Below are 115,343 nucleotides of genomic sequence, written 5' to 3'. Positions count from 1 at the left end.
TTGCACTTTGACTGCTTCTGTCCATTAATTCTGGGGATAGCTTAGCATATTTTTGCTTTTCTGACAAGTTAGACTTCTTTTCGTTTTTGCTTATTCAGTTTTGCACAAGTGGATAAAAAAGAGTAAAATAAGACAAAAGACTTTTACCTATTTTTAGGAGGAATTTATTATGAGTATTTCACTACGTCATCGCCATGACTATTCAGAAGATGAAAATCGCCGCATTGATGAGATTGTTTTATCCACAGGTAATGTGAATAAACCCTACGTTGTACGTGACATTGTATTTGCTTCAGAAAAATTAGAGGTCGATTTATTTGATCCTATTGTGGATCCTAATGATTTATTGAAAAATATCTCTTACCGCTTGCGTGAAAAGGCGTATTCTTATGGTGCTAGTGCTGTAATCAACTGTCATTTTGAACACGATCACGTTGTTCATCCTGATGGCACTATTTTTTTAGAGATTTTTGCTTATGGTACCGTTGTTCAATATACACAATCCACAATCGGTGGATAACTTTGTGGATAAAAAAAGGACCCTTCTAAAAGAAGGATCCTTTTTTATTATCACTTTTTCGAATGGAAGTGATAAGAATGATTTCGTTTCCAATCATACGATGGATTAGGCAGTTTGTCAATTCGATCTAAAATGACGTTTTATTTCAATGATGAATCTTTTATTTTTTAAGCTCGATCACAAGATATCGATAAGGTTCATCACCTTCAGAATGAGTTTGAACTGCATCATGTTTACTTAATACAGCATGAATTTGCTTTCGTTCAAATGCAGGCATTGGTTCTAAAAAAATCGGACGCTTGGTTTGAATGACTTTTTGCGCTGTTCGTTCGGCCAATCGTTCTAAGATTTCTTGACGTTTTTCACGATAATCTCCTACATTGACAACAATCGAGCGCTTTTCTTTGCTTTGACGATGTAAAAAGACTTGTGCTAAATATTGGATAGCATTTAGCGTCTTCCCGTGTTTTCCAATGACTAATCCTTGTTTAGTTGTATTGATTTGATACATGATCACATCTTTTTTTCGTTCTACTGTTACCGTCGTCTCATCCGATAAAACCAACTGCTTTACGATCATCTCTAAGTATACTCGTAATTCTTCTAAACTATCTTGCTCTGGTTCGATTTCTTCTGTGGATAAGTTTGTGGATAACATGGTTGCTTCATTTGAATCAATTATTGGGTCAATGACCTGATCATTTGAGACTATTTCGGAATTTTTCGAAATACTTTTAGGCTCGATACTGACTTGTGCATCTTTTTTCCCAAAACCAAAAAGGCCTTTTTTCGCATCTTGGAGCACTTCGATCACTGCATCTTCTCTCGTAACCCCTAACGTATTCAATCCTAAATCAATTGCCTTTTGGACTGTACTTGCAGTAAACATCGGCATATTCAAAACTCCTTTCTATAAGTTTAAATCATTATTTTTTCTTTTTCTTTCCTAATGCATTGTTTTTCGCTCGTTGCATCGCACGTTCCTTTTCTCGGATTGCTCGTGCAGCTTCTTCACGTTCTCGTTTTAGCACAAAAGGATTATTGATCATCAGTGTTTGGATAACTTGGAAACCATTTGATACTACCCAGTATAAAGATAGTCCACTAGCTAAGTTGATCCCCATGAATAAAATCATAGCAGGCATGACTACATTCATAATTTTTAGACTAGCATTTGATTCGACTTGGCTCATACTTGATAAATAAGTACTTCCGAAAGTGAAAATAGCTGCTAGTACAGGTAAAATGTAGTACGGGTCTTTTGAACCTAGTTGTAACCATAAAAAATGGCCTTCAGTCAAAGCTGGTACTCGTGAGATCGATTGCCATAGTGCCATTAAAATCGGCATTTGAATGACTAGAGGCAAACAACCAATATAAGGATTTACATTGTTTTCAGCATATAATCGTTGTGTTTCTTCACGTAATTTTTGCTGTGTTTGCATATCTTTAGCAGAGTACTCTTGTTGTAGTTTCTTTAGTCGCGGTTGTAATTCTTGGGTCTTACGCATGCTTTTCGTTTGGAAATGCATCAATGGCAATAAGATGATTCGAATAATAATCGTAAATAAAATGATCCCTATTCCAGCATTACCAAAAGATAAGGCTTTGATAGCTTGCGCAAAGTAATACACAATGTAACGATCCCAAACATTAGTACTTTGTGCTGAGACCTCACTGGTTCCACAAGCTGATAGCAACACAACCATAGCAACTAAACTGAGCATTAATAGTAGACGCTTTCTTTTTTTCACGAAACGATTTCTCTCCCTTACTTGATTATTCCTGCAAGTGCGAATACATGTTTTAGATTCGAATATACTTCTTGAGAGGGCAAATCGACAGTAGATGGTCGTGCAATGATGATAAAATCCAAGTCTGAGCGAATTTCATCTTGTAAAGCTGCGACACTTGCTCTGATTTTTCGTTTTACAGCATTACGATGCACAGCATTCCCTACCTTTTTTCCAACGGATAATCCCACACGAAAATGTTTTTGATTGGGTTTATCTAATATATAGACAATAAATTTACGATTCGCAAACGATTTTCCTGTATGGAATACTTTTTGAAATTCTTGTTCTTTTTTAACTCGATACGCCTTTCTCATCCTCAATTCATCCATTCTTTTTGATTATACTCACGCAGTTATCATACCATATTTCAAAGTCTTTCTTCATTAGGTTTCCTTAAAAATGGGTATAAAAAAAACCACTGAGGTTCAGTGGCTTATGCAGAAAGAACCTTTCTGCCTTTACGACGACGGCTAGTTAAGACGCGACGTCCATTTTTTGTGCTCATACGTTTACGGAATCCGTGAACTTTTTGACGTTTACGTTTATTTGGTTGATACGTTCTTTTCAATGATTTCACCTCCAAATAGAAATTCTATTCGTTCTATTATGTAGAAACATACTTTGATAGTATACCGAAAGAACTACTGATTTGTCAATAAAAAAATAATTCACTTCACCTTGATTCTTCGTTATTCTTCGTAGAAAGTTACCCACAGTTTTATCCACATTTTAACAAAAGCCTATGGATAACTCAAAAATCAAAAAAACTTTTAAAAAAGTTATCCACTGGGTTATCCACAAGTTATCCACAAATACACACCCTGTGGAAAAGTTTTACACAGCTAGTTAAAAAACTGTGGAAAAGTCTTTTAAAAGTTGCTATTATACTCTATATTATCCACAGACCATTGTGGATAGTCTATTTTTTTTAAAAGTTATCCACGATATTTTAAAACTGTGGATAACTTTTATTCACAGGTGTGTAAAAGTCTTTCCACAGTTTTTTTATTTTGTGGATAAATCGACTAAATACTGAATCTTTTTATTCCATTCTGTGGAAAAGTTTTATTTTTCATGCTACATTTAGACTATCTATTTTTATTTTTATATAAGGAGGTACACAAGTATGACATCTCTTGATGAGATCTGGGCAGAACTTCAAGAACGATACAAAAACGAAATGAATTTTGTCAGTTATAATACTTGGGTCGATACCGCACAACCTCTTTCCTTTCAAAAAAATCAATTAATGATTGAAGTTCCAAGTGAGCTTCACAAGAATTATTGGGAAAAAAACCTAGCAGGTCAGATTTTAGAAACAGGATATCGCTTAAATGGAGAAGAACTATTTCCGATTTTTGTCACACCAGATGATTCAAATAAATACGCGGAAAAAACTCCTGAAGAACCATTACCTAAAGACGATTACTTAGAAGCTCAATCTGTTTTAAATCCTAAATATACTTTTGATACATTTGTAATTGGAAAAGGAAATCAAATGGCTCATGCAGCTGCCTTGGTAGTTGCAGAAGATCCAGGATCCATTTATAATCCATTATTTTTCTATGGTGGAGTTGGCCTTGGAAAAACCCATTTGATGCATGCCATCGGACATCAAATGTTACAGCGTAGACCAGATGCAAAGATCAAATACGTCAGTAGTGAGAATTTTACGAATGACTTTATCAATTCAATCAAGCGTAAAGAAATGGAATCATTTCGAGAAGAGTACCGTACGGTCGATCTACTATTAGTAGACGATATCCAATTTTTGGTCAATAAAGAAGGTACACAAGAAGAGTTTTTTAATACGTTTGAAGAACTTTATTTAAATAATAAACAGATCGTATTGACCAGTGATCGGTTACCAAACGAAATTCCAACTTTACCAGAACGTCTCGTTTCACGTTTTGCTTGGGGATTATCTGTTGATATCACTCCACCTGATCTGGAAACGAGAACCGCTATTTTAAGAAAAAAAGCCGAAGCTGAACGTCTAGAGATTCCCGATGATACACTAAGCTATATTGCAGGACAAATCGATTCGAATATTCGTGAATTAGAAGGTGCCTTAGTACGTGTTCAAGCTTTTGCTACCATGAAAAATGCTGATATTTCTACTAGCTTAGCTGCCGAAGCTTTAAAAGCCCTAAAAGGATTAGAACCGATCGGCCAAGCCTCTGTTCTAAAAATTCAAGAAAAAGTATCAAACTACTATAATATCCCTGTTTCCGACTTAAAAGGAAAAAAACGGGTTAAAAGTATTGTATTGCCGAGACAAATCGCAATGTACCTTGCTAGAGAACTAACAGATAGTTCGTTACCAAAAATCGGCGCTGAATTTGGTGGAAAAGATCATACCACAGTTATCCATGCACACGAAAAAATCCAGCAACTTATCAAAAATGATCCTATATTAGAACGCGAAGTGGCTGAACTCAAACAACTCGTTATAGGATAGTGTGGACAAATCCTTTTTTATCCACATAGTTATACACAGCTTATCCACAAGTAAAAATAGAGCTTTCCCTTGTTATACGTGGACTTATCCACAGTTATCCACAGTATACACAGCCCTATTACTATTACTATTCTTTTAATAATAAATATATATAAAGGAGCTTACCTAAATGAAACTAACTCTACATCGTCCAACATTTATGCAAGAATTACAAAAAGTCCAAAGAGCCATTTCAAGCAAAACTACTATTCCAATTTTAACTGGAGTAAAATTGAGTTTGACTCATAATGGTTTGACCCTAACAGGAAGCAATGCAGATATTTCAATCGAAACTTTTTTAAGTGTAGAAAATGAAAAAGCCCAAATGACTATCGAAGAAACAGGAGCTATTGTATTACAAGCACGTTTCTTTAGTGAGATCATCAAAAGATTACCTGAAGATTTCGTGACAATGAATGTCATTGAAAACAATCAAGTAGAAATTACGTCTGGTAAAGCAAGTTTTACTGTAAATGGCTTAGATGCTGATAATTATCCACATCTTCCAGTTGTGGATACAACAAATCAATTAGCTGTCCCGATTCAAATCTTAAATCAATTAATCAATGAAACAGTTTTTGCTGTTTCACAACATGAAAGTCGTCCGATTCTAACTGGAGTTCATATGGTGTTAAAAGAACAACAACTATTAGCTGTTGCGACAGATTCACATCGTCTAAGTCAACGAATCATTCCATTAGGAACAGAACATGATCAATTTGATATCGTGATTCCTGGAAAAAGCTTAACTGAATTATCTCGTTCTTTAGGAGAAACAGAAGAGTCAGTAGAGATCAGTATTATGGAAAATCAAGTTTTATTTGAAACAGCTACAACTAAATTTTATTCTCGTTTGTTGGAAGGAACCTATCCGGATACAAATCGTTTGATTCCAAATAGCTTTAACACCGAAATCGATTTTTCAGTTCGCTCACTGCAAGCAGCAATTGACCGTGCATCATTACTGTCGCATGAAGGACGGAATAATATCGTTAAATTATCGATCACTGCTAATGAAGTCGTATTATATGGAAATTCACCTGAAGTAGGTCGAGTGGAAGAAGTATTATCTTATGAGCGAGTAAGTGGGGATCCTTTAGAGATCTCATTTAATCCAGACTATATGAAAAAAGCTTTACAAGCTTTTGGAGACACTTCAATCTCAGTTCGTTTTATCTCAGCGATTCGTCCGTTTACCTTAGAACCAACTGAAGGTAATGGCGCATTCATCCAGTTAATTACACCAGTTCGTACTAATTAGATTTTATTTTTAGAAAATAATCTGAAAATGAATAGAAAACAATAATTATACTAAATCAAGGTTTAAATTCCATTTTAAGCCTTGATTTTTATTTTGGTTTAAAACTATCAAAAAAGGTACAAGTCGCCTTAAAAGCAAAAATAAATAGGGAAATTTGTTTTATATGTGAAAAAATAGTATAATAGAGGTATATGTCTTGTGGAAGAATCGAGGGAAAAAATGAAAGAAAAAATCTTTTTAACATCAGAATATATGACACTTGGACAAATGTTAAAAGAAGTGACGATTATCAGCAGTGGTGGACAAGCAAAATGGTTCCTAGCTGAACATACAGTATTTGTAGATGGAGAAGTTGAGAATCGCCGTGGCCGTAAGTTGTATGCCGGTATGATGATTGAAATTCCAGAATATGGTACATATTTCATGGCCTCACAGGATCAACAACATGAGACTGAGTAATCTTGAATTACAAAATTTTAGAAACTATGATCAACTTGCATTGACATTTACGAAAGATTTGGTGATTTTTCTAGGTGAAAATGCGCAAGGAAAAACAAATGTACTTGAAGCAATCTATGCTTTAGCGATGACTAGAAGCCATCGTACTGCCCATGAACAAGAATTAATATCATGGCAAAAAAAAGAGGCAAATATAAGTGGCCACATAGAAAAAAATAGCCATAATATCTTGCTAGAAGTACGTTTTACGAAAAAAGGTCGTAGAACTAAAATCAATCATTTAGAACAAAAAAAATTAAGTTCTTATGTGGGTCAAATGAATGTGATTTTGTTTGCTCCAGAAGATTTAGCTTTAGTAAAAGGAACACCACAACTACGCCGTAAGTTTTTAGATATGGAGATTGGTCAGATCAATTCTGTTTATTTATATAATCTAGTCCAGTATCAAAAAATTTTAAAGCAACGTAATCTTTACTTAAAAAAATTAGCCGAAACGAAAAAACCGGATGAACTGTATCTTACGGTTTTGACAGAACAGTTAGTCGAATTTGGCAGTAAGGTATTGTATGAACGATTGAAATTTGTCAAAAAATTAGAGTACTGGGCGAACACATTGCATCAATCAATTAGTCAACAAAAAGAAACGCTGACTATCACTTATGATTCGTCAATCGAGTTATCAACAGAATCCACAATAAAATCCATTGCCAAAATTTATCAACAGGCTTTGGGGAAAACTCAACAGAATGAACGATTTAGGCAAATCACACTCGTAGGACCTCACCGAGATGAGTTGCTTTTTTTTATTAATGGCCGGAATGTCCAAACATATGGATCGCAAGGTCAACAACGAACAACGGCTTTGAGCGTCAAACTTGCAGAAATTGATTTAATGAAAGAAGAAACTGGTGAGTATCCAATTCTACTGCTAGATGATGTGATGAGTGAGTTAGACGATTCAAGACAACTGCATTTACTAGAAGCAATCGAGGGTAAAGTCCAAACGTTTTTAACAACAACGACACTGGAACATGTCAAAGAAAAGATGACGGTAGAACCCATGATTTACTATGTTGAACAAGGAAAGATAAAAGGAGAGAGTGCGTAATGACGGAAGAAGAGAAAAATTTAGTCGAACGTGCCAAGGAATATGATGCAAGTCAAATTCAGGTACTTGAAGGATTAGAAGCAGTTCGTAAACGACCTGGTATGTACATTGGCTCAACGAGTTCAGAAGGGCTACACCACTTAGTTTGGGAAATTGTGGATAACTCAATCGACGAGGCACTCGCAGGTTTTGCAACGAAGATTGAAGTTGTTGTGGAAAAAGATAATAGTATCACTGTGTTAGATGATGGTCGGGGGATTCCTGTGGATATCCAAGCAAAAACAGGACGTCCTGCTGTGGAAACAGTATTTACAGTATTGCATGCTGGTGGGAAATTTGGCGGTGGCGGATACAAAGTATCTGGAGGACTACATGGAGTTGGTTCTTCGGTGGTCAACGCATTGTCAACGACTTTAGATGTTAAAGTCTACAAAGACGGTAAAATTTATCACCAACAATACCAACGTGGTGCTGTTGTAGAAGATCTTAAAGTAATTGGCGAAACACAATTACACGGAACAGAAGTCCATTTTGTTCCAGATCCAGAAATCTTCCAAGAAACTACAGAGTTTAATTTTGAAAAATTAGCCACTCGTGTTCGTGAACTAGCCTTTTTAAATCGCGGTCTGCATATTTCCATTGAGGATCGTCGTGTTGAAGAAGAAGTAGTTTTACGCGAATTTCATTATGAGGGTGGAATTAAAAGTTACGTCGAGCATTTAAATGATACAAAAACGGTACTTTTTCCAGAACCGATTTATCTTGAAGGTAACCAACAAGATATCAGTGTCGAAGTTTCAATGCAGTATACGGATGGATATCACGCAAACCTATTAAGTTTTGCCAACAATATCCACACATATGAAGGTGGAACACATGAATCGGGATTTAAAACAGCACTGACTCGTGTCATCAATGATTATGCACGTAAACAAAAGTTGATGAAAGAAAATGATGATAATTTGACTGGAGAAGATGTTCGTGAAGGATTGACTGCTGTCATTTCGATCAAACATCCTGATCCTCAATTTGAAGGTCAAACAAAAACGAAATTAGGAAATTCTGAAGTCCGAACTGTAACGGATCGATTGTTCTCAGAGCATTTTTCGAAGTTTTTATTTGAAAATCCTACTGTTGGCCGTCAAATCGTAGAAAAAGGAATGCTTGCTTCTAAAGCACGTCTAGCTGCGAAAAGAGCGCGGGAAGTGACACGTCGTAAAGGCGCCTTAGAAATCAGTAGTCTCCCAGGTAAACTGGCAGATTGTTCGAGTCGTGAACCAGAAAAATGTGAATTATTTATCGTGGAGGGAGATTCTGCCGGAGGATCAGCTAAACAAGGCCGTGATCGAGAATTCCAAGCGATCTTACCAATTCGCGGGAAAATCTTAAATGTAGAAAAAGCAACAATGGATAAAATTTTAGCCAATGAAGAGATCCGTTCATTATTTACAGCTATGGGGACAGGTTTTGGTGGCGATTTTGATGTATCAAAAGCACGTTATCACAAATTGGTGATCATGACGGATGCCGATGTCGACGGTGCTCACATTCGGACTTTGTTATTAACATTATTTTATCGCTACATGCGCCCAATCGTCGAGGCAGGATATGTTTATATTGCGCAACCTCCTTTATATGGAGTAAAACAAGGTAAAAATATCACGTACGTTCAACCTGGTAAACGTGCAGAAGAAGAATTACAACGTGTAGTTTCTGAACTACCAGCTTCTCCAAAACCAAGTGTGCAACGATACAAAGGATTAGGTGAAATGGATGACCATCAATTATGGGAAACGACGATGGATCCAGAAAACCGTCTGATGTTACAAGTAACAGTCGATGATGCAATCGAAGCGGATCAGATATTTGAAATGTTAATGGGAGACCGAGTAGAACCACGCCGTGCATTTATTGAAGAGAATGCGCATTACGTGAAAAACTTAGACATCTAACCTTAGAGGAGGAACTACCTATTGAGTGAAGAAATTAAACAAAATATCCAACATGTGAACTTAACGAGCGAAATGAAGGACTCATTTATTGACTATGCAATGAGTGTCATCGTTGCTCGGGCACTTCCTGATGTACGTGATGGATTAAAACCAGTTCACCGTCGTATTTTATACGGAATGAACGAACTAGGTGTTACACCAGATCGTGCGCATAAAAAATCAGCACGTATCGTAGGGGATGTCATGGGTAAATATCATCCTCATGGTGATAGTGCAATCTACGAATCTATGGTACGTATGGCGCAGCCTTTTAGTTACCGTTATATGCTTGTAGATGGTCACGGAAACTTTGGTTCTGTCGATGGTGATGGTGCTGCAGCAATGCGTTATACAGAAGCACGGATGAGTCGTTTGGCTGTTGAAATGTTAAGAGATATCAATAAAGATACTGTCGATTTCCAAAGTAACTATGATGATACAGAACGCGAACCAGCTGTTTTACCAGCACGTTTTCCCAATCTTTTAGTCAATGGAACAACAGGGATTGCTGTGGGAATGGCTACAAATATTCCGCCTCATAACCTAAATGAAGTGATCGCAGCGATCGATTTAGTGATGGAAAATCCAGCAGTAACAACAAGTGAATTGATGGAAGTCTTGCCTGGGCCAGATTTTCCGACAGGTGGAATCGTGATGGGAAAATCTGGTATCCGTCGTGCGTACGAGACAGGTAAAGGGTCTATCATTGTTCGAGGCCGAGTGGAAATCGACGAAATGAAAAATGGGAAAGAACGTATCCTGATCACAGAATTACCTTATATGGTTAATAAAGCGAAATTGATTGAGCGTATCTCAGAGCTACATCGTGATAAACGAATAGAAGGAATTACTGCACTACGTGATGAATCAAGTCGTGCAGGGATGCGGATCGTGATCGAGGTTCGTCGTGACGTCAGTGCTTCTGTTATTTTAAATAACATTTACAAAATGACAGCTTTACAATCATCATTTGGATTTAACATGTTAGCCATCGAAAACGGTGTACCAAAAGTATTGAGTGTAAAACGTATCTTAGAAGATTACTTAGAGCATCAAAAAGAAGTAATCACTAGACGGACACGTTTTGATAAAGCAAAAGCTGAAGCGAGAGCACATATCCTTGAAGGATTGCGGATTGCATTAGATCATATCGATGAAATCATTGCGATGATCCGTGCTGCCAAAGCCGATGACGAAGCAAAACAAGCGTTGATCGCACGTTTTGAATTTTCAGATCGCCAAGCACAAGCAATCTTGGATATGCGTTTGCGCCGTTTGACTGGTTTAGAACGTGATAAAATCGAGAATGAGTACCAAGAACTATTGAAATTGATTGCTGATCTTGAAGACATCCTAGCACGCCCAGAACGCGTGTTAGAAATCATAAAAGAAGAGTTGCATGAATTAGGGACACGCTTTGGTGACAAACGTCGTACAGAGTTATTAGTGGGAGAAGTATTGTCTTTAGAAGATGAGGACTTGATCGAAGAAGAAGAGATCGTGATCACGCTGACTAATAATGGATACATCAAACGTTTAGCAAAAAGCGAGTTCCGCTCTCAACGTCGCGGTGGACGCGGTGTGCAAGGGATGGGCGTACATGATGAAGACTTTGTTAAAAATCTAGTTTCATGTTCTACGCATGATACTTTGCTTTATTTCACCAATGCAGGGAAAGTTTATCAAGCTAAAGGATACGAAATTCCAGAGTACGGACGTACAGCCAAAGGAATTCCAGTTATCAATCTCCTTGGAATCGATTCTAGCGAGCGTATCCAAGCGATCGTACCTGTTTCGAAACAAGAAAATACGGAAGACGAATACTTATTCTTCACAACTCGTTTAGGTGTAGTCAAACGTACCTCAGTAGCAGCATTCTCAAACATTAGAAGTAATGGATTAATTGCGATTGGCTTAAAAGAAAATGACGAATTAGTCAATGTACTACAAACAAAAGGTCAAAACGAAATTATCATTGGGACACATCTAGGTTATTCTGTAACGTTTGCTGAATCAGCTGTGCGTGATATGGGAAGAATGGCCGCTGGAGTTCGAGGTATTCGTTTACGAGATGAAGACTATGTAGTTGGTTCGGCTATTTTACATGAAGATAGCGAAGTTCTTGTGATTACGGAAAATGGATACGGAAAACGCACAGCAAGTCAAGAATATCCAATCAAAGGTCGTGGTGGTAAAGGAATCAAAACGGCTAATATTACAGAAAAAAATGGACCTTTAACAGGTTTGGCGACAGTTAGTGGCGATGAAGATATTCTAATGATCACTAATAAAGGTGTCATTATTCGGTTTAATGTTGCGAGTGTTTCGCAAACTGGACGTTCAACGTTAGGTGTTCGTCTCATGAAAATGGAAAATGGTGCAAAGGTAGTGACAATGGCTACCGTAGAACCAGAAGAATTGGAATTATCAAGTGAGGAAGAATCTTCTGAAGCTTAAGTTTAAAAATATTTTGCATATAATAGTAATCCCAAAAAATTAGAGTGAGGCTCTAATTTTTTGGGATATTTTTTTATTTTGCGTATTTAATTACGATGGGGAAGAAAAAAGATATAACTTGCTTTTTCATGAAAATAGATGTATAATTTTTATTTGTGAGTAGTCCAAACAGACAACTCTCTCTGCCCTTAGAGCAATAAGGGCCAAAGTCCATAGGGAGGTGAAAAATCAATGGAAAATTCGAAATATGAAATCTTATATATTATTCGTCCAAACATTGATGAAGAAGCAAAATCAGCTTTAATCGAACGTTTCGATACAATCTTGAAAGATAACGGAGCAGAAGTTATCGAATCAAAAGATTGGGAAAAACGCCGTCTAGCGTACGAAATGAACGGATTCCGTGAAGGTATCTATCACATCGTAAAAATTTCTTCTCCATCAACAGCAGCAGCAGTGAACGAATTCGATCGTCTTGCTAAAATCAATGACGATATTATCCGTCACATGATTGTTAAAGAAGAAATCTAATTGTTTCACGTGAAACAAAAAAAACGATGAGGAGATGACGAACCTTGATTAATAATGTTGTATTAGTCGGACGATTGACTAAAGATCCAGATTTACGTTATACAGCAAATGGTGCGGCAGTAGCAACGTTTTCTTTAGCTGTGAATCGTAATTTTACGAATCAAAGTGGTGAACGAGAAGCTGATTTCATCAATTGCGTTATTTGGCGCAAACCTGCTGAAACATTAGCTAATTATGCACGTAAAGGAACCTTACTGGGTGTTACCGGTAGAATCCAAACGCGAAACTACGAAAATCAACAGGGTCAACGAGTATATGTTACTGAAGTAGTGGCAGAAAACTTCCAATTGTTAGAATCTCGCACGGCGTCTGAAAAACGACAAGGTGGAGAAACAAGCTTTGGTGGAAATCAATCATCGAACTTTGGCAACAATTTCAATCAAAACCAGACATCTCAACCATCAAACGGAATGCCGAATTTTGATCGTGATACTTCTGATCCATTCGGAAGCTCATCAATTGACATTTCAGATGATGACTTACCATTCTAGAACAAATGATAGGAGGGAAAAAGGATGGCACAACAAAGAAGAGGCGGACGCAAACGTCGTAAAGTAGACTATCTTGCAGCTAACCATATTGAACATGTGGACTACAAAGATATCGAATTATTAAAAAGATTTATCTCAGAACGCGGTAAAATTTTACCACGTCGTGTAACTGGTACTGGTGCTAAAAATCAACGTAAATTAACAGTTGCAATCAAACGTGCACGTATTATGGGATTATTACCATTCGTTGGTGAAGAATAAACCATATTTAAATAAAGGAATCTCATAATTATGAGGTTCCTTTTTTGTATCATTATGTTTCACGTGAAACATGAAAAAACCAAGCTATCTGAACAGTAGGAGTCCGGAATCATTTTGTGGTAAAATATCATATAAGAATGAATAAAGGTAAATGAATTATATTTTATCAAAGGTTTTCTAGAAAATGTTGGTATATTAAGGAGTAAGAACATGACAGTGATTGGAATTATTTCTTTAGATAACTATGATGATTTGATCGACCAAATGGATGATAAGTATGTATCAACGTTGAATTCGTTAGTTACAACGATTATTTCAGACTGGGCGAATAGCTATCATATCTTTTATAAACGCTTGAATTCAGAACGCTATCTTTTTGTGGCAAATGAGGAAAATTTAGAGGAAATGCAACAAAAGAAGTTTCCCATTTTAAATCAAGTGAAAGAAGCAGAAATGCACAGTGAATTTATTTTAACGATCAGCATTGGCATTTCATATGGACAAGATAACATTGAAACGATTGGCGAACGAGCGCAAATGAATCTAGATTTAGCTCAGGCTAGAGGTGGCGATCAAGTAGTCGTACGTGGTGAAGATCCTGCAAGTAAGCCATTATTTTATGGTGGGAATACGGATGGAACGATTCGAAGAACAAGAACACGTTCTAGAGCAATGAGTGTGGCTTTAAAACGTTTGTTTAGTGAAAATAAAAAAGTATTCATTATGGGTCATCGTTTTCCCGATATGGATGCGATCGGTGCTTCATTTGGAATGGCTACAATCGCGCAAATCGTTGAGATCGAACCATATATTTTGATTAACTATCAGCAACTAAATCCAGATGTGAGTCGCTGCATCGACGAATTGGAAAAATATCCAGAGCTGAATTCACTATTAATCGAAGAGCAAGCTGCACTAGAGCTAATCGATGAGGATAGCTTACTGGTGATGATCGACCATAATAAACCTTCTTTAGGGATCTCTGACGCTGTATATCAAGCAATCGATAAAGTGATCATCGTGGATCATCATCGGCGTAGTGAAGAGTTTCCACAGCGACCTTTACTTACTTATATCGAAACATCAGCTTCTTCGACTTCTGAACTAGTCTCAGAATTTATTCAATTTTTAACAACACGTAAGCAACGTTTGCCTAGATTAGTTCCGACCTTATTATTGGCAGGTATCTATGTAGATACGAAAAATTTTATCGTTAGAACGACAGGAAAAACTTTTGATGTAGCTAGTTTTTTAAAGTCTAAAGGAGCAGATAATCTTTTGATTCAATATCTTTTGAGTTCGGACTTGGATTCGTATCTATTAATTAGTGGACTAGTCGCCAGAAGTAAGTATTATCGTAAAGATATTTTGATTTCTGTTGCCGAAGATCATGAAATTTACGATAGTATTACAGTAGCAAAAACTGCCGATACACTATTGTCCTTAAATGGAATTAGCGCTTCTTTTGTGGTCACGAGACAAGCTGGAGAGAAGATCGGTATTAGTGCTAGAAGCACTGGGAAAATCAATGTTCAAGCGATTATGGAAGCATTGGATGGCGGTGGTCATTTTACCAATGCAGCAACACAGATTTCGAATAAAACACTAAGTGAAGTACAAGATATGCTTTATAATGAATTAGATCAACGAAATTTTAACGAGGAGTGAATAAAATGAAAGTTATTTTTTTAGCAGATGTCAAAGGTAAAGGTAAAAAAGGTGAAGTTAAAGAAGTACCGGCCGGTTATGCACAAAACTTTTTATTCAAAAATAAATTAGCGAAAGAAGCTACCAATGAAACGATCGCTGAGCTGAAAGGTAAACAAAAAGCACAAGAAAAGCATGAAGCAGAGCTTGTTGCCGAAGCAGAGCAATTAAAAGCCACTTTAGAGGCAGAAAGTACTGTTGTAAAACTACAAGCTAAAGCGGGGCAGGATGGTCGTTTATTTGGTTCAATTCCTTCTAAACAAATAACAGATGCTTTAGAAAAACAATATAAGATCAAAGTCGATAAACGAAAAGTGGAATTGAAACAACCTATTCGTACACTAGGATATACAGATATCCCAGTAAAACTACACCAAGGTGTCAATGCTACGATTCGAGTGCATGTTGAAGAAATAAAATAAAAGTAGACTAATGTAACAAATGAGGGGAACAATAGAATGAATGAAGTTTGGCAAGACCGCATTCCGCCTCAAGACATTGAAGCAGAACAAGCTGTACTAGGAGCAATCTTTTTGGATGCAGATACAATTGTAGATGCAATGGAAGTATTAGAACCGCGAGCTTTTTATCGTCGTGCACATCAACTGATATTTCAAGCTATGATCCAGTTAAATGATCGCAATGAAGCGATTGATGTGATTACGTTGAAATCAGAGTTGGAGCAAGCAAATGGATTAGAAGATGTTGGTGGAATTGCTTATCTAGTTGAACTAAGTCAGGCTTCACCATCTGCTTCTAGTATCGTATACTATGCGAAAATTGTTAGCGATAAAGCGATGTTACGCAATTTGATTCATACTGCTAACCAAATCGTCACAATGGGCTTTGAGCAAAGTGAAGATATCCAAACGATCATTGATGATGCAGAACGTAGTATTTTAGAAGTGACCGAAAAGCGAAATAGTAGTGGTTTTCGCTCAATAGCCAATGTTTTAAATACTACTATCGAAACAATTGATCAGTTAGCTCAACAAGGAGAAGCGATCACAGGTTTGCCGACGGGGTATCAAGCATTAGATAAAATGACTGCTGGCTTACAAAAAGAAGAGCTGATTATTATTGCAGCTCGTCCAGCTGTTGGGAAAACGGCCTTTGCACTGAATATTGCGCAAAATATTGGCACAAAAACTGATGAATCAGTTGCGATTTTTAGTTTGGAGATGGGTGCTGAATCATTGGTCAATCGAATGCTTTGTGCCGAAGGATCGATTCAAGCAGCCAACTTGCGAACAGGGCAATTAACTGAAGAAGAATGGCGTGCACTGATTGTCGCTATGGGAAGTTTATCGCAAGCTAATATTTACATTGATGATACACCAGGGATCAAGATTTCAGAGATTCGTGCACGTTGTCGTAAATTAGCTCAAGAAAAAGGCGGTCTAGGTCTGATTTTAATTGATTATTTGCAATTGATTGAAGGTACTGGTCGTGAGAGTCGCCAACAAGAAGTTTCAGAGATTTCACGTCAGTTAAAAAAATTGGCTAAAGAATTAAAAGTGCCTGTTATTGCACTGTCTCAGCTTTCTCGTGGAGTCGAACAACGACAAGATAAACGACCAGTTTTAAGTGATATCCGTGAATCCGGTTCGATTGAACAAGATGCAGATATCGTAGCCTTTTTGTATCGAGAGGATTACTATGAACGTGAAGGTGAAGATAACGAAGAAAAAGAAGAACAGATCGACAATAAAGTGGAAGTAATCATCGAGAAAAACCGTAGTGGTGCTCGTGGAACTGTGGAATTACTTTTCATTAAAGAGTACAATAAATTTTCTTCACTTTCCTTACGCGAGGAATTTTAAAAAAGCAATCTAGAGATTTTTTTCTAGATTGTTTCTTTTTTTCTGTAAATTTGTTTATAAATTACAATAATGTTCGTTTTTTACTTGTTTTTTAAGCGAAAAAATAAAAAATATTCGATAATTATTTGAATTATTGTGCAAAACTTGCTACAATGTTTTGGGAATACAACAAAATAAGAAAGAGGTATTCATATGTCATCAGTAGTAGTAGTAGGAACGCAATGGGGCGACGAAGGTAAGGGGAAAATCACTGATTTTTTAAGTGAAAATGCAGAAGTTATTGCTCGCTATCAAGGTGGAGACAATGCAGGTCATACCATTAAATTTGATGGAACAACGTATAAATTACATTTAATTCCTTCAGGGATTTTTTATCCAGAAAAAATTAGTGTTATCGGAAACGGCGTTGTAGTCAATCCAAAATCACTAGTAAAAGAATTGGCTTATTTAAAAGACAACCAAGTCACTACCGATAATTTACGTATTTCTGATCGCGCTCACGTTATTTTACCGTACCATATTAAATTGGATCAATTACAGGAAGATTCAAAAGGCGAGAACAAAATCGGAACGACAATCAAAGGGATTGGGCCAGCCTATATGGATAAAGCTGCTCGTGTGGGAATTCGAATTGCTGATTTATTAGATAAAGAAATCTTTGCTGAACGTTTAGCAATCAATTTAGAAGAAAAAAATCGTCAATTTGTTAAAATGTTTGATTCTGAACCAATCGAATTTGATGATATTTTTGAAGAATACTATGCTTATGGACAACAAATTAAACAATATGTTACAGATACTTCAGTCATTTTAAACGATGCTTTAGATGAAGGTCGACGTGTCTTATTTGAAGGTGCTCAAGGAGTAATGCTAGATATCGACCAAGGAACATATCCATTTGTTACTTCTTCTAATCCAGTTGCTGGTGGGGTAACGATCGGTAGCGGTGTGGGACCTTCTAAAATCGATAAAGTAGTTGGTGTTTGTAAAGCATATACATCACGTGTAGGAGATGGACCATTTCCAACTGAGCTATTCGATGAAGTCGGCGATCAGATTCGTGAAGTTGGCCGTGAATATGGAACAACAACAGGACGTCCACGTCGTGTCGGTTGGTTCGATTCAGTTGTAATGCGTCATTCTCGTCGCGTATCTGGAATTACAAATCTTTCGTTAAACTCAATCGATGTGTTAAGTGGGCTAGAGAAAGTTAAAATTTGTACGGCATACGATTTAGATGGAGAATTGATCTATAACTACCCAGCGAGCTTAAAAGAGTTACAACGCTGCAAACCTGTTTATGAAGAATTACCAGGATGGTCAGAAGATATTACCGGTTGTAAAACATTAGCTGAGTTACCTGAAAATGCACGTAATTATGTTCGTCGTATTTCAGAATTAGTCGGTGTTCGCATCTCTACTTTCTCAGTAGGACCTGATCGTAACCAAACGAATATTTTAGAAAGTGTTTGGTCACAGATTTAAAGATTAAGAAGAGCAAATTGCTCTTCTTTTTTTTGTGAATTTCATTAATTAAATAACTTAAGTTTTATAATTTTGAATCTCATTTAAGCATATTAAGTGACGAATATGTAAGGTTATAGTATGATTGTTTTATCGCATAAGGTAACAAAAATATATGTGAAGCAATTATTCGAATTATATTGAAGGGAGTGTTTTATATGGGATTAATCTGGTCATTAATCGTCGGTGCGATCATCGGTGCGATTGCAGGTGCTATCACAAATAAAGGATCTTCTATGGGTTGGATTGCAAATATCGTTGCAGGTCTAGTCGGATCTTTTGTAGGACAAGCATTATTTGGAACTTGGGGACCATCTTTAGCAGGTATGGCATTGATACCATCAATTATTGGGGCAATTATCGTAGTTGCTGTTGTAGCGTTCTTCGTAGGTCGCAAATAATCAAAATAGTAAAAACGCTTGGGAAATCCCCAAGCGTTTTTTTTATGCAGATAATTCAGCAATTCGTGCTTGAACATCTGGATTTTCTAAAAATTCATCATAAGTTGTTTCAGCACGATCCACAACTCCATTTGGGGTTAGCGCAATAATACGGTTTGCTAATGTTTGAATGAACTGGTGATCATGAGAAGCAAATAATAATGAACCAGTGAAGGACATTAAACCATCATTTAGCGCCGTGATTGATTCTAAATCCAAGTGATTTGTTGGATCATCTAAAACTAAAACATTGGCTTTTGAAAGCATCATTTTAGATAGCATACAGCGGACTTTTTCGCCCCCTGATAAGACATTTACTGATTTTAAGACTTCGTCACCAGAAAAGAGCATACGACCTAAAAAGCTACGTAAAAACGTATTGTCATCTTCTTCTTTACTGGCATACTGACGTAACCAATCTAAAATAGTGATTTCACTTGAGAATTCCTTTGTCGTATCTTTTGCGAGATACGCCTGAGTAGTGGTAACACCCCAACGAACGCTTCCAGTATCTGGTGTTAGATCACCCATAATCACGCGGAAAAGTGTCGTGGTCGCAATATCATTATCGGCAACAAAAGCGACTTTATCATCTTTATTTAATGTAAAGCTGATATTATCTAAGATTTTTTTACCGTCGATTGTGACACTCACATTTTCAACTTGTAATAGATCGTTTCCGATTTCGCGTTCGGGTTTAAAGCCTACGAAAGGATAACGTCTAGATGAAGGTTGAATATCATCTAAAGTAATTTTATCTAGCATTTTTTTACGAGAAGTTGCTTGTTTAGATTTTGAAGCATTTGCGCTAAAACGAGCAATAAAATCTTGTAATTCTTTAATCTGTTCTTCTTTTTTAGCATTTGACTGTGACTGTAATTTTGCAGCTAATTGACTAGATTCTAACCAAAAATCATAGTTTCCGACATATAATTTGATTTTACCAAAATCAAGATCGGCCATGTGTGTACATACTTTATTTAAGAAATGACGGTCATGAGATACAACAATGACTGTATTTTCAAAGTTGATTAAAAATTCTTCTAACCAATTGATTGATTGGATATCTAAACCATTTGTTGGCTCATCTAAAAGCAAGACATCTGGTTTACCAAAAAGAGCTTGAGCTAATAACACTTTGACTTTTTGACCACCAGTTAACTCACTCATCAATGAATCATGTAAGTTTTCTGGGATATTTAATCCTTGTAACAATACTGAAGCTTCTGATTCTGCTTCCCATCCATTTAATTCAGCAAATTCGCCTTCGAGTTCAGCCGCACGAATACCGTCTTCATCGCTAAAATCTTCTTTCATATAAATGGCATCTTTTTCTTTCATGACCTTATACAATTGCTCATGACCCATAATCACAGTTTCTAATACGGTGTATTCTTCAAAATCATAATGATTTTGTCGTAATACAGCTAAACGTTCATTAGGACCCATAATCACATTTCCTGTAGAAGGTTGGATATCACCAGCCAAAATTTTTAAAAAAGTCGATTTTCCTGCACCATTTGCACCAATCAAGCCATAACAATTTCCGGGCGTAAATTTAATATTAACATCATCAAAAAGTTTGCGATCCGAAAAGTGCAAACTAACATCACTTACTGTAATCAACGCGTTTCCTCACTTTATTTGAATTTGACCGAAGTCTTCTTAAAATTATAGCCGTCCAAGCCCAAACTTTCAAGAAAATCAACAGATTCAAAGGAAACTTTAAGGTCATCCTTGTGATAAACTATTTTTCCAGTAAGTATGGTTGATATGTTCGATATAGATTGTAATCTGGATTGTTTTTCCTTCGCTTTCATTAATTGCGCGAGAGACACCACGAACAGCATAAAACTTATCCGTTTCTTTTAATTCCACAGTATCCCCTGTACGTGGTACTTCATCGAGTTTACTTTCGATCGTTTTTCTACTATAAAGATCGACAAAAGATACATGATACATAAAAACACCCCTTATTTTATTCGGTCTACTTATTGTAACCTCTTACATTTTAAGAGTAAAGAAAATCCGAACTTCAATGATGAAAGTTCGGATTTATGATCATTCACGAATTTGACCGTTGCCGTAAACGATATATTTGATAGAAGTCAGTTCAGGTAATCCCATTGGACCACGAGCATGGATTTTTTGAGTCGAGATTCCAATTTCAGCACCATAACCAAACATGAAACCATCAGTAAAACGAGTGGAGGCATTGACATAAACTGCAGCAGCATCGACTTCATTTAAGAATTTTTGAGAAGCTTGATAGTTATCTGTAATGATCGCCTCAGAATGTTTCGTATTGTAATAATTGATATGAGCGATAGCATTCTCAATAGAGCCGACTAATTTTACAGCTAAAATATAGTCAGAATACTCTGTTTCCCAATCAGATTCATTAGCCAAAGTGGCAGATGTCAAATAAGCAAGAGCTTCCTCATCAGCGTGCAGTTCGACGTTAGCATCTAGTAAGGCACGCTCTAAGTGGGGAAGATAGTCTTTGGCAACATCACGATGAATAAGCAGTGTTTCTGCTGCATTACAGACTGAAGGACGTTGAGCTTTAGCATTGACGACGATATCAATCGCCATTTGCAATTGGGCATCTTTATCAATATAAACATGATTATTTCCAGTTCCAGTTTCAATGACAGGTACTGTGGCTGTCTCTTTTACTCGTTTGATCAAGCCAGCGCCACCACGAGGAATCAAAACATCCAGATAATCAGTCAATTTCATCAAAGCTGCTGCTGTTTCATGAGAAGTATCTGAAACAAATTGAATCGCGTATTGAATTTCAGGATAGGCTGCTAAAATTTCTTGCATAATTTGGACCAGTTTTTGATTGGAGTGAAATGCTTCTTTTCCACCACGTAAGATGACAGCATTTCCTGATTTGAAACAAAGACTAGCTGCATCGGTCGTGACATTTGGCCGAGATTCATAGATAATTCCAATAACACCTAAAGGAACTCGTTTCTTTCCAATTAAAAGACCATCTTCAGTTGTCCACATGTTATCCACATTACCCGCAGGATCAGGTAATTGAATGACTTGGCGAATGCCTTCAGCCATTTCTAAGATACGTTCTGTGGATAGCTTCAAACGATCTTGCATTACAGGTGCGATGTTATTTGCAGTAGCTTGTGCTAAATCTTTTTCATTTGCTGCTAAGATGGCTGGTGTTTGGTCGATTAATGCTTGTGCGATTTGTTCTAAAATTTGATTTTTTGCAGTCGTTGTGAGTAGACTTAAAGCATGAGCACTTGTTTTGGCTTGTGTGCCGAGTTGTGTTAGTAAATCCATTTAGCTTTCCTCCTTAAATAGGGTCCCAATTTTTTTACCAGCTAAAATATCAAAAATAATTTTAGGTCGTTGACCATTAGCCAAAACCATCGTGCTATGATTTTTCAATACGCGCTTAGCTGCTTTTAACTTACTAGTCATACCACCCGTACCATAGTCGCTTCCCTTACTGGTAGCTTGAATCAATAAGTCGTCTGTGATATTTGCAATATGCGAATAAAGAGTTGCTTTGGGATCAGTTACTGGATTATTTGTATAAAACCCGTCGATATCTGATAACATAATTAAAAGATCGGCGTCGATCAGTTCACTGACAATTGCAGATAATTGATCATTGTCTCCAAATTTTGTTTGGTGGTCAAGTTCATCTACGGCTACAGTGTCGTTTTCATTAATGATTGGGATCAATCCCATATCGAGTAGCTGTTCTAAAGTATTGATTACATTGTCACGACTGGTAGGATATTCGACAATATCACGTGTAAGTAACAATTGTGCAGTTTGCTTGCCATAATTAGCAAAGCGTTGATTGTAAATATTCATCAAAGCAGCTTGACCTACAGCTGCAACTGCTTGTTGTTTAGGGATCGTAGTTGGTCTAGTAGCAAGATTAAGATGATTCATTCCAACACCTACAGCTCCAGAAGAGACTAAAATGACTTCTTTTTCTTGATTGCGTAGATCACTTAATACAAATGCCAGTTCATCGATACCACTAAGGTTGATTTCACCATTAGGATACATTAATGAGCTCGTTCCGATTTTGATCACGATTCGTTTTGCTTCATTTAGTTTAGATCGCATATAGACACTCCAAGTTTCTTGTTTTTTTATAATTGTTCTTATTTTACCTATAAATGCGTCAGAAGTCATGTTTCTTTTATTAAAAAATTCTGTAAATTATCATGATCTGTTTCGCTTTTGTTTTTTTTCTCCTAAATTATCGCTAAAATAGAAATAGTATGATCGATTATCAGATGAGTTTATAGATTCTATGATAGAATAGATTTTGTAATTTAATAGGAGGAAAAAAAGTGAAAAAAAGAGGATTTGAAATTGTAACAACTTACCAAAATCAAGGGATTCGGTTACCTATTCGTGCAACTAAACAAGCAGCTGGCTATGATTTTGAAGCAGCAGAAGATATTGTCATTCCTAGTGTAATCAAGCAGTGGATGCAACATAAGGGAGATTTGACAAAAAGCTTAAAACCAACACTTATTCCGACAGGGATTAAAGCATACATGCAAGAAGATGAATTTTTACAGTTGGCCAACCGATCAAGTAATCCATTAAAACGTTTCTTGATGATGGGAAATGGTGTAGGGATTATCGATGCAGATTATTATGGGAATGATGCAAATGAAGGACACATCATGTTTCAATATATAAACTTTGGAATGACTGACCAAGTCATAAAAAAAGGTGAACGGATCGGACAAGGAATCTTTTTACCATTTTTAAAAGCAGATGAAGATCAAGAGCAAACAAAAGCTACTAGAACAGGTGGATTTGGTTCTTCTGGAGGAAATTAAAAAGGAGGCGTTACATGGCAAAAAAAGCAAAGATTCAATTTGAATGCCAACATTGTGGTTATGTTTCGCCACGTTTTTTAGGAAAGTGTCCACAATGTCAAAGTTGGAATTCTTTAGTTGAAGTGAAGATACAAGATCAAACGGATCGACGGACACGTGCGACAATCACGGGAGAAAAAATGCGCCCTACACGATTGAATGATGTGATCCCCAAAAAACAAGCTAGAGTACAAACAGAATTAGAAGAATTAAATCGAGTTCTAGGTGGTGGTGTCGTACCAGGTTCAATGGTTTTACTTGGTGGTGATCCTGGGATCGGAAAGTCGACTTTATTATTACAAGTATCCCAACAGTTGGCTGCAACAGGTGGTAAAGTATTATATGTTTCCGGAGAAGAAAGTGCAGAACAGATCAAAATGCGTGCCCAACGCTTAGGTGTTATCGATCAAGAATTTTACTTATATGCAGAAACAGATATGTCTGATATTAGAAAAGCTATCGAGGATCTACAACCAGATTACGTTATCATCGATTCGATTCAAACAATGACTCAGCCAGATGTAAGCAGTGTTGCTGGAAGTGTGAGTCAAGTACGTGAAACAACGGCTGAATTACTCAAAATTGCAAAAAGCAATGGGATCGCGATTTTTATTGTTGGACACGTGACCAAAGAAGGCTCAATTGCAGGACCTAGAATGTTAGAACACATGGTGGATACGGTATTGTATTTTGAAGGGGAACAACATCAAAGTTTTCGAATTCTACGTGCTGTAAAAAATCGCTTTGGTTCAACCAATGAGATCGGTATTTTTGAAATGGTCGAAGGTGGACTAAAAGAAGTACAAAATCCTTCGCAAGTTTTTTTAGAGGAGCGACTGGCCGGAGCGACTGGCTCAGCAATCGTTGTGGCTCTAGAAGGTAGTCGGCCGATTTTGGTTGAAATCCAAGCTTTAGTAACACCTACGATGTTTGGAAATGCTAAAAGAACCACTACGGGCCTAGATTTTAATCGGGTATCCTTGATCATGGCCGTACTGGAAAAACGAACAGGTCTACTTTTGCAAAATCAAGACGCTTATTTGAAAGCTGCTGGAGGTGTTAAATTAAACGAGCCAGCAATCGATTTAGCAATTGCGATCAGTTTAGCCTCTAGTTATAAAGAAAAAGGGACGAGTCCTGAAGAATGTTTTATTGGAGAAATCGGATTGACTGGAGAAATCCGTCGCGTTACTGCAATCGAACAACGGGTGAAAGAAGTTCAAAAACTAGGGTTCACTCGAGTCTATGTTCCTAAAAATAATTTGAGTAATTGGCAAGCACCTAAGGAAATTGAAGTAATCGGTGTAGCAACATTATCAGAAGCTTTGCGCAAAGTGTTTCGGTAAATAAGGAGGGGTGTTGATGAAACAGCGAGTAGTGACAATTTTAATGATACTAGCAGGAATTAGTCTAGGGATTTCGATTTTACCAACTGGTTGGGAGATGATCGGCCAAGCAAATAATGATTGGTTGAACAATACTATCACAAATAGTATTTTGGGAGCACTTATTTTTTACCTTTTATCTCTAATATTTGTGAAGTATATCTTAGCTGGTATCAAGCATTTGGAAGAAAAATTAAGTGAATTTAGTGTACCCTATATTTTATTTGGTTCGATTGGAGCAATTATCGGCTTACTATTAGGTGTCATTATTTCAATCCCATTTTTTAATTGGCAGTTACCATTCGTCAATAGTATTGTACCTGTTATTATGATGTTTATTCTTGGATATTTAGGTTTTCGTTTGGGAACGACCCGAATGGATGAATGGCGTAAGATGTTTGCGCCAAAAGCTAAAAAAAATGAAGAAGCAACTGATAGTCAATTGCTCGATCGAAAAAGTAGTGAGGCCTTCCGAAAACATAAGATATTAGATACGAGTGTGATTATCGACGGACGGATTTATGATATTGCGCAAACGGGGTTCTTAGAAGGAGTATTACTGATTCCAAACTTTGTATTGTTTGAGTTACAATATATCGCAGACTCTAGTGATAGTCTAAAGCGCGTGCGGGGACGTCGGGGATTAGATATTTTAAATGCTTTGCAAGAAGATGAAAAAATCGCAGTTGAGATGTACGAAGGTGACTTTGAAGACATTCCAGAAGTCGATACTAAACTATTAAAATTAGCAAAATTAGTTGATGGGGTTGTTGTGACCAATGACTTTAATTTAAATAAGGTGGCTTCATTCCAAAACGTTCCGGTATTAAATATCAATGCGCTAGCAAATGCAGTCAAACCGGTCGTGATTCCAGGTGAAACGATGAATGTCCTTGTCGTAAAAGCAGGTACAGAAAGACAACAAGGTGTAGCTTATCTTGATGATGGTACGATGGTAGTTGTTGAAGATGGCCAGCACTTTATGAATGAACGAATCGAAGTGGTCGTAACAAGTGCACTACAAACGGCAGCTGGTCGTATGATTTTTGCAAAACCAGCACATGGAACCAGAGGAATTCGCCATGAGGATCAAAATAAATAAAAAAATCGAAAAAATGCTTCAAGGTTGTTCAGTTGACTTTACTATTCGCGCTATTGAATGTACAATTCAACTGAACAGCTTTTTTTGTAAGCGAGAAGAATCATTTTATTTTAGAATAAAATCGATAGTTAAGAAAAGAGGATTATTATGACAAAAGTACGTGTACGTTACGCACCAAGTCCAACTGGACATTTGCATATTGGGAACGCGAGAACCGCACTATTTAACTACCTATATGCACGCCATCATGATGGAGAATTTATTATCCGAATTGAAGATACTGACCAAAAACGTAATATTGCAGATGGTGAAAAAAGTCAATTAGAAAATTTAGCTTGGCTAGGTATGGAGTGGGATGAATCTCCTCAAAAACCAGGTGAATATGGTCCTTATCGTCAGTCAGAACGTAAAGAGATCTATCAACCAATGATCGATCAACTCCTAGCAAGTAATTTAGCGTATAAGTGTTATTGTACAGAAGAAGAACTAGAAGCAGAACGCGATGCACAACGTTCACATGGTGAAATGCCTCATTATGGTGGTAGATGTGCCAATCTATCTCCAGAAGAGCAAGCAGAAAAAGAATCAATGGGAATTACTCCTGTTATTCGTTTCCGTGTACCAAAAGGTAGTGAGTATCGTTTCAACGATATGGTCAAAGGTGAAATTGCTTTTGAAGCTGAAAATGTAGGTGGAGATTTTGTAATTCAAAAACGCGATGGAATGCCAACATATAATTTTGCAGTAGCTGTCGACGATCATTTGATGAAAATCACACATGTTCTACGTGGAGATGATCATATCGCCAACACACCAAAACAATTGATGATCTATGAAGCTTTTGGCTGGACACCGCCTGAATTTGGACATATGACTTTGATCATTAATTCAGAAACAGGTAAAAAATTAAGTAAACGTGATGAAACGATTTTACAATTTATCGAACAATATCGTGAATTAGGTTATTTACCAGAAGCAATGTTCAATTTTATTGCTCTTTTGGGTTGGTCACCAGTTGGTGAAGACGAATTATTTAGCCAAGAAGAATTGATTAAATTATTCGACCATGAACGTTTAAGTAAATCACCAGCAGCATTTGATGCTAAAAAATTGGAATGGGTAAACAATGCGTACATGAAAGTTATGGATCTAGATACTTTAACTGCAATGTGTGTACCTTATCTAGTAAAAGCGCATGATTTAGGTGAATTGGATGAAACAAAACAAGCTTGGATCAAAAAAATCGTGGCTTTATATCAACCACAAATGAGCTATGCACAAGAAATCGTAGAACTTTCTAGTTTATTCTTTGAAGAACATCCAACATTAGATGAAGCAGCTAAAGAAGTTTTAGCGGGTGAAACTGTACCAACTGTTTTAGCAGCTTTTAAAGAAAAATTATCTGCAATGGAAATTGTAGAGGCAGCAGAGGTAAAAGCTGCTATCAAAGAAGTTCAAAAAGAAACTGGAATAAAAGGGAAAAATCTCTTTATGCCAATCCGCGTAGCTGTTTCAGGTCAAACACATGGTCCTGAATTACCAGATACCGTAGAATTATTAGGCAAAGAAAAAGCTTTGACGCATTTAAATCAAGTTTTATAGACAAACACAGTGAACAGACGAAGTACGACTTCCTTTTTTTAAGAGAGATTGTGGTTGGTGAAAACAATCAAAAGGATGAGGAAATGCACCTGGGAGTGGTTTTGGCTAACGTCAAAAACGGATAAAGACCGTTATTCTTTTAAGGCAGAGAAATCTGTAAAGAAAAGTGGAACCACGCCATCGCGTCTTTTTGCATACAATGTGTATGTAAAAAGACGCGATTTTTTATACTTGAATAAAGGAAGGAAACAATAAAACGAATGAGTTGGATGAAACGCGCAGTTGCTGCAGCTAAAAAAAATGATCCGGCAGCTAGAACGACGCTAGAAGTTATCTTAACATATCCAGGTGTGCATGCTTTATTTTGGCATCGCGTCTCCCATTTTTTATATAAACGACACTTTTTTTTATTAGCACGAATTCATTCTCAAATTTGGCGTAACATTACTGGAATCGAAATCCACCCAGGTGCAACAATTGCTCAAGGGGTATTTATTGATCACGGTATGGGCATTGTGATCGGTGAGACGGCTGAAATTGAAGAGGATGTCGTTTTATTTCATGGTGTAACATTAGGTGGAACAGGTAAAGATCGCGGGAAACGCCATCCGACTGTCAAAAAAGGAGCAGTCATTTCATGCAACACTCAAGTGTTAGGTCCAGTAACAATAGGTGAATATGCCAAAATAGGTGCTGGAGCTGTTGTGATCCACGATATTCCCCCTGAGGCTACTGCTGTCGGAGTACCGGCTAAAATTGTACGTTTGAAAGGAGTAAAAATCTAGTGATCAAAATTTATAATACAATGACTAGACAAAAAGAGTTATTTAAACCAATTGAAGAAAATAAAGTAAAGATGTATGTGTGTGGTCCGACTGTTTATAACTACATTCATGTAGGAAATGGTCGAAGTACGGTAGCATTTGATACAATCAGACGCTATTTGACTTATCGTGGCTATACCGTAGAATATGTTTCTAATTTTACTGACGTTGACGATAAAATTATTCGAGTAGCAAATGAATTAGGTGAAACAGCACCAGAAGTTGCCCAACGTTTTATCGATGCATTCAAAGAAGATACTGCTGCTTTAAATGTACAAGAAGCGGATAAAAATCCTCGAGTAATGGATTATATTGACGATATTATTGTTTTTATAGAAGAACTAATAAAAAAAGGGTATGCTTACGAAGTCGATGGTGATGTGTATTATCGTACTCGAAAATTTAGTGAGTATGGTAAATTAAGTGGCCAATCAATCGATGAGCTAGAAATCGGAGCGAGTCAACGTACTGGTAATGAACAGCAAATTAAAGAAGATCCACTAGACTTCGCTTTGTGGAAACATGCTAAAGAAAATGAGATTTCATGGGAAACTCCATGGGGAGCGGGTCGACCAGGGTGGCACATCGAATGTTCCGTGATGGCGACAAAAGAATTAGGTGAAACGATCGATATCCACGGTGGTGGTCAAGATTTAGCCTTTCCACATCATGAAAATGAAATTGCGCAAAGTGAAGCAAAAACAGGACATGTATTTGCGAATTATTGGATGCACAATGGTTTTGTTACTATGGGTGCTGAAGATGAAAAGATGAGTAAATCATTAGGCAATTTTGTCACTGTTCACGAATTGATCAAAGAAATCGATCCTCAAGTTCTACGCTTCTTTTTAGCGAGTACCCAGTACCGTCGTCCACTGCGTTATTCGATGGCAGGAATTAAGGAGGCAGGTACGAATCTACAGCGATTGAAAACAACGATCGAGAGCGTAAATTTCCGTTTGGAAACAGCCAAAGAATCACTTGAAACAGATACGGAACAGTTAAAAGAATTGACGGAGTTATTTGAACAGTTTACTGCTGAGATGGATGATGACTTTAATACTGCCAATGGATTGACGGTTATCTATGAATTGAGTAAATGGACGAATCGTTATATCGAACAAACAGACGTATCAAAAATTGTATTAGACAAGGCCTTGGAATATTTAACGACTTGGTTAGCGATTTTTGGTGTTGAATTTACTACAGAACTATTAGATGATGCCGTTGAACAATTAATTAAAGAACGTAATAAAGCACGAGCTGATCGTAATTTTGCGCGTAGTGATGAGATTCGTGATTTTTTAAAAGCTGAAGGGATTATTTTAGAAGATACTGCACAAGGAACACGTTGGAGACGAGATTAAATGAGAGATTACAAACAATTAAATGGATTAGCATTGGCTTATGTAGGAGATGCGATTTATGAAGTCTATATTCGGGATTACTTAATTTCTACTGGATTGACTCGACCAAATCAATTGCATAAAGCAGCAACACAATACGTTTCTGCGAAAGCACAAGCAGCTTTGATACATCAAATGCTTGAAGAAGACTTACTAACTATAGAAGAACACGACTTTTACCGCAGAGGACGTAATAGTAAAAGTTATACAAGCGCCAAAAATGCCGATATTACAACATATCGGATTTCAACCGGATTTGAAGCATTGATGGGATATCTACACTTAACAAAACAACAAGCACGATTAGAAGAATTGATCGAATGGTGCATTGAGAAAGTAGGCGATTTACATGGTAAGAAATAATCCACGTAAAAACCAAAGAGATTCATTTGATAAAAAACGAAATACAAAACCAAGAAAAACTCAACATGTATCACATGAGCCAGAGCGAACTCCTGAAGAGTTAGCCGAAAATTTTGTTTTCGGACACCATGCAGTTGTCGAAGCATTGAAACAAGGTCGAGGAAATAAACTCTTTTTATTAGAAGATGCACATGGTGAGAATATCGATGCTTTAAAAGAATTGAGTCGTGAACAAGCTGTTCCAGTAAAATGGGTTCCTAAACAAAAACTAGATACAATGAGTCAAAATGGCGTTCACCAAGGAATGATTCTAGCGATTACACCTTATGAATATTTAAGCTTAGATGAATTGATCGAACGTACGCCAGAGCAACCGTTCTATTTAATATTAGATAGATTAGAAGATCCACATAATTTTGGTTCAATTTTACGAACAGCAGATGCTAGTGGAGTAGATGGGATCATCATCCCTAAACATCGTGCTGTAGGTATTACACCTGTCGTCGTAAAAACATCAACTGGTGCTGTTGAGCATGTACCGATTGCGCGTGTAACCAATTTATCCCAAGCAGTCAAACATCTGAAAGAAAAAGGTTTTTGGATTTTTGGAACAGATATGAAAGGGACAAATTATCGTTCTTGGAATGCTAAAGGTGCAATTGCTCTAATTGTAGGAAATGAAGGTCATGGTATGAGCGAAGGCTTGAAAAAAGAAACAGACGAGCTATTGACGATTCCAATGACTGGACATGTTCAAAGTTTAAATGCGGGAGTTGCAGCTGGGTTATTGATGTATGAAGCATATTATCAACGACGAGTGGATACAGTATGAAAAATGAATTGTTGATTGTAGATGGCTACAATATGATCGGAGCATGGCCGGAACTGACAACATTGAAAAATCAAGATCGCTTAGAAGAAGCCAGAGAAAATCTCTTGCAAAAATTGTCGAATATGGCAAAATATGAAGGTCTAGCTGTGATCGTCGTATTTGATGCACAATTAGTTCCTGGAGTAACGCAGAGTTATCAAAATTATCAGCTTGAGGTGATTTTCACTGAAGAAGGTGAGACCGCGGATTCTTATATTGAACGAATCGCGGGCGAGAAAAACAATGTATTGACTCAAGTACGGGTAGCAACTAGTGATTTAGCAGAACAATGGGTAGTTTTTTCGCAAGGCGCCTTACGAATATCTGCACGTGAGTTATATCAACAAATTCAAAAAACTGAAAAAAATATTAAGCAACATCAAAAAGAAATTCATTATAGTGCTTATCGTAGAAACTCTCCTTGGGATATGGATCAATTGGCATTATTAAATCAAAAGCTCAATGAATTGAGTAAAAAAAAATAGCTGAATCAAACTTGTAGTCTGTTACAAGTTTGATTCAGTTTTTTATTCGATATTAACATGTTCACTAAGCGCCTCTTCATTTGAGGTTTGATCTTTATTTGCGATCATTAAAGCAAGTATATCTAGCGTAATATGGACTGTTTGATCAAATAAAGTCGAAAGTAATTGTATCGATTGGATTCCAGAACCGGTCTTAGTAGCACCAGGAACGATCAAAAAATGATCAGCTAGTTTGGCAAGAGGGGAGTTTGGCTCGCTTGTGATCGCTAAAATTGTCAATCCTAATTTTTTAGCTGATTCAGTTTCTTTTACAATACCAGAAGTTGTACCTGATCCAGAAATCGCAACCCAAAGATCACCCTTTCGGATCGATGGAGTAATTGTTTCACCGATCACAAAATCTGTATATCCAATGTGCATTAAACGCATCGCAAAACTTTTGGCTTGAAATCCGCTACGGCCCGCACCTGTAATAAAAATGCGTGTATTTTTATCAAATAATCCCATTGCTTTTTCTAGTTGGTCTTCAGAAACCTCTTGCATGACTTGATTGATTTCGTTCATTACCTGTACGTTTATCATTTGGAAATGACCTCCTTAAATTCTTGAATGGCTTTTATTGGGTCGGTTGCTTTAGTAATAGCTGAACCTACGATAACTTGTTCGACACTGCCTTGTTCTTGTAGCTTTTGTGCAGTATTTAAGTCGATTCCACCAGCGATCGCTAAACGTTTGATAGTAGGAAAACGTTCTTTAAATTGTTTGACTATAGCAACAGCATCAAAGCAATCTTTTCGATCGATCGAATGATGAAGTGCATAGATAGCTTTATCGAATTGTGTGATTCGTGTGATTTTTTCTTCAGTAACTTCCAATAAGTCGATGACCATTGTTTTTTGATATGCTTGACTGACTGCGTAACAGGTTTCTAGAGTATCGACTGAAGCAGCTCCCATCACCGTGATGTAGTCAGCTCCATATTTAAATCCTTGTGTGAATTCGTACTCTCCTTCATCAATCGTTTTGCTATCTACTAATAATGTTGCATGCTCACAGACTTCTTTTATAGTTGAAATGGCTAAATTTCCATAATCTTTAACTAAAGAGGTTCCTAGTTCGATTACATCTGCATAAGCATCTAGTTCTTTAGCTAATTGCTTTGCTTGATTTAAAGAAATTCGATCGATCGCTACTTGTAGTTTCATATTTGAACCTCTTGTGCAGTTAGAAATCGTGCTAACTCTTCTTGCGTCGGATAGCCATCACTATCGCCAGCTGATTGTACTGCTAGAGCACCGACTGCATTTGCACGGATCACTGCTTCTTTTAATGAAAGGTTTTCCATCAAACCAGTTAACAAACCTACAGCAAATCCATCTCCAGCCCCGACCGTATCGATCACTTCTTTGACATAAAAGCCTGGAACAGTAAATCTTTCACCATCTTTGGTTTTAACAAATGCGCCATCTTCACCTAATTTGACAATAACTGTTTTTGTAGCAGTACCATTGTTTAAGTAAAAATCAGTGATCGTATCAGGATCACGACTACCTACCAAGATAGCGGCTTCATTAATACCTGGTAAAACAATCGTCGCAAATGATGCCAAATAATTTAACGTATCACGCATTTTATCAGTACTCTCCCAAAGTTGTGGTCGCAAATTTGGATCAAAGGTCGTTGGGATATTATGGTGCGCGAGTAATTCGATTAAATGTGTAAATGCTTGACATGCTTGTTGTGAAATCGCAGGAAAAATCCCAGATAAGTGAGCGAATTTTAATGTTGAAAAATCGATTTTTTCTAAAATTGCTTGATTAAAATGTGCAGCAGCTGAACCTTTTCTAAAATAGAAGATACTAGGATCACCCGAACTTACTCGATCTTTTAGCTGAAAAGCAGTCCAGTAATCAGAAGTTTCTTCTACAAGGGAGGTATCAATTTGATTTTTTTTAAGTTCTTTGATAATAAACTCACCAAAAGGATCCTTACCCACTTGAGAGATATACGTACTAGTGTGACCAAGTCGTGAAACGCCAACAGCTACATTGACTTCAGCACCTGCTAAAAACTTTTGAAATTGTGTAGCATCCGTTAGCGATCGGTCGATTTCTTTAGAGCCGAATAATGCGATAGGTTCCCCAATAGTTAAAAATTCTGTCATGATAATTACCCCTTTTCTAATTATAATAAAATATAGGCTACAAATAAGTTAATCACTGTTGCTCCCCAAGCCCAAGGTAGTCCAGTTAGTAAGAAAGTCTTCGTGTCTAATTTAGCGTATTGAACTGACCATAGATTCCAAGATTGAGTAATACAAGCAGAAACACCCATCATAGAAGGAACCACTAACAATCCGTATAAGAAATATTGATTAAATAAACCAGTGCTTACTAAAATAGCTGCTGTAGCTGCTCCAGTACCGTATAGCATCAATGGGCCTCTAAAATAAGATAGAGGTGCAATAATTGCGGCGATGATAATCAAGAGTAATTTACTATTTGGAATGATTTGTTGGAACAATTCAGTAAAGCTAGAAGTTGCATGAATCGCAGCTGATTGGAACATAGTTAACACAAACAGCATGATCAATAGTCCAGCAATGTCGCTGATTGCTAACTTTGCAGTATCATTCATCATCGTAACGAAACGTTTATAATTTCTCATATTTCCAGTCGTCAAAAATGCAAGTAATGTAGAAAAGAGTAGAGCTGGGATAGCATCCCATTTAGCAAAAATACTAAGTGCGACTGGTAAAATCGGGAGAATATATGTCCAGATTGGAACGTCTAAAGTAGTGTCTTTAAAGTCACTTTCAACAATTACGGGGATTCCGTTACGAATTTTTTTAGCATTGAATAAAATAAAGACGATCAATACAGCCAATTGAACAAACATCGCAGCGAAACCAAATCGTTGGTAATGTGGTCCCCAAGCAACTTCTGGGAAGAAAACTTGGAATTGAACAAATAAGACATTATTGACATACATTGCAGCGCCGATGGCAATAGTAAAAACAGAAACAGCAATCGGCTTTGGAACACCGATAGAAAACATAATTGGGAATAAAATCACACCAACAGCAATCGCTGACCCAACACCATACGAACTAGTAAAAATCAGTACAATAACGATTGCAATCAAGATAGAAGCAAGTACAGGTCTTTTTTTACCAACTTTTTCAGTTCGACGACTGATACTACCAGCGATTCCTGTATCAACTAGTACTCGGCCAAACCAAGATCCGAAAATGATATAAGCAGCTGTTTTTCCATAATTTAAAACAGGATCAGTAAAGATTTCTTTGATTGCTGTTTGAAAAGGAACCATTCCGATAATGGTCCATAAAACGGCCATAGTAAAGAATCCGACTGTCAAGTTTCCACCCTTCATTGCATAAATGACAAAAACGATAAATGTAATGGCAAGTAATATTCCAGTAATTGCACCACCTATGAGTCTATGCCTCCCTAATAGTTATTTAGTTCACTTAAAATCCGTTGATAACTTGATCGTGGTCGTGCATCATGATCTGTAAAAAATTCATTTTCGATCGTATTAAATTGTTGAATCAAGTAATAGGCCGATAGATAGGCTGCTAATGCTTCTTTTGCAGCTGCTTCCATATCTTTTTTCTCGATTTCTGGACGGTGAATCGTTTTCATAAAGTTATATGCAAATGTTTCGGGATCGATTTTCGTTTGATTACTCATGAACTAAAACCTCCTGGATTTTTTCTTTTGCTCTTAAAATAGTAGCTGTATCTTGAGTAGGGTATTCGATGGCTACCGGAATATCTGGTAGGGCATTGATTGCTTGTTTCCAATCGATAACCCCCAAATCTAAATCTGTTGCTACAGGTTTATCCTCATGGAAAGTGACGTCTTTCAAATGTAAGTAAGTAACATAAGAAGCTAATAAATCAAGTGCGTCTTGTTCATTCTCATCGACAAAGCGAAAATTCCCTAAATCAAATACATATCCAATAGGTAGCTGTGCTTCTTTGATTTTTTTCATAAATGAAGCAATCGTGGCGATTTTTCCAGACTCAGCGGTTTGGTCATTTTCGATCGCAATAGCAATACCTTTTTTTAGTAGCGCTTTCAATTCGTGAGTTAAAAGATCATTTTTAAATTCACCGATCGTAAACTTAACTTGTGAAACTCCTAAAAATAAAGCTTCTTCTAAATAATCTTGAAGGTGAGGATTGATATATCCATCAAGATAAAGCTGATCAGGAATGCTGTAAAAAAGAGTTAAATTTCGTCTTTTAGCAATATCACGAATAGGAGCTAACTCATTTTTTAAATCTCTAAAATATTCTCTACGAATCTCTATATGCTCAAATCCTAAATCAGAAGCTTGTTCAACAAGTTCGAGTTGAGTCGCTCCATTTTTAAATTCGCTATCAAATACTAGTAAGTTCAAAAAAATTGGCTGTGTAGTCGTCATTTTTAATTTTCCTCCTTTAGTAAACCGGTTTCCTTTTTATGTCAACGCTTTCATTTTTTAAAAAACAAAAATAAAAAAAAGAACTAAACTGACTAATCCCATAGATAAGGGTGCTAGTCAATCGTTCTTTTTTTCTAAAATAACACAAGTTTATAATGATGAACGCCAACGAATTGCTGAAGGAACAATAATTTGGTGCTGCTTGTCTGTATCGTATAGTTGTGCTAATAAAGTCGATGCAGCCGTTTCGCCAATCGTTAAAGAAGGTTGTTCGATACTAGTAATTCCTGGTCCAATCAGTTCTGTAATATTCCAGTCATCAAAGCCAGTAATACCGAGCTGTTCTGGTAAAGAAATGTTGTGATGAATTAACCATTTCAAACAGTGCATCAACATTCGACTATTTGAGGCAAAAAGTACTGTTTTTTGAGCTAGTGGAAATAAATGTGAAAGGTATTCTTCAACTTCGTGTTATTGCGATAATTCAACTAAAGAAAGCTGTTGATTTGAATAGTGAACATATTGTTCGAACACGTGATAGTGAGCAGCACGTGTTCGAACTTCTTCTAGCGGCTCACTCATAACAACGATGTGTTCATATCCTTTCTTCTCGATCTCTGTAGCTAAAATTTTTGTAGCTTCTTCATTGTTGGTTAACACACTTGGCCATTGTTTAGGAGAAGTATCACGATCAACTAAGACGACTGGAATCCCTCGTTCTTTTAGCAACTGATAGGTAACGCTCTTACTGGAAGAAGGTTGTAAGATAATGGCGTCAACATTTTGATCAATCAAACGTTCGAGTAAGATTTGTTCTCTAGTAATAGAATTTGCAGCATCCATAATGATCATTTGATAATCTTTTTTTTCCAAAATATTTCCGATACCTTTGAGTAATAGAGAAGAGAACATGTTAGAAATATCGGCTACGACGACACCAATCAGGTAGCTATGTTTCGATTTTAACGCTTGAGCTTGTTTGTTGGGTCGATAGTTTAGTTCTTTGATGACATCTTCGATTCGTTTCTTTGTTTGATCAGACATATTGTTATAATTATTATTTAAAAAACGCGATACAGTAGTTTTTGAGACTCCAGCTTTTTGAGCTACATCATTGATAGTGATTTTTTTCATGTATGCACTCCTTTACAGACTTTTTTATTATTATACTCAAAGATCAGAAGGCTCACCAAATAGAATGAGAGATGGTGCATGATTTGCTAAAATATTGAACAGTTTTATGAGAAACGCTACGTATTTTCTTTGCTATACTCTGGAAATTAAAAAAAGGAGGGATAGCAATGACCGATAGCGAACAATTCGAACAAACAGAGAACGATCAGCTGTTTCAATTATTTCGTCAATATTTTCCAGTAATTTTAGCAATGAGAAAAAAATACTATATTAAAGACTTTGATGAGGATGATTGGGCACAAGAAGGGTACATTTCACTATATAAAGCTAAATGTGCATATGATCCAAGTAAAGGAGCTAGCTTTGGCTCATTTTTCAAGCGAACATTTGAAAATAATATCAAAAGCCAATTACGTAAACAAAATGCATACAAACGTCAAACAGATCAGCTTGCAACGTCTCTAGAAGAACATACGTATCGTGTGTCGAATGAAGCTACTTCGTTGTATCCCAATGTAATTTATGAAGACTCTTTAAATCGTTTATTGATTATCGAAGCATTGAATGGTTGCATTGATGATCTACCTTATGTAACGCAACAAGTGTTGTTGAAAACTTTAGAAGGAAAAGAGTTATCAGATATCGCAAGTGAATTAAATTTACCGGCACGAACGGTGCGTTATCAAGTAAATAAAATAAAAATAAAAATAAGTTTGCTACTTTATTAAGAAAATAAGGTGAAAAAGAAAAATTAGTTGAAAAAAAATAATAATTATGATAAATTTGTATGTTTGGTATATTTATGTTACACTGTTTGTTGAGGTGAAGATGATGCCAATGACTTTAGCAACAATCAAGCAAGACTTAGAAGGAAAAATCGGTTATGAATTGATGCTCGTTGCCCAAACTGGTAGAAAGCGTCACACAGAACGTCGTGGTGTGTTAACAGAGACATATCCCGCTGTATTCGTAGTAGATTTAGATCCTGAAGAAAATTCTTTTGAACGTGTTTCCTATAGTTATTCAGATATTTTGACAAAAACAGTCGAAATTGAATTTTTGGAAAGAGCAGTTTAATTTAACGTGCAATTAACATAAGCGGTAAAAGTAGTTCTTACAAATTACGTAAGAGCTATTTTTTATTACTCATTTTAATTTGTGAAAAAAATAACTATTTGTAAAAATTATTAATAAAGAGTAACTATCATTTTTTTAGAATTAAAATAAAGATACGATGAGAATAAAAAACCTCTATTTAATAAAGATAGATAAATATTTATCATTTATTTGTTTATTTGAAATGAGTATATCCTCATTTTTATTTGACAATGAGAATCTTTATCAATAGAATGTCCTACACACAAATAGTTGATAATTTGTCAATGTGTAAAATTTTTGGGGGGATATATGTGAAAAAAATCATCAATTTGCCGATTTTATTTTTTTTGGGGTTAATTTTCTTTATTTCTATTTCACAAGTTCAAGCAACAGAGTATCAAGATGGGACATATTCAGTAAACTACACTGTCTATGAGAACGGAACGGATTCTGCATCTATTGCGAATGATTATTTTGATAAACCAGCAACTGTGATTGTAAAAAATCATCAAGCAGAAATACAGTTGCAAATGAATCATAGCGATTGGATCACAGAATTTAATGTAGGGAATTCAACGCAAGTGATTCAAAAAAATGATTCTACCAATACGCGAATTGTTCAATTTACTACTACTAATTTAGATGATAAAGTCGATGCGTCGATTAAAGTAGATATCGAAAATAGCTCATTAAATTATCATCATCAATACAAAGTCCAATTAGGATTTGATTCATTACCAGTGAAAAGTCAATCAGATACGACGTCATCAACCAGTACTACTGATAAACAGATCCAACAAGATCAAAGTATACAAACGGATAATTCTACAATGATCACAACGAATAGTATAGAAAATCCTAAAACTGGACTTTCTGACTCTTCGATAACGTATGTAATATTAAGTCTGTTGGCGATTGTAGCCATCGTTGGTTTAAGTGTTGGTAAAAAAGTAACTACTAAATCTAAATAAAGGAATTAAATAATTATGAAAAAAACTTATCGTGTTTTAACGAGTTTAGCCTTGACTCTAATGCTAAATTCTACAGCGCTATACTCAATTTCATCAACTGTCCAAGCAGCAGAGATGAATCAAAATATGACTAAATCCTATAGTGTTTCTACTTCTCAAGAATCAAGTAGTAATGAATCAATGGCCCAAAAATATTTAAATTCGATAGCTACAGTAACAGAAAAAAATGGATTTTTTCATGTAACAGTGGGGATTAGTGACATTGAAACAGTCAAGAATACCAATTTGAAATTTTATCTATATGATAACGATCATAATAAAAGTTTAGTGAATTATACTGAAAGTACGGATATAATGAGTATTTCATTTGATGTACCTTCTATATCTGATGCGATTTTGATGAATGTAACGTACGACGTTCCAGAATATAACATTCACGGAAATCATAATTTCAAATTACTTTTAACACCTATATCACATGATTCTTCAAGTGCTATGGATAGCAGTTCGGAATTTTTTTCACAATCTTCTTCAGAAGATATTGTGAAAAATGAATCAATTGAATCCTCAGAAAGCGATCAAATCAAATCTTCATCTGATGAAATGATTGTGAATTCAACAGGACAGTCCACCGTATTTTCACAAGATTCATCAGTAAGTACGACATCGGAAACTTCATTATTAGAATCTTCAACACAAATAAGTTCTGAAAGTCCAGTATCTGCAAGTCCAGTATCTGCAAGTCCAGTATCTGCAAATCCAGTATCTGAAATTCCAACAGTTTCACAAGAGAATTCATCGAGTGATTCTGAGAACATGGCATTATCTAATGGGAATTACGAAATACCATTTAGTTTTTGGAAAGAAAATGAAGATGTGCCATCTAGTGCACAGAATTTTTTCAAAAAAGCTTGGCTAAAATTTGACGGCTCAACGATGAAAGTAGCACTGCTAGCTAAAAATCAATTTTCTCTATCGCTAGGTAATCTAGAAAATGACAAGCAAATTCCGGGCTTACGTCTCATGGAAAATGACTCTGAATTTATTACAGAAATAAATATTGATTCTTTAGATAAACCGCAATTGTTCTATGTATCGTATCAAGTAGGCAATCGCTCAATGGCACATGCACTACGATTAATGTTGAGTCCAGAGAAAGCTATAAAAACGAATAATTACCCAGAAAAAAATAGTCAAATGAAGGATGGAATGTATAGCGTACCTTTTGATGTGTTAAAAGAAGATGAAGATGTTTCATCTGGATCAAAGCAATTTTTTAAATCTGCTTTTGTAAAAGTAGAAAACGGTGAAAAGTACATCGCCCTTGTAGCAACAAATAAATTTAATTTAAATTTAGGTACAGTAGAAAATGAACATCTAACTCCAGGGACACGTATTTACGAAAATCAAAATGAATTTGCAACACAAATGCGTGTAAATTCTTTGGATAAACCGGTTTTAGTGTATGTGAATTATCAGGCAGGGCCAATGAATATGACACATCGAGTACGAATCTCATTAGATATTTCTAAATTAGAACCTACATTAAGTTATCCAAAAAAAGTTGAAGAACCGTCAACGACAGAACCGTCAACGACAGAACCGTCAACGACAGAACCATCAACGACAGAACCGTCAATGACAGAACCATCAACGACAGAACCGTCAACAACGGAGCCATCGACGACAGAACCGTCAACGACAGAATCAAAAATTCAGACAGTTGGTATTCAAGCATTACAAAAAAATTCGAATGAATTGTCGATTGCTCAGCAGTATTTAGCATCTAGAGCAAATGTTAGTGCAGTAAAAGATGGATATAATGTGACAATTGCTTTGAATAATTTGAAAGTAGCACGTGAAGCAAGTTTGAAATTTTTCTTGTATGATCAATCTGGAAATAAAATACCGTTAACTTATAATGAAAATACAGCTACAAAAATGACGTTCACTTTCTTTGTTTCTTCACTAGATAAAGAGGTGCTTATGAACGTGACGTATATATTAGACGCGCTAAATATCCAAGGAGATCATGATTTTCGTTTAGTTTTTGCTAATGATTTAAGTTCAAATCAAGAAGAGAATACTATAGGGTCAGATGTAGAAAATGAACAAACTAAACATACGAATACGAGTCAAGACAATATTCCTGTTGTAAATAACATTAAAAATCCGTTATTAGATGGCTCCGTTCAATCAGAGTCTGAAACTATATTAGGTTTAGATACATTAGATCGTCCAGCAGAAATGCAACAAACTGCAAATCGTAATGAAAATACAGCTTCAAATAGTACTTATGCTGAATTAAATCCACATACAGACGCTTCAAAATCGCCTGTTTTAGTATATATATTTCTTGCAGTAGGTTCATTTAGCTACATTGTATTTGAAATCTATCGCAAAAAATCAGTTAAATAATTATTGAAAATCCTATCATACGTTATCTATCTAATAGCGTATGATAGTTTCTTTTTAAAAAGGTGTGAGTTTATGAAAAAAATAACGTATTGTTTTGTTGTTTTATTCGGTATTTTGGGATTGCTTTCTGGTTGCCAAAGTACAAAAATAAAAGATAAACAAACTAGTTTAAAACCTAAAATCGTCAGTACAACTGTCGCTACTACAGAAATATTTGATCGATTAGATCTAGATCTAGTTGGAGTACCAGAAACGAAAAAAACGTTACCAGTTCGATATAAACATACTCAAGTGATTGGTAATCCAATGAGTCCTGATATTGAAAAAATCAGTTTGTTAAATCCAGATCAAGTCTATTCAACCAGTACGTTAGAGTCAGACTTAAGCAAAACATTTGCTCAAGCTAAAATTCCAGCAAATTTTCTAGATTTTAGAAGTATTCAAGGTATGATGGATGCCGTTACAATGTTGGGTAAAACATATGATAGGCAAACTGAAGCGAAAAAATTAAATCAAATATTTATAGATACTATGAAAAAGGTTAAAGACGAAAGCCAAACACACCAGCCCGTTAGAGTTTTGATCTTAATGGGGATTCCAGGTAGTTATTTAGTGGCAACGGAACATTCTTATATTGGTAATTTAGTTTCTTTAGCTGGTGGTGTAAATATTGTAAAAAATGAAAAAGCAGAGTACTTGCCTTCAAATACAGAGTATCTACAAAATAGTAACCCAGATATCATTTTGAGAGCAGCACATGGTATGCCAAAAGAAGTTATTGATATGTATACTGAAGATTTTAAAACAAATCCAATTTGGCAGACTTTTTCAGCTGTTCAAAACAATCGCGTATATGATTTAGATAGTGAATTGTTTGGCATGACAGCAGATATACATGCTACTCAAGCTTTAGAAGAAATGGAGCACTTATTGTATGGAGACAAAAAATAATATATTGATTTTTTTATTTAGCATAATGGTTCTAGTGATGATTTATATTGCTACTTGCAGTGGTAGTACAACTTTAACAATAAATGATATCGTGAGCTTGTTTACTGGGGAGAAAACTCAAGCAATGCAGGTAGTTTTTCTTTTACGTTTCCCAAGGATCGTATTAACATTGATCTGTGGCATTGCTCTGGGTATTTCTACGGTTTTTCTTCAAATTGTGACAAAAAACCCTTTAGCTGAAGCTGGACTATTAGGTATTTCTTCAGGAGCTCAATTAGGCTATAGCAGTTTGATTTTATTTGCTCCAGCTGCTTATTGGTTTGCACCGATCGCTTCGATCTTTATGGGACTAGTAGTCTGTTTTCTTTTACTAAAAATTAGTAATAAAAAAAAACCAGCTATGGTTTACTTTTTAATCGCAGGTGTAGCGATACAAGCTTTTTTACATAGTATCAATCAAATTATTTCACAACTAGCGGATCCGACACAGACTATAGAACTAACTTCTTCCTTTAATGCTAAAAATTGGTCAGATGTTTGGCAATTGGGTGTTCCTGTCTTGTTATTGGTTATCGTGATTTTGTTTATCTATTCCAGAAGCAAGTTGCTAAGCTTCGACGAAACTTTTTTACAGCGATTGGGAGTTCCTGTATTTTTATTACAGAGCATTTGTTTGATGATTGCGGTTGCTTTAGCTTCGTTAACTACAGCATACGTAGGTGTTTTATCTTTTTTAGGAATTTTATCTGCTCAAATTGCCTTTCGTTTAACGAACCAATATCATTATAGTACACTGATTTTAGCCAGTTTAATTGGTAGCTTTTTATTATTAGCAGCAGATACGATAGGAAGAACGCTGTTTTTACCGTTAGAAATTCCAGCAAATCAAATACTAGCTATTTTAGGAGCGCCATTTTTACTCTATTTATTAATAAAGAAAGGAACTTTATTTTGGAAATAACGCAACTACACTATCAATCACCTAAAACTTCGTTTCAGCTGCATATTTCAGATTTACAAATTCAAGATCAATCGATCACGACATTGATCGGCCCAAATGGATCAGGAAAATCAACATTCTTAAATTTATTACACGGAGGGTTAAAACCCAAAAAAGGTACTATCTTGTATCAAAATAAATCATTAACAGAACTTACACCTAAAGAGAAAGGTCGATTGATTGGGTACATGCCACAACAACAACAATTTCCTAATTATTTATCAGTAAAAGAGATTGTCAAGATGGGACGATTACCCTATCAAGGCGTATCTTTAAAGTTGAAAGCAGAAGATGAAATGGCGATTGAACAGGCATTACTGGATTGCCAACTATTAGAACTTGAGCAAACGGCATTTGGGCTTTTGTCAGGAGGCCAACAACAACGTGTTCGCTTAGCTACTATTTTAGCGCAGAAACCCGAATATATTTTTTTAGATGAGCCAACTACTTATTTAGATATCCAACATCAATATTTATTTTTAAACCGATTAAAAGGATTGCAACAAGAACGAAATTTCACAGTAGTCATGGTATTACACGATGTCCAACAAGCATTACTTTTTTCTGACTATTGGATCGGTATGAAAGAAGGCAAGGTTGCATTTAAAGGTCAACCACAAGAAGAAGAGATTGAAAAGATAGAACAATTATTTTCTTGGCCATTTTTAAAACAAGAATTGGCAAATCAAGTTATTCTCACACCAAAGGAAAGCCAAAAATGACGAAAAAAAGTATACGGATTATTCTTTTGTTAATAGCTAATATAGTATTGATTTTTTCGTGTAGTCAGTTGTTTTTATATAAGTGGCAAATTCATCAAAATAAAGAAAAGTTACAAAGTGTGCAAAATATTTATAAGAAACCAAAAATAAAACAATCAATCCCTTTAGACGAAGAAATTCGACCAGTTTTTCAGCAACTACACAACATCAATCCAGATATTTCCGGATGGTTAACAATTCCTGGAACAACGATAGATTTTCCTGTATTACACACGACAGACAATGAATTTTATTTATCTCATAATTATAAAAAAGAACAGACGATTGCTGGAAGTGTATTTAAAGATTATCGTAATCAAAATGAATTTTTTGATCAAAATACTATACTATATGGTCATTATATGAAAAATCAACAAATGTTTGGTGCACTCGATGCCTATATGGCAGAATCATTTTTTAAAGAACATCCTAGTTTTGATTACGATACGCCAAGTTTAAGTTATACGGTAAAAATTTTTGCTGTTTACGATACAACAACAGATTTTAATTATATTCAAACTAAATTTTCTTCCGAAAATGAATTCTCTGCGTACTTAAATCAAATAAAAAAATTAAGCTGGTATACTTCAAATGTATCAGTTGATGAAAATGATCGTATTTTAACGCTGTCTACTTGTGATCTGGATTATTCTACAAATGGACGCTTCGTTATCCAAGGAAAATTAGTACAAAAGAATAAGTGACGCTTGCATAGATTGATTATGCAAACGTCACTTATGTTATTCTTTATCATAAGGATGATTTGGATCGTAAAGTTGCCCATCTTGTTGAGCTTTCAAAAGATCACGGATTTCGGCTAAATAATCTTCAGCCGTTGGTGTATCTTCTACGACTTCTTCAACTGGATTGCGTAAATCTTTGGCTTTATTTGCAGCACGCACGACCATAAATAAGACAAATCCTGTAATAAGGAAGGTTACGATTGCACTAATGACATCGCCAAACTGAAAAACGACACCGTTGACTTTGACATCTAGTATAGTGAGTGAATCTTCTAAACTCCCATTTTTAGTTCCAGGAATAAATGAAATAATTAGTCCAATCAATGGAGTAATCAATCCATCAACGACTTGTTTGACAATAGCAGTAAACGCACTCCCGATTACGACCCCAACAGCTAAATCAAGTACACTGCCTTTAACGATAAACTCTTTGAATTCACCTAAGATTTTTTTCAATGAAAAATGCCCCCTTTAAATAACTGATAAATTCAGTATAACGAAAAGTTAAGAATTAGGAAATCATTTAAACCCCTCTGAATTTTCTCGCTTTCTGCATTATGTTATACTGAAGAGCAAGAATAATAGAAAAGAGGTAAGCGAATGGAACACTTACAGTCAGGAATTACATTACAAATCATTCCAACTAAAAAATATAAAACTACACGTTTATTTATTCGCTTTACTAGTCGACATACAGCTGATGAAGCAACAAAACGTACATTATTGACTAGTTTACTAGAGACTAATAGTAAACAATATCCTACACAGACGGTATTGAGTAAAAAACTTGCTGAATTATATGGTGCAAGTTTTGGGATTAATGTGGCTAAAAAAGGAAATCTTCACCAAGTAAATGTGGGGCTGACTTTAGTAAACGGCAAGTATATTGCAGATGAATCCTTACTTTTAGAAGGAATCGACTTTTTAGAAACCATTTTATTTGAGCCTAATACTACACAAGAATCATTTGATGAAGCGACGTTTCTACTTGAAAAAGAGAACTTACTTGCTTATTTAGAAAGTATCTCAGAAGATAAACAAACCTATGCTTCATTAAAATTACAAGAACTATATTTTAGTGAGGACGCAGAGCAAAAAGTCCCTAGTTTTGGTGATGCTAAGCGTTTAGCTACACTAACTGCCGCACAATTATATCAAACACATCAAGAAATGTTACAAAACGATCATATCGATATTTTTGTGGTGGGTGATGTCGATAGTGACAGCGTACGCCAACGTTTTGCGGAGTGGAAATTTCCAGCTACTAAACGCGTACATCCTGAATTATATGTTGATGTCGTGCAAAACAATATTATCAAAGAAAACATTTTACGTGAGCCAGTCACACAAGCGAAATTAAACTTAGGGTATCGTTCAGGCGTGTATTATGAATCTGAACAACGTATGGCACTTACCGTGTTCAATGGTCTATTTGGTGGATTTCCGCATTCTAAATTATTTACTAACGTGCGAGAAAAAGCGAGTCTAGCCTATTATGCATCAAGTAGTATTGATACATTTCGTGGTATGGTCACAGTCCAAACAGGGATTGATAGTCAAAATCGCGAACGAGTAATGAAGCTGATCCATGAACAGCTCCTAGCGATTCAACAAGGAGATATCAGTGAAAAAGAATTGATGCAGACCAAAGAGATGTTAAAAAATCAATACTTACTCTCTCAAGACTATGTACAAGCACTAATCGAACAGCAATATTTGACTACTTGGCTCCCACACACTAAACGGACTGAAGAACAAGTGATTAAAGAGATCATGGCTGTGACCAAAAAAGATGTTCAAAAAATCGCTAAGAACCTAGAATTACATGCGGTCTTTTGTTTAGAAGGAGATAGTCACAATGGAGAAAATTGAGTATCAGCAAATCAATGAAACACTATATAAAGAAGTTTTAGATAACGGTCTAAAAGTGTTTTTATTACCAAAACCAGGATTTCATAAAACATATGGTTTATTTAGTACAAACTATGGCTCGATCGACAGTGCTTTTGGCTATGAAAAAGATGCAATTCAACACGTTCCGGATGGAATCGCACATTTTTTAGAACATAAATTATTTGAAAAAGAAGATGGCGATGTCTTTCATGTTTTCGGTGAACAAGGTGCTTCAGCGAACGCGTTTACGAGCTTTACTCGAACGAGTTATCTTTTTTCTGCTAGCGATCGTGTTCAAGACAATTTAACGACACTCTTAAATTTCGTACAAGAACCTTATTTTACGAAGGAAACGGTAGAAAAGGAAAAAGGTATTATTGGACAAGAGATCCAAATGTATGAAGATGATGCTAATTGGCGCCAATTTTTCGGAATCATCGGGAATCTTTTTCCAAATCATCCACTTCACATTGATATTGCGGGGACGGTTGCTAGTATTGCCGAAATTACAGCTGAAGATCTTTACCTATGCTATAACACGTTTTATCATCCAAGTAATATGACCTTATTTATCGTAGGCGATTTTGATCCAAATGAAATGCTCGAATGCATTCGTCAAAATCAACAAGCTAAAGAATTTGAACCAATTCGTCCAATTATTCGTCAATTTCCAAATGAAACATATGAAGATATCGTACCTTTTGCTCAATTGGCATTACCAGTCACACGTACGAAATCAGTGATTGGAATCAAAGGATTGCTTGAAAATTTACCAGAAGATGAAGTTGAAAAAATTAAATTTAGACTGTCTTTACAATTGCTTTTCCAACTTTTATTGGGCAACACATCTGATAATTATTTAGAATTGTACCAAGAAGGAGTGATCGATGATACATTTGGTTTTGAATTGACGATCGATCGGGGCTTTTATTTTGCTGATTTTTCTAGTGATACCGATCAAGCAGATGATTTTGAGCATGCGATAAGAAAAATTTTGCTGACTTTTGATACAAGTGAAGCGGTGAATGATGAAGCGTTGATACTGTTGAAGAAAAAATTGCTTGGAAAGTTTTTCCAATCGTTGAATTCGCTTGAATTTATCGCAAATCAATTTACCCAAGATCTCTACGAAACAGTTACCTTATTTGATATCCCAGAAATCATTCAACAAATTGAATTAGCGGATATTCTTAAAGCAGGTCATTCATTTATTCGCAAAGAGGCCTTTAGTCGCTTTGATGTCATCCCTCAACAAGATTTAGAGAAAGAGTAGCCTTTAAAAAAAGTGTAAACTCTAATTTTTCTACACAAGTTACAATTGATTTGTGGTATCTTTAATAGGGAAACAATCAGAAAAAATCGTATGGAGACTGGAGTAGATGGACGAGTGAGCAATGAGATTTTGATTGGTGAACGATTGCGGGAAGCCCGTTTAGATAAAAATTTAACAATCGATGGGTTACAGCAAAAAACGAAAATCCAAAAACGATATTTAGAAGCATTAGAAGCAGGTCAATTTGAGGCATTACCGGGTGAATTTTATATTCGCTCGTTTATTAAACAATACGCAGCAGCTGTAGATCTAGATGGAGAACATTTGGTTCATCTATATGAAGGTCAGTTGCCACCAGAAACGGTGATGCCACAACGTGAACAGCCGCAAACAATTCAAGGGTCGCGTAAAGCTCAACACGTCGCAGAACGTCAGAAAAAGACATGGATGGATTTTTTACCAATGATCTTATTAGGATTGGTTGCGATGACCGTTTTATCTGTGGTCTTTTATATGACATGGTCTGACCGTAAGGCAAGCCCTGCAATTAATCAGACGAGCTCATCTGTTGCTGTAGACAATCAAGTGTCTTCAGTATCGAGCGAAGCGACGAAAGCAAGTACAAAAGAGAGCACAAAGCAAAGTACAACGGAAAGCAAAAAACAAGAAACAGATGCTATGAAAATCGAACGTGTGACGTCAACACAAGCACAAGCAACCATAAATATCACGAAAGCTAAAGCACCATTGACCTTAACTTTTAAGGGAAAAGGTGGTCGCTGTTGGGTGGGAGTCATGATCAATAATGATTATGCCTATCAATATACATTTGAAGACGGTGTGACTCAAGAATTTGCCTTACCAGAAGGAACCTCGACTGCGACATTGATTTTGGGTGCTAGTGAGTACATTGAAGTCCAAGCAAACAAAAAGGCGATCGATTTCAATGATCCTAAATTTGAGGCATTACAAAAAAATGTTGTGTTAAATATTTCATATCTTTAATTGTTAAGAAAGAGGAGTAAACTTGTGAATTTACCTAATAAATTAACCGTGCTACGGATCATTATGATCCCGATCTTTATTGTAGTATTAGCTATTCCTTTCGACTGGGGAACTATTGCTGTACAGTCACTGAATCTACCGGTAACACATTTAGTGGCTGCTATTTTGTTTGCCGTGGCAAGTATCACTGATTGGCTGGATGGCTATATTGCACGTGCTAGAAATCTAGTAACGAATTTTGGCAAGTTTGCAGATCCATTAGCAGATAAAATGCTCGTGATGACTGCTTTTATTATGCTTGTTGCGCTTGCTAAAGCACCAGCTTGGGTAGTGGCGATTATTGTTTGTCGTGAGTTAGCTGTTACAGGCTTGCGTTTACTACTTGTTGAAGGTGGCGAAGTAATGGCAGCAGCATGGCCTGGAAAGGTCAAGACAGCTACACAAATGGTCGCGATTATTTTATTATTGATCAATAATTGGCCGTTTGTCTATATTGGTCTACCTGTTGATCAAATCATGCTATATGCATGCTTGATTTTTACGATCTATTCAGGTATCGATTATTTTGCCAAAAATACAGCAGTATTCAAAGGATCTATGTAAGATATAGACTATAAGGGTAGTTTATCTGATAAAGCATTTCAAATAGGAAAGTATTCTGTTTGAGCTATAATGTAATCAGAAGACTAAACTTATAGTCTATTTTATTTTGTAAATAAGCCAAAATGGCGTATTTAAAGTTAGGGGAGCGAATATGAAAGCAGAAATTATTGCAGTAGGAACAGAATTACTTTTGGGGCAAATCGTCAACACAAACGCGACATTTCTTGCTGAAGAGTTAGCTAATGTAGGAATCGATTTGTATTACCAAAGTGTAGTAGGAGATAATGAAGCACGTTTAGAGGAACTATTATCGCTTGCAGAAAGTCGTAGTGACTTGGTCGTGTTATGTGGTGGATTAGGACCAACCAAAGACGATCTTACGAAACAAGTAGTCGCAAAACATGTTGGCAAACCATTAGTGCAAGATGAAAAAGGTTACCAAAAACTGGTTGATTTTTTTGCTAAACGTAATCAAGAGATGACTGAAAATAATCTATTACAAGCATTGATTATTGAAGGAGCGATTCCTTTAGAGAACGAAACGGGTCTAGCAGTCGGCATGCTATATAAAGATGAAACGACTCAAACAAGTTATTTACTGTTTCCAGGACCGCCTAATGAATTAAAACCAATGGTCTACAATCATGCACTTCCATTGATTGCTAAACAATTTTTACAAAAAGATCATTTACTTTCACGTGTATTACGCTTTTATGGGATTGGAGAATCGCGTTTAGTGACAGAATTAGAAGATTTGATCGAAGGGCAATCCAATCCAACAGTTGCTCCTTATGCCAAACCAAACGAAGTTACACTACGTCTAACAGTTAAAACCGATTCACCCAAAAATGGAGAAGTATTACTGGATCAATTAGAGCAAACTATTTTAGCTCGGGTAGGAGACTACTTTTATGGGTATGGCGATCAAAATTCGCTAGCTAAAGTCGTCGTTGATGAGTTAAGTAAAAGACAACAAACACTAGCTGTTGCAGAAAGTTTGACTTCAGGTTTAGTACAAGCGACCTTAGGCGATATCTCGGGTGTTTCTGAAGTATTTAAAGGCGGTGTTGTAGTTTATACAAAACAGATGAAAATCGATCTGTTGCATCTAGATGAAACGCAGCTTGAACAAGAAGGAACAGTTTCTGAGTTTTGTGCTTACGAAATGGCGCAAAATATTCGTAAACAATCGGCTGCTGATTATGGTATAGCGCTAACTGGTGTAGCGGGTCCAACTAGTATTGAAGATAAAAAAGTTGGTACAGTTTATATTGGTTTAGCGACTCCTGAAAAAACCTTTGTTAAAGAACTTTATATCCCCAGAGATCGTCAATCGATTCGTCAAAATGCTGTTATGGCAGCATTTGATCTACTCAGAAAAGAAATCTTAAGAAAATAGAAAAAGGCGAATATTTGTTCGCTTTTTCTTGCAATTTTAAGTTATAAAGGCTATGATTATATAATAGAAGCAAAAGAAAAGGGAGGATTGTCTAGTGGCAGATGATCGTAAAGCAGCCTTAGATGCTGCGTTGAAAAAAATTGAAAAGAATTTCGGTAAAGGTGCCGTTATGAAACTTGGCGAAAAAGTAGATCAACAGATTTCCACAATTCCAAGTGGTTCACTGGCTTTAGATGTTGCGCTAGGTGTCGGTGGATATCCTCGTGGACGAATTATTGAAGTATATGGTCCAGAAAGTTCTGGTAAAACAACAGTTGCTTTACATGCAATTGCCGAAGTTCAAAAAAATGGTGGTACTGCTGCCTTTATCGATGCTGAACACGCACTAGATCCTAAATATGCTGAAAATCTAGGTGTAAATATTGATGATCTATTACTTTCACAGCCGGATACAGGTGAACAAGGTTTAGAAATCGCAGATGCCTTAGTATCAAGTGGTGCAGTAGATATGGTTGTCGTTGACTCGGTAGCTGCATTAGTACCAAGAGCCGAGATCGATGGTGAGATGGGTGCCTCACACGTAGGACTACAAGCTCGTTTGATGTCACAAGCTTTACGTAAATTATCTGGATCAATCAACAAAACAAAAACAATTGCGATTTTTATCAACCAAATCCGTGAGAAAGTCGGCGTGATGTTTGGCAATCCTGAAACTACACCTGGTGGACGTGCGTTGAAATTCTACGCAACGATTCGTTTAGAAGTACGTCGCGCAGAGCAGTTGAAATCTGGTACTGATATTATCGGAAACCGTACTAAGATCAAAGTTGTTAAAAATAAAGTAGCACCACCTTTTAGAATTGCCGAAGTCGACATCATGTATGGAGAGGGAATCTCGCAAGTAGGTGAATTACTTGATATGGCGGCTGAAATGGATATTATTGATAAAAGTGGTGCTTGGTATTCATATAAAGGAGATCGTATCGGTCAAGGTCGTGAAAATGTGAAGCAATACATGAAAGAGCATCCTGAGATGGTCGAAGAAGTTTCTTTACGTGTTCGTGATGCATATGGGATTGGTACAGGTGAAACGTTAGTTGAAGAGGTTGCTGTGGAAACAGAAGCAGAATAAACGTTCAAAGACTTAACTTATCGAATAAGTTAAGTCTTTTTTTATAATCCAAAGAAATCGCTTTATTTAGTTAGGGAAGTAAACTCTTGTTTCCTCCTTTTTAAGTTGACACTCTTTACTTAAGCCTTTAGAATGAAATTGTGCGACATGCACATATGCAAGTAGGCATATTGATACTAACAATCAAAAATAGTTTATCAAAAAACTACAAACATAGTAAAAAATAAGATAGTTGGAGGTGATTCGATGAGCACAATGCTGATACTTCTCCTCGCTATCCTCAGTTTATTTGTCGGTCTTGGTTTAGGGTTACTAGCGATGGTGAAGTCTAATGCGCGTCGACAAAAAGAATTAGACGATGCACAACAGTCGGCATCCGCAATTCTTGCACAAGCAAGAAAAGAAGCAGATACCTTGAAAAAAGAAATGTTACTAGAAGCAAAAGAAGAGAATCAACAGCATCGGTCCGAGATTGAAAGAGAGTTGAAAGAAAGCAAACTTGAATTAAAATCACAAGAAAATCGCTTACTACAAAGAGAACAACTACTTGATCGAAAAGATGATTCTTTGGAAAAACGAGAACATTCATTAGAAGCAAAAGAGCAACGAGTGAGTGAGCGACAATCTCAAATTGATGAGCGAGAACAGAAGGTCGAAGAATTAATTACCACTCAGCAAACAGAGTTAGAACGTATTGCTGGATTAACGAAAGAAGCAGCAAAAGATGTGATCATGAAGTCGACGGAAGAAGAGTTGACTCATGAATTAACAATAATGGTCAAAGAATCAGAACAACGAGCAAAAGAAGAAGCCGATCGTAAGGCGAAAAACTTACTTTCATTAGCATTGCAACGTTGTGCAGCAGATCAAGTATCTGAAACAACAGTATCTGTTGTAACATTGCCAAATGATGAGATGAAAGGTCGTATCATTGGTCGTGAAGGACGAAATATTCGTACGCTAGAAACATTAACGGGAATCGATTTGATTATCGACGATACCCCAGAAGCGGTCGTGTTATCAGGGTTTGATCCAATTCGTCGTGAAATCGCTAGAATGACCTTGGAGAAATTAATCCAAGATGGTCGTATCCACCCAGCGCGTATCGAAGAAATGGTCGAAAAATCGCGTAAAGAAATGGACGAACGGATTCGTGAATATGGTGAACAAGCAGCCTTTGAAGTTGGTGCACATACGTTGCATCCTGATTTGATCAAAATCATGGGACGTTTACGTTTTAGAACGAGTTACGGTCAAAATGTGTTAAATCACTCAATCGAAGTAGCACGCCTAACTGGTGTTTTAGCTGCTGAAATCGGTGAAGATGTACAGTTGGCTAAGCGAGCTGGTTTCCTACATGATATCGGTAAAGCTTTAGATCATGAAGTTGAAGGTTCTCACGTTGAAATCGGTGCTGAGTTAGCGGCAAAATACAAAGAAAACCCTGTGGTTATCAACGCAATCGCATCCCATCATGGCGATACAGAAGCAACTTCGGTTATTTCTGTATTAGTTGCAGCAGCCGATGCTCTATCTGCTGCTCGACCAGGTGCTCGTAGTGAATCGTTAGAAAACTACATCCGTCGCCTAGAAAATCTAGAAAATATCTCAAATGGGTTTGCCGGAGTAGCTTCAAGTTTTGCAGTTCAAGCAGGGCGAGAAGTACGTGTAATGGTAAAACCAGAAGAAATTTCTGATTTAGAAGCAGTACGCTTGGTACGAGACATCCGTAAGAAAATTGAAGATGATTTGGATTATCCAGGTCATATCAAAATTACTGTGATTCGTGAAACACGCGCTACTGATTATGCTAAATAAAAAAATCTCTCAACTGAAAAGTTGAGAGATTTTTTTATTCTTTTTTACGATAGACATAATTAATAAATTTAAAGCGATCTAAGCGATGAATCGATTCGGTATATTCAAAACAACGTGAATCATCTAGATACACTAGACTACGGATCGTGATGACATTTTGATCTTCTGGATGAAGATTCATCAATGAACGGAATTCTTTACTGACAGGATCGACTGTAATTTCACGCCTAGCAAAAGCGATAGATAAGTTTAATTCATTCTCAAAATAATCATAAATCGACTCCTCAGCTTGTTCTAAAGAAACATTAGGAATGATACTTTGTAATAGATAGTCTTTATCTAAAATAACAACTTCTTTATTGATACGTCTTTGGCGGATCAATCTCCACACAGGAGCGTCTAGAGGCCAGTTTGTTGCTTCGTGGATCCGTTTGGAAACTTTTGTTAGTGTGATCTCAACTACACTGGTTTCACTTGGAATACTTTGAGCATCTTGTAATTCTTTATAACTCGCTAAACCAGATATTGGAAAATCCATCCGGTTTGTGTCGAGTACGATAGATCCTTTTCCTTGTTTCTTTTGGATATAACCTGCATTTAATAAAAGTTGTAAAGCTTTACGAACAGTCTCACGTGAAACACCATATAGTTTAATTAGCTGATTTTCACTAGGCAACAAGGTGTGTGCGGGATATTCATTAGCTAATATTTTTTGTTCTAGATCTAAAAATATTTCTTTGAATTTATTCACTCTATTTCTCCTTTTTGAAACAAAACTACCGACAGATCTACCATTCAAATGAAGAGCAAGACCGATATATGAGTAATCTCCTGTTAAGGTGGGGCTTCTGCTCTGATTTTAGTGCACTTTTTCTTACTTGTCTAGACATGTTTAGGATTTATTTAAAAATATGAAAGCGTTATTAATTTTGAGGATACAAGGAATTGATAAGAAATACAACTTAAATTGAGATAGTTTTTGAAAAATCTGATATGATAGAAAAAATAGAAACTATAATAAGGTGAGGTATATGGAGATTTTCGAAAAGGCCCCAGCGAAGATTAATCTCGGACTAGACGTATTATATAAGCGAACGGATGGTTATCATGAACTCGAGATGATCATGGCAAGTGTAGATTTGGCTGATCGTTTAACATTTGAATGCTTGGATGAAGATAAGATCATATTGGAAACCAATAAAGCATTCTTACCTTTAGACAAGCGCAATAATGTTTACCAAGCAGCAGAAAAAATCAAGCAACGCTATGGTATCACTGATGGTGTTAAAATTTCTGTTCAAAAAGCGATCCCTGTCTCAGCTGGACTTGGTGGTGGTAGTTCAGATTGTGCTGCAACATTACGTGGCTTAAATCGTTTATTCGACTTAAATCTTTCAATGGAAGAAATGATTCAAATTGGTGTCGAAATTGGAACAGATGTACCGTTTTGCCTACATGGATCAACAGCTCACATTCTAGGAAAAGGTGAAATCGTACAGACGTTACCTTCGATGCCAGCAAGTTGGGTTGTACTTGTTAAGCCCAAGATCAGTGTATCGACGCGTAAAATTTTTCAGCAAGTAGAGTTAGAGCAACTCCATCATCCTGATATGTCGCGCTTGAAGCAAGCGATCGAACAGCAAAATTATGCTGAAATGGTTGCTTCGATGGGAAATAGTTTAGAGAGCATCACGATTCCTCGTTATCCCGTTGTGCAACAAATCAAAGATCGAATGATGAGTTATGGTGCGGATATTGCCTTGATGAGTGGAAGTGGACCGACTGTTTTTGCATTATGCCAAAAGCAATCTCGGGCACAAAGAATCGTCAATGCACTTAAAGGGTTTTGCGATGAGGTATATTTGGTTCGTACACTACATTGAGAAGCTATCCTTCAAGCAAGGATAGCTTCTTTTATATGTATTGATATTCCGATGTTTTCCGATTTAGTAGTGAAATTCGCTCCTAAATCAGAAATTGTAGCATAATCGTTGACGAAACAGCAATCCTCTGATAAATTATTCTTTGCGTTAAATCGTAAAAATTCCGATTTATAAAAAAGTGAGGAAAGAAAATGAAATACATAAAAAGAACAGCAATGCTACTTGCCGGATTAGGATTATTTTTAGCTGGATGCAGTCAGTCAGACACTGCTAAAGATCAAGTAAAATCAGATAAGATCCAAGCGATTGCAACATTTTATCCAATGTACGAGTTTACAAAGGAAGTATTAGGTGATGAAGGTGATGTTAGTTTACTGATTCCAGCGGGGACTGAACCACATGATTATGAACCTAGTGCTAAAGATATGGCAAAAATCGCTCAGTCAGATGTTTTTGTATATAACAGTCAAGATTTGGAGAGTTGGGTAACGAGCGCACAAAAAAATTTAGATCCAAAACATACATTGGTGATCGAAGCAGCTTCAACGATTGCTTTAGAAACAGAGGGTGACCATGAGTCAACAGATGGACACGATCATGAACACGATCCTCACGTTTGGACGGATCCAGTACTAGCAGTAAAAGAAGTTGAAGAGATAAAGACACGGTTAAGTGCACAGTATCCAGAGAAGAAAACGATTTTCGAAAAAAATGCTGAAGCCTATATCGATGAATTAGAACAATTGAATACAAAATATGAAGAAGCATTCAAAGGAGCAACACATCGCACTTTTGTGACGCAACATGCGGCATTTAGTTATCTTGCTCATCAATATGATTTGACACAAGAGTCCATTACAGGTATATCAGCAGAACAGGAGCCTTCGCCAAGCCGTTTAGCAGAATTGAAAACATATGTTAAAAATCATGATGTACGCGTGATTTATTTTGAAGAAAATACATCGTCTAAAGTTGCTGAAACGTTATCTACTGAAACTGGAGTAGAACTTGCAGTTTTAAACCCGTTAGAAAGTTTAACACAGAAACAAATGGATGATGGCGAGACCTATATTAGTATTATGGAACAAAATTTAGAAGCATTGAAAAAAAGTATTTATTAAGGAGAGTGTAGTATGCGTTATATCGAAGTGCAAAACTTAACCTTTTATTATGACGATGAACCCGTTCTCTCAGATATTAGCTATCATGTAGATAGTGGAGAATTTGTCATTTTAACTGGTGAAAATGGTGCAGCAAAATCGACTCTCGTCCGCTCTACGTTAGGATTATTAAAACCAGCACAAGGAAAAGTCACGATTGCTAAAGAAAATGTCGCGGGAAATAAATTAAGTATCGGGTATATTCCTCAACAAATTGCTTCATACAACGTAGGCTTTCCAAGTACGGTATTAGAGCTCGTTCAGTCTGGTCGTTATCCACGTGGACGCTGGTTTAAACGTTTGACAGAACGTGATCATCAACACGTTAGAAAAGCTTTAGAAGCAGTTGGCATGTGGGATATGCGTCATAAACGTGTAGGTGCGTTATCTGGTGGTCAAAAGCAACGAATTAGTTTAGCAAGAATGTTTGCAACAGATCCTGATTTATTTGTACTGGATGAACCAACGACGGGGATGGATGATCAATCTAGACAAGAATTTTACCGTTTATTACGACATAGTGCCCATCAGCATCAAAAAGCGATTTTAATGATCACGCACGATCACGAAGATATTCAAGCTTATGCGGATCGACATATTCATTTAGTTAGAAAGGAGGGGACTCCATGGCGTTGCTTTCACTTGAATTCATGAGAAAAGCTTTTTTAGCCGCAATTTTTATTGCAGGAATTGCTCCGATGCTTGGTGTCTTTCTAGTATTACGTCGTCAGTCATTAATGGCCGATACATTATCACATGTTTCATTAGCAGGGGTAGCTTTAGGATTTGTTTTAAATCTTAATCCGACGTTTACTACATTGATCGTTGTAGTGATTGCAGCAGTTATCTTGGAATACTTACGCACGATCTATCGGACGTATTCTGAAATCTCGATTGCTATTTTAATGGCGGGGGGATTAGCATTAGCGCTCGTCCTTATGAATCTAAATGGTGGAAATTCAGCAGTGAGTGTTCAATCGTACTTATTTGGTTCGATCGTAACGATCACAACATCACAGCTTTACTTTTTAGGTGGTCTATGTGTGTTATTGGTCTTGATGTTTCTTTTCTTCAGACGACCAATGTATGTTTTAACATTTGATGAGGATACGGCTGAAGTTGACGGCTTACCCGTGCGCATTATGTCGATGTGCTTTAATATTCTTACAGGGATCGCTATTGCGGTAATGATCCCAATCGCAGGTGCGCTATTGATCTCAGCAATCATGGTACTACCTGCAGCGATTAGTATGAAACTAGGTAAAAGTTTTTCAGCTGTACTATTAATTAGTGTCATTGTAGGGCTTTTTGGAATGTTGAGTGGTCTGACAGGATCATTTTATTTGGATACACCTCCTGGTGCGACAATCACATTAGTATTTATTGCTTTATTTTTAGTTGTTCAAATCATTCGTACACTCGTTGTACGATTTCAAATTCAAAAACAAAGAAAGTTTCATGAAAAACTATAGTTTTATGAGCGAGAAACGAAAATTTCTCGCTATTTTTTTATCTTTATTTCATTATTTACGAACGTTTTTCTGATAATATTAGAAAATACTCGTAAAAATTAGTAAAAGACTATATAATGAGGAAAAATAGAAAATAAAAAGGGGCAAAAAACAAATGAAAGTGCGTCGCAGTGAGCGATTGATCGATATGACCCATTACTTATTGGATCATCCACATGAATTAATCTCATTAACATTTTTCGCAAAACGCTATGACTCAGCTAAATCATCAATTAGCGAAGATCTAGCTATCGTAAAAAAAACGTTTAATCAAAGAGGAACAGGGATTTTAGAAACGATCCCAGGAGCTGCTGGAGGAGTAAAATTTATCCCAACGATCACTAAAGAAGAAACGAAAGGTTATTTGAAAGAACTAGCTAATCGTCTATCTGATCAAACACGCTTATTACCCGGTGGCTACGTTTATTTATCTGACCTTTTAGGGGAACCAGAATTATTGCGTCAAGTAGGTCGGATCATCGCTTCAAAATATTTAGGACAAGAAATCGATGCCGTGATGACTGTCGCAACTAAGGGTGTTCCGATTGCTCAGGCGGTATCTTATTATTTGAATGTACCTTTTGTTATTGTACGTCGAGACTCAAAAATTACAGAGGGTTCCACTGTTAGTGTAAACTATGTATCTGGTTCTTCTGAACGTATCGAAAAAATGGAATTATCTAAACGTAGCTTAAAACGTGGCTCGCGTGTCCTTGTAGTAGATGATTTCATGAAAGGCGGCGGAACGATCAACGGGATGCAAGGTTTGATCGAAGAATTTGAAGCCGAGCTAGTAGGAGTTACTGTTTTTGCAGAAGCGAACTTTAAGGGGGATCGCGCGGTGACTGACTATACATCTTTATTGTATGTCGAAGATGTAGATACACAGACCAAATCGATCTCTGTCGTACCAGGGAATTATTTTAACGAGCTAGACTAAAAAAGCAACTGTGATAGAAGTGGATAATTCCAAAAAATAAGTTGGTTCATTCTGATAGCAGTATTCTATATTTGGGTACTGTTTTGACTGGTCTTTAAAGGAGCCACTTCTAAAACATTGTCGATTTATTTTTAGGGGGTGTGACAGACTTTTGTCATATCCTCTTTTTGTTCACTAAAAGAGTTTGAAAAAGAATATGAATTGAGCTACACTTAAACGAGAAAATAAGGAATTGGAGTGAATTACGTGGAATCACGTTATGCCATTATTTTAGCTGCGGGTAAAGGTACACGCATGAAATCAAAATTATACAAAGTGCTACATCCAGTCTGTGGTAAACCCATGGTCGAACATATTATGAATCGTGTAACTGAATTAGCACCCACTCAAATCGTAACGATCGTAGGCCACGGAGCAGATTTAGTTAAAGAACAACTTGGCGAACGCAGTGAATATGCACTGCAAGCAGAACAGTTGGGTACAGGACATGCTGTATTACAAGCTGCACCATTTTTACAAGGAAAAAAAGGAACTACTTTAGTAATTAGTGGGGACACACCTTTATTAACAAGTGAAACTTTGGAACGTTTATTTGAATACCATGAAGGAAAACACGCTTCTGCAACTATTTTGACAGCGCATGCGGAGGATCCAACTGGTTATGGACGTATTATTCGTGACCGTGTCGGGATTGTTGAAAAAATCGTAGAGCAAAAAGATGCTTCAGTAAGTGAAGTCCAAGTCCAAGAAATCAATACAGGAACGTATTGTTTCGATAATGAATTATTATTTGAAGCATTGAATCAAATCGATACAAATAATGCTCAAGGTGAATATTATTTAACAGATATCATTGAAATTTTGAAAAAAGCAGACCATACAGTTGCTGCTTATCAAACAGAAAACTTTGAAGAATCGATTGGGGTCAATGACCGTATCGCTTTAGCAGAGGCCAATCGTATTATGCGTAATCGCATTAATACCGAGCATATGAGAAATGGTGTTTCATTTATTGATCCAAATTCTACGTATATTGAAGCTGGTATTAAGGTTGGTGCTGAAACAATCATTGAACCAGGTGTTTACCTAAAAGGTCAAACAACGATTGGAGAAGGGTGCTTTATTTCTGGCCAAACTCAAATCATTGACAGTACGATCGGAGACTATGTCAAAGTGTACTCTTCTGTTATTGAAGAAAGTACAGTACGTGATCATGTAGATATCGGGCCATTTGCACATTTACGCCCACAAGCAGAAATTCATGAGCACGCGCATATCGGAAATTTTGTTGAAATCAAAAAAGCAGTAGTGGGTGAACACACTAAAGTTGGACATTTGACTTATGTAGGAGATGCGACGTTAGGTAAAGAAATCAATGTTGGATGCGGTGTAGTATTTGTCAATTATGATGGCAAACATAAGCACCATACAACGGTTGGTGACCATGCCTTTATTGGTTCAGCTTCTAACTTGGTCGGACCAGTTACACTAGGGGAAAATGCGGTTGTTGCTGCAGGATCGACGATTACGATGAATATTCCAGATAATGGAATGGGAATTGCCCGAGCACGTCAAGAAAATAAAGAAGATTTCGCAAAAAAATTGCCTTATAATCAATAAGAATAACGGAATCACTTGATTTATCAAACAAAAATGACTACTATTTATGAGTAAGAGATTTCTAGAAACGTGTCGGATTCTAGTTTTAGGTATAGAAAGTGGAGGTTCTCATGTTAAACCAGTATTTTGATCCAAAGTTAAAGATTTTTGCCTTAAATTCCAATCGTCCTTTGGCTGAAAAAATTGCAGCTGCCGTTGGCGTCGAATTAGGAAAATGCTCTGTTAAACAATTTAGTGATGGTGAAATCCAAGTAAACATCGAAGAAAGTATTCGTGGTTCTCACGTATATATCATTCAGTCTACTAGTAGCCCGGTAAATGATAATTTAATGGAATTATTGATCATGATCGATGCGTTAAAGCGTGCAAGTGCAAAAACAATTAATATCGTGATGCCTTATTATGGTTATGCAAGACAAGATCGTAAAGCACGTTCTCGTGAACCAATCACAGCGAAATTAGTAGCGAATATGATCCAAAAAGCTGGTGCTACAAGAATGGTGACGTTAGATTTGCATGCAGCACAAATCCAAGGGTTTTTTGATATTCCAGTAGACCACTTGATGGGTGCTCCTTTGATCGCGAATTACTTTTTAGAAAAAGGGATCCAAGGTGATGATGTTGTTGTCGTATCACCGGACCATGGTGGTGTAACGCGTGCACGTAAATTAGCTGAGTTCTTAAAAGCACCGATTGCAATCATCGACAAACGTCGTCCACGTGCTAATGTCGCTGAAGTGATGAATATTATTGGCCGTGTAGATGGTAAAGTATGTGTTCTGATTGATGATATTATTGATACAGCAGGAACGATCACACTAGCAGCCAATGCGTTAAAAGAAGTTGGAGCTAAGACTGTATATGCGTCTTGTACGCATCCGGTATTATCTGGGCCAGCCTTAGAGCGTATTCAGGATTCAGCGATCGAGCGTTTAGTAGTCACAGATTCGATCAATTTACCAGAAGAGCGTAAAATCGAAAAAATTGACGAAGTTAGCGTTGGAAAATTAGTGGCAGAAGCCATTAAACGTATTCATGAGAACAAACCAGTAAGTCCACTTTTTGAAACAAAAACACCTTTAAAAGGGTAAAAAAAAGACAGCTTCCATTTTTTGGGAGATGTCTTTTTTATTTGAAGGAAAAGTAGATTGGGATCGTAGAGAGTAACGTGATGACTAAGCCAATTAAAGCACAACTCATTCCTAAAGGTTCGTTTAATAGGAAATGAGCAATACTACCCAAAAGCATTAAGTAAAAAAACGTAGCGAATTGAATGACTAAATATGTACGGTAATACGAAAGATAGCGATAGGTTTCACGAAGTTTCATCCAGCGAACAAATCCATAAGAAGCAAATGTCAGTCCGAGTAAAAATAAAAAGAATAACAGTGCTATCGATCCCCATAGACCGTGAGTGAATGCGCTGAATAACGCATATGTAGAAAAACCGATCAGTCCGATAGAGAGAATAAAATAGATAATGCTTTCAACACGATCGAATATTTTCATAGCGTTCTCCTTTTCACAAGTTCATCATATCTAGTTGAAAGTTTAACATATTCTTAAGATAAATACTACGATAGGTCTTCTAGGTCGACCAAAAAGGGTTAAATAAATCTTAATTTATCGCGTCATTTCAGAAAATAATCATTTTTTTTGAAAGAAATTGTGGTAGGATATTTTCGATACTACTAAAGGAGCACGAAAAACATGAGAAAAGTTCCGCCAATATTAAAACCAATTGCGTTATTAACGATTTCTGTGTTAATTGCCACAGCAACGACTGTGGTAAATAGTTCGAGTTATCGCACGACCACGAATACTATGACCACGACCACTACAACAAGTAGCCAAACAAGTCGTTCTAGTGATGAAACGAAACCTTCATCGGATACCATTATGAGCGTTACAGAATCAAGCGTTGAACAAACACCAAGAACTTATGATACACAAGATCAAGAGACAATTAGTTCAAGCAGCGAAGAAAGTACGACTAGTGAAGAAAGTACTACAAGTGAACAATTTGATACGACACCGTCATCTTCAGTTGAAGAAAATGTAAATAATTTTAACGTAACTACAAGCGATGAGGCAGGTGCTAGTCAATGAGTTTCTTATTAGATATCATCAATGGAATCAATAAATTTTTAGGGTATTTAGATATTAGTCCTAAATACTTGAATCGCAGTTATACGATCTTAAGTATTTTCCCAACGCTTTATATTTTAAGAATCATCTATGGATTATTGCAAAATGAAAATTATTTACAATTTATTTTATACAGTATCGTTTTTGTGATTTTGATTTATTTCATTGCCTTGAATATCTTTTATTACTTTTGTGATAAAAATTTAAAAATTGATGTTACCCAACTTTTTGTAAAATATCTTCCAGATGAAGTCTTCAATATTCAACAAGAGTCTAAAACAGCTGCCAAAACAATGAATGCGGTCGATACTGAAGAAATTACGATCGATTTTTATGACGATTATGAACTTATTTTAGCGATGAATATGCAAGAATTGATTGAAAAAAATGTCATATCAACAAATGAGTTATCACAGCAAGATGGCTATTTGATTGAATGGAATACGATCTATCCTTATTATTTTGTAAAACGGATCCATCAGAATCAATATGAGTTACAAATTGGAACAAGTTATCAATCACTAGTTCCGATCGGTCGAATTGAGCACAAAGCAGAAGGAAAATTAGAACCAGTAGGACTTTACGTGATTGGTGGCGATTTTTTCAAAGACGGATTTCGCTATCATGAACCTTATCACTTGAAATTACTCGCTAAAAAACCACGAATTATAACAGAACAGCCAGCGATGTCAAGAGCGCAACGTAGAAAAAAAGTATAAAAAAAGATACACAATTACAGCTAATGTCGAGCCTTATGATTGATAACACTTAAACAAATAAAGCTTCCAATATCTGAGATCAAATAAGTAGCTATACCTTTTTCTAAGTCAATTGATCAAGTGATGCAAGAGTTATTTGAAAAAGTAAATAAAAACACATCATGTATTCATTTAAATAAGGAATATGGTGTGTTTTTATTTTTTCCGTATTGATACGGAAAAAGTTGAATTGAAATAAAAACGCTTTCTTTTTATACTGTAGATAAGTTAAAACTAATGAACGAAAAAAAAACGCTCGTTAAAAATTATGTATAATAAAGGAGAGAATAACTATGAAAAAAGCGTTAATTATTTGTGCAGCAGGAATGTCATCTTCGTTGATGGCGAAAAAGGCAACGGAATATTTCCAAAGCAAAGGACAAGAAATCGAAGTAGATGCAGTTCCAGCAACTGAAGGCGACAAAATGATTAAAGATAGCGATTTCGACTTATTCTTAATCAGCCCTCAAACAACCATGTACTTAGATAAGTTCAAAAAAGTGGGTGACTCTGTAGGAAAACCTGTAGTTGGCATTCCATTCCCAGCTTACATTCCAATTCCAACCGGTGTACAACAATTAGGAGAATTAATTGACGCGAACATTTAATGGGAGCGGGGATAATGATGAAACAGAAACAACGAGATTTAGTGAACTTATTGATCGCAGCAAAAGGCGTATTCAAAACAAGTGAGGAACTCGCAAACGAGTTATCATTATCTGATCGAACGATTCGAAACTATATTAAAGAATTAAAATTGACGATGGAAGCCAATGGGGCAAACATTATCGCAAAACAAGGACTAGGCTATCAGCTAAAAATTTTAGATCGACAACAATTCGATCTATTTTTAGCTGATTGCCATTTGACTGGTCTGGATGATCTTAATCAGTCTATCAATGAAGTCGCAGATCGCAAACGTTACTTGCTAAATTTAATGCTACTTGAAGATCAAAAAATCGATCCCGATGAATTGTCAGAACGACTATTTATTAGTACGTCGCAATTGATCAAAGATATTTCTGAGATCAAGCAGCAAATCTTATCTTATGATTTAGCCGTTAAAAAAGATAAACAAGGGTTTTATATTGAAGGTAAAGAACGAGCAAAACGTCATTTTATGATGAACTATTTCTTTACTAAAGACGCAATGAATATTTTGCAACCGGTCACAGTTCAGGCAGGATTGAGCGAAGCGATCGGTTTTGACTTATTGACGATCATTATTTTAGATGAATGTCGTGAAGCGCATTTGAAATTATCTGATTTTATCATTCAAAATTTAGTCTTACATTTGTCATTAAGTATCAAACGCATCCAAGCTGGATTAGATATTCAAAATTTAGGTTTAGAAGATTCGATTGCGACACGCATCGAATACGAAGTCGCTGGACGAATTATTGAACGGATTGAAGCCATCATTCCGATTCATTTTCCTTTAGAAGAACGCGCTTATCTAACCTTACATTTAATGGCAAAATCAAATCATACACCGTTAGATGAGGATATCGATTTAGTTCATTCGCTAAAAGAACTTTTGGTGAAAATGCAGATCGAGACTGAATATTCGTTTGCGACAGACAATCAGTTATTTAACGGATTGATCGAGCATATCAAGCCGATGATCGTGCGTTTAGAGCGTCATATTTCACAAGAAAACCCATTGTTAAACGAAATCAAAACTAATTATACTGAAACTTTTAATTTAACGAAGTATTACATGTGTCAATTGCCTGCCTTAGCAAGTTATGAGGTAAGTGAAGATGAGTGGGCCTATATTACCTTACATTTTTTAGCCGCTATTGAAAAAATGAAGCATGACCAAAAAGCACGTGTGTTGATCATCTGTGCTACAGGTTATGGTAGTGCTCAATTATTAAAAACTAGAGCCGAAAAAGAATTCGGTGAACGGATCAATATCGTGGATGTCAAAGGATATTATGAGATTGATAAACATGTATTGGAGCAAGTTGACTTTGTCGTATCCTCAATCGATTTATCCGCGATGATCTTCAAAGTTCCAGTCTTTCATGTAAGTGTCTTTTTACCAGAAAAAGATGTACAAATGATTCGAGATTACTTGAACCAGCAAACACAACGCAAGACAATCTATTCAAGTAAAACAGCAAAACAAGAAGATTCGTCAGTAGTGTTAACAGAACTTTCAGACATGTATTTTTATCGTAGTAAAGAACGAATCACCAAAGAAGCGGTGATTGACCAGTTGTTGACGCAGTTAGCGGTTAATGAAGCGGCTGATTATAGTCAGCAAATGCACTATCAAATCGCACAACGAATCAAGTTAGGTACGATTTTATTTAGTGATGCGATTGCAGTACCGCATCCAGCTGTTCCAGTTGGCCGTATTGAAAAAGTGGGTGTGGCATTACTTCCAGAAGGTGTCTATTGGAATGAGGACTATCCAGATATTAAGTTTGTCTTTATGGTATCACCCTCACGTTACGAAAATTACGGGCTTACAGTTGTGACCAAAGCGATCGTAACATTGATTGAACGAAAAGCGACTCAAGAACAATTATTACAAGTACAAGATTTTGAAGAATTTAAAACAATATTTATGAAATTAATTGAAGAGGTGTAAGAGTATGACTGAACAAATGACAAGTGAAGAAATTCAAGTAATCGCATTTACTATCATTTTACATAGTGGGAATGCACGTACCAATATCCATCAAGCATTTAAAGCGATGCGCGAAAATGACTTTGAACAAGCCAATACATTCTTGCAAGAAGCCAAAGAAGAGGTTGTAAAAGCCCATAATTCGCAAACAGAATTATTGCATTCTTATGCTGGAGGAACAAAAATCGAAATGGAAATCATTATGGTGCATGCACAAGATCATTTAATGACCACCATGACGTTACAAGAAGTTGCCGAAGAAATGTCTCATCTATACAAACAAAATCATGAAATCTTAGCAAAAATCGCGCAATAACAGGATAAGGAGTGAAGAAAATGAATGCCAATATGGAGAAGCTAGAGGAACGAAGAAAGAAAACAAGTATTACCAATATGTATTTTAATCGGTTTTTATTGATTCGTTATACGACAGCGTTATTTTTATTTTTTAACTTATATTGGTTTGTTTTCTTACTGTTTAGCCAACCACTACTTGCGCTCTTGCCTTTTGCTTTGTTTGCTGGAGCAGCAGTCGTTGCTTTAGAACAAGTGAAACTCTACCGAAATCATAGTCAAAAATTACCTTATGCTCGTTTTTTCTATACGGCACAAGGAATCGTGAACGTTGGACTGATCGGATTGATTTATACACCAGCGTATGCAAACTTATTCCCGTTTTTAACCAAAACGATGAATACCAAACGAGTATTGACATGCGCATTATTAATTGGGATTTTAATCAGCTTGGTTGTGCTACGAAAATTGTACAAAATTCGTTTAGGACAAGATAAGCACTTAAAATTAGTGAAGGCTTACGAAAAAACACTTAGCTGAGATAGCTAAAAGATGAGGAGAGAATAAGATGAACAAAGGGTTTACGATTTTACAAAAGTACTTGATGCAGCCGATGGGGAAAATTGCACAGTTTAAATTAGTACGTGCAGTAATGGCAGCCGGGATGGCGTCTATTCCATTCACTATCGTAGGATCAATGTTCTTAGTATTCAATATTTTGCCAACAACATTCACTGGGTTACAAGGATTGTTTGATAACACATTCTTTAAAGTCAGTGATCTATACATGGTGGCCAATACAGCAACAATGGGGATTTTAGCACTTTATTTTAACTTTGTAATTGGATATGAATTAACGAAAATTGAATCTGAAGAAAATGGCCTAAATGTTAACGCGCTAAATGGTGCAATGTTATCTGTCTTCGCCTTCTTTATGACTTTACCAGAATTAGTGATGAAAGACGGCGCTATGAAATTAGTGAACGTGACTTCTGAAACAGAAAATGTTATCAATGGATTCCGTATGGGCGCAACAGTAGATCGCCTAGGAACATCAGGAATCTTTACTGCAATTATCATGGCTGTTTTAGCTACACAACTATATTTCTTATGTGTTCGTAAAAACTGGGTTGTAAAAATGCCAGAAACAGTGCCATTAGGCGTTTCTCGTTCATTTACTGCGTTAATCCCAGCATTCGTTATCGCGTTTGCGGTATTGATCATCAATGGGGTATTAATTGCATTAGGAACTGACATTTACAAAATCATCGCCATTCCATTTGCTTTCGTAACTGGTTTAACAAATAGCTGGTTAGGGGTTATGGTCATCATCTTCTTGATTCATGCGCTATGGGTTGTAGGGATCCACGGTGCCAATATTATCGGGGCATTCTTAACACCGATCTTATTAGCCAACATGGCTGAAAATGCTGCTGGAGCACATATTCCATTTGCTGGTGAGTTCAACAACTCATTTGCGATCATGGGTGGTTCTGGAGCGACTTTATTAATGACTTTCTTTATTGCCTTCTTAGCAAAATCAGATCAATTAAAAATCTTGGGTCGTGCGTCTTTAGCACCAGCGATCTTCAACATCAATGAGCCAATTATCTTTGGTATGCCGATTGTGTATAACCCGTACTTAGCGATTCCATTCTTCTTAGCACCAATGGTTTCAGCATCAGTTGGGTACTTTGCAATCAAAACAGAATTCATCAAACCATTAGTTGCACAAGTTCCATGGCCTTCACCAGTTGGGTTAGGTGCCTTTATCGGAACTGGTGGTGACTTGATGGCAGCACTTGTTGCGATCATCTGTGCGATTTTAGCCTTTGTTATTTGGTTCCCATTTGTGAAATTCTACGATGGAAAATTACTAAAAGAAGAAAAAATCAAAGCAGCAGAATTAGCAGCAAACCAAGCTTAATACTATCAAAACGTCTTGTACATTTTGTGCAGGGCGTTTTTTTGTGAAAAAATATTGACAACGAAACGCAGTTCTGTTAAATTACTTCTGCTCAAATCGTATTCATTACGATTTAAATATTTCAAATAGGAAGAGGGAGTAATATGGCAAAAAAATCAAAAATCGCAAAAGCACAAAACCAACGTGCAACGGTCGAACATTATCGTAAACGGCGTGAAGCATTAAAAGCAGCTAAAGACTACCAAGGTCTTGCAGCACTACCGAAGGATGCTAGCCCGGTAAGATTGAAGAATCGAGATCGGATAGATGGTCGACCATGTGGATATTTAAGAAAATTTGGTCTATCGCGGATTGAGTTTCGTAAGTTAGCTTTAGAAGGAAAAATCCCTGGTGTCAAAAAAGCCAGTTGGTAAGGAGGAATAAAGATGGCAGTACCTGCTCGTAAAACATCAAAAATGAAAAAACGCACACGTCGTACTCATCACCAGATCAAAAGTCCTACGATTGCTTATGATCTACCGACAGGAGTCTATAAATGCTCACACTATATCACCAAAGAAGAAGTGAAATTGCGAAAGGCGGAGGTTCGATGAAGATTATTTATCCTCCTTTGATCGAAGATGGCTATGCCTATTTTAAGCAGCAAACACCTAAAGCACAAATTTATCAAACGATGATCCAACAAGGAATTATCGACGAAACGGGAGCTCCCGCAATAGAAGCCTTACAAAAAGGCTTGGTCAAAGATTTTGATGAAGCAGAAAATTTATTGTTTGATGAGTTTCTCGAGTTGTATCCGATTTTTAAGGTTCTATCTGATTTATCATTTAAACAAATCGAAGGATTTTGGGAAATTCCTTTGATGGATAAAGAACAATTACTTGCACTCTATCCCGAACTAAATTATGACCACAAACAACAACTTGACATGTATTTTCTAGAACGAGGAGGATTACAACATGCGTCAGACGATCATTTTGGAATGTAAGGAAACAAAAGAACGCTTGTACTTAACGAGTAAAAATAAACGAAATACACCAGAAAAGGTAAGATTGAAAAAATACTCACCAAAATTACGTAAACGCGTTTTATTTCAAGAAGTCAAATAACTATGATATGGGAGAAAAAAGATGGAAAAAACGGATTTATCGAGCGCTTATCGTCGTTTAAAAAGTCCAAATATCAAAACGAAAAAGCGTGCATTGAAATTGATCCAAGCAGCAAAACGAAAGCAAAAGGGGATTTAATACGTGAAAAATTATCAGAAATTATTGGGGTTAGGTACGATTGTACTCACTAGTTTGGGGATATTGAGTGCTTGTGGGAATAATCAAGAAAGTTCAGTAACAGCGGATTCAAAAAAATTATCAATCGTAACAACTTTTTATCCGATGTATGAATTTACAAAAGAAATCGTAGGAGATGAAGCTGACGTTAGTTTATTAGTTCCAGCAGGTTCAGAACCGCATGATTATGAACCAAGTGCTAAGGATATGGCTAAAATTCAATCGGCAGATGTATTTGTCTATCACAATCCTAATATGGAAGGCTGGGTATCTAACATAGAAAAAACGTTAGACGATAAGGTTAATGTGGTAGAGGGAACAAAAGGTATGTTGCTGTTACCAGGTTCAGAAAAAGATCATGACCACGAAGAAGAAGGTCATCATCATGAACTTGATCCACACACTTGGCTTGCACCGAGTTTAGCGAAAAAAGAAGTGGCCTCAATTGAAGCACAACTAGCGAAGCTATATCCGGATAAAGCAAAAACATTTAAAACCAATAGTGAAGCATACTTAGAAAAGCTCACTACCTTAGATCAAAACTATCAAAAAAGCTTAAGTAGTGCGACGCAAAAAAGCTTTGTGACGCAACATGCGGCCTTTGGTTATTTAGCTTTAGAGTATGGGCTAACTCAAGTACCAATCGCAGGTCTTTCACCAGACATTGAGCCTAGTCCTAAACGTTTGAGCGAGTTGAAAACATATGTAAAAGACAATGATATTCGCTATATTTATTTTGAAGAAAATGCGAGTGACAAAGTCGCTAAAACATTAGCGAATGAAACAGGCGTTGATTTATTGGTCCTAAATCCATTAGAAAGTTTAACGAATGAACAAATTAAAAATGGAGAAACCTATATCTCGGTCATGGAAGAAAATCTAGTAGCCTTAGAAAAAACGACACAGTCGACAGGAAAAGCTGTTGATTCAGAAACGACAGCCGCAACAGAAAAAACAGTTGCCAAGGGTTATTTTGACGATAGCGCTGTGGAAGATCGACCATTAGCTAATTATGCAGGACATTGGCAATCGGTTTATCCTTTATTGCAAGATGGTACACTCGATCAAGTATTTGCATATAAAGCGAAATTAAATCCGGAAAAGACCGAGACAGAGTATAAAGCTTATTATGAAACAGGATATAAGACCGATGTCAATACCATCAAGATAACGGATAGTAAAATTAGTTTTACAGACCCCAAAGGAACACATACGTATACATATAAGTATGCGGGTAAAAAAATTTTGACATATACTAAAGGCAATAAAGGTGTTCGGTATTTATTTGAAACGACGGATAAAGATGCAGGGAATTATCGTTACGTCCAATTTAGTGATCACGGAATCAAGGATGAAGCAGCAGCTCATTTTCACATCTACTTTGGTGGAGAGAGCCAACAAGCATTATTGACTGAGATGGATCATTGGCCGACTTATTATCCGGCTGATCTATCAGCAAGTGAGATCGCTCAAGAAATGCTCGCTCATTAAATAGAATATGCTACAATAGGAAAATGATGGGAAAAAGGAGTAATTACGTGAATATTCTTGATAAATTACATACGATGTATACCACATTTTCGCTAACTGAAAAAAAAGTAGCTGATTATATTTTGGCACATCCTAAAGAGATCCCAAATATGACGATTGCGGATTTAGCCTTACAAAGTGAAGTCAGCGAGGCTTCGATCAGTCGTTTTTGTCGTAAGATAGAAGTCGTAGGCTTTCATGCATTAAAAATCGAATTGGCCCAAGTGACGATTCCAAAGCTAGATCCACACCCGGAACGCTCGCTGTTAGGCCAACGTTTAGCGCATATCAAGCAAAATAAAATCAAAGAGATCGAACAAACTTTGATGCAGTTGAATGAAGTTGATGTTCAGCAAACACTAAATCAAATCGTTCAAGCAAAACGAGTTATTTTTTTAGCGTATGGAAATACGATACCTGTTGCAATGGATGCAGCCTATCGTTTTAATCAAATTGGGATCGCGGCTAACGCGTATGAAATTTGGGATACAGCACTAGCTGCTTTATTGACTTTTACCAAAGAAGATCTAGTCATCGTGATCTCAAATTCAGGAGAGACGAAAGATTTGATCAAAGCTGTCGAATGGTGTAACACAAAAGAGATTGTCGTAGTGGCGATGACGAATAATCAGCACTCTCCATTAGCAAAACTGGCTACGATTCACTTAACGACAGCTACTAGAGAACGGTTATTTCAAAAAGATTATTATTTTTCTAGAGTTTCAGCTATGTTGTTGACAGAAACACTGTTCTTGCTTTTAGCGTTTGAAGAACCTGAACGTTTAGAATTTATCAAGCGACATGAGCAATTGATTTCAGATCATAAAATTTAAACTAGAAGTTGTCTTATGACAACTTCTAGTTTTTTCTTGACGAATAAGGAATTGCTTGCGTATACTTAAGAAAGTTAATTTCATAAATTATATTTTTTGTAAAATTAAATTTCATAAAGGGGTTTGGTCATGAAAAAACGCTGTGCAGCACTAGCTCTAAAGAAAATCCAATCTGGTATGGTATTAGGTCTGGGTGGTGGAAGTACGATTGGGTATCTAGTCGATATGATCAAAGAAACTAAATTAGACGTTCAAATCGTTACACCTTCAGAAAAAACCAAGCAACATTGTATCAATTCAGGCTTAACAGTACTAGACACGGCTTATGTGTCACAAGTTGATTTAGCCTTCGATGGTTGTGATGAAGTCGATGAAGAACTGATCGTGTTGAAATCAATGGGAGGCATCCATACGGAAGAAAAAATCATTGCACAAATGGCTAAAGAATATATTTTATTGGTCGATGAGAGTAAAGTATCCAAAACGTTAAGCTTTAAAGTCCCACTTACTTTAGAAGTAGTCAAAGAAGCTATTGGAAGTGTCATTGAATCATTGAAACCATTAGGGACAAGTGCACTCCGTATGAGTCAAACGAGTGATTCTTATACGTACACAAGTCGTGGAACAGTATTAATCGATTTTATACCACAAACTATTGAGTTCGCTAGATTAAATCAAAGGTTACTTATGACACCTGGAATCGTGGATACATCATTATTTTACAAAATTGCTACTGGAGCAATCGTGGTGACAGAAACTACAGATTATGAACTAACAGGAGGAAAGTCGAATGTATAATTGGGGAATCATCGGAACTGGAGTCATTGCAAGAGAGATGGCTGAAGCGTTTAAGGCATTAGATCGTAAAGTATATGGAGTCACGAGCGCACACTTTGAACGAGCAGAAGCGTTTGCCAAAAATTATGATATTGAGCACATCTATAAAGATGTTACAGAATTGCTCAAAGACGAAGCAATCGATATCGTGTATATCGCTACTCCGCATAATCTGCATTATGAACAAATCAAAGCTGCGTTACTACAAAATAAAAACGTTTTTTGTGAAAAGGCGATTACAGTCAATGATCGTCAGTTGGAAGAGTGCGTCTTATTAGCAAAAGAGCGCGGCCTGATTTTATCTGACGGCGTGACGCTATTCCATATGCCTCTTTACAAAAAATTACAAAAAATCGTAGCTAGTGGCGAATTAGGTCCTGTTAAAATGATTCAAGTCAATTTTGGAAGCTGCAAAGAATATGATGTGACGAATCGGTTTTTCTCAAAAGAATTAGCTGGCGGAGCTTTGCTTGATATTGGTGTATATGCTACTTCGTTTGCGCGCTATTTCATGAGTAGTCAACCGAATGTCGTCTTGACTACCGGTAACTTTTTTGAAACAGGTGTCGACGAAACATCGGGCATTTTATTGAAAAATCCAGATGGAGAGATGTCAGTGATGGCTTTGACAATGCGGGCGAAACAACCTAAGCGAGGAGTAGTTGCATGTGAGAAAGCATTCATCGAAATCAATAACTATCCTAGAGCACAGGAAGCAACGATCACGTATACAGAAACAGGAGAGACGATCACGATTACAGAAGGCGAAACTGCTCGAGCCTTAGAATATGAAATTTTAGATATGGAAGACTACATCACCAACCAATCGGGTGAACAAAACTTACAACTTGTTCGAGACGTTATGGCCACATTGACAAGTATTCGTACGCAGTGGGGAATGGTTTACCCCTTTGAATAGTTGACAATTTTTTTTAGCATGGTATGATAACAATCACATATAGATCCAATGAAAAGAAGAGTACGTTTTAATTGGTTGTTTAGAGAGGTTTTGGTTGGTGAAAAAAGCCCGAAGTTAAAGCAGAAGATGGTCTTTTCGGACAAGAGTGATCTTGCGGCCTGTTCTACGTTACAGAACGCTTAAGGGGAAATGATTTCCTAAATTAAGGTGGTACCACGTGATTACACGTCCTTTGTCGGCTGACAAAGGACGTTTTTTAGTTAAAAAGGAAAAGGAATGGTGAAAGATGGGAAAACAACAAGCTCCATATCGTGTCGATCATGTCGGTAGTTTTTTACGACCAGAACGTTTGAAAGAAGCGAAACTAGCAGAAAAAAATGGGCAAATCTCATTAGAAAAACGCAAGGAAATCGAATCTGAAGAAATTGAAGCGTTGGTTGCGCAACAAGTAAAAGCAGGACTTAAGGGAATTACAGATGGAGAGTTCCGTCGTGGTTTTTGGCACCTTGATTTTTTAGAAGGACTCGATGGGGTTGAAGGCTATACACCAGAACAATATAATCAAGTGTTTCATGGGAAACCCGCTCCAGCATATAATATTCGTTTGGTTGATCGAGTATCATTTTCAGATACACATCCATTTATTGAAGATTTTCGTCAATTGAAAAAAGTGGTTGATCAGTATGAAGGAGTAGAAGCTAAAGCGACAATTCCAAGTCCAACGATGCTGTTACGTCAGGAATTGCTTGCCAACGATGGAACTTCACATCTATCCGAGATCTATCCGGATTTAAATGAGTTTTATCAAGATTTAGCTACTGCGTATCAAGAGGCGATCCAAGCTTTTTATGCAGCAGGCTGTCGCTATTTACAATTTGACGATACAAATTGGGCCTTTTTAGCAGATGCTACAAAACGTGCAGAAATTACACAAAAAGGAATCGATCCAGAATATATTGCGGCGATTTGTACAAAGATCATCAATGCTTCATTAGCGAATAAACCAGTAGATATGGTGATTACAACACACATTTGTCGTGGTAATCATGCCTCTTCTTGGTTGTTCTCAGGAGGATATGAGCCTATCGCTAAAGAATTATTTGCAACAGAGTATGATGGTTTCTTCTTGGAATACGACTCTGATCGTGCGGGTGATTTTACACCGCTACGCTATTGGAAAGAAGCAGGTAAAAAGAGTCAAGTCGTTTTAGGTTTAGTCACATCGAAAACGCCTGAACTAGAAGATCCTGAACAAATCAAAGCACGAGTACTAGAAGCACAAGCATATATCCCATTAGAGTATTTAAGTATCAGTCCACAATGTGGATTTGCTTCAACCGAAGAAGGAAATCATTTAACGTTTACAGAACAATGGGACAAAATCAATCATTTGCAAACCATCGCTCAAGATATTTGGGTAGATCATGTCTGATTTAACGGTCGACTTGACTCAAGGGAAATTAAATATCCGTGTAGCGGCATTTTGTGAGGTCGACAATCGAGTACTGGTGTGCCGCTATCCAGATCAAACGCTTACTCTACCAGGCGGACGAGTAAAATTTGGTGAATCGACTAGTGAAGCATTGCAGCGTGAAATAAAAGAGGAATTAAATACGACATGTGTGGCAATGGAGTATCTAGGTGTCATCGAAAATTTCTTTTCACATCAAACAGCGTATCATGAATTTTTATTTGTATATGCCGTACAATTGGCAGATCATGATCTATTTCAACAAACAGAAACTGAGGAATTTACTTGGCTTCCTTTAAAAAAAGTCAAACAACAACTTACACCACAAGCAATTTTAACGTTAAAACAAACATTAACGACACATAGTATAAATAAAGAAAGCTCATTCTCAATAGAATGAGCTTTTTTGTCGTAATATATCCGTTAAATAGTGAGGAAAAAGATCAAGCTTGTTCTAGTCTTAATAGAGTTGTTTTGCGGTCTAAACCACCAGCATATCCAGTCAATTGACCATTTTTTGCAATCACACGGTGACAAGGAATAAAGATCGAGAGTGGATTTTTACCTACAGCTCCACCTACAGCGCGCGCGCTGGTAGATTTTTGCAACTGAGTGTATTGATTTGCGATATCCATATAAGCAAGTGTTTGTCCATAAGGGATTTGGAGTAATAATCTCCAAATTCTTTGTTGATATACCGTTCCATTAGGTGTTAAAGAGTCGTAAATCTCAGTGATACTAGGATTTTGACCAGCAAAATAAGCATCTAAAAATGTAGTGAATGGTTGAAATAAAGGGTCATCTTTGGTGGTGATCGTACAATTGTTAGGATCGATTTTTTGAAAATAATGTGCTTGACCTTCAAACCAAGCACCAATTAAATTTTCTTCTTCTCGTACTAAGGACAAGATACCTAAAGGGGATTGATAATCTAAGCGATGCATATTATTTACTCCTTTTATTTTTAGTGTACAAGAACCAGATCCAAAATACGAGTCTAATTTTATGGAAAGTAAAATGAATATTCGTTTTTATTTCATGATAGTTTTCTGAAACGCATTTATTCAAGGAAAATTCAGTAAATAATAAGAAAATTTGTGAGAGAGCACTTACAATTTTCGGAAAGTTGGTGTAAGCTTAATTTTATATAAAAGTAAATTTCAAGTATGTTCTAAGGAGTTTTGTAAAATGGAAGAAGCAAAATGGCATGCCCATTTAGGGAAAGTTGCAACTGTAACCGCGATCATTATGTACGTTTCATACGGTCCGCAAATCTATGGAAATTTAACTGGGAACCCGACTGGCTATTTACAACCATTGGCCGCCGCTGTAAACTGTTCATTATGGGTCGTATATGGATATGGAAAACCACAAAAAGACTGGCCAATAGTACTTGCTAACTTACCAGGAGTAATTTTTGGTTTATTGGCTGCGGTAACTGGCTTTATTGCACAGTAAAACATATACGAAGAAATTCTTCAACTGAAGATTTTCTTCGTTTTTTATTTCATTAGGAGGAAAACAATGAGAATCAGTCTAGCAAGTGATCATGCAGGTGTTGCATTAAAAAAAGAAATTATCAAACAATTAGAAGCGATGGGGCATACAGTTTATGACTTTGGTCCGTATACTGAAGAAGCAGTAGATCTATCAGATTTCGTTTATCCAGCCGCACTAGCAGTAGCTAAAGGCGAGTATGATCGCGGGATTTTTGTCGATGGTGTGGGTTATGGTAGTGCGTTGATTGCCAATCGTATTTTGGGAATCGATGCAGTAGTATGTCAAGATCCGTTTTGTGCAAAACTCGCACGTGAACATACAGATAGCAATGTCTTGTGTTTAGGTGGAAAAATCATCGGATCAGCGATTGCTGCAGAAATCGTGCATACTTGGATGACAACGGACTTTTTAGAAGAAGAAAAATATCAGCGTCGTGTTAAAAAAGTTCAAGCGATTTCAGAAAAACATTTATGCCCTTTAACTGAACTGTAAAAATATTCGAGTCTATTGACTCGAATATTTTTTTCATCTTAAGTAGACCAGATTAGGCAAAGAAATGGAATTCCAGTATACTAACAACATAAATAGAATAGGAGTGAGTCTGTTTGGAAGTAAAGCAGAAGAATGGAATGGGATCAGTATTAGCAGCACTAGCTGCCAATATCTTAGTTGCCATTAGTAAATTTGTTGGTTTTTTCGTTAGTGGAAGTGCCGCTATGTTAAATGAAAGTATCCATAGTGTTGTGGATTGTAGCAATCAAATCCTACTAATTTTTGGAGATCGTCGTTCAAAATTAGGGCGTAGCGACTTGCATCAGTTCGGTGAAGCACGAGCAAAATACTTTTTTAGTACGATTGTAGCCACTATGTTATTTTTTGGTGGTGGTGTATTAGGAATTATGGAAGCGATCGAAAAATTATTGCATCCTAGTCATGAAGTGAATAATCCTTGGATCGTATTAGGGATTTTAGCATTCGGGATCGTTGTCGAGGGGGCTTCTTTGCGAGTAGCGATGAAAGAAATTCGTGAACTCAATATAGAAAAATTATCGATTCCTAAATTTTTGCGAGAAAGCCGTCACAGTGAAATTTTAATTATTTTCACAGAAGATTTTTGTGCCGTTATTGGACTATTTTTAGCTGTTATAGGGACGATCCTTGCGATGGTTACGGGAAATCCTTTCTATGATGCATTGAGTGGTCTATTTATTGGACTGTTACTGACTGGAGCAGCGATTTTTCTCGCAAAAGAGTTTTATAGTTTGATCATTGGTGAAAGTGTGACCGCTAGTGATTTAAAAATCATCGTCAATGAATTTAAGCGTAAAGATATCGAACGCTTAATCGATATCAAAACAATCCACATGGGACCAGATGAAGTGATGATCGCAGCAAAAGTCGATCTATTAGATACTAAAGAAGATCAAGGATATGCAATCATTAATGAGATTGAAGCAGATATCCGCGCAGAATTTCCGGATAAGACGCTGTATATCTATATTGAAACCGATAAGTATGATCCAAATTATCAAAGTCATACTGAAGAAGATTCTATTTTGTAGGGAGAAAAGAATATGAGTCAATGGTTATTAAAAATTGAAAAAAAGATTTTGGCCTTTTTAATGGCTTTGAGCTCGATTGCGCTAGTACTAGTTGGCATTATTATCACATTTTTTTTATTTAAAGAAGTGTATCACTTGTTCACGTTTGCTCTAGCTGTCGATACAAATGCTGTTTATTACGACGCATTAGAAAGCATCCTTTCGTTTTTCTTATTCTTTGAATTTTTAACTTTGATCATTACATCGATCAAAAATCAAGGACACGTTTCATTGAGTTTTTTACTGACGTTAGGTTTGACGGCGTTGATTCGACTATTGTTGACGTATCATGACCAAGTATTTGGGCTTGTTGTCATTGCGATCTCGATTGTTTTATTATTATTTGGTATGTCTTTAGTATTAAAACAAGAAAAAGGAGAAAAACATGAAAACTAAATTCTTATGTTCTTCATTTTTAGGTAGCCAAAACTTGTTTACTAGCGAAGTTTGTTTAAGGAATAAGCATATCGGATTTATTCCTACAGCTAGTGTTGTAGAAGAATATTCGGATTATGTTACTGAGACCTATAATTTTTTTGAAAAATCAACACAGCAGATTACAAAAATCGAATTAGACCAGATTTCTTTTGCGCAACTTGAAGATGTATTAAAACGCATTGACATTCTTTTTATCAGTGGCGGGAATACATTTTATTTGCTCGAAGCAGTGAAACGTTCAGGACTGGCTCAATTGCTAGAAGAGTACTTAGCCAATGGCAATTATTTGATTGGAGAGTCAGCAGGAGCTGTAATCATGACGCCAGATATAGCATATATTAACGCAATGGATGATCCTCAAAAAGCAATGCTATCTGATACAAACGGCTTATCATTAGTGGATCGTCCCATTATTCCACATGTTGCTAGTACATATTTGGGTGAAGCAGCTGAAACATTGCTTAAGCAATTTCAAAATCAAGTGCATTATGCTCTAAGTGACGAAGAAGCCTTATTCTTTTAACGATAAATGAAGTAGCTCAAAAAGAGCTGCTTTTTTTATTACGAAAAGTAAGCATATCTCTTTACTTTCTTTTTGTAAGTGATATTATTGAGTTACTAAATCACTTACAAAAAGAAAGTAGGAAAACAGAATGAAATTTGGAATTATTTTAGGAAGTACTAGAGAAGGACGCGTTAGTCCACAAGTCGGAGCGTATATTAAACAGTTGGCGATGACACAAGAAGGACATGAATTTGAAATTATTGATATTTTAGATTATGATTTACCATTTTTAGGTACAGGAACTCCAAATACTGCTTGGAATGAAAAAATCGATTCTTTAGATGGTTATATCTTTATTACACAAGAATATAATCATGGTATGAGTGGTGCATTAAAAAATGCAATCGACAGTGCACGTGAAGAGTGGTTTAATAAAGCAGCCGGCATTGTAAGTTACGGATCTGGTGGCGGTATCCGTGCGGCTGAGCAATTACGCTTAGTTTTAGCTGAACAAAAAGTAGCAGGTGTGCGCACAAACCCTGCATTTAATTTATTTACAGATTTTGAAAACTTTGCTGAATTCAAACCAGGTGAACATATGGCACAAGGAGTCTTGGATATGTTTGAGGAATTGATCACTTGGGCTAAAGCATTAAAAACAATTCGTTAACAAAATGAACAACTATGTGAAATGTGAGTAGATTAGAATTATTACTGCTATCGAAAACAATGGAATCTCGCTAGAAAATTGATAACATAACTATACTAAAAACAGAGGAAGAACGATTCTTTGTCTGTTTTTTTTATGGAAAAAAACTACTTTATTTATTTGTGAAAAAAATATTTAACTTTTGTTTTTTGTGAAAAAAGGGAGTATAATGGAATTATTCTAGTGTGGGAGATGACAGTGATGAAAGTCAGTTTGTTCACGAGTTGTGTAGTAGATGCGCTATTTCCAAATGTTTCAATAGCGATTGTTGAAGTGTTAGAACGTTTGGGGATTGAAGTTCTCTATCCAGAGTCACAAGTCTGTTGTGGCCAACCAACATTAAATAGTGGATATAAAAAAGAATCACGAAAAGTATTGATTAATCAACTGAATGCCTTTAAAGATGCAGATTATGTGGTGGGAGCTGCGGGAAGTTGTACTGCTTCGATGCGTGAATATGCAACATTTTTTAAAGATGATCCAGAATACTATGAAGAAGCAGTTAAATTACATGATAAAACGTATGAATTCACACAATTTTTATATCATGTATTGGGAATGCGGGATTTAGGAGCGACATTGAATGCCAAAGTGACCTATCACCGTTCTTGTCATATGACTCGTCTACTTGGAGAAAAAGAATCACCATTTGCTTTAATGAACTATGTCAAAGGATTAGAGTATGTTGAACTACCTCATTTAGAAAATTGTTGTGGTTTTGGTGGAACTTTTTCAGTTAAAGAACCAATCATTTCAAACGCGATGGTCACTGAAAAAGTCCAAGATGTACTTGCGACTGAAGCTGAAGTATTGATTAGTGCAGATATGGCTTGCCTAATGAATATCGGTGGAAAGTTAAATCGCGAAGGGCATCCGATTACGATCATGCACATTGCGGAAGTCTTAAATCATGATGTGGATAGTTCTAGAATCGTACAACCTAAATTGGTTCAAATATAGGGGGAAGTTGAGATGGGATTAAAGACAAGCACAAAAACGTTTGATGAACGTTGTGAGGAAAATATCCAAGATGAACAGATGCAAGCAGCGCTAAAAAAAGCTCAAGATGCACAGTGGATCAAACGTGAAGCAGCACGCGATCAATTGGGAAATTGGGAAGAATGGCGTGAATTGGGCCAACAAATTCGTCAACATACGCTCGCATATCTTCCGGATTATTTAGAGCAATTTAGTGATAATGTGGAAAAAAATGGGGGAACTGTTCTTTTTGCGCAAACGGAAGCAGAAGCCCAAGCGTATGTACGCCAAATCGTCGAAGAAAAAAATATCCATAATATTGTAAAGTCAAAATCGATGGTCACAACTGAAGTTGGATTAGATCCGATGTTTGAAGCGATGGAAGGCGTCAATGTCGTGGAAACAGATTTGGCAGAATTTATTTTACAAATGGATGATTGGGATGAACCGTCTCATATTGTCTTTCCTGCCGTCCATAAAAATCGTCAACAAGTCAAAATGATTTTTGAAAAACTTGGATATGTAGGTAGCGATGATCCTGAAACATTAGCAAAATTTGCACGAGAAGTGTTACGTGATCGTTTTTTAAAAGCTGATTTAGGAATTTCAGGATGTAATTTTGCCATCGCAGACAACGGGATGATTAATTTAGTAACGAACGAGGGAAATGCTGACTTGGCTGTCAGTATCCCAAAAACGCAAATCGTCCTGATGGGAATGGAGCGAATTGTGCCGACGTTGAAAGAGGCAGATGTATTAGATAATCTTCTTTGTCGCAGCGCTGTGGGACAAAAATTAACAAGTTATGTGACTTTTGCTGGACGTAAAAAGCCTGAAGAAGCAGACGGTCCCGAAGACTTTTATGTGATTATCGTCGACAATGGGCGTTCAAAAGCTTTAGGAACCCAATTCCAAGAAATGTTGCAGTGTATTCGTTGTGGTGCTTGTTTAAACGTCTGCCCGGTTTATCGCCATATTGGTGGACATGGCTATGGTTCAATTTATCCAGGGCCAATGGGTGCTGTTTTATCACCGATTTTAGGTGGTTATGAAGAATTTGGTGAATTGCCTTACGCATCTAGTTTATGTGGTGCATGTACAGATACTTGTCCAGTGAAAATCCCTTTGCATCAATTGTTGATCGAGCATCGTACGGTCATGACTAATGAGTTAAATATGCAACATGGGATGGATGATGCGACAATGAAAATGATTGGCCGAGTGACGGCTTCACCAATCGTATTTAATATGGTGCAAAAAGTCGATCATCTAGGATCAGCTGCACTAGCAAAGAAAACTGAACCAAGTGTGAAAAATCTATACCAATTTGATGGTTACTTAGCTAAAGCGCCCGCGATGGCTAAAAATTGGACAGACTATCGCGATTTTCCTCGACCACCAAAAAGCAAAGATAATTTTAGAAAATGGTTCAAGGAGCATCAAGCGCAAAAAGGAGTGGCAACTGATGAACGTCAATGATCAAAAAGTGAAAAAAGAAAATTTTTTAAATCATTTAGCAGAGCGTTTAGACTACACGAGACACTCTGTAAAGCCGCTTATTTATCGTAATGATCTCCCACATGAAACTCTAGATGACTTGGATCCAGCAGCATTGTTCGATGTTTTTTTAGCACAATGTGAAGCCTTGCATTGTCGTGTCGTAGCCACACCAAAACAATATTTAGCTCAGGCGTTGGCTGATCAAATTGAACGCTATCAGGGTGGGCCGTTGCTTTATGCTGATGACCCTCGTTTTAATGATTATGGATTAGCAGAGTTTTTAGTAGATGAAGTAGCCACAGTTTGGCAAAAAGGAGCGACCCAGCGTGAGATCAATTTAGAACATGCACAAAAAGCGAATATCGGGATCGTTTTTGGAGAATATCTGCTAGCCGAATCAGGAACCGTGGTTGTTGAGAGCAGTCCAGGACAAGGTCGGGCAATCCATTTTTTACCGAAGCATTATATCGCAATGGTGCCCAAGAGTCATTTGGTCAGTCGAATGACCCAAGTAACGGATTTATATGCTGAAAAAGTAGCTAAAGGCGAAGCTTTCGGTTCAGCTTTACATTTTATCTCAGGACCTTCGAATTCTGGAGATATCGAGATGGTATTAGTAGAAGGAGTTCATGGGCCGCTGAGTGTAACGTATTTAGTAATTGAGGATTGTTAATGAACGAAGTATTTGACTATATATAGGAAATAATAAATTTTTAATTTATGAGAAATTTATGTGGAAAACGATTTATTTTAAACGAATCGGTTGCAATAATCGAGAATTTCCCTAATATTGATAGTGGATAATGCTCGATTCATCTGTTTTTGTTTGGTGTAGTTTTTCATAGAGTAGTTCGTGAAAAAAACCACTTGTGGAACAAATTCGTTGTTTGGAAGTATCTAGGAATTATATTGTACACATCGTACAAAAATGAATTGGAGGAATAGAAATGGATATCGTTACATTGGCTCGAATCCAATTTGCCATGACGACAATTTTTCACTTTTTCTTTGTACCACTATCTATTGGTACTGTGTTTATTGTTGCAATTATGGAAACACTTTATGTGCGAACAAAAGATGAAACCTATAAAAAAATGGCAAAATTTTGGGCTCAAATCATGTTGCTTAGTTTCGCAGTCGGAGTAGTGACAGGGATCATTCAAGAGTTCCAATTTGGAATGAACTGGTCAGACTACTCACGTTTTGTCGGAGATATTTTTGGTGCACCACTTGCAGTTGAAGCATTGCTTGCCTTTTTCTTAGAATCAACTTTCTTAGGCTTGTGGATGTTTACATGGGATCGGGTAAAACCAGGTGTGCATGCATTGTTTATTTGGTTAGTTGGATTTGGTTCATTGATGTCAGCTTTTTGGATCATCGTGGCCAATGCTTTTATGCAACATCCTAAAGGCTACCAAATTGAAAATGGTCGTGCCGTTATGAACGACTTTAGTGCTTTATTGAAAAATCCACAGTTGTGGTATGAATTTTCTCACGTAATCGCAGCAGCTATCTTAACTGGTGGAATCGTGGTAGCCGGACTTTCAGCATTTAGAGTGTTGAAGAAAAAAGATCTATCTGCTGTATCTGAAAAAATCTATAAAAAATCATTGCGTGTAGGATTAGTTGTCTCTTTAGTTGGTTCAATCGCAGTACTAACAGCTGGGGATTTCCAAATGAAGGCTTTAGTAGAAGATCAACCAATGAAATTTGCTGCAACAGAAGGTCTATATGAAACTACTGGTGATCCAGCATCTTGGACATTGATCGCTTGGGCAAATGAAGCGAAAAAAGAACGCGTATTTGGAATCGAAATTCCTTATATGTTAAGTATTCTTTCTTACCATAAACTATCTGGTTCGGTTGAAGGAATGAATGAAATCAATAAACAATTAGTAGCAGAATATGGAGATCGTAACTATTATCCTCCAGTAAATACGCTGTTCTGGACATTCCGTATCATGGCAGGATTTGGTGCGTTGATGTTTGTTGTATCAGCTTTAGGCTTATTCTTAACACGTAAGAAAAAACCAGTACTATACGAGAAAAAATGGTTATTGTGGGTGCTTGGGCTGATGACTTTTGCACCGTTCTTAGCGAATACTTCAGGTTGGTTAGTAACAGAATTAGGTCGTTATCCTTGGACCGTTTATGGTTTATTTACAATCGAACAAAGTGTTTCACCTAATGTTTCTGTAGCTTCCTTAATGTTCTCAAATACAGTATACTTTTTACTATTTGCAGGGCTTGGTGCTACAATGGTGTACTTAGTTGTTCGTGAATTGAAAAAAGGTCCAGAATATGTGGACCATCAACACGCTGCGGATGCAAAACCAGCCATTGATCCATTTGATGGAGGTGCATTCTAATGTCTACATTACAGTTAGTTTGGTTTATATTGATTGGTGTATTATTTTCAGGTTTCTTCTTTTTAGAGGGATTTGACTTTGGTGTTGGAATGGCTGTTCAAACACTAGCACATAATGATGAAGAACAAGATCAAGTAATCAATACGATCGGTCCTGTTTGGGATGGAAATGAAGTGTGGCTATTAACAGCAGGTGGCGCGATGTTCGCTTCATTCCCATACTGGTATGCTTCATTATTTAGCGGTTACTATCTGATTTTATTTATTATCTTATTTGGATTGATTATTCGTGGAGTATCTTTTGAATTTCGTCATAAAGTTCCGGAAAAAAACAAAAATTTCTGGAATTGGACATTGACGATCGGAAGTACAATCGTTCCATTTTTCTTTGGAATCTTGTTCATCAGTATGATCCAAGGAATGCCAATCGATGCTAGTGGAAATCTTTCTGCGACCTTTACAGATTATATCAATGTATTTTCTGTAGTCGGTGGTGTTGCCTTAACGTTACTTTCTTATTTACATGGATTGAACTATATTTCATTAAAAACAGAAGGCCCAGTACGTGAACGTGCGCGTAACTATGCAAAAGCATTATATGCAGTACTTTATGTTGGGTTAGTAGCATTTGCTGTTTTGATGTATTTCCAAACAGATTTCTATGAAAAACATTTTGCAACGACACTAGGCTTGACGATTGTGATCGTAGTCTTAACTGTTATTGCGAATATCTCTGTCTTTAAAGAAAAAGAACTACTAGCCTTTTTAGCTAGTGGATTTACAATGATTGCACTAGTTGCATTGTTGTTTACGGGATTATTCCCACGTGTGATGGTTAGCTCAATTAGTAGTGATTATGACTTGTTGATCAAAACAGCATCATCTTCACCATATACATTGAAAATCATGACATACATGTCGTTTACGTTGTTGCCATTTGTGTTAGCCTATACAGCTTGGGCTTACTATGTGTTTAGAAAACGAGTAACGGTCAATATGAAAGGATATTAAGAATGATTGATAAAGCGATTATGCGCTTGCCCAACATTCGTAAGATCATGGGAGTGCTTGCAGGATATGCTATCTTGCAAGCTCTCTTTATAATTGGACAAGCTTATACGCTTGCAACAGTGATCACTCGATTATGGGAAGGGCAAAAATTAAGCGCACAACTACTCATGATGGTAGCTTTTTTTGTTTGTTATGCAGCAAGGCATGCAGTCACTTATTTAAGAGACAAATTATTGGATCGCTTTGCTCAGGAACAAGCAAAAAATCTACGACATGATTTACTGCAAAAAATATTTCGTGTAGGACCTACGTTAGTACAAGAACAAGGAACTGGAAATGTGATCACGATGGCTTTAGAAGGGATTTCTAAAGTAGAAAATTATATTCATTTGATTTTAGCGAAAGTCATGAATATGATGATCATTCCTTGGGTGATCTTGGCCGTAGTTTTTTTATTAGATTGGGAATCTGGTGTCGTATTGATTTTGGTTTTTCCTTTGATTATCGTATTTATGATTATTTTAGGATATGCAGCACAGGCTAAAGCCGATCGTCAGTATCACGCTTTTCAAGTATTGTCGAACCATTTTATCGATTCATTACGTGGAATCGATACCTTGAAGATTTTTGGATTGAGTAAACGCTATGGAAAAAGTATCTACAATACCAGTGAAGAATTTCGTAAAGCGACTATGAGCACATTGCGTATTGGGATTTTATCGACTTTTGCTTTAGATTTTTTTACTACTTTATCTGTAGCGATCGTTGCCGTTTTACTTGGTTTACGTTTGATCAATGAAGGGATCTTATTATTCCCCGCATTGACAGTACTGATCTTATCTCCAGAATATTTTTTACCAGTACGTGATTTTTCAAGTGATTACCATGCAACACTAGATGGTAAAAATGCGATGACAGCAATTAGAGAAGTACTAGAATTACCAGAAATCGAAGTTGAAAAGAAAGCTTTGGCAGACGTCAATCAACAAACGACACTCGAATTGGAACACATCACATTTGCCTATGATGAAAATCCAACATTATATCCTTTTGATCTATCTTTGAAAGGTGTACAAAAAGTCGGAATTATTGGAATGAGTGGTTCAGGGAAATCAACTTTGATTGATTTATTGAGTGGTTTTTTATCACCAAATGAGGGAGGAATCAAAATTGATGGTGTATCTGTAGCGAGTCTGGCGCAATCTGATTGGCAAAAACAAATGCTTTATATTCCACAAAATCCATACATTTTCCAATTGTCTTTACTAGAAAATATTACGTTTTATACACCCGATGCAACGCCTGATGCGATCGAAGAAGCCATCAAAGTCGCTGGCTTGACGGAATTGGTTGCGGAATTGCCCGAAGGATTAAACACTCAGATCGGAGACGGTGCAAGAGCACTAAGTGGAGGCCAGGCTCAAAGAATCGCGCTAGCTAGGGCCTTTTTAGATAAAGAACGTCGCATCTTGTTATTAGATGAACCTACAGCGCATTTAGATATTGAAACAGAAGTAGAGATTAAAGAAAGAATGCTACCGTTAATGGAGAATCGACTTGTCTTTTTTGCTACGCATCGCTTGCATTGGATGCATCAGATGGATCATATCTTGGTATTAGAAGCTGGACATGTAGTTGAGCAAGGTAGTTTTGCTGAACTGACAGCAAAACGAGGCCATTTTTATGAACTAACTAAACAAATGAGGAGGGATATAGATGCCTAAAATTCCTCTATTTAAGGCTTTTGAAAAAGATACTTGGGTGAAACCTTTTTTGCATCAATATAAACGTTCTTTATATTTAGCTTTGTTTTTAGGCTTTATGACGTTCTTTTGCGCGGGCGCATTGATGTTTGTCTCGGGGTATTTGATCAGTCGGGCTGCTTCGATTCCGGAGAATATTTTGTTGATCTATATTCCCATTGTGTTAACTCGTGCTTTCGGGATTGGTCGTCCGGTCTTTCGTTATATTGAACGGTTGACCAGTCATAACTGGGTGTTGCGTTTAACATCAACACTGCGTTTAAAATTATATACAGTGCTTGAAAAAGATGCGATTTTCTTTAAACGCAATTTTAAGATCGGCGATATTTTAGGTCTATTGGTAGAAGATATCAATCATATCGAAAATTTATATCTAAGAACGGTTTTTCCAACGATCATTGCTTGGATCTTATATGCTTTCGTCGTGATCGGATTAGGGTTTTATTCTCTTTGGTTCGCGTTAGTGATGGCGTTGTTATTATTTGTATTGGTATTTGTCTTTCCTTTGTATTCAGTATTATTAAACGGTGCACGTCAAGAAAAAGAAAAACAAGTCAAAAATGCTTTATATACAGATTTGACGGATAATGTAATGGGGGTTTCTGACTGGATTTTTAGTCAGCGTAGTCAAGATTACGTAAGTAGTTATGTTGAAAATGAGCAACAGCTTTACGATGTTCAAAATGAATTGCGCCATTTTAATCGAGTTCGTAATTTTATTTTGCAACTGTATATCGGATTGATCGCGATTAGTTTGATTTTGTGGACGAGTCAGCGTTTTGTGGGCGATCATGGTGGAGCTGCTAACTGGATTGCAGCTTTTGTATTGAGCTTGTTTCCATTGGTCGATGCATTTGCCGTCTTACCAGATGCAGCGCAAGAAACGAATATCTATAAAGATTCTTTAGACCGTTTAAATCATTTAGAAGAAAAAGCTGAAGTGACTCCTGTAGCGCTTCCTGAAAATCAACAGCTCGATATTCGTGTAGAAGACGTTACGTTTCATTATCCCAATGAATCAAAACTTGTTTTAGATCATCTCGAACTTAAGATTCCTAAAGGGCAAAAGATCGCGATCCTAGGACGAAGTGGTTCAGGAAAAAGCACTCTGGCTTCACTGATTCGTGGAGACATAGTTCCTACTACTGGTCAGGTAACTTTAGCCGGTGTACCGACTAGTCAATTGGGTGATGCAATCGCAGAAGTAGTTGGAGTGATCCAACAAACACCTTATCTGTTTCGAACAACCATTTTAAACAATCTACGCCTAGGTAACGAAGAAGCTAGTGAGGATGAAGTCTGGGACGTTTTAGATCGTGTCGGATTAAAAAATCTAGTAAAACGTCTACCTGAGGGGTTACACACGATGGTCGATGAAGCTGGTTTGCGTTTTTCTGGTGGTGAACGCCATCGAATGGCTTTAGCTAGAATTTTATTAAAGGACACACCAATTGTTTTATTAGATGAACCCACAGTCGGTCTTGATCCAATTACTGAGCAAGCCTTGATTGACACGTTCTTTAGTCAATTATCAGATAAAACAGTGATTTGGATCACGCATCATTTGCAAGGGATCGATCAGATGCAACGAGTGATCTTTATTGAGAACGGTCAATTAGAATTGTCAGGTTCACCAAAAGAATTATTGGAAACAAGTCCAAGATATCGTAAATTAAAAGCAATCGATGAAGGACGATAAAAAAACATCGCTAACAGATATTCGTTTAAAACACTGGAATTCAGGTGCTTTAAACGCAATATCTAGCGATGTTTTTTTTAGATAAAAGCAACTCTGGAATCGGCTAAAGTAAGACTCCAATTTTTAGAATTTATGTGATAGCTCAATTCACCTACATAGCGTTCAAGTGGCACTTCTTTGCTTGAAGCAAATTCTTGATCCGTCAGATATAAGGGTAAATGAAATTCATGGGTATCTTTTGTTGCTTGATCAAAAGATAACATGATTCCTTCTTTAGTATAGTCATGGATTTGTTTGATTACTTCTAAAGGGAGATCAACAATGGACAAAGGTCGTTTAAAAAATGAGCGTTTGTCATTTAAATTCTCTAAGGTTTGTCGTTTGATTTTTCCAGCTAACACACGATAAAACTCATCTAGATAGCGATAGTAGATACGAGAGATTCGTTGTGGAAGATCAAAGTAAACAAAGTTATTTTGTAATTTGTAAAAAAAGGGAGAGCGTAGATGCGTACGCTTGTGTCCAAAATAAAGTAACTCTGAAATCTCTAAAGGAGAAAGTTCGCGTAGCATGGACAGATCAGAAAAATCGATCCATTTATTTTCCTCGCCCAAACGTTGCTTGGCAACGATTTGCGCATACTGTTCAACCGCATCAACACCACGAACGATTTTTAAGCCAGTATGGGCTTCATAGTCTCCATAAGTCGAGGCGGGATTTAATAAAAGCAGATTTTTTGGGGGATGTACGATGCCTGTGTGAAAATCAGCAGCTTGTAGTCCTCTAGTCATGACAATATTACTTGTTGTATCAATATGGATGTAAATTGATTGCTTCACAGGTGATCCCCCTTTTTTTTTGCGTATTTCTTCAGTTTCTATTCTACAATAAAAAGTTCGAGTTTTACTTTAAGATTTGATTACAAGATAAGAATCATTCTTATTATTTGGGCACAAATAAAACTCAAACCTTGAAATCATGGTAAACTAAAGACAACTACACTCAAAGGAGGGGCCGATGCAAAAGAAAAAAGGTGTACTACATTGGGTTACCAATTTATTACTCGTTTTATTATTATTAATTGGACTGGCATTGGTGTTTAATAATCAAATTAAATACTTATTGATGTCTTGGAATACTTCAAAATACGATGTTTCTACGGTAACAGCTTCTGAAATCAAAGAGAATGAGAAAAAAACAGCTACGTTTGATTTTGGTGCAGTACAGCCGTTAAGTACACAAGCAGTATTAGATGCACAATTTAGTAATAAACGCTTGCCGGTTATTGGTGGGATCGCGATTCCAAGCGTAGGTATCCATTTACCAATCTTCAAAGGGTTAGCAAATGAAGCGTTATTATTTGGAGCAGGGACCTTTAGTGAGACACAAAAAATGGGTGAAGGAAACTATGCTTTAGCCAGTCATCGAACCGATCGTGCCGATCTATTGTTTACGCCGCTTGAAAAATTTGAAGTTGGGAATATGATCTATCTGACTGATCTTGTTAATATCTATTCTTACAAAGCATATGATAAACAACGGGTAGCTCCGACTAAAATCGAAGTCTTAGATGAAGTACCGAATAAAAAAATCGTCACACTAGTCACTTGTGGTGATCTTTCTGCAACCACACGAATTATCGTGCAAGGAGAATTGACTGCAGTGACACCGATAAAAGATGCGACTAAAGAGATGATGAGTGCATTCCAAATGGAACAACATACATATTAAGGAGGAAATATATGAGCGAATTTAGTTATGAGATCGTCGAAGAGATCGCCGTGCTTTCAGCCAATGCCAAAGGTTGGCAAAAAGAGTTGAATTTAGTGAGCTGGAACGGTCGCCCCCCAAAGTTTGATTTACGAGATTGGGGTCCAAATCATGAAAAAATGGGAAAAGGCATTACATTGACGAATGAAGAATTTGCAAGTCTAAAAACCATTATCACACAAATGTAATAAAGGAGAATGTCTGTGAAGAGTATGACAGGATTTGGTCGCGGTGAGGTCGAACGTGACCAAATGAGTGTTATTGTAGAAATCAAAAGCGTTAATCATCGTTTTTTAGATTGTCAGTTTCATATGCCAAGGCGTCTAAATGAATTAGAAAGTACTTTACGTCAAAGCATCAAAGAATATATAGCTAGAGGTCGATTGGATATCTATATCACGATAGCATTAAAAACAGCTCTACCAAAAACGACTCAAATCGATTGGAATGCAATCGAGCAAATCATCGAAGAAACCAAAAAGGAAAGCCAATTAAGATTTGGAACGGTACCAAATCTCGAGCACTTACTCGAGCAAATGGTCTTAAAAGAAGAGTTTATCTTAATCGATGAAACTCCTTTAGAATTAGCTACTTATCAGGAATTAGTTCTTTTTGCTTTAGAAAAAGCGTTGCAGCACTTGGTAGAAAATCGACTTAGTGAAGGACAGCAGTTATCTGATACCATCAAAGCACAACAAGCTGTAATCTTAGCTGAATATCAGGCAATCACCTTAAAAACAACGATCATCGAACAAGAACAAGAAGAAAAATTACTCACAGCTTTACGTCAACGAGTGGGAGATTTAGTAGACGAATCACGGATTTTAACTGAAGTTGCTGTGTTATTAGAGCGTGGGGATATCCATGAGGAACTTGACCGCTTAGCTGCGCATTTGACGCGGTTAACACAACTTCTAGAAAAAGCGACACCGATTGGACGCGAGTTAGACTTTTTGATTCAAGAATTTAATCGTGAAGTCAACACAATCGGTTCGAAAACAACAAGCATCGACATCAAAAATCGTGTCGTCACGTTAAAAACAACGATCGAAAAAATGCGAGAACAAGTCCAAAATATAGAATAACAACGATTATGAGAAGGATTAAAGTAGTTTTTTAATCAAATTCTCGTTATAATGAAGTAGTTCTTGAAACTTCAATAAAAAAAGTGCACAATAGACGATAAGTATATTTTAGTGTGAAAGGACGTCGTTATGACAGAACGAGGACTATTGATCGTGCTATCTGGGCCTTCTGGTGTAGGTAAAGGAACGGTACGTAAAGCGATATTTGATAGCGAAGGAAATGATTTTCAGTATTCCATCTCAATGACAACTCGTCAAAAACGAGTTGGTGAAGTAGAGGGAGTCGATTATTATTTTCGTAGTCGCGAAGAGTTTGAAGCGTTAATTGCAGCTGGTGAAATGTTGGAGTACGCAGAGTACGTAGGAAATTATTATGGTACCCCATTATCTTATGTCCGCAAGACATTAGATGAAGGGAAAGATGTCTTTTTAGAGATCGAAGTACAAGGCGCGAAACAAGTTAAAGAAAAGATGCCAGATGGCGTGTTTATCTTTTTGACTCCTCCAGATCTAAGTGAATTACGCTCGCGTATTGTTGGTCGTGGAACAGATGATCTAGATGTGATCGATGCACGGATGAAGATTGCACGTGAGGAAATCGAAATGATGGCGCTATACGATTATGCTGTCGTAAATGATCAAGTGCCACTAGCTGTTGAACGAATCAAAAAAATCATTGATACCGAACATGTCAGAGTCGATCGCGTGATTGGTAAATATAGAAAAATGTTAGAGGAGTTGTAAACCATATGATGTTAAAACCATCTATCGATTCATTATTGGATCGTGTGAATTCAAAGTATTCATTAGTTATTTTAGCAAGTAAACGTGCTCATGAACTAGATGCTGGGGCGAACGCTACATTGGAAAGTTTCGAATCAGTTAAAAGTGTGGGACAAGCGTTAGAAGAAATCGATGCCGAAACAGTTATCGTAGATCCACATCCAGAAGTAAAACGCGCGCGCATTCGTTTAGAAGAAGAAGAACGTAAAGCGAAAAAAGAACAAGAACAAAAAGAATTAGAACAACGCATTCGTCAAGAACAAAAATTATAATTATTTTTTGGGGACAGAGTTTGGTAGCTAACCATGCTCTGTCTATTCTTTTTCTTTAGAGAAACTTAGTGAAGTTCTTTTTGTCAATTAAAGACAAACGCGAAGAAGTTTAGTAAAATAAGGCCAGATAAGGAGGGCGTTCGATGGAAAAAGTAGCAGAAATCATTGTGGACGTACCGACTAGACAGACCGATCAGCCATTTAGTTATTCGATTCCAAGTGAAATGAAGGAAGTATTAGAAATCGGGATGCGTGTAGAAGTTCCCTTTGGTAATGGAAATCGACAGATCCAAGGCTTTGTAGTAGGGTTTGATGAACAAGAAGATACTAGAGGGCTCAAACCGATTACGCGATGCATTGATCTAGCACCGGTGATCAATAAAGAACTTTTAGCATTAGCTGAGTATATGCGTAACCAAACATTTTCATTTAAAATCACATGCTTGCAAACGATGTTACCAAGTGTGATGAAAGCGAAGTATGAAAAGCTAATCGTACGACTTAAATCCCATCCTGAAAGCGACGCGCGTTTATTCCAACATGGTGAAACGATCGCATTTGAAGAAGCTTTAGTTTCTGTACATCAAATCAAACAATGGCGTGACCAAGGGATTATCGATATCGACTATTTAGTGAAACAACAAAATCGTGCACGGACGATCCGTCATGTTCGTTCTTTGGTCACACAAGCTAATTTTCCAACCTTTGCCTCGACAATCCGCAAAGGTGCGAAAAGAAAAGTCCAGTTACTTGATTTATTGACACGTCACGAGCAAAAGCCAGCTAGCTTTTACAGGGAACAAGGAATTAGCGCCACAGTACTCAAACAAGCACAGCAAGAAGGTTGGCTCGAATTCTTTGAAGTCGAATCTTATCGTGATCCTTATGCCAACCGTCAGTTTGAACAAACGCAAGCGTTTGTATTGAATGATGAACAAGCTCTTGCTGTAAATGAAATTTTGGCAGCAAAAGCCCATCAAGTATTTCTACTAGAAGGTATCACAGGAAGCGGTAAGACTGAAGTCTATCTCCAAACGATTGCTTCAGTCTTAGAAAAAGGTCAGACAGCCATGATGTTGGTTCCTGAGATCGCATTGACGCCACAAATGGTGGAACGGTTTAAAGGCCGTTTTGGTGAAGCAGTAGCGGTATTACATAGTGGATTATCGAAAGGGGAAAAATACGACGAGTGGCGTAAAATCGAACGTAATGAAGCACAGGTCGTAGTGGGGGCACGTTCAGCCGTATTTGCTCCACTAGAAAATCTTGGTGTAGTGATTGTTGATGAAGAACATGAGGCCAGTTACAAGCAAGAAGAAAGCCCACGCTATCATGCTCGTGATTTGGCGATTTGGCGTGCACGTTATCACGATTGTCCGATTGTACTTGGTAGTGCGACTCCTTCGCTAGAATCACGCGCACGTGCACAAAAAGGAGTTTATCGCTTTTTAAAACTAACAAAACGTGGCACTAAAGCCGCTTTACTACCTCAAGTCGAAATTGTAGATATGCGTGAAGAAATGATCTATCAAGGAACGGAAACTTTTTCAAGAGTACTGCAAGATAAAATTCGTGATCGCCTGTTGAAAAAAGAACAAATCGTCTTATTGCTAAATCGCCGTGGATATTCTTCTTTTGTGATGTGTCGCGATTGTGGCTTTGTGCTACCGTGTCCAAATTGTGACATTTCATTAACGTTGCATATGGACACTAAAACGATGCGATGTCATTACTGTGGACATGAAGAACAGATCCCAAACCGTTGTCCAAGCTGTCAAGGTAGTAAGATTCGCTATTATGGTACGGGAACGCAAAAAGTCGAAGCAGAATTGCAACAATTGTTCCCAGAAGCTGCTATTTTACGAATGGACGTTGATACGACTCGTAAAAAAGGAGCACATGAAAAGCTATTACGTGAGTTTGGTGAAAAAAAAGCATCGATTTTACTTGGGACACAAATGATTGCCAAAGGGCTCGATTTTCCAGATATTACATTAGTAGGTGTGCTAAATGCCGATACCTCATTAAATCTACCTGATTTTCGTTCAAGTGAACGCACATTTCAATTGCTAACCCAAGTAAGTGGACGAGCAGGGCGAGCAGATAAATTAGGTGAAGTCGTGATCCAAACGTTCAATCCGGATCATCATGCAATCATTTTGGCGCAACAACAAAATTACGAGCGATTTTACCAACAAGAAATGTTTATTCGACATGAAACAGGTTATCCACCTTACTATTTTACAATCAAAGTGGTCGCAAGCCATGAAAAAGAAGAAATCGCAGCAAAAAAAATGTATCAGATCTATCAACAACTGACACAAGTATTAAGTCCTAATGCACGTTTATTAGGACCAACACCAAGTGCGATCTTGCGTATTAAAAATCGCTATTATTATCAATTGATCATCAAATATAAACAAGAACCTAATCTAGTTCCAACATTACAAGAGATTATGCAGTCTAGTCAGTTAGACCAAAGAAGTGGCTTATTTCTTTCAATCGATAATGAGCCATTATCATTTATTTAAAGGAGGTAGCTATGCGCTATCCTATTTTGATCCATCCAGATGAACAGTTAAGAAAGCCTTGTGAGCCGATCGACCAAATTACAGATGAATTGGTCGTATTATTAGAAGATATGTATGAAACAATGGTTGCCCACGATGGTGTCGGCATCGCCGCACCACAAATCGGCAAAAATATCCAAGTTGCCGTAGTTGAAGTAGAAGAAAATGATCGCTTTGAATTGATCAATCCACGAATCGTTGATCGTAAAGGTAAAGATATCGATATCGAAGGTTGCTTAAGTATGCCGCATGTTTTTGGTACAGTAGAACGAGCTGAAGAAATCACTGTCCGTTATTTTGATCGTGATGGCGATGAAATCGAAGTGACAGCTTTTGGCTATTTGGCTAGAGCGATCCAACACGAAATCGATCACTTACATGGTATCTTATTTACAGATAAAGTGATCGAACGAATCGCTGAAGAAGATTTAGAATCTTATTATGAGGAGCATGCAGATGACTAAAATTGTATTTATGGGAACACCCGCGTTTTCAGTTCCGATTTTACAAGGATTGGTAGAATCAGGATATGAGGTCGTAGCGGTAGTGACACAACCAGACCGTCCAGTTGGGCGAAAAAAAATTATTCAAGCAACTCCAGTTAAAGAAGCTGCTGTAGCATTGAATATTCCAGTATTGCAACCAGAAAAAATTTCCGGTTCACCTGAAGTAGCGATGATCGAAGAATTTGCACCAGACTTGATCGTGACAGCTGCTTTTGGTCAGTTTCTACCCCAAAGTGTACTGTCGATTCCCAAAATCGCAGCTATTAATGTGCATGCTTCCTTATTGCCTAAATATCGCGGTGGTGCTCCTGTCCATTACGCAATTATGGATGGAGAAGAAAAAACGGGTGTGACGATCATGGAAATGATCAAAAAAATGGATGCCGGTGGAATCTATGCACAAAAAGCGATCCCAATCACCAAAGAAGATAATGTGGGAATCATGTTCGATAAATTGAGTATTGTAGGTCGTGAGTTACTACTTGAAAGTTTACCAGCAATCATCGATGGTAAAATCCCAACACCACAAGACGAGAGTCAAGTGACATTTTCACCGAATATCACTAGAGAACAAGAAGCAATCGACTGGGAGAAAACCGCTGAACAGATCGATTGTCAAGTTCGCGGTATGTTTCCTTGGCCGATCGCCTTTACGACGTATCAAGATATTCGCTGGAAGATTCGCAAAGTACGTGTCGTGTCAGAAACGACTGATCAAAAACCAGCGACGATCATCAAGCGTACGAAGCAAGAATTATGGATTGCCTGTGGAAAACAAACAATCCTAGCAATCGAAGAGTTACAACCAGCAGGTAAAAGTGTACAGCCGATAAAAGCATTTTTAAATGGTGCTGGTCAACATATTCAACAAACAGATAAGGTAGGGAATGCATGAAAAAACCGATTGAAAAAACAGTCCGTTTTGTCGCACTTTCATTGATTGAACGTGTCGAAAAAGGTGGCGCTTATTCTAATTTACTGATCAAAGAAGAAATTGAACGCAATCAACTGAACGAAAAAGACGCGCGTTTACTTACGGAATTAGTCTACGGAACCATTAGTAATCAGTTACGCTTAGATTTTTATCTAGCACCTTTTTTAAAAAAAGCAAAAAAGGTTCATCCATGGGTACAACAACTTTTACGTTTGTCGATTTATCAATTGGAATTTTTAGATAAAGTTCCAACACATGCGATTTTTAATGAAGCGGTAGAAATCGCTAAACATCGCGGTAATCCTGGTATCGGTAAATTTGTAAATGGCGTACTGCGAACATTTCAACGTCAAGGTGCACCCACTTTAGATACGTTGAGTGGAAATATGCGCTTATCGATCGAATTTAGTTTACCGATGTGGTTAGTAGATCGTTTAGTAGCACAAATCGGTTATGAACAAACAAGTTTACTTGGTGAATCTTTGATGCGCCCGAGTCATGTAAGTGCTCGGATCGATACGCGTCAAATTTCACGGAAAAAAGCCATCGATTTCCTACACGATGAAGGATTAGAAGTTCGCGAAAGCTATCTCTCAAAATATGGTGTTGTTGCTGAAAAAGGATTTTTAGCCAAAAGCAACTTGTTTAAATCAGGGAAAATGACGATCCAAGATGAAAGTTCGATGCTTGTAGCTCCTGTGATGCAGATTGAAGCAGAGCACCAAGTATTAGATGCCTGTGCCGCACCGGGAGGGAAAACTACTCATATCGCAACGTTCTTAGATCAAGAAAAAGGTGGCCGAGTAACAGCATTAGATATTCATGCCCATAAAGTAAAACTAATCGAAGAAAATGCAGCTAGACTTCATGTTGAAGACGTTGTTTGGGCTGAGAAGATGGATGCTAGAGAGGCTAGTGAACGTTTTGAAGCAGAAACGTTTGATCGGATCTTAGTCGATGCGCCTTGTTCAGGTCTAGGATTGATCCGTCGTAAGCCAGACATTAAATTTAGCAAAAAAGAACAGGATTTTGCGAACTTGCCAAACATCCAACTTGCGATTTTAGAAAGTGTTGCACCAACTCTAAAAAAAGACGGTATTTTAGTTTATAGTACTTGTACGATTTTAGATCAAGAAAACAAAGAAGTAGTCGATACCTTTTTGGCCAAACATCCAGAATTCGAAAAAATAACACCTAAAGTCAATCACTATGTACAATCTGAAATTCAAGAAGATTTATTAACGATCTATCCACATACATTCCACACAGATGGCTTTTTTATCAGCTGTTTAAGAAAAAAATAACGAGGTGAAGGAGATATGGAAGTTTCTTTTTTAAGTGACGTCGGTCAAAAACGAAATAGCAATCAAGATTATGCCCAGACCTTCCTAAATCAAAAAGGGTATTTGCTAGCGCTATTAGCTGACGGGATGGGAGGCCATCAAGCAGGCGATGTTGCCAGTCGCCAAACTGTTGAAGACATCGGCAAAAGTTGGGAAGCCACTGATATCGCAGATTGCGAACTAGCAACACGTTGGCTGATCAAAGTTATCCAACAAGAAAATAAAATGATCCACGAACTAGGTAAATCACAACCAGAATTAAGTGGAATGGGAACTACGATCGTAGCTGTTTGTGTGATTGGCGATCAATTCGCACTCGCACATGTGGGAGACAGTCGAATGTATCTATTGCGCGAACGTGAGCTGATCCAATTGACTGAAGACCATTCTTTAGTTAATGAATTAGTTAAAACTGGAGAAATTACACCAGAGATGGCGATCAATCATCCACGTAAAAATATTTTAACACGTTCGATTGGAATGCCTGGATTAGTCGATGTGGACGTAACAAGTCACTTTTTACGTGCACATGACTATTTACTATTATGTTCTGATGGCTTAACAAATATGTTATCAGATGCTGAAATCAAACAAATTATTGAAGATTATCCAACTATGAAAGAGCGTGTTGAAACTTTAGTTGAAGGCGCGAACTTTCGAGGAGGCCTTGATAATATTACAGCAATTTTGATTCATTATGGAGGTGAAGCACATGTTTGATATTGGCAAAACCTTCGATGATCGCTACCAGATTATTGGCAATATCGGTAGTGGTGGTATGGCAAATGTCTTTTTAGCGAAAGATTTGATTTTGGATCGTGAAGTGGCAGTCAAGGTCTTACGTTTTGACTTTCAAAATGATCAAAATGCCATTCGTCGCTTCCAACGAGAAGCACTAGCAGCTACTGAATTGGTTCATCCAAATATCGTATCGGTCTATGATGTGGGAGAGGAAAATAATCAACAATACCTTGTCATGGAATTTGTAAAAGGGATGGATCTGAAACGTTATATTCAAACCCAATCGCCAATTGCCTATGAAAAAGTTGTCGACATTATGGATCAAATTTTATCTGCGGTCACTTTAGCGCATGAACATCGTATTATTCATCGTGACTTAAAGCCGCAAAATATTTTGATCAATGAAGAAGGCGTTGTGAAGATCACAGATTTTGGGATCGCGATTGCCTTATCCGAAACGTCAATTACCCAAACCAACTCGATGTTAGGATCGGTGCATTATTTATCACCTGAACAAGCACGAGGTTCGATGGCCACTAGTCAATCAGATATCTATGCGATGGGAATCATTTTATTTGAGATGTTGACTGGAAGTGTTCCATTTGACGGCGAGTCAGCAGTCACGATTGCTTTAAAACATTTTCAAGATGAAATACCCTCTGTTCACCAATTTGATGGTGCGATCCCGCAAGCTTTGGAAAATGTCGTGTTAAAAGCAACTGCTAAAAATCCAGAAGATCGTTATAAAACAACACAAGAGATGCAAAATGATTTAAATACCGCATTATCTCCTGCACGAGCAAACGAAGCCAAATGGACACCGCTTCCTGAAGGACCACTAGTAGAAACTAAAGAGTTAGAACCTGTAGCGCCTATTCGTCCTGAAGTGGAGCAAGTTGCGGTCCAATCAGAACCAGAACACAAAGTAGAAGAACAACCCAACAAACCTACGAAGAAAAAACGTTGGTGGTTAAGTATTCCAATTATTGTATTGATCTTATGTTTGATCGGTGGGGTCTATTGGGTCGTAGCGAGAACCAATCAATCGATCGCAATTCCTGATGTAGCAAAACTAGACGAGACAGCAGCCATCAATAAATTGACACAAGCCGGTCTGACTGTTTCAAATTCTAGTAAAGAAATCGCTAGTGAAACGATCGAAGCTGGACAAGTCGTTAAAACGGACCCAGAAATTGGTGTTGAAGTGAAAAAAACAACGCCGATTACACTATATATCTCAACAGGAAAAGCCACTGTGAAGATGTTAGATTATGAAAATAAAACATTAGATGATGCCAAACAAACGCTACTTAATGCTGGATTTAAAAAGAAACATATTACGACTACTGAAGAATATAGTTCCGAGGTAGAAAAAGGTAAGATCATTTCGCAAACACCAGATGCAGATGAAGAAGTGGTAGCGGATGAAACGCAAGTGGAATTTGTGATCAGTAAGGGGCCTGAACCAGTGATGATGCCGGATTTAACTGGTCTGACTGAAACGCAAGCCTACCAAAGAATGGCAGCAAATGGTTTATCTGCAAATGGCTTGACGATGTCTGATGAAGTCTTTAGCGATCAACCAAAAGGTACGATCATCTCACAAACACCAGCTTATGGTGAAGATGTTTTACCAGGCGATACTAGTGTCACGTATGTCTTAAGTAAAGGTGTCGAAACAATCACGGTACCTGACGTGACGGGCAAAACCAAGTCAGATGCGGAAAAAGCATTAAAAGATGCTGGATTAACAAGTACTTCGACTGAGGAATACGATGATACTGTAGCTGAAGGAAAAGTAATTAGTATGACGCCAACTGGCGAAGTCGCAAAAGGCAGCCAAGTTGCTTTAGTGATTTCAAAAGGAAAAGAACCAGCTGACAAAACCTTTACAATCGACGTCAAAGGACAATTCGATACTAAAGGCGAAGCAAGTCAAACAATCACGGTATCAGTATCAGATGCGAATGCAACAAGTGGCCGACAAATCGATCAATACGTTCTTACCAAAGAGAATCCAACGTATAATCGTTCATTAACGATCACTGTTAAAGAAGGTCAAAAAGCTAAAATCACGATTACTCGTGATGGGAAAGAAGTAGTATCAAAAGAAGTTTCTCAAGCTTCAGATGGTCCGATTACGATTCCAAATTAAAGAAAATAGGTGTAGCTATAAGCAATAAGTTACTTCTAAAATAGTGTTTATTTGGTTTTTAGGGAGTGTGACAGAAATCTGTCGCACTCTCTTTTTGTAATTATTTGTCTAATCAAACACTTTGAAGTATAGTAAGAGAAACCTAAAGAACTTTTAAGGGAAAGTTTCATAAAAGGCCTTCTCCTTTTCTTTGTAAAAAAAATTCGTTATAATTAAGGTCAGTATTAGTCAAGGGAGGAACGGAGGATGGCTCAAAAAAACACATCTGATTTGATTGAAGCATATATTAAACAGATTTTAGAGACTAGTGAAATGATTGAAATCAAACGTGCCGAAATGGCAACATTATTCAATTGTGTTCCTTCTCAAATCAACTATGTCATCAACACTCGCTTTACCGTCCATCGAGGCTATATCGTTGAAAGTAAGCGTGGCGGGGGTGGATATATTCGTATTGAGAAAGTGCAACTGGCCACTTATCATCAGTTTCTAGAACATGTTGCTAAATTAATCGGAGATGAAGTTTCTGAAAAAGATGCACAAGCAATTTTACAAAAATTATATGAAGAAAAGATCTTAACCAAACGCGAAGGTAATTTGTTATTATCCACATTGTCTAAGCAAGCATTAGGGTCACTCGAAACAGAAAATCAACTACGCGCCTCCATGCTGATGGCAGTATTGGAGCGTCTAAGTTATGAAGATAGGAAGTGAATGTGATGGATGAATTATTCACACCAAAAGCACGTATCGTGCTAGAAATCGCACAAGAAGAAGCAAAATATTTTAAACATCAATCCGTTGGTTCAGAGCATTTACTTTTAGCACTGATTATTGAACAAGATGGTATTGCAGGAAAAGTTTTACGCGAAATGAATGTGACCGAACAAGATATTCGCGAAGAAATCGAGCATTTGACGGGTTATGGCTTGATGAAAATGTATCCTGAGAATGGATTTTTACCCTATTCTCCACGTGCCAGACAAATTTTTGCCTATGCTGGAGATGAATCAAAACGCTTAGGTTCTACCCAAATCGGTACCGAACATTTATTATTAGGATTACTGCGTGACGAAGAGATTTTAGCTTCTCGTATTGTCTTAAATTTAGGATTCAGTTTGGCAAAAATGCGCCAATTATTGAAGAAAAAAATGGGTATTTCTGAAAGTAGCAAAACGAGCAATAATCGTCGTCGCCAACGCAATACACAAGCCACTGAAGGGACACCTACGTTAGATACTTTGGCACGTGACTTAACAAAATTAGCACGTGAGCAAAAATTAGATCCAGTCGTAGGACGTCAAACTGAAGTCAAACGTTTGATCCAGATACTAAGTCGTCGTACGAAAAATAATCCGGTGTTAGTCGGTGAACCTGGTGTAGGGAAAACGGCGATCGCTGAAGGGTTAGCTCAAAAAATTATCAACGGAGAAGTGCCGCAAGATATGCAGCATAAACGTTTGATGATGTTAGATATGGGTGCATTGGTCGCTGGTACGAAATATCGTGGTGAATTTGAAGATCGTATGAAAAAAATTATTGATGAGATCTATCAAGATGGTCAAGTAATTTTATTTATCGATGAATTGCACACTTTGATTGGTGCTGGCGGAGCGGAAGGTGCAATCGATGCCTCAAATATTTTAAAACCTGCACTGGCCCGTGGGGAACTACAAACTATCGGCGCCACAACGCTTGATGAATACCAAAAATATATCGAAAAAGATGCTGCCTTAGAACGACGCTTTGCTCGGGTACAAGTTGACGAGCCTAGTGCTAAAGAAGCTGTGGAGATTTTAAAAGGATTGCGTCCACGCTATGAAGATCACCATGGTGTAGCAATCACTGATGAGGCGTTACAAGCAGCAGTTGATTTATCTGTTCGCTATTTGAATTCACGTCAATTACCCGATAAAGCAATCGATTTGATGGATGAAAGTGCCGCAAAAGTTCGACTAGATGAAGCTAAAGAGGCTTCTAAAACTGCTGTTTTGCAAGCCAAATTGGTAGAACTGATGGAGCAAAAAGAACAAGCTGTTCGTGATCAAGACTTTGATTTTGCAGCCTCTATTCGTAAAGAAGAAAAACGATTGAGTCAAGAACTAGCAGAATGGACATTGAAAGAAGCACAAGAAGCGACTCAAAAAGCTGAAAAAGTGACAGAAGAAGATGTTGCCGATGTGGTTTCACAATGGACAGGTATTCCGCTAAAACAATTGGAGAAAAAAGAAAGCGAACGCTTGTTGGAATTAGAAAAAGTCTTGCATCAACGAGTAATTGGTCAAGATGAAGCAGTGACAGCTGTTTCACGCTCTATCCGTCGTGCTCGTAGCGGACTGAAAGATCCAAATCGTCCAATCGGTTCGTTCATGTTCTTAGGACCTACTGGTGTTGGGAAGACTGAGTTAGCTAAAGCATTAGCAGCTGCTGTTTTTGGTAGCGAAGAAGCCATGATTCGTGTCGATATGTCAGAATACATGGAAAAATACAGTACCTCTCGTTTGATTGGTTCGCCTCCAGGATACGTAGGATATGATGAAGGTGGACAATTGACGGAAAAAGTACGAACAAAACCGTACTCAGTGATTTTATTAGATGAAATCGAAAAAGCCCATCCAGATGTATTCAATATTTTATTGCAAGTGTTGGATGATGGTCATTTAACAGACTCTAAAGGACGTAAAGTCGACTTTAGAAATACGATTTTGATCATGACCTCAAATATCGGCGCAACACAATTACGCGAAGAAAAAAATGTCGGATTTAATGTTGTCGATGCCACTAAAAATCACGAAGCGATGCAAAAACGAATCATGCAAGAACTAAAAATTGCTTACCGACCTGAATTTTTAAACCGTATCGATGAAACGGTAGTCTTCCGTTCATTAACGAAAGATGAAATTCAAGATATCGTGAAAATCATGAGTCAACCAGTAATCGCACGTCTAGCGCAACAAGGTGTACAGCTGAAAATTACGCCGGCTGCTTATGAAGTGATTGGAAAAGCTGGTTTTGACCCAGAATATGGTGCTAGACCAATTCGTCGGGCATTGCAAAAAGAAGTTGAAGATCGTTTGAGTGAAGCGTTGCTATCTAGTCAAATCAAATTATCTGATCATGTGACGATTGGTGCCAAACAAGGGAAAATCACATTAAGTGTTCGTAATCAAAAAACAAAAGAAAAACAAGCATTACAAGAAGCATAGTAAAAATGGGATGTGGCAGAGAGTTGTCACATCCCATTTTTATATAAAAATCACAAATCGATAGCGAAGGCTGTATAGCTGTAAAGTCGTTAAATAAAGCGATATAGAAATTATTTTTTTCTAATCAGCTTTTTTTTTACGATAGTTTGTGATAATATGAATTTGTTGAAAAGGAGGATGCTTCATGATCAAACTTATTGCTACAGTTGAATCGTTGGCACAAGCACACGCTATTTTGCCATACGTCGACTGTATTTATTTTGGGGAAGAAACGTACGGACTACGTTTGCCGAATTCATTTACACGTGATGAACAAAAGCAATTGATTGAGATGGCACATGCACAAGAAAAACAAGTGCTTATTGCTGTAAATGGGATCATGCATCCTGAAAAAATGGCACAAATTCCTGAATACCTAACATTTTTGGTCGAACAAAAGGCCGATCAAATCACATTAGGAGATCCGGGAATTATTTATCTGATGCGAAAACAACCAGCACTGGCATTACCATTTGTCTATGATGGTGAAACCATGGTTACAAGCGCACGTCAAATCAATTTTTGGGGTCGTAAAGGTGCAAAAGCAGCTGTTTTAGCACGTGAAGTACCCTTTAAAGAAATGCAGACGATGGCTACTACCCTTAAGATTCCAGTAGAAGTCTTAGTATATGGTGCTACTTGTATCCATCAATCAAAACGTCCTTTATTACAAAATTACTATCGCTTTACGAAACAAGATGAAGGAATCGACAGAAAGCAAGGCCTTTTTTTGTCCGAACCCAAAAAACCAGAAACACATTATTCGATTTTTGAAGATCAACATGGTACACATATTTTTGCCAATCATGATATCGCTCTAACGGGCGAATTACGTGATTTAGCTCAAGTAAGCTATGATACTTGGAAACTAGATGGGATTTATACACCAGGTGAAGCGTTTGTAGAAATCGTGAAAGCATATGATCAGGCACGTAAACAAATCGAACAAGGTGAATTCGCTGAAGAACAAGCACAGATGTTAGAACAAATCATTCGTGCACACCATCCTAAAGAGCGGACACTAGATCAAGGTTTTTTCCATTTAGAACCAGACGCAATCAAATAAGGAAGGGGAGTTTGACCATGCAAGTCAACACACCACTTAAACGTCCAGAAATTCTAGCACCTGCTGGAACATTAGAAAAATTAAAAACAGCGATTCACTACGGAGCGGATGCGGTCTACATTGGCGGTAATGCGTATGGCCTTCGTAGTCGCGCAGGGAACTTTACCTATGAACAAATGCAAGAAGGTGTCGCTTTTGCGAAAGCACACAATGCAAAAGTTTATGTCGCAGCCAATATGGTCACACATGAGGGCAATCAAGAAGGCGCGGGCGATTTTTTCCGTCAACTAAGAGATATCGGGATCTCAGCTGTTATCGTTTCCGATCCAGCCTTGATCGAGATTTGCGCAACTGAAGCACCAGGATTACCTATTCATTTATCCACACAGGCTTCAGCCACTAACGCAGAAACCTTAGAATTTTGGAAAGAAGAAGGTTTAGAGCGAATCGTTTTGGCGCGTGAAGTGTCGATGGCCGAAGTCGCTAAGATCCGTAAGCAAACAGATGTCGAAATAGAAGCCTTTATTCATGGCGCGATGTGTATTTCTTATTCTGGACGTTGTACGTTATCTAATCACATGTCGATGCGCGATGCCAATCGTGGGGGATGTTCGCAATCTTGTCGTTGGAAATACGAATTGTATGATCTACCTTTTGGGACGGAACGTCGAAGTTTTACAAAAAACGGGGCGGTTGCAGAAGAGTTTTCGATGAGTGCAGTTGATATGTCGATGATCGAGCATATTCCAGATTTGATTCAAAATGGGGTCGATAGTTTCAAGATCGAGGGCCGAATGAAATCGATCTATTACGTGTCGACAGTCGCAAACGTGTATAAAGCAGCAGTCGATAGTTATATGGCGGATCCTGAGCATTATGTGTGTAAACAAGAGTGGATCGATGAATTATGGAAAGTGGCCCAACGCGAACTTGCTACAGGTTTTTATTATCAAGTACCGTCTGATGAAGAACAATTATTTGGTGAACGTCGTAAAATTCCACAATATAAATTTATCGGTGAAGTTTTAGCCTATGATGAAGAAACAAAGATTGCAACGATTCGACAACGCAATCTATTTGAGGTCGGCGATGAAATCGAATTTTATGGTCCAAACTTCCACCATTTTGAACAAACAGTGGTCGCTATGAAAAATGAAGAAGGTGAAATGATCGATCGGGCACCTAATCCGATGATGATCTTAACTATGGAAGTAAATGAACCAGTAAATGTCGGCGATATGATCCGCAAAAAGAAATAAGCTGAAAAATCTCCTGATCTAAGGGAGATTTTTTATTTGGAGTAGGCTTGCTTGACGGAAAAAATAGAACATGATAGCGTTAGTCACAAAGAAGATGAAGGAAGTGGCCAAATGAGTCAAGTATATGATTATATTGTTATTGGAGGCGGAAGTGGCGGTATCGCTTCAGCAAATCGTGCTGCGATGCATGGTGCTAAAGTATTATTAGTTGAACCTAACGAATTAGGTGGAACGTGTGTCAATGTTGGTTGTGTACCAAAAAAAGTTATGTGGCAAGCAAGTGATATTTTAGAAACAATCAAACGTGATGCAATCGATTATGGTATCGAAGCAAAAGTAGACTCGTTTGATTTTAAAACGTTAGTCAAAAATCGTGAGGCCTATATCGAACGAATCCATGGATCTTATCAACGCGGTTTAGATCAAAATAAAGTGACTTTATTAAAAGGTTATGCACAGTTTGTGGATAACTCACATATTTCTGTGGATAATCAAATCTATGAAGGTAAACATATCCTGATTGCGACAGGTGGACATGCTAGTAAATTAGATATCCCAGGCGGCGAATTTGCGATTGACTCCAATGGTTTTTTTGCTCTAGAAGAATTACCGCAATCTGTTTTAGTGATCGGTGGCGGTTATATTGCGGCAGAACTAGCCGGTGTATTATATGGTCTAGGGAGCCAAGTAACTTGGGCTTATCGTAAAGAACGACCTTTGCGTAGTTTTGATGAAATGTTATCCACACAATTGATCAAGATCTATCAAGGAATGGGGATAGATACCCGTGCGTATCATGTACCTGAAAAAATCGAAAAAGTTAGCGATGGATATATCACGACTTTTGAAAATGGTAAAGAAGTACATGCACAAACAGTACTTTTTGCCGGTGGACGTAATCCGAATACGGCGAATTTAGGTTTGGAACATACAGATGTGACATTAAGCAAAAAAGGACATATCGAAGTTGATAAGTTTCAAGCAACAAAAGCCGAAACGATTTATTCAGTAGGCGATGTAACGGGAGCTGTAGAATTAACACCAGTAGCCATCGCTGCCGGTCGACGTTTATCTGAACGTTTATTCAATGGTCAAACTTTGATGCACTTAGAGTATGATTTTATTCCAACTGTCGTCTTTACCCATCCAACAATTGCGACGATCGGTTTTTCAGAAGCTGATGCTATCTCAAGATATGGTCAAGATGCAATCAAAATCTATCATTCTAAATTTACACCGATGTATTTTGCACTAGGTGACTATCGTCAACCTTGTGAGATGAAATTAGTCTGCTTAGGTAAAGAAGAAAAAATTATTGGACTACATGCCATCGGACGCGGAGTAGATGAAATGTTACAAGGGTTTGCAGTAGCGATCAAAATGGGGGCTACAAAAGCTGACTTTGACAACACAGTAGCAATCCATCCAACAGGCGCTGAAGAATTTGTTACTATGCGCTAAGTTGTGTTATATGAAAAAAATAGGGGATGACAGAAAGCTGTCATTCCCCTATCAGAAATAGAATAAATGGTGTTCCAGAAGTAACTCCTTCGGAAATAAGCCGCATCATGACCGAAATAGATGAATTCATTATCGGAATGATGCGGCTTATTTCTTAGAGCTGTTCATTTCTGTCGCAGTCTCAGTTTTAATTATGACGATTCAAAATGGTTTTCGTTAACGTGGTGAGCTGTGTTTTAGCAGGTGTTTCAGGCAAACTAGCAATTAATTTCAATGCCTTTTTAGTGTATTGTTCGGCATAGCTATAGGCTTGTTTTACACCATTTTGTTCTTGGACGATCTCCCAAACTTGTTGTTGATCTTCTATGGTCATCGCATTTTGTTTCATTAAAAGTGGCAAGAGGCGTTCGGGCGCTTGATTCAAACTAATAATCAACGGTAAAGAATACACACCTTGTTTCACATCATTTAAAACGGGTTTTCCAAGAACTTGTTCTTTTTGGGAATAATCTAAGCTGTCATCGATAATTTGAAATGCCATTCCAATGGCCATTCCGATATCACTAGCTTTTTTGGCAAAACGTTCACTCGTACCACTTTCGATTGCGCCAATACCACAACTGAGGGCGAATAATTCTGCTGTTTTTCCTGAGATAGTCTCTAAATATTCTTCCACCGTAATGGTGTAATGGTAACGATGATCCATTTGACCAAGTTCACCATTTAAAATTTTTTCCATACTATTTGAATGTAGTTGAAGACTTTTTAAAGAAGAAGCATAAGCGGACATTAGCTTAAAACAGGAAACAAATAAGTAATCACCGGCATAGACAGCTGTCGCATTTCCAAAATGAGATCGGATACTTGAAGTTCCCCGTCTTACTTCCGCTTCATCGACAATATCATCATGAATCAAAGTTGCAGTATGAAGGAGTTCGATAGAAGCTGCGATCGCAATCGCTTTATCACGATTTTGGTCGGGACCAAATGTTGCAAAAAGCAATTGATAGGCAGGACGGAGTAATTTACCACCTGATTCGATCATTGTTAAAATTGCTTGTTCGACCTCTTTATTTGTTAACTTAATAGAAGATTCCATTAAGGTACGTGTAGCTTTTAGTTCTGTTTGAAGTGTGGGATACTCTGCCCACAAAGGATGAAGTTTCATCGGCTTGCTCCTTTGTTACATTTGATCCGTAAACCAATGGGTATTGGTTTGCCGTTCGTAATCTTGTTGGAATTTTTTTAATGTTTCAACACGTTGTAATAAGAAATTTGCTGCGATCCCAATCGCGATCCCAGATAAGATACCAAGAAAAGATAAAACCGGTAGATAAAGCATTACAGTCCAAGATTTAGCGATCAAAGAGGCCATGACTAGCTGGCCGACGTTATGCATAAAGCCACCAGTGGCACTAATACCAACGATACTAACTCGTTTTGGACCTAGTTGTTTGACTAAAAGCATGCCAAAATAACTTAATAAGGCACCACTCATACTATATAAAAAGGTAGAAAGTGTCCCTCCCAGTAATGTAGTCAAAAATAATCTCAACCACAAGAGTAAAAAACTATCTCGTTTTGGCATAGCAAAAATAGCGATAATCGTAATTAAATTAGCAAGACCAAGTTTTGCTCCAGGAGCAAAACCAAAAGGGTAAGGGATCATATTTTCAAGAATCCCCAGGACTACACCTTGAGCTACAAGAAGCGAGATAAACATCAATTTGCGTAAACGAGAAGGGAACATAAGCAAGGCGATCAATAAATCAATTCGCCGTCGTCACCTCCTGTAGAAGATTGGATGTCGATCACTAATTTGTGCGGTAAACAGACGATCGATTCACCTTTTTTAGAGATCCAACCACGACGAACACAAATCAAGTCTCCACAATCCGTATCTTTAACGCGAATTTTACCATCGGCGACTTCGATCAAGTTATAATCTCCATCTTTATCTTTATACATATAGGTATAGCTTTTTTTATCATCCGCTAGATCAAAGGTTTTGATTTCTTTACCATCTACTCGTAAAACGGCAATCGTTTGATTGGTGGCACTATCTACATGACCTTGTTGGTAACCAAAAATGGCTAAAGGCAAAAAGGAGCATAGGATCAAAAAGAAAATAATGACAACGTCTAGTGGTTTCATTCGACTTTGTTTGATCAAGGTTTTTAGTTTCATGTTGGACTCCTTTCTTCATCTTTGTGTTTATCATATCATATCTTTATAAAAAGGCTGGAGAAGTTTTTCCTCCCCAGCCTTTACGTTTATTTTTGTCCGTACATGGATCTTGGTGTTCCGTACCACCATTTACCTAATGTTTTTTGTAACCATGGAATTACCCAACGATCTAATCCGACAGCACGACCAGAACCGTTCATTAAAGCAAATGCTACTGGTAAGAACCAAATGTTTGTCCAATAGAACATTCCTGACATACAGAATGTTAAAACGAGTACAATCGTAGTTGCACTGAACAACCAAGTGAATAGACCTGCCATTAGAGCTAGTGCAATTCCGATTTCAACGAATACCATCATTTTTTGGAAGAACATCGCTACTTCCATATTTGGCATAATGAATTTCATGATACTCATAAACCAATCTGGTGATTTTTCAATGACAGCCATTGGTTGCTCGCCATAAGCATAGCTCAAACCAAAATGAGCTACTTGAGTTGCCGTTTCGGCCGTTGCTGTCGCACCGGCACCACTAGCCCCGCTTGTTGCTTCAGCTGCTTGAGAAGCTCCACTTGCGACATCAGCGACTGATTGATAATCCCAAGTCCAAGGGAACACGCTGTTTCCAGTAAACCAAGAACCTTCACCAAACCACGTGCCAGGTTTTAGCCATTGACCATCACCGACAATTTTTTTGAAAGCTTCAATGAACCAAACCAATCCATAAAATACACGAAGAGGAACAGACCATAATACATTCCCATAACGTGAAGAGTGTCCGCGTGTGACATTGCGGTCATCTTTAATGTGGAAGAATTCATGCATTAGATATTGGAACATATAATAACCAGAGCGGATATCAAAGAAATATTTCAAGTTCACAACATGCTTCATTACGATTGCTAAGAAACCACTTAAATGTATTTTATCAAATAAGTTCGCAACACCCCATTTAGAACCAATCGAAACCATAAATCCTTGATAATTCCCTTTGAATTTATGTTTTTCACTTCCTTTAACGGAAGCAACGATATTCGCTGCAGCAGTATGTCCCGTTTGTTCAGCTGCTTGCACGATTTGCGGTGTTGGTGTATTTGGAAACTCTTCATAATAGACTAAGTCACCAATGACATAGATATTTTTATCTTCGTAACCTTTTGCTTCCATATATTCATTTGCAATCAAGCGATTGCCTCGAGCAGCTTCTAGCCCAAAGTCAGCAGCATCTGAAGTTGCTTTGACACCAGCAGTCCAAATCAAAGTATGCGTTGGAATCACTGAACCATCTTTTAGTTTGATATGATCTTTTGCCACTTCAACGATCGGTGCATTTAATACAAGATTAACATTTTTCTTTTTCAAGTAACGTTCAGCTTTGGTTGCATCGTTACGATCTAACATATTTAAAATCGTTGGCATTGCTTCGACCACTTTTAAATTGAATTCACTTGGATCTAATTTGTATTCTTTAGCTAAGCGATCTTTCCAATCGATTAATTCTCCGATCATTTCGATACCCGTAAATCCAGAACCACAAACAACGAACGTTAACATTGCTTTACGAACTGTTGCATCAGGCTCGATAGCCGCTTTCGCTACTGTTTTTTCGATATGTTCACGAATTTTGACGGCATTTTCAAATGACCATAACGTAAAGCCGTTTTCTTTCACACCCGGTGTGCCAAAATCATTTGGTTCGCCACCCATACCTAAAACTACATAATCAAAAGGATAATTGCCTAACTTGGTTTTCACGACTTTTTTTTCTTTGTCTATTGCCGTCACCGTATCAGTAACTAATTGTACATTTTTCTTACGTGCAAATAAACGCTGTAAATCATATTGGATTGCATCAGGCTCGACACGTCCACCGGCAACTTCATGAAGTTCAGTCATCATTGTATGATAAGAATGACGATCAATTAATGTAATGGCTACGTCTGGGTCTTTTTTGAATTTTTTAGCCATGAATTTAGTAGCAGCTACTCCGGCGTATCCGGCACCGACGACAACGATGTTCGTCTTAGTCATAATTTTTCTCTCTCCTTAAGTATTCAATTAGTAAAATATGCAGTATAATTGCTATTTTTTCTATAGTATAAATTGTTTTTTTGTATTTGTCTAACAACTTTTATAATTTTTTCACAAATATGAGAAAAAGCTTATTTGTGAATATTGATTTTTGGAAACGATTGACAGGGCAATGTAAACGTATTATAATGTTAAAGTAATCACAAACTATAAAAAATAACCGATTAAAGGGTGGGGAAAGAATGAAAACAAAAAAAATTGTTACAGGTCTCACGATGTTAGCACTATCTACCATCGCATTAGGTGCTTGTACCGCAGACAAAACAGATGATACAAAAACAAGCAGCACAGCTAGCTCTTCTATGACGTCATCATCAACTACAAGTTCTTCAACAGCATCTTCTACTACTGAAGAAGCAAAAGGAATGGATTTAAAAGATGGTACGTATACATTGAAAGAAAAAAATGATAGCAATGGCTATCATGCGGAATTTAAAATCGTCGTTAAAGATGGAAAAATTACAGAATCTGATATGGATTACCTAGATAAAGATGGTAAGTCTAAAAAAGATGACACAGAATACAATGAAAAAATGACAGCTAAATCAGGAATTGGACCAAAAGAATATTTAGAACAATTCAATTCAGCGTTAGTTTCTAAACAAGATCCAAGTTCAATCGATGTGGTTACTGGTGCAACACATAGCTTCCATGACTTCCAAAACTATGCACAACAATTGATCCAAGCTGCACGTATCGGGGATACAGATACAATCGAAATAGACAATGGTGCACCACTTAAAGATGGTACGTACACATTGAAAGAAAAAAATGACAGCAATGGCTATCATGCGGACTTCTCGATCGTTGTCAAAGATGGTAAGATCACAGAGTCAAACTTTGACTATTTGGATAAAGACGGCAAGTCTAAGAAAGATGACACAGAATACAATGAAAAAATGGAAGCTAAATCAGGAATTGGACCAAAAGAATATATTGCAAAATTCAATGAAGAGTTAGTTTCTGAAATGAGTAAAGAAGATGGAAATCCAGGAAACATTGATGTCGTGACTGGTGCAACACATAGTTTCCATTCATTCGTATTGTATGCTGAACAATTGATCAATGCCGCTCAAAAAGGTGATACAAAAACAATTGAAGTCGACAACTACGTAGAAAGCAAATAGACCTTCTATTAAAATAGTAAGATGAAAAAAACTTGATGTGGGCAACTGCGTCAAGTTTTTCTTCTGTTTTTAAGTAGCTTTAGTATAATAGAACACAAGACAATAGAAAGGAACGAAAAGCGATGAGAAAATCTTGGCTTATTTTAGGGTTAGCACTAATGACAGTCGGATTAAGTGCTTGTCAGACAAACGATCAAACAACAAGTAGCACCCAGACAAGCACAACGAGCCGAAAGTTACGATCAGAACCATATATGCAAGAAAAATTTCTTTTAGGTACATATGTAAAGATTCGCATCTATGATGAAGGAAAAGAAGACGTGCTTAAACCTGCTTTTGCACGTGTAGAAAAACTGGGAGATCAGATCACAATCAATCAAAGTGGTTCTGAGATCGATGCAATTAATGAAAAAGCGGG

The 115,343-nt window shown here is 37.1% G+C and carries 119 protein-coding genes, 1 pseudogene and 2 other annotated features (1 of these 122 cut by a window edge); of the genes and pseudogenes, 95 read left to right on the top strand and 25 right to left on the bottom strand.

Going from position 1 to position 115,343, the window contains the following annotated elements:
- Window positions 1-169: 169 nt before the first annotated feature.
- Window positions 170-520 (top strand): heavy metal-binding domain-containing protein, encoded by a 351-nt coding sequence (locus tag ACWOEC_RS01205; RefSeq protein WP_455305471.1) that lies wholly within the window; start codon window positions 170-172, stop codon window positions 518-520.
- A gap of 160 nt (window positions 521-680) precedes the next feature.
- Here ACWOEC_RS01205 and jag read toward each other — a convergent pair whose 3' ends face one another.
- The 4 genes from jag to rpmH all read right to left on the bottom strand — a co-directional run bounded on the left by jag (window position 681) and on the right by rpmH (window position 2,884).
- Window positions 681-1,415, bottom strand: a complete 735-nt coding sequence (jag, locus tag ACWOEC_RS01200; protein WP_455305470.1) for an RNA-binding cell elongation regulator Jag/EloR — start codon at window positions 1,413-1,415, stop codon at window positions 681-683.
- A gap of 31 nt (window positions 1,416-1,446) precedes the next feature.
- On the bottom strand, window positions 1,447-2,274 hold the full coding sequence (locus ACWOEC_RS01195; RefSeq protein WP_297075556.1) for a YidC/Oxa1 family membrane protein insertase: 828 nt from the start codon (window positions 2,272-2,274) through the stop codon (window positions 1,447-1,449).
- Between the two features lie 17 nt (window positions 2,275-2,291).
- Entirely contained in the window at window positions 2,292-2,630 is a 339-nt protein-coding gene (gene rnpA, locus ACWOEC_RS01190) for a ribonuclease P protein component (RefSeq protein WP_297075552.1), read from the bottom strand.
- Window positions 2,631-2,749: 119 nt separating this feature from the next.
- The gene (gene rpmH, locus ACWOEC_RS01185) at window positions 2,750-2,884 is read right to left on the bottom strand and encodes a 50S ribosomal protein L34 (RefSeq protein ID WP_035020523.1); all 135 of its coding nucleotides are present in this window, start codon (window positions 2,882-2,884) and stop codon (window positions 2,750-2,752) included.
- Between the two features lie 558 nt (window positions 2,885-3,442).
- Here rpmH and dnaA point away from each other — a divergent pair.
- From dnaA to ACWOEC_RS01115, 14 genes are all read left to right on the top strand, one after another.
- Window positions 3,443-4,777, top strand: coding sequence for a chromosomal replication initiator protein DnaA (gene dnaA / locus ACWOEC_RS01180; protein ID WP_455305469.1), 1,335 nt, complete (start codon window positions 3,443-3,445; stop codon window positions 4,775-4,777).
- A 169-nt stretch (window positions 4,778-4,946) separates the two neighbouring features.
- On the top strand, window positions 4,947-6,077 hold the full coding sequence (gene dnaN / locus ACWOEC_RS01175) for a DNA polymerase III subunit beta (RefSeq protein WP_297075544.1): 1,131 nt from the start codon (window positions 4,947-4,949) through the stop codon (window positions 6,075-6,077).
- A 219-nt stretch (window positions 6,078-6,296) separates the two neighbouring features.
- Window positions 6,297-6,536 (top strand): S4 domain-containing protein YaaA, encoded by a 240-nt coding sequence (gene yaaA, locus ACWOEC_RS01170; protein ID WP_455305492.1) that lies wholly within the window; start codon window positions 6,297-6,299, stop codon window positions 6,534-6,536.
- Entirely contained in the window at window positions 6,523-7,644 is a 1,122-nt protein-coding gene (gene recF / locus ACWOEC_RS01165) for a DNA replication/repair protein RecF (protein ID WP_455305468.1), read from the top strand. Before yaaA ends, recF begins: the two co-directional genes overlap by 14 nt.
- Window positions 7,644-9,596: a DNA topoisomerase (ATP-hydrolyzing) subunit B gene (gene gyrB / locus ACWOEC_RS01160; protein ID WP_455305467.1), complete on the top strand. Its 1,953-nt coding sequence runs from the start codon at window positions 7,644-7,646 to the stop codon at window positions 9,594-9,596. The genes recF and gyrB overlap by 1 nt, the downstream gene beginning before the upstream one ends.
- 21 nt (window positions 9,597-9,617) lie before the next feature.
- The gene (gyrA, locus tag ACWOEC_RS01155) at window positions 9,618-12,092 is read left to right on the top strand and encodes a DNA gyrase subunit A (protein ID WP_455305466.1); all 2,475 of its coding nucleotides are present in this window, start codon (window positions 9,618-9,620) and stop codon (window positions 12,090-12,092) included.
- 231 nt (window positions 12,093-12,323) lie between these two features.
- Window positions 12,324-12,623: a 30S ribosomal protein S6 gene (gene rpsF, locus ACWOEC_RS01150; protein ID WP_455305465.1), complete on the top strand. Its 300-nt coding sequence runs from the start codon at window positions 12,324-12,326 to the stop codon at window positions 12,621-12,623.
- Between the two features lie 44 nt (window positions 12,624-12,667).
- Window positions 12,668-13,174, top strand: coding sequence for a single-stranded DNA-binding protein (ssb, locus tag ACWOEC_RS01145; RefSeq protein ID WP_455305464.1), 507 nt, complete (start codon window positions 12,668-12,670; stop codon window positions 13,172-13,174).
- A gap of 24 nt (window positions 13,175-13,198) precedes the next feature.
- The gene (gene rpsR / locus ACWOEC_RS01140; RefSeq protein ID WP_297076190.1) at window positions 13,199-13,435 is read left to right on the top strand and encodes a 30S ribosomal protein S18; all 237 of its coding nucleotides are present in this window, start codon (window positions 13,199-13,201) and stop codon (window positions 13,433-13,435) included.
- Between the two features lie 210 nt (window positions 13,436-13,645).
- Window positions 13,646-15,103 (top strand): DHH family phosphoesterase, encoded by a 1,458-nt coding sequence (locus ACWOEC_RS01135; protein WP_455305463.1) that lies wholly within the window; start codon window positions 13,646-13,648, stop codon window positions 15,101-15,103.
- A gap of 5 nt (window positions 15,104-15,108) precedes the next feature.
- Entirely contained in the window at window positions 15,109-15,564 is a 456-nt protein-coding gene (gene rplI / locus ACWOEC_RS01130) for a 50S ribosomal protein L9 (RefSeq protein WP_297076186.1), read from the top strand.
- A 36-nt stretch (window positions 15,565-15,600) separates the two neighbouring features.
- Complete coding sequence (gene dnaB, locus ACWOEC_RS01125; RefSeq protein ID WP_455305462.1) at window positions 15,601-16,965, top strand: replicative DNA helicase; 1,365 nt, start codon at window positions 15,601-15,603, stop codon at window positions 16,963-16,965.
- A gap of 192 nt (window positions 16,966-17,157) precedes the next feature.
- Window positions 17,158-18,450: an adenylosuccinate synthase gene (locus ACWOEC_RS01120; protein ID WP_455305461.1), complete on the top strand. Its 1,293-nt coding sequence runs from the start codon at window positions 17,158-17,160 to the stop codon at window positions 18,448-18,450.
- Between the two features lie 197 nt (window positions 18,451-18,647).
- On the top strand, window positions 18,648-18,890 hold the full coding sequence (locus tag ACWOEC_RS01115; protein WP_455305460.1) for a GlsB/YeaQ/YmgE family stress response membrane protein: 243 nt from the start codon (window positions 18,648-18,650) through the stop codon (window positions 18,888-18,890).
- Between the two features lie 42 nt (window positions 18,891-18,932).
- Here ACWOEC_RS01115 and ACWOEC_RS01110 read toward each other — a convergent pair whose 3' ends face one another.
- From ACWOEC_RS01110 to proB, 4 genes are all read right to left on the bottom strand, one after another.
- Window positions 18,933-20,555, bottom strand: coding sequence for an ABC-F family ATP-binding cassette domain-containing protein (locus ACWOEC_RS01110; RefSeq protein ID WP_455305459.1), 1,623 nt, complete (start codon window positions 20,553-20,555; stop codon window positions 18,933-18,935).
- 105 nt (window positions 20,556-20,660) lie between these two features.
- A complete protein-coding gene (locus tag ACWOEC_RS01105; protein ID WP_455305458.1) occupies window positions 20,661-20,891 on the bottom strand; it encodes a hypothetical protein in 231 nt (76 codons plus the stop codon).
- Window positions 20,892-20,990: 99 nt separating this feature from the next.
- The gene (locus tag ACWOEC_RS01100; RefSeq protein ID WP_455305457.1) at window positions 20,991-22,238 is read right to left on the bottom strand and encodes a glutamate-5-semialdehyde dehydrogenase; all 1,248 of its coding nucleotides are present in this window, start codon (window positions 22,236-22,238) and stop codon (window positions 20,991-20,993) included.
- Window positions 22,239-23,042, bottom strand: a complete 804-nt coding sequence (proB, locus tag ACWOEC_RS01095; RefSeq protein WP_455305456.1) for a glutamate 5-kinase — start codon at window positions 23,040-23,042, stop codon at window positions 22,239-22,241.
- A gap of 230 nt (window positions 23,043-23,272) precedes the next feature.
- Between proB and ACWOEC_RS01090 the strand changes: the two genes are divergently transcribed.
- From ACWOEC_RS01090 to ACWOEC_RS01050, 9 genes are all read left to right on the top strand, one after another.
- Window positions 23,273-23,773: a dCTP deaminase/dUTPase family protein gene (locus ACWOEC_RS01090; protein WP_297077794.1), complete on the top strand. Its 501-nt coding sequence runs from the start codon at window positions 23,273-23,275 to the stop codon at window positions 23,771-23,773.
- A gap of 14 nt (window positions 23,774-23,787) precedes the next feature.
- Complete coding sequence (radA, locus tag ACWOEC_RS01085) at window positions 23,788-25,158, top strand: DNA repair protein RadA (RefSeq protein ID WP_455305455.1); 1,371 nt, start codon at window positions 23,788-23,790, stop codon at window positions 25,156-25,158.
- Between the two features lie 16 nt (window positions 25,159-25,174).
- Window positions 25,175-26,299, top strand: coding sequence for a PIN domain-containing protein (locus ACWOEC_RS01080; protein ID WP_455305454.1), 1,125 nt, complete (start codon window positions 25,175-25,177; stop codon window positions 26,297-26,299).
- Window positions 26,300-26,446: 147 nt separating this feature from the next.
- Window positions 26,447-27,901 carry a glutamate--tRNA ligase gene (gltX, locus tag ACWOEC_RS01075; protein WP_455305453.1) on the top strand — a complete coding sequence of 485 codons (1,455 nt, stop codon included), beginning with the start codon at window positions 26,447-26,449 and terminating at the stop codon, window positions 27,899-27,901.
- Window positions 27,902-28,094: a binding site (T-box leader), on the top strand.
- A 67-nt stretch (window positions 28,095-28,161) separates the two neighbouring features.
- Window positions 28,162-28,686, top strand: coding sequence for a serine O-acetyltransferase EpsC (gene epsC, locus ACWOEC_RS01070; RefSeq protein ID WP_297077804.1), 525 nt, complete (start codon window positions 28,162-28,164; stop codon window positions 28,684-28,686).
- Complete coding sequence (gene cysS / locus ACWOEC_RS01065; protein ID WP_455305452.1) at window positions 28,686-30,092, top strand: cysteine--tRNA ligase; 1,407 nt, start codon at window positions 28,686-28,688, stop codon at window positions 30,090-30,092. Before epsC ends, cysS begins: the two co-directional genes overlap by 1 nt.
- Window positions 30,093-30,494 carry a Mini-ribonuclease 3 gene (locus tag ACWOEC_RS01060; RefSeq protein WP_455305451.1) on the top strand — a complete coding sequence of 134 codons (402 nt, stop codon included), beginning with the start codon at window positions 30,093-30,095 and terminating at the stop codon, window positions 30,492-30,494.
- Complete coding sequence (gene rlmB / locus ACWOEC_RS01055) at window positions 30,481-31,326, top strand: 23S rRNA (guanosine(2251)-2'-O)-methyltransferase RlmB (protein ID WP_455305450.1); 846 nt, start codon at window positions 30,481-30,483, stop codon at window positions 31,324-31,326. The genes ACWOEC_RS01060 and rlmB overlap by 14 nt, the downstream gene beginning before the upstream one ends.
- A complete protein-coding gene (locus ACWOEC_RS01050; protein ID WP_455305449.1) occupies window positions 31,323-31,850 on the top strand; it encodes an NYN domain-containing protein in 528 nt (175 codons plus the stop codon). Before rlmB ends, ACWOEC_RS01050 begins: the two co-directional genes overlap by 4 nt.
- Before the next feature lie 42 nt (window positions 31,851-31,892).
- Here the strand turns inward: ACWOEC_RS01050 and hxlB are convergent, their stop codons facing one another.
- The 8 genes and pseudogenes from hxlB to ACWOEC_RS01010 form a co-directional block, all read right to left on the bottom strand.
- Window positions 31,893-32,432, bottom strand: coding sequence for a 6-phospho-3-hexuloisomerase (hxlB, locus tag ACWOEC_RS01045; protein WP_455305448.1), 540 nt, complete (start codon window positions 32,430-32,432; stop codon window positions 31,893-31,895).
- Window positions 32,429-33,055 carry an orotidine 5'-phosphate decarboxylase / HUMPS family protein gene (locus ACWOEC_RS01040; RefSeq protein WP_455305447.1) on the bottom strand — a complete coding sequence of 209 codons (627 nt, stop codon included), beginning with the start codon at window positions 33,053-33,055 and terminating at the stop codon, window positions 32,429-32,431. The genes hxlB and ACWOEC_RS01040 overlap by 4 nt, the downstream gene beginning before the upstream one ends.
- Entirely contained in the window at window positions 33,052-34,014 is a 963-nt protein-coding gene (locus tag ACWOEC_RS01035) for a sugar kinase (protein WP_455305446.1), read from the bottom strand. Before ACWOEC_RS01035 ends, ACWOEC_RS01040 begins: the two co-directional genes overlap by 4 nt.
- Before the next feature lie 20 nt (window positions 34,015-34,034).
- A complete protein-coding gene (locus ACWOEC_RS01030) occupies window positions 34,035-35,306 on the bottom strand; it encodes a gluconate:proton symporter (RefSeq protein ID WP_455305491.1) in 1,272 nt (423 codons plus the stop codon).
- Between the two features lie 14 nt (window positions 35,307-35,320).
- On the bottom strand, window positions 35,321-35,563 hold the full coding sequence (locus ACWOEC_RS01025; protein ID WP_297077817.1) for a hypothetical protein: 243 nt from the start codon (window positions 35,561-35,563) through the stop codon (window positions 35,321-35,323).
- A complete protein-coding gene (locus ACWOEC_RS01020; protein WP_455305445.1) occupies window positions 35,556-36,302 on the bottom strand; it encodes a sugar phosphate isomerase/epimerase family protein in 747 nt (248 codons plus the stop codon). Before ACWOEC_RS01020 ends, ACWOEC_RS01025 begins: the two co-directional genes overlap by 8 nt.
- Before the next feature lie 150 nt (window positions 36,303-36,452).
- Window positions 36,453-36,713: pseudogene (locus tag ACWOEC_RS01015) on the bottom strand (substrate-binding domain-containing protein); the annotation flags it as partial.
- A 60-nt stretch (window positions 36,714-36,773) separates the two neighbouring features.
- The gene (locus ACWOEC_RS01010) at window positions 36,774-37,436 is read right to left on the bottom strand and encodes a LacI family DNA-binding transcriptional regulator (protein WP_455305444.1); all 663 of its coding nucleotides are present in this window, start codon (window positions 37,434-37,436) and stop codon (window positions 36,774-36,776) included.
- A 167-nt stretch (window positions 37,437-37,603) separates the two neighbouring features.
- On the opposite strand from ACWOEC_RS01010, the gene ACWOEC_RS01005 reads away from it, so the two are divergent.
- The 8 genes from ACWOEC_RS01005 (at window position 37,604) to srtB (ending at window position 45,339) form a co-directional block, all read left to right on the top strand.
- On the top strand, window positions 37,604-38,164 hold the full coding sequence (locus tag ACWOEC_RS01005) for a sigma-70 family RNA polymerase sigma factor (RefSeq protein WP_455305443.1): 561 nt from the start codon (window positions 37,604-37,606) through the stop codon (window positions 38,162-38,164).
- 103 nt (window positions 38,165-38,267) lie between these two features.
- Window positions 38,268-38,513, top strand: coding sequence for a Veg family protein (locus ACWOEC_RS01000; RefSeq protein ID WP_455305490.1), 246 nt, complete (start codon window positions 38,268-38,270; stop codon window positions 38,511-38,513).
- 332 nt (window positions 38,514-38,845) lie between these two features.
- Window positions 38,846-39,505 carry a heme uptake protein IsdC gene (gene isdC / locus ACWOEC_RS00995; protein ID WP_455305442.1) on the top strand — a complete coding sequence of 220 codons (660 nt, stop codon included), beginning with the start codon at window positions 38,846-38,848 and terminating at the stop codon, window positions 39,503-39,505.
- Window positions 39,506-39,565: 60 nt separating this feature from the next.
- Complete coding sequence (locus tag ACWOEC_RS00990; protein ID WP_455305441.1) at window positions 39,566-41,923, top strand: NEAT domain-containing protein; 2,358 nt, start codon at window positions 39,566-39,568, stop codon at window positions 41,921-41,923.
- A 72-nt stretch (window positions 41,924-41,995) separates the two neighbouring features.
- Entirely contained in the window at window positions 41,996-42,874 is an 879-nt protein-coding gene (isdE, locus tag ACWOEC_RS00985; RefSeq protein ID WP_455305440.1) for a heme ABC transporter substrate-binding protein IsdE, read from the top strand.
- Entirely contained in the window at window positions 42,858-43,835 is a 978-nt protein-coding gene (locus tag ACWOEC_RS00980) for a FecCD family ABC transporter permease (RefSeq protein ID WP_455305439.1), read from the top strand. Before isdE ends, ACWOEC_RS00980 begins: the two co-directional genes overlap by 17 nt.
- Entirely contained in the window at window positions 43,826-44,596 is a 771-nt protein-coding gene (locus tag ACWOEC_RS00975; protein WP_455305438.1) for an ABC transporter ATP-binding protein, read from the top strand. The genes ACWOEC_RS00980 and ACWOEC_RS00975 overlap by 10 nt, the downstream gene beginning before the upstream one ends.
- Complete coding sequence (srtB, locus tag ACWOEC_RS00970) at window positions 44,593-45,339, top strand: class B sortase (RefSeq protein ID WP_455305437.1); 747 nt, start codon at window positions 44,593-44,595, stop codon at window positions 45,337-45,339. The genes ACWOEC_RS00975 and srtB overlap by 4 nt, the downstream gene beginning before the upstream one ends.
- 36 nt (window positions 45,340-45,375) lie before the next feature.
- Here srtB and mscL read toward each other — a convergent pair whose 3' ends face one another.
- Window positions 45,376-45,825 (bottom strand): large conductance mechanosensitive channel protein MscL, encoded by a 450-nt coding sequence (mscL, locus tag ACWOEC_RS00965; protein ID WP_455305489.1) that lies wholly within the window; start codon window positions 45,823-45,825, stop codon window positions 45,376-45,378.
- A gap of 153 nt (window positions 45,826-45,978) precedes the next feature.
- Here mscL and yfmF point away from each other — a divergent pair, with 153 nt between their 5' ends.
- From yfmF to rny, 7 genes are all read left to right on the top strand, one after another.
- Window positions 45,979-47,250 carry an EF-P 5-aminopentanol modification-associated protein YfmF gene (yfmF, locus tag ACWOEC_RS00960; RefSeq protein ID WP_455305436.1) on the top strand — a complete coding sequence of 424 codons (1,272 nt, stop codon included), beginning with the start codon at window positions 45,979-45,981 and terminating at the stop codon, window positions 47,248-47,250.
- Window positions 47,237-48,544, top strand: coding sequence for an EF-P 5-aminopentanol modification-associated protein YfmH (yfmH, locus tag ACWOEC_RS00955; RefSeq protein WP_455305435.1), 1,308 nt, complete (start codon window positions 47,237-47,239; stop codon window positions 48,542-48,544). The genes yfmF and yfmH overlap by 14 nt, the downstream gene beginning before the upstream one ends.
- A 90-nt stretch (window positions 48,545-48,634) precedes the next feature.
- A complete protein-coding gene (locus tag ACWOEC_RS00950) occupies window positions 48,635-49,549 on the top strand; it encodes a helix-turn-helix domain-containing protein (RefSeq protein ID WP_455305434.1) in 915 nt (304 codons plus the stop codon).
- Window positions 49,550-49,573: 24 nt separating this feature from the next.
- The gene (gene pgsA / locus ACWOEC_RS00945; protein WP_297077834.1) at window positions 49,574-50,152 is read left to right on the top strand and encodes a CDP-diacylglycerol--glycerol-3-phosphate 3-phosphatidyltransferase; all 579 of its coding nucleotides are present in this window, start codon (window positions 49,574-49,576) and stop codon (window positions 50,150-50,152) included.
- 151 nt (window positions 50,153-50,303) lie between these two features.
- Window positions 50,304-51,551: a competence/damage-inducible protein A gene (locus ACWOEC_RS00940; RefSeq protein WP_455305433.1), complete on the top strand. Its 1,248-nt coding sequence runs from the start codon at window positions 50,304-50,306 to the stop codon at window positions 51,549-51,551.
- 94 nt (window positions 51,552-51,645) lie between these two features.
- Window positions 51,646-52,683: a recombinase RecA gene (recA, locus tag ACWOEC_RS00935; RefSeq protein WP_297077837.1), complete on the top strand. Its 1,038-nt coding sequence runs from the start codon at window positions 51,646-51,648 to the stop codon at window positions 52,681-52,683.
- A gap of 246 nt (window positions 52,684-52,929) precedes the next feature.
- Window positions 52,930-54,501 (top strand): ribonuclease Y, encoded by a 1,572-nt coding sequence (gene rny / locus ACWOEC_RS00930; RefSeq protein ID WP_297077839.1) that lies wholly within the window; start codon window positions 52,930-52,932, stop codon window positions 54,499-54,501.
- A gap of 34 nt (window positions 54,502-54,535) precedes the next feature.
- Here rny and treR read toward each other — a convergent pair whose 3' ends face one another.
- A complete protein-coding gene (gene treR, locus ACWOEC_RS00925; RefSeq protein ID WP_297077841.1) occupies window positions 54,536-55,252 on the bottom strand; it encodes a trehalose operon repressor in 717 nt (238 codons plus the stop codon).
- A gap of 280 nt (window positions 55,253-55,532) precedes the next feature.
- On the opposite strand from treR, the gene ispE reads away from it, so the two are divergent.
- The 7 genes from ispE to ACWOEC_RS00890 all read left to right on the top strand — a co-directional run bounded on the left by ispE (window position 55,533) and on the right by ACWOEC_RS00890 (window position 62,706).
- On the top strand, window positions 55,533-56,384 hold the full coding sequence (gene ispE, locus ACWOEC_RS00920) for a 4-(cytidine 5'-diphospho)-2-C-methyl-D-erythritol kinase (RefSeq protein ID WP_455305432.1): 852 nt from the start codon (window positions 55,533-55,535) through the stop codon (window positions 56,382-56,384).
- 191 nt (window positions 56,385-56,575) lie between these two features.
- Window positions 56,576-57,505 (top strand): metal ABC transporter substrate-binding protein, encoded by a 930-nt coding sequence (locus ACWOEC_RS00915; RefSeq protein WP_455305431.1) that lies wholly within the window; start codon window positions 56,576-56,578, stop codon window positions 57,503-57,505.
- A 12-nt stretch (window positions 57,506-57,517) separates the two neighbouring features.
- Entirely contained in the window at window positions 57,518-58,198 is a 681-nt protein-coding gene (locus ACWOEC_RS00910; protein ID WP_297077847.1) for a metal ABC transporter ATP-binding protein, read from the top strand.
- Entirely contained in the window at window positions 58,171-59,016 is an 846-nt protein-coding gene (locus ACWOEC_RS00905; protein WP_455305430.1) for a metal ABC transporter permease, read from the top strand. The genes ACWOEC_RS00910 and ACWOEC_RS00905 overlap by 28 nt, the downstream gene beginning before the upstream one ends.
- A gap of 154 nt (window positions 59,017-59,170) precedes the next feature.
- Entirely contained in the window at window positions 59,171-59,995 is an 825-nt protein-coding gene (gene purR / locus ACWOEC_RS00900) for a pur operon repressor (protein ID WP_297077850.1), read from the top strand.
- A gap of 246 nt (window positions 59,996-60,241) precedes the next feature.
- Window positions 60,242-61,615: a bifunctional UDP-N-acetylglucosamine diphosphorylase/glucosamine-1-phosphate N-acetyltransferase GlmU gene (glmU, locus tag ACWOEC_RS00895; RefSeq protein WP_455305429.1), complete on the top strand. Its 1,374-nt coding sequence runs from the start codon at window positions 60,242-60,244 to the stop codon at window positions 61,613-61,615.
- A 110-nt stretch (window positions 61,616-61,725) separates the two neighbouring features.
- On the top strand, window positions 61,726-62,706 hold the full coding sequence (locus ACWOEC_RS00890) for a ribose-phosphate diphosphokinase (RefSeq protein ID WP_455305428.1): 981 nt from the start codon (window positions 61,726-61,728) through the stop codon (window positions 62,704-62,706).
- A 37-nt stretch (window positions 62,707-62,743) separates the two neighbouring features.
- On the opposite strand, the gene ACWOEC_RS00885 is transcribed toward ACWOEC_RS00890, so the two are convergent.
- Window positions 62,744-63,124 carry a hypothetical protein gene (locus ACWOEC_RS00885; RefSeq protein ID WP_455305427.1) on the bottom strand — a complete coding sequence of 127 codons (381 nt, stop codon included), beginning with the start codon at window positions 63,122-63,124 and terminating at the stop codon, window positions 62,744-62,746.
- Between the two features lie 201 nt (window positions 63,125-63,325).
- Here ACWOEC_RS00885 and ACWOEC_RS00880 point away from each other — a divergent pair, with 201 nt between their 5' ends.
- From ACWOEC_RS00880 to ACWOEC_RS00795, 18 genes are all read left to right on the top strand, one after another.
- Window positions 63,326-63,724 carry a hypothetical protein gene (locus tag ACWOEC_RS00880; RefSeq protein WP_455305426.1) on the top strand — a complete coding sequence of 133 codons (399 nt, stop codon included), beginning with the start codon at window positions 63,326-63,328 and terminating at the stop codon, window positions 63,722-63,724.
- A complete protein-coding gene (locus ACWOEC_RS00875; protein WP_455305425.1) occupies window positions 63,721-64,482 on the top strand; it encodes a DUF6681 family protein in 762 nt (253 codons plus the stop codon). Before ACWOEC_RS00880 ends, ACWOEC_RS00875 begins: the two co-directional genes overlap by 4 nt.
- Before the next feature lie 332 nt (window positions 64,483-64,814).
- Window positions 64,815-65,129 (top strand): PTS cellobiose transporter subunit IIB, encoded by a 315-nt coding sequence (locus ACWOEC_RS00870; protein ID WP_455305424.1) that lies wholly within the window; start codon window positions 64,815-64,817, stop codon window positions 65,127-65,129.
- Window positions 65,130-65,146: 17 nt separating this feature from the next.
- Window positions 65,147-67,123 (top strand): BglG family transcription antiterminator, encoded by a 1,977-nt coding sequence (locus ACWOEC_RS00865; protein WP_455305423.1) that lies wholly within the window; start codon window positions 65,147-65,149, stop codon window positions 67,121-67,123.
- Window positions 67,124-67,127: 4 nt separating this feature from the next.
- Complete coding sequence (locus ACWOEC_RS00860; protein ID WP_455305422.1) at window positions 67,128-67,478, top strand: PTS cellobiose transporter subunit IIA; 351 nt, start codon at window positions 67,128-67,130, stop codon at window positions 67,476-67,478.
- Window positions 67,479-67,498: 20 nt separating this feature from the next.
- Window positions 67,499-67,996 carry a hypothetical protein gene (locus ACWOEC_RS00855; protein ID WP_455305421.1) on the top strand — a complete coding sequence of 166 codons (498 nt, stop codon included), beginning with the start codon at window positions 67,499-67,501 and terminating at the stop codon, window positions 67,994-67,996.
- 28 nt (window positions 67,997-68,024) lie between these two features.
- Window positions 68,025-69,383 carry a PTS cellobiose transporter subunit IIC gene (gene celB, locus ACWOEC_RS00850; RefSeq protein WP_455305420.1) on the top strand — a complete coding sequence of 453 codons (1,359 nt, stop codon included), beginning with the start codon at window positions 68,025-68,027 and terminating at the stop codon, window positions 69,381-69,383.
- A gap of 143 nt (window positions 69,384-69,526) precedes the next feature.
- Entirely contained in the window at window positions 69,527-69,796 is a 270-nt protein-coding gene (gene rpsN, locus ACWOEC_RS00845) for a 30S ribosomal protein S14 (protein WP_455305419.1), read from the top strand.
- A gap of 12 nt (window positions 69,797-69,808) precedes the next feature.
- Complete coding sequence (gene rpmF, locus ACWOEC_RS00840; protein WP_455305418.1) at window positions 69,809-69,976, top strand: 50S ribosomal protein L32; 168 nt, start codon at window positions 69,809-69,811, stop codon at window positions 69,974-69,976.
- A complete protein-coding gene (locus tag ACWOEC_RS00835; RefSeq protein ID WP_455305417.1) occupies window positions 69,973-70,371 on the top strand; it encodes a hypothetical protein in 399 nt (132 codons plus the stop codon). The genes rpmF and ACWOEC_RS00835 overlap by 4 nt, the downstream gene beginning before the upstream one ends.
- A complete protein-coding gene (rpmG, locus tag ACWOEC_RS00830; protein WP_455305416.1) occupies window positions 70,343-70,492 on the top strand; it encodes a 50S ribosomal protein L33 in 150 nt (49 codons plus the stop codon). Before ACWOEC_RS00835 ends, rpmG begins: the two co-directional genes overlap by 29 nt.
- Window positions 70,493-70,513: 21 nt before the next feature.
- Window positions 70,514-70,630: a putative metal homeostasis protein gene (locus tag ACWOEC_RS00825; RefSeq protein WP_016186178.1), complete on the top strand. Its 117-nt coding sequence runs from the start codon at window positions 70,514-70,516 to the stop codon at window positions 70,628-70,630.
- A gap of 3 nt (window positions 70,631-70,633) precedes the next feature.
- Window positions 70,634-72,160: a metal ABC transporter solute-binding protein, Zn/Mn family gene (locus ACWOEC_RS00820; protein ID WP_455305415.1), complete on the top strand. Its 1,527-nt coding sequence runs from the start codon at window positions 70,634-70,636 to the stop codon at window positions 72,158-72,160.
- Window positions 72,161-72,207: 47 nt separating this feature from the next.
- The gene (locus tag ACWOEC_RS00815; protein WP_297077864.1) at window positions 72,208-73,032 is read left to right on the top strand and encodes a MurR/RpiR family transcriptional regulator; all 825 of its coding nucleotides are present in this window, start codon (window positions 72,208-72,210) and stop codon (window positions 73,030-73,032) included.
- A gap of 129 nt (window positions 73,033-73,161) precedes the next feature.
- Window positions 73,162-73,830 (top strand): ribose 5-phosphate isomerase A, encoded by a 669-nt coding sequence (rpiA, locus tag ACWOEC_RS00810; protein ID WP_455305414.1) that lies wholly within the window; start codon window positions 73,162-73,164, stop codon window positions 73,828-73,830.
- Window positions 73,823-74,788 carry a Gfo/Idh/MocA family protein gene (locus tag ACWOEC_RS00805; RefSeq protein WP_455305413.1) on the top strand — a complete coding sequence of 322 codons (966 nt, stop codon included), beginning with the start codon at window positions 73,823-73,825 and terminating at the stop codon, window positions 74,786-74,788. The genes rpiA and ACWOEC_RS00805 overlap by 8 nt, the downstream gene beginning before the upstream one ends.
- Before the next feature lie 39 nt (window positions 74,789-74,827).
- Window positions 74,828-75,024 (top strand) — a binding site (T-box leader).
- A 50-nt stretch (window positions 75,025-75,074) separates the two neighbouring features.
- Window positions 75,075-76,220 (top strand): 5-methyltetrahydropteroyltriglutamate--homocysteine S-methyltransferase, encoded by a 1,146-nt coding sequence (locus ACWOEC_RS00800; RefSeq protein WP_455305412.1) that lies wholly within the window; start codon window positions 75,075-75,077, stop codon window positions 76,218-76,220.
- Window positions 76,213-76,659 (top strand): NUDIX hydrolase, encoded by a 447-nt coding sequence (locus ACWOEC_RS00795; protein WP_455305411.1) that lies wholly within the window; start codon window positions 76,213-76,215, stop codon window positions 76,657-76,659. The genes ACWOEC_RS00800 and ACWOEC_RS00795 overlap by 8 nt, the downstream gene beginning before the upstream one ends.
- 43 nt (window positions 76,660-76,702) lie before the next feature.
- On the opposite strand, the gene ACWOEC_RS00790 is transcribed toward ACWOEC_RS00795, so the two are convergent.
- The gene (locus ACWOEC_RS00790; RefSeq protein ID WP_455305410.1) at window positions 76,703-77,203 is read right to left on the bottom strand and encodes a methylated-DNA--[protein]-cysteine S-methyltransferase; all 501 of its coding nucleotides are present in this window, start codon (window positions 77,201-77,203) and stop codon (window positions 76,703-76,705) included.
- A 244-nt stretch (window positions 77,204-77,447) separates the two neighbouring features.
- Here ACWOEC_RS00790 and ACWOEC_RS00785 point away from each other — a divergent pair, with 244 nt between their 5' ends.
- The 13 genes from ACWOEC_RS00785 to cydC all read left to right on the top strand — a co-directional run bounded on the left by ACWOEC_RS00785 (window position 77,448) and on the right by cydC (window position 90,331).
- A complete protein-coding gene (locus tag ACWOEC_RS00785; RefSeq protein WP_455305409.1) occupies window positions 77,448-77,717 on the top strand; it encodes an ABC transporter permease in 270 nt (89 codons plus the stop codon).
- Between the two features lie 66 nt (window positions 77,718-77,783).
- Window positions 77,784-78,251, top strand: a complete 468-nt coding sequence (locus ACWOEC_RS00780; RefSeq protein ID WP_455305408.1) for an RpiB/LacA/LacB family sugar-phosphate isomerase — start codon at window positions 77,784-77,786, stop codon at window positions 78,249-78,251.
- A gap of 113 nt (window positions 78,252-78,364) precedes the next feature.
- Complete coding sequence (locus ACWOEC_RS00775) at window positions 78,365-79,321, top strand: cation diffusion facilitator family transporter (protein ID WP_297077877.1); 957 nt, start codon at window positions 78,365-78,367, stop codon at window positions 79,319-79,321.
- A 12-nt stretch (window positions 79,322-79,333) separates the two neighbouring features.
- A complete protein-coding gene (locus tag ACWOEC_RS00770; protein WP_297077879.1) occupies window positions 79,334-79,756 on the top strand; it encodes a phosphate-starvation-inducible PsiE family protein in 423 nt (140 codons plus the stop codon).
- Window positions 79,746-80,321: a Type 1 glutamine amidotransferase-like domain-containing protein gene (locus ACWOEC_RS00765; RefSeq protein WP_455305407.1), complete on the top strand. Its 576-nt coding sequence runs from the start codon at window positions 79,746-79,748 to the stop codon at window positions 80,319-80,321. The genes ACWOEC_RS00770 and ACWOEC_RS00765 overlap by 11 nt, the downstream gene beginning before the upstream one ends.
- A gap of 130 nt (window positions 80,322-80,451) precedes the next feature.
- Window positions 80,452-80,973, top strand: a complete 522-nt coding sequence (locus ACWOEC_RS00760) for an NADPH-dependent FMN reductase (RefSeq protein WP_297077883.1) — start codon at window positions 80,452-80,454, stop codon at window positions 80,971-80,973.
- Window positions 80,974-81,213: 240 nt separating this feature from the next.
- Window positions 81,214-81,972, top strand: a complete 759-nt coding sequence (locus tag ACWOEC_RS00755; RefSeq protein ID WP_297077885.1) for a (Fe-S)-binding protein — start codon at window positions 81,214-81,216, stop codon at window positions 81,970-81,972.
- 12 nt (window positions 81,973-81,984) lie between these two features.
- A complete protein-coding gene (locus tag ACWOEC_RS00750; protein WP_455305406.1) occupies window positions 81,985-83,469 on the top strand; it encodes a LutB/LldF family L-lactate oxidation iron-sulfur protein in 1,485 nt (494 codons plus the stop codon).
- Window positions 83,456-84,163, top strand: coding sequence for a LutC/YkgG family protein (locus ACWOEC_RS00745; RefSeq protein WP_455305405.1), 708 nt, complete (start codon window positions 83,456-83,458; stop codon window positions 84,161-84,163). Before ACWOEC_RS00750 ends, ACWOEC_RS00745 begins: the two co-directional genes overlap by 14 nt.
- A gap of 274 nt (window positions 84,164-84,437) precedes the next feature.
- Window positions 84,438-85,859: a cytochrome ubiquinol oxidase subunit I gene (locus ACWOEC_RS00740; protein WP_455305404.1), complete on the top strand. Its 1,422-nt coding sequence runs from the start codon at window positions 84,438-84,440 to the stop codon at window positions 85,857-85,859.
- A complete protein-coding gene (gene cydB, locus ACWOEC_RS00735) occupies window positions 85,859-86,869 on the top strand; it encodes a cytochrome d ubiquinol oxidase subunit II (RefSeq protein ID WP_297078958.1) in 1,011 nt (336 codons plus the stop codon). The genes ACWOEC_RS00740 and cydB overlap by 1 nt, the downstream gene beginning before the upstream one ends.
- Window positions 86,870-86,871: 2 nt before the next feature.
- Entirely contained in the window at window positions 86,872-88,593 is a 1,722-nt protein-coding gene (cydD, locus tag ACWOEC_RS00730; protein WP_455305403.1) for a thiol reductant ABC exporter subunit CydD, read from the top strand.
- A complete protein-coding gene (gene cydC, locus ACWOEC_RS00725) occupies window positions 88,586-90,331 on the top strand; it encodes a thiol reductant ABC exporter subunit CydC (RefSeq protein WP_455305402.1) in 1,746 nt (581 codons plus the stop codon). The genes cydD and cydC overlap by 8 nt, the downstream gene beginning before the upstream one ends.
- A 77-nt stretch (window positions 90,332-90,408) precedes the next feature.
- Here cydC and ACWOEC_RS00720 read toward each other — a convergent pair whose 3' ends face one another.
- A complete protein-coding gene (locus tag ACWOEC_RS00720; protein WP_455305401.1) occupies window positions 90,409-91,170 on the bottom strand; it encodes a hypothetical protein in 762 nt (253 codons plus the stop codon).
- A 178-nt stretch (window positions 91,171-91,348) separates the two neighbouring features.
- Here ACWOEC_RS00720 and ACWOEC_RS00715 point away from each other — a divergent pair, with 178 nt between their 5' ends.
- From ACWOEC_RS00715 to gor, 16 genes are all read left to right on the top strand, one after another.
- A complete protein-coding gene (locus tag ACWOEC_RS00715; protein WP_455305400.1) occupies window positions 91,349-92,062 on the top strand; it encodes a class A sortase in 714 nt (237 codons plus the stop codon).
- A gap of 11 nt (window positions 92,063-92,073) precedes the next feature.
- Window positions 92,074-92,289 (top strand): YdbC family protein, encoded by a 216-nt coding sequence (locus ACWOEC_RS00710; protein ID WP_297078950.1) that lies wholly within the window; start codon window positions 92,074-92,076, stop codon window positions 92,287-92,289.
- A gap of 24 nt (window positions 92,290-92,313) precedes the next feature.
- Window positions 92,314-93,186 carry a YicC/YloC family endoribonuclease gene (locus tag ACWOEC_RS00705; RefSeq protein ID WP_455305488.1) on the top strand — a complete coding sequence of 291 codons (873 nt, stop codon included), beginning with the start codon at window positions 92,314-92,316 and terminating at the stop codon, window positions 93,184-93,186.
- 129 nt (window positions 93,187-93,315) lie between these two features.
- On the top strand, window positions 93,316-93,930 hold the full coding sequence (gmk, locus tag ACWOEC_RS00700; protein WP_297078949.1) for a guanylate kinase: 615 nt from the start codon (window positions 93,316-93,318) through the stop codon (window positions 93,928-93,930).
- Window positions 93,931-93,935: 5 nt separating this feature from the next.
- Window positions 93,936-94,241: a DNA-directed RNA polymerase subunit omega gene (rpoZ, locus tag ACWOEC_RS00695; protein ID WP_297078947.1), complete on the top strand. Its 306-nt coding sequence runs from the start codon at window positions 93,936-93,938 to the stop codon at window positions 94,239-94,241.
- A 143-nt stretch (window positions 94,242-94,384) separates the two neighbouring features.
- Window positions 94,385-96,772, top strand: a complete 2,388-nt coding sequence (gene priA / locus ACWOEC_RS00690) for a primosomal protein N' (RefSeq protein WP_455305399.1) — start codon at window positions 94,385-94,387, stop codon at window positions 96,770-96,772.
- Between the two features lie 11 nt (window positions 96,773-96,783).
- The gene (gene def / locus ACWOEC_RS00685; RefSeq protein ID WP_297078943.1) at window positions 96,784-97,275 is read left to right on the top strand and encodes a peptide deformylase; all 492 of its coding nucleotides are present in this window, start codon (window positions 96,784-96,786) and stop codon (window positions 97,273-97,275) included.
- Window positions 97,268-98,212: a methionyl-tRNA formyltransferase gene (fmt, locus tag ACWOEC_RS00680; RefSeq protein WP_455305398.1), complete on the top strand. Its 945-nt coding sequence runs from the start codon at window positions 97,268-97,270 to the stop codon at window positions 98,210-98,212. Before def ends, fmt begins: the two co-directional genes overlap by 8 nt.
- Entirely contained in the window at window positions 98,209-99,555 is a 1,347-nt protein-coding gene (gene rsmB / locus ACWOEC_RS00675) for a 16S rRNA (cytosine(967)-C(5))-methyltransferase RsmB (protein ID WP_455305397.1), read from the top strand. Before fmt ends, rsmB begins: the two co-directional genes overlap by 4 nt.
- Window positions 99,556-99,570: 15 nt before the next feature.
- Window positions 99,571-100,314 carry a Stp1/IreP family PP2C-type Ser/Thr phosphatase gene (locus tag ACWOEC_RS00670; RefSeq protein ID WP_297078938.1) on the top strand — a complete coding sequence of 248 codons (744 nt, stop codon included), beginning with the start codon at window positions 99,571-99,573 and terminating at the stop codon, window positions 100,312-100,314.
- Window positions 100,307-102,490 carry a Stk1 family PASTA domain-containing Ser/Thr kinase gene (gene pknB, locus ACWOEC_RS00665; protein WP_455305396.1) on the top strand — a complete coding sequence of 728 codons (2,184 nt, stop codon included), beginning with the start codon at window positions 100,307-100,309 and terminating at the stop codon, window positions 102,488-102,490. Before ACWOEC_RS00670 ends, pknB begins: the two co-directional genes overlap by 8 nt.
- Before the next feature lie 246 nt (window positions 102,491-102,736).
- The gene (locus ACWOEC_RS00660; protein ID WP_455305395.1) at window positions 102,737-103,204 is read left to right on the top strand and encodes a CtsR family transcriptional regulator; all 468 of its coding nucleotides are present in this window, start codon (window positions 102,737-102,739) and stop codon (window positions 103,202-103,204) included.
- Window positions 103,205-103,209: 5 nt separating this feature from the next.
- A complete protein-coding gene (locus tag ACWOEC_RS00655) occupies window positions 103,210-105,696 on the top strand; it encodes an ATP-dependent Clp protease ATP-binding subunit (RefSeq protein WP_455305394.1) in 2,487 nt (828 codons plus the stop codon).
- Between the two features lie 184 nt (window positions 105,697-105,880).
- Complete coding sequence (locus ACWOEC_RS00650; protein ID WP_455305393.1) at window positions 105,881-106,801, top strand: peptidase U32 family protein; 921 nt, start codon at window positions 105,881-105,883, stop codon at window positions 106,799-106,801.
- Window positions 106,802-106,818: 17 nt separating this feature from the next.
- Complete coding sequence (locus ACWOEC_RS00645) at window positions 106,819-108,060, top strand: peptidase U32 family protein (protein ID WP_455305392.1); 1,242 nt, start codon at window positions 106,819-106,821, stop codon at window positions 108,058-108,060.
- Window positions 108,061-108,171: 111 nt separating this feature from the next.
- Window positions 108,172-109,521 (top strand): glutathione-disulfide reductase, encoded by a 1,350-nt coding sequence (gene gor / locus ACWOEC_RS00640; protein ID WP_455305487.1) that lies wholly within the window; start codon window positions 108,172-108,174, stop codon window positions 109,519-109,521.
- A gap of 187 nt (window positions 109,522-109,708) precedes the next feature.
- Here gor and ACWOEC_RS00635 read toward each other — a convergent pair whose 3' ends face one another.
- The 4 genes from ACWOEC_RS00635 to ACWOEC_RS00620 form a co-directional block, all read right to left on the bottom strand.
- On the bottom strand, window positions 109,709-110,689 hold the full coding sequence (locus tag ACWOEC_RS00635) for a polyprenyl synthetase family protein (protein ID WP_455305391.1): 981 nt from the start codon (window positions 110,687-110,689) through the stop codon (window positions 109,709-109,711).
- 15 nt (window positions 110,690-110,704) lie between these two features.
- Window positions 110,705-111,271, bottom strand: coding sequence for a Gx transporter family protein (locus ACWOEC_RS00630; RefSeq protein ID WP_455305390.1), 567 nt, complete (start codon window positions 111,269-111,271; stop codon window positions 110,705-110,707).
- 11 nt (window positions 111,272-111,282) lie between these two features.
- Window positions 111,283-111,708: a NusG domain II-containing protein gene (locus ACWOEC_RS00625; protein WP_455305389.1), complete on the bottom strand. Its 426-nt coding sequence runs from the start codon at window positions 111,706-111,708 to the stop codon at window positions 111,283-111,285.
- 86 nt (window positions 111,709-111,794) lie between these two features.
- Window positions 111,795-113,738 carry an FAD-dependent oxidoreductase gene (locus ACWOEC_RS00620; protein WP_455305388.1) on the bottom strand — a complete coding sequence of 648 codons (1,944 nt, stop codon included), beginning with the start codon at window positions 113,736-113,738 and terminating at the stop codon, window positions 111,795-111,797.
- Between the two features lie 242 nt (window positions 113,739-113,980).
- Between ACWOEC_RS00620 and pplA the strand changes: the two genes are divergently transcribed.
- Together pplA and ACWOEC_RS00610 are read left to right on the top strand one after the other, a co-directional pair.
- Window positions 113,981-114,925 carry an extracellular electron transfer flavoprotein PplA gene (gene pplA / locus ACWOEC_RS00615; RefSeq protein ID WP_455305387.1) on the top strand — a complete coding sequence of 315 codons (945 nt, stop codon included), beginning with the start codon at window positions 113,981-113,983 and terminating at the stop codon, window positions 114,923-114,925.
- Between the two features lie 122 nt (window positions 114,926-115,047).
- A protein-coding gene (locus tag ACWOEC_RS00610; RefSeq protein ID WP_455305386.1) for an FAD:protein FMN transferase crosses the window boundary here: on the top strand, window positions 115,048-115,343 show its 5' portion. The gene runs 808 nt beyond the window's last position; only the first 296 of its 1,104 coding nucleotides appear in the window; the start codon lies at window positions 115,048-115,050; the stop codon falls past the right edge of the window.

The sequence above is a fragment of the Enterococcus bulliens genome (assembly GCF_053761865.1).
This window is presented reverse-complemented; position numbering and strand designations above follow the sequence as displayed.

What these genes read in the sequence shown, in the direction of transcription:
- ACWOEC_RS01040 (WP_455305447.1), bottom strand. Translation starts at nt 33,055, where the DNA reads ATGAAACTACAAGTAGCGATCGATCGAATTTCTTTAAATCAAGCAAAG.
- srtB (WP_455305437.1), top strand. Translation starts at nt 44,593, where the DNA reads ATGACGAAAAAAAGTATACGGATTATTCTTTTGTTAATAGCTAATATA.
- ACWOEC_RS00990 (WP_455305441.1), top strand. Translation starts at nt 39,566, where the DNA reads ATGCTAAATTCTACAGCGCTATACTCAATTTCATCAACTGTCCAAGCA.
- hxlB (WP_455305448.1), bottom strand. Translation starts at nt 32,432, where the DNA reads ATGATAAACGTACAGGTAATGAACGAAATCAATCAAGTCATGCAAGAG.
- ACWOEC_RS00885 (WP_455305427.1), bottom strand. Translation starts at nt 63,124, where the DNA reads ATGAAAATATTCGATCGTGTTGAAAGCATTATCTATTTTATTCTCTCT.
- ACWOEC_RS01000 (WP_455305490.1), top strand. Translation starts at nt 38,268, where the DNA reads ATGCCAATGACTTTAGCAACAATCAAGCAAGACTTAGAAGGAAAAATC.
- ACWOEC_RS00950 (WP_455305434.1), top strand. Translation starts at nt 48,635, where the DNA reads ATGGAGACTGGAGTAGATGGACGAGTGAGCAATGAGATTTTGATTGGT.
- rnpA (WP_297075552.1), bottom strand. Translation starts at nt 2,630, where the DNA reads ATGAGAAAGGCGTATCGAGTTAAAAAAGAACAAGAATTTCAAAAAGTA.
- ACWOEC_RS01080 (WP_455305454.1), top strand. Translation starts at nt 25,175, where the DNA reads ATGAAACAGCGAGTAGTGACAATTTTAATGATACTAGCAGGAATTAGT.
- radA (WP_455305455.1), top strand. Translation starts at nt 23,788, where the DNA reads ATGGCAAAAAAAGCAAAGATTCAATTTGAATGCCAACATTGTGGTTAT.
- ACWOEC_RS00770 (WP_297077879.1), top strand. Translation starts at nt 79,334, where the DNA reads ATGAGTCAATGGTTATTAAAAATTGAAAAAAAGATTTTGGCCTTTTTA.
- ACWOEC_RS00750 (WP_455305406.1), top strand. Translation starts at nt 81,985, where the DNA reads ATGGGATTAAAGACAAGCACAAAAACGTTTGATGAACGTTGTGAGGAA.
- cydB (WP_297078958.1), top strand. Translation starts at nt 85,859, where the DNA reads ATGTCTACATTACAGTTAGTTTGGTTTATATTGATTGGTGTATTATTT.
- ACWOEC_RS00875 (WP_455305425.1), top strand. Translation starts at nt 63,721, where the DNA reads ATGAGTTTCTTATTAGATATCATCAATGGAATCAATAAATTTTTAGGG.
- dnaN (WP_297075544.1), top strand. Translation starts at nt 4,947, where the DNA reads ATGAAACTAACTCTACATCGTCCAACATTTATGCAAGAATTACAAAAA.
- ACWOEC_RS00870 (WP_455305424.1), top strand. Translation starts at nt 64,815, where the DNA reads ATGAAAAAAGCGTTAATTATTTGTGCAGCAGGAATGTCATCTTCGTTG.
- ACWOEC_RS00890 (WP_455305428.1), top strand. Translation starts at nt 61,726, where the DNA reads ATGTTAAACCAGTATTTTGATCCAAAGTTAAAGATTTTTGCCTTAAAT.
- ACWOEC_RS00785 (WP_455305409.1), top strand. Translation starts at nt 77,448, where the DNA reads ATGGAAGAAGCAAAATGGCATGCCCATTTAGGGAAAGTTGCAACTGTA.
- ACWOEC_RS00905 (WP_455305430.1), top strand. Translation starts at nt 58,171, where the DNA reads ATGGCGTTGCTTTCACTTGAATTCATGAGAAAAGCTTTTTTAGCCGCA.
- pknB (WP_455305396.1), top strand. Translation starts at nt 100,307, where the DNA reads ATGTTTGATATTGGCAAAACCTTCGATGATCGCTACCAGATTATTGGC.
- ACWOEC_RS00910 (WP_297077847.1), top strand. Translation starts at nt 57,518, where the DNA reads ATGCGTTATATCGAAGTGCAAAACTTAACCTTTTATTATGACGATGAA.
- isdE (WP_455305440.1), top strand. Translation starts at nt 41,996, where the DNA reads ATGAAAAAAATAACGTATTGTTTTGTTGTTTTATTCGGTATTTTGGGA.
- ACWOEC_RS00780 (WP_455305408.1), top strand. Translation starts at nt 77,784, where the DNA reads ATGAGAATCAGTCTAGCAAGTGATCATGCAGGTGTTGCATTAAAAAAA.
- ACWOEC_RS01020 (WP_455305445.1), bottom strand. Translation starts at nt 36,302, where the DNA reads ATGACGACTACACAGCCAATTTTTTTGAACTTACTAGTATTTGATAGC.
- ACWOEC_RS00940 (WP_455305433.1), top strand. Translation starts at nt 50,304, where the DNA reads ATGAAAGCAGAAATTATTGCAGTAGGAACAGAATTACTTTTGGGGCAA.
- ACWOEC_RS00835 (WP_455305417.1), top strand. Translation starts at nt 69,973, where the DNA reads ATGAAGATTATTTATCCTCCTTTGATCGAAGATGGCTATGCCTATTTT.
- gltX (WP_455305453.1), top strand. Translation starts at nt 26,447, where the DNA reads ATGACAAAAGTACGTGTACGTTACGCACCAAGTCCAACTGGACATTTG.
- priA (WP_455305399.1), top strand. Translation starts at nt 94,385, where the DNA reads ATGGAAAAAGTAGCAGAAATCATTGTGGACGTACCGACTAGACAGACC.
- proB (WP_455305456.1), bottom strand. Translation starts at nt 23,042, where the DNA reads ATGCGATCTAAACTAAATGAAGCAAAACGAATCGTGATCAAAATCGGA.
- fmt (WP_455305398.1), top strand. Translation starts at nt 97,268, where the DNA reads ATGACTAAAATTGTATTTATGGGAACACCCGCGTTTTCAGTTCCGATT.
- jag (WP_455305470.1), bottom strand. Translation starts at nt 1,415, where the DNA reads ATGCCGATGTTTACTGCAAGTACAGTCCAAAAGGCAATTGATTTAGGA.
- ACWOEC_RS00745 (WP_455305405.1), top strand. Translation starts at nt 83,456, where the DNA reads ATGAACGTCAATGATCAAAAAGTGAAAAAAGAAAATTTTTTAAATCAT.
- rpsN (WP_455305419.1), top strand. Translation starts at nt 69,527, where the DNA reads ATGGCAAAAAAATCAAAAATCGCAAAAGCACAAAACCAACGTGCAACG.
- ACWOEC_RS01100 (WP_455305457.1), bottom strand. Translation starts at nt 22,238, where the DNA reads ATGGATTTACTAACACAACTCGGCACACAAGCCAAAACAAGTGCTCAT.
- ACWOEC_RS00880 (WP_455305426.1), top strand. Translation starts at nt 63,326, where the DNA reads ATGAGAAAAGTTCCGCCAATATTAAAACCAATTGCGTTATTAACGATT.
- dnaB (WP_455305462.1), top strand. Translation starts at nt 15,601, where the DNA reads ATGAATGAAGTTTGGCAAGACCGCATTCCGCCTCAAGACATTGAAGCA.
- gmk (WP_297078949.1), top strand. Translation starts at nt 93,316, where the DNA reads ATGACAGAACGAGGACTATTGATCGTGCTATCTGGGCCTTCTGGTGTA.
- ACWOEC_RS00655 (WP_455305394.1), top strand. Translation starts at nt 103,210, where the DNA reads ATGGATGAATTATTCACACCAAAAGCACGTATCGTGCTAGAAATCGCA.
- rsmB (WP_455305397.1), top strand. Translation starts at nt 98,209, where the DNA reads ATGAAAAAACCGATTGAAAAAACAGTCCGTTTTGTCGCACTTTCATTG.
- gyrB (WP_455305467.1), top strand. Translation starts at nt 7,644, where the DNA reads ATGACGGAAGAAGAGAAAAATTTAGTCGAACGTGCCAAGGAATATGAT.
- ACWOEC_RS01010 (WP_455305444.1), bottom strand. Translation starts at nt 37,436, where the DNA reads ATGAAAAAAATCACTATCAATGATGTAGCTCAAAAAGCTGGAGTCTCA.
- gor (WP_455305487.1), top strand. Translation starts at nt 108,172, where the DNA reads ATGAGTCAAGTATATGATTATATTGTTATTGGAGGCGGAAGTGGCGGT.
- yfmF (WP_455305436.1), top strand. Translation starts at nt 45,979, where the DNA reads ATGGAACACTTACAGTCAGGAATTACATTACAAATCATTCCAACTAAA.
- ACWOEC_RS01035 (WP_455305446.1), bottom strand. Translation starts at nt 34,014, where the DNA reads ATGACAGAATTTTTAACTATTGGGGAACCTATCGCATTATTCGGCTCT.
- yfmH (WP_455305435.1), top strand. Translation starts at nt 47,237, where the DNA reads ATGGAGAAAATTGAGTATCAGCAAATCAATGAAACACTATATAAAGAA.
- recF (WP_455305468.1), top strand. Translation starts at nt 6,523, where the DNA reads ATGAGACTGAGTAATCTTGAATTACAAAATTTTAGAAACTATGATCAA.
- ACWOEC_RS01050 (WP_455305449.1), top strand. Translation starts at nt 31,323, where the DNA reads ATGAAAAATGAATTGTTGATTGTAGATGGCTACAATATGATCGGAGCA.
- ACWOEC_RS00630 (WP_455305390.1), bottom strand. Translation starts at nt 111,271, where the DNA reads ATGTTCCCTTCTCGTTTACGCAAATTGATGTTTATCTCGCTTCTTGTA.
- ACWOEC_RS01005 (WP_455305443.1), top strand. Translation starts at nt 37,604, where the DNA reads ATGACCGATAGCGAACAATTCGAACAAACAGAGAACGATCAGCTGTTT.
- ACWOEC_RS00755 (WP_297077885.1), top strand. Translation starts at nt 81,214, where the DNA reads ATGAAAGTCAGTTTGTTCACGAGTTGTGTAGTAGATGCGCTATTTCCA.
- ACWOEC_RS00760 (WP_297077883.1), top strand. Translation starts at nt 80,452, where the DNA reads ATGAAATTTGGAATTATTTTAGGAAGTACTAGAGAAGGACGCGTTAGT.
- ACWOEC_RS00790 (WP_455305410.1), bottom strand. Translation starts at nt 77,203, where the DNA reads ATGCATCGCTTAGATTATCAATCCCCTTTAGGTATCTTGTCCTTAGTA.
- rplI (WP_297076186.1), top strand. Translation starts at nt 15,109, where the DNA reads ATGAAAGTTATTTTTTTAGCAGATGTCAAAGGTAAAGGTAAAAAAGGT.
- rpsF (WP_455305465.1), top strand. Translation starts at nt 12,324, where the DNA reads ATGGAAAATTCGAAATATGAAATCTTATATATTATTCGTCCAAACATT.
- rny (WP_297077839.1), top strand. Translation starts at nt 52,930, where the DNA reads ATGAGCACAATGCTGATACTTCTCCTCGCTATCCTCAGTTTATTTGTC.
- rpsR (WP_297076190.1), top strand. Translation starts at nt 13,199, where the DNA reads ATGGCACAACAAAGAAGAGGCGGACGCAAACGTCGTAAAGTAGACTAT.
- ACWOEC_RS00620 (WP_455305388.1), bottom strand. Translation starts at nt 113,738, where the DNA reads ATGACTAAGACGAACATCGTTGTCGTCGGTGCCGGATACGCCGGAGTA.
- rpmG (WP_455305416.1), top strand. Translation starts at nt 70,343, where the DNA reads ATGCGTCAGACGATCATTTTGGAATGTAAGGAAACAAAAGAACGCTTG.
- rlmB (WP_455305450.1), top strand. Translation starts at nt 30,481, where the DNA reads ATGGTAAGAAATAATCCACGTAAAAACCAAAGAGATTCATTTGATAAA.
- rpiA (WP_455305414.1), top strand. Translation starts at nt 73,162, where the DNA reads ATGAAAAAACGCTGTGCAGCACTAGCTCTAAAGAAAATCCAATCTGGT.
- celB (WP_455305420.1), top strand. Translation starts at nt 68,025, where the DNA reads ATGAACAAAGGGTTTACGATTTTACAAAAGTACTTGATGCAGCCGATG.
- ACWOEC_RS01135 (WP_455305463.1), top strand. Translation starts at nt 13,646, where the DNA reads ATGACAGTGATTGGAATTATTTCTTTAGATAACTATGATGATTTGATC.
- ACWOEC_RS00855 (WP_455305421.1), top strand. Translation starts at nt 67,499, where the DNA reads ATGAATGCCAATATGGAGAAGCTAGAGGAACGAAGAAAGAAAACAAGT.
- rpoZ (WP_297078947.1), top strand. Translation starts at nt 93,936, where the DNA reads ATGATGTTAAAACCATCTATCGATTCATTATTGGATCGTGTGAATTCA.
- purR (WP_297077850.1), top strand. Translation starts at nt 59,171, where the DNA reads ATGAAAGTGCGTCGCAGTGAGCGATTGATCGATATGACCCATTACTTA.
- ispE (WP_455305432.1), top strand. Translation starts at nt 55,533, where the DNA reads ATGGAGATTTTCGAAAAGGCCCCAGCGAAGATTAATCTCGGACTAGAC.
- ACWOEC_RS00650 (WP_455305393.1), top strand. Translation starts at nt 105,881, where the DNA reads ATGATCAAACTTATTGCTACAGTTGAATCGTTGGCACAAGCACACGCT.
- ACWOEC_RS01120 (WP_455305461.1), top strand. Translation starts at nt 17,158, where the DNA reads ATGTCATCAGTAGTAGTAGTAGGAACGCAATGGGGCGACGAAGGTAAG.
- ACWOEC_RS00740 (WP_455305404.1), top strand. Translation starts at nt 84,438, where the DNA reads ATGGATATCGTTACATTGGCTCGAATCCAATTTGCCATGACGACAATT.
- ACWOEC_RS00710 (WP_297078950.1), top strand. Translation starts at nt 92,074, where the DNA reads ATGAGCGAATTTAGTTATGAGATCGTCGAAGAGATCGCCGTGCTTTCA.
- dnaA (WP_455305469.1), top strand. Translation starts at nt 3,443, where the DNA reads ATGACATCTCTTGATGAGATCTGGGCAGAACTTCAAGAACGATACAAA.
- ACWOEC_RS00715 (WP_455305400.1), top strand. Translation starts at nt 91,349, where the DNA reads ATGCAAAAGAAAAAAGGTGTACTACATTGGGTTACCAATTTATTACTC.
- ACWOEC_RS01105 (WP_455305458.1), bottom strand. Translation starts at nt 20,891, where the DNA reads ATGTATCATGTATCTTTTGTCGATCTTTATAGTAGAAAAACGATCGAA.
- ACWOEC_RS00980 (WP_455305439.1), top strand. Translation starts at nt 42,858, where the DNA reads ATGGAGACAAAAAATAATATATTGATTTTTTTATTTAGCATAATGGTT.
- ACWOEC_RS00825 (WP_016186178.1), top strand. Translation starts at nt 70,514, where the DNA reads ATGGAAAAAACGGATTTATCGAGCGCTTATCGTCGTTTAAAAAGTCCA.
- ACWOEC_RS00670 (WP_297078938.1), top strand. Translation starts at nt 99,571, where the DNA reads ATGGAAGTTTCTTTTTTAAGTGACGTCGGTCAAAAACGAAATAGCAAT.
- ACWOEC_RS00765 (WP_455305407.1), top strand. Translation starts at nt 79,746, where the DNA reads ATGAAAACTAAATTCTTATGTTCTTCATTTTTAGGTAGCCAAAACTTG.
- ACWOEC_RS00805 (WP_455305413.1), top strand. Translation starts at nt 73,823, where the DNA reads ATGTATAATTGGGGAATCATCGGAACTGGAGTCATTGCAAGAGAGATG.
- cydC (WP_455305402.1), top strand. Translation starts at nt 88,586, where the DNA reads ATGCCTAAAATTCCTCTATTTAAGGCTTTTGAAAAAGATACTTGGGTG.
- ACWOEC_RS00915 (WP_455305431.1), top strand. Translation starts at nt 56,576, where the DNA reads ATGAAATACATAAAAAGAACAGCAATGCTACTTGCCGGATTAGGATTA.
- yaaA (WP_455305492.1), top strand. Translation starts at nt 6,297, where the DNA reads ATGAAAGAAAAAATCTTTTTAACATCAGAATATATGACACTTGGACAA.
- ACWOEC_RS00865 (WP_455305423.1), top strand. Translation starts at nt 65,147, where the DNA reads ATGAAACAGAAACAACGAGATTTAGTGAACTTATTGATCGCAGCAAAA.
- ACWOEC_RS00635 (WP_455305391.1), bottom strand. Translation starts at nt 110,689, where the DNA reads ATGAAACTTCATCCTTTGTGGGCAGAGTATCCCACACTTCAAACAGAA.
- ACWOEC_RS00660 (WP_455305395.1), top strand. Translation starts at nt 102,737, where the DNA reads ATGGCTCAAAAAAACACATCTGATTTGATTGAAGCATATATTAAACAG.
- ACWOEC_RS00795 (WP_455305411.1), top strand. Translation starts at nt 76,213, where the DNA reads ATGTCTGATTTAACGGTCGACTTGACTCAAGGGAAATTAAATATCCGT.
- ACWOEC_RS01060 (WP_455305451.1), top strand. Translation starts at nt 30,093, where the DNA reads ATGAGAGATTACAAACAATTAAATGGATTAGCATTGGCTTATGTAGGA.
- pplA (WP_455305387.1), top strand. Translation starts at nt 113,981, where the DNA reads ATGAAAACAAAAAAAATTGTTACAGGTCTCACGATGTTAGCACTATCT.
- rpmF (WP_455305418.1), top strand. Translation starts at nt 69,809, where the DNA reads ATGGCAGTACCTGCTCGTAAAACATCAAAAATGAAAAAACGCACACGT.
- ACWOEC_RS00645 (WP_455305392.1), top strand. Translation starts at nt 106,819, where the DNA reads ATGCAAGTCAACACACCACTTAAACGTCCAGAAATTCTAGCACCTGCT.
- ACWOEC_RS01115 (WP_455305460.1), top strand. Translation starts at nt 18,648, where the DNA reads ATGGGATTAATCTGGTCATTAATCGTCGGTGCGATCATCGGTGCGATT.
- ACWOEC_RS00800 (WP_455305412.1), top strand. Translation starts at nt 75,075, where the DNA reads ATGGGAAAACAACAAGCTCCATATCGTGTCGATCATGTCGGTAGTTTT.
- ACWOEC_RS00625 (WP_455305389.1), bottom strand. Translation starts at nt 111,708, where the DNA reads ATGAAACTAAAAACCTTGATCAAACAAAGTCGAATGAAACCACTAGAC.
- epsC (WP_297077804.1), top strand. Translation starts at nt 28,162, where the DNA reads ATGAGTTGGATGAAACGCGCAGTTGCTGCAGCTAAAAAAAATGATCCG.
- ACWOEC_RS01025 (WP_297077817.1), bottom strand. Translation starts at nt 35,563, where the DNA reads ATGAGTAATCAAACGAAAATCGATCCCGAAACATTTGCATATAACTTT.
- def (WP_297078943.1), top strand. Translation starts at nt 96,784, where the DNA reads ATGCGCTATCCTATTTTGATCCATCCAGATGAACAGTTAAGAAAGCCT.
- ACWOEC_RS01205 (WP_455305471.1), top strand. Translation starts at nt 170, where the DNA reads ATGAGTATTTCACTACGTCATCGCCATGACTATTCAGAAGATGAAAAT.
- ACWOEC_RS00705 (WP_455305488.1), top strand. Translation starts at nt 92,314, where the DNA reads ATGACAGGATTTGGTCGCGGTGAGGTCGAACGTGACCAAATGAGTGTT.
- ACWOEC_RS00860 (WP_455305422.1), top strand. Translation starts at nt 67,128, where the DNA reads ATGACTGAACAAATGACAAGTGAAGAAATTCAAGTAATCGCATTTACT.
- cydD (WP_455305403.1), top strand. Translation starts at nt 86,872, where the DNA reads ATGATTGATAAAGCGATTATGCGCTTGCCCAACATTCGTAAGATCATG.